Source organism: Ferruginibacter sp. (assembly GCF_049840995.1).
GTDB lineage: Bacteria > Bacteroidota > Bacteroidia > Chitinophagales > Chitinophagaceae > Ferruginibacter.
This window is the reverse complement of the sequence record NZ_JASGIP010000003.1, coordinates 1,845,489-1,960,831: the sequence shown is the minus strand read 5'-3', so window position 1 is coordinate 1,960,831 and position 115,343 is coordinate 1,845,489. Positions and strand designations below refer to the sequence as shown.

At 41.8% G+C, this 115,343-nt stretch carries 98 protein-coding genes (2 of these 98 cut by a window edge); 40 read left to right on the top strand and 58 right to left on the bottom strand.

All coding sequences use genetic code 11. The features are described from left to right. The 10 genes from QM738_RS10200 to QM738_RS10155 all read right to left on the bottom strand — a co-directional run. Positions 1 to 1,287, bottom strand: the 5' portion of a protein-coding gene (locus tag QM738_RS10200) for an ABC transporter permease (protein ID WP_462276714.1). Its footprint begins 270 nt before the window's first position; only the first 1,287 of its 1,557 coding nucleotides appear in the window; its start codon is at positions 1,285 to 1,287; its stop codon lies off the left edge, out of view. Then, complete coding sequence (locus QM738_RS10195; RefSeq protein WP_462276589.1) at positions 1,288 to 1,668, bottom strand: ABC transporter permease; 381 nt, start codon at positions 1,666 to 1,668, stop codon at positions 1,288 to 1,290. Positions 1,669 to 1,678: 10 nt separating this feature from the next. Continuing rightward, a complete protein-coding gene (locus QM738_RS10190) occupies positions 1,679 to 4,066 on the bottom strand; it encodes an ABC transporter permease (protein ID WP_462276588.1) in 2,388 nt (795 codons plus the stop codon). Positions 4,067 to 4,082: 16 nt separating this feature from the next. Next, positions 4,083 to 6,464, bottom strand: coding sequence for an ABC transporter permease (locus QM738_RS10185; RefSeq protein ID WP_462276587.1), 2,382 nt, complete (start codon positions 6,462 to 6,464; stop codon positions 4,083 to 4,085). Between the two features lie 9 nt (positions 6,465 to 6,473). Continuing rightward, positions 6,474 to 8,858 carry an ABC transporter permease gene (locus tag QM738_RS10180; RefSeq protein ID WP_462276586.1) on the bottom strand — a complete coding sequence of 795 codons (2,385 nt, stop codon included), beginning with the start codon at positions 8,856 to 8,858 and terminating at the stop codon, positions 6,474 to 6,476. Positions 8,859 to 8,870: 12 nt separating this feature from the next. Next, entirely contained in the window at positions 8,871 to 11,291 is a 2,421-nt protein-coding gene (locus QM738_RS10175) for an ABC transporter permease (protein WP_462276585.1), read from the bottom strand. Between the two features lie 8 nt (positions 11,292 to 11,299). Further along, on the bottom strand, positions 11,300 to 13,738 hold the full coding sequence (locus QM738_RS10170; RefSeq protein WP_462276584.1) for an ABC transporter permease: 2,439 nt from the start codon (positions 13,736 to 13,738) through the stop codon (positions 11,300 to 11,302). An 88-nt stretch (positions 13,739 to 13,826) separates the two neighbouring features. Then, positions 13,827 to 14,504, bottom strand: a complete 678-nt coding sequence (locus tag QM738_RS10165; protein WP_462276583.1) for an ABC transporter ATP-binding protein — start codon at positions 14,502 to 14,504, stop codon at positions 13,827 to 13,829. A gap of 44 nt (positions 14,505 to 14,548) precedes the next feature. Further along, positions 14,549 to 14,755, bottom strand: coding sequence for a hypothetical protein (locus QM738_RS10160; protein ID WP_462276582.1), 207 nt, complete (start codon positions 14,753 to 14,755; stop codon positions 14,549 to 14,551). 122 nt (positions 14,756 to 14,877) lie between these two features. Beyond that, entirely contained in the window at positions 14,878 to 16,134 is a 1,257-nt protein-coding gene (locus QM738_RS10155; protein ID WP_462276581.1) for an efflux RND transporter periplasmic adaptor subunit, read from the bottom strand. A gap of 286 nt (positions 16,135 to 16,420) precedes the next feature. Here QM738_RS10155 and QM738_RS10150 point away from each other — a divergent pair, with 286 nt between their 5' ends. The 8 genes from QM738_RS10150 (at position 16,421) to QM738_RS10115 (ending at position 26,439) form a co-directional block, all read left to right on the top strand. Then, complete coding sequence (locus QM738_RS10150; protein ID WP_462276580.1) at positions 16,421 to 17,779, top strand: sigma-54-dependent transcriptional regulator; 1,359 nt, start codon at positions 16,421 to 16,423, stop codon at positions 17,777 to 17,779. After that, positions 17,769 to 19,112 carry a sensor histidine kinase gene (locus QM738_RS10145; protein WP_462276579.1) on the top strand — a complete coding sequence of 448 codons (1,344 nt, stop codon included), beginning with the start codon at positions 17,769 to 17,771 and terminating at the stop codon, positions 19,110 to 19,112. The genes QM738_RS10150 and QM738_RS10145 overlap by 11 nt, the downstream gene beginning before the upstream one ends. A gap of 74 nt (positions 19,113 to 19,186) precedes the next feature. Further along, positions 19,187 to 19,813 (top strand): response regulator, encoded by a 627-nt coding sequence (locus tag QM738_RS10140; RefSeq protein WP_462276578.1) that lies wholly within the window; start codon positions 19,187 to 19,189, stop codon positions 19,811 to 19,813. A 224-nt stretch (positions 19,814 to 20,037) separates the two neighbouring features. Beyond that, the gene (locus QM738_RS10135) at positions 20,038 to 21,057 is read left to right on the top strand and encodes an OmpA family protein (protein ID WP_462276577.1); all 1,020 of its coding nucleotides are present in this window, start codon (positions 20,038 to 20,040) and stop codon (positions 21,055 to 21,057) included. 26 nt (positions 21,058 to 21,083) lie between these two features. Further along, a complete protein-coding gene (locus QM738_RS10130; RefSeq protein ID WP_462276576.1) occupies positions 21,084 to 21,719 on the top strand; it encodes a hypothetical protein in 636 nt (211 codons plus the stop codon). Position 21,720: 1 nt separating this feature from the next. Continuing rightward, the gene (locus QM738_RS10125; protein WP_462276575.1) at positions 21,721 to 22,719 is read left to right on the top strand and encodes an RICIN domain-containing protein; all 999 of its coding nucleotides are present in this window, start codon (positions 21,721 to 21,723) and stop codon (positions 22,717 to 22,719) included. Positions 22,720 to 22,726: 7 nt separating this feature from the next. Further along, on the top strand, positions 22,727 to 23,977 hold the full coding sequence (locus QM738_RS10120; RefSeq protein WP_462276574.1) for a hypothetical protein: 1,251 nt from the start codon (positions 22,727 to 22,729) through the stop codon (positions 23,975 to 23,977). Between the two features lie 35 nt (positions 23,978 to 24,012). Then, positions 24,013 to 26,439 carry a tetratricopeptide repeat protein gene (locus QM738_RS10115; protein WP_462276573.1) on the top strand — a complete coding sequence of 809 codons (2,427 nt, stop codon included), beginning with the start codon at positions 24,013 to 24,015 and terminating at the stop codon, positions 26,437 to 26,439. Positions 26,440 to 26,474: 35 nt separating this feature from the next. On the opposite strand, the gene QM738_RS10110 is transcribed toward QM738_RS10115, so the two are convergent. After that, the gene (locus QM738_RS10110; RefSeq protein ID WP_462276572.1) at positions 26,475 to 27,113 is read right to left on the bottom strand and encodes an MBL fold metallo-hydrolase; all 639 of its coding nucleotides are present in this window, start codon (positions 27,111 to 27,113) and stop codon (positions 26,475 to 26,477) included. Positions 27,114 to 27,278: 165 nt separating this feature from the next. Here QM738_RS10110 and QM738_RS10105 point away from each other — a divergent pair, with 165 nt between their 5' ends. After that, the gene (locus QM738_RS10105; protein ID WP_462276571.1) at positions 27,279 to 30,830 is read left to right on the top strand and encodes a hypothetical protein; all 3,552 of its coding nucleotides are present in this window, start codon (positions 27,279 to 27,281) and stop codon (positions 30,828 to 30,830) included. Positions 30,831 to 30,844: 14 nt separating this feature from the next. On the opposite strand, the gene QM738_RS10100 is transcribed toward QM738_RS10105, so the two are convergent. From QM738_RS10100 to QM738_RS10065, 8 genes are all read right to left on the bottom strand, one after another. Then, the gene (locus QM738_RS10100) at positions 30,845 to 31,498 is read right to left on the bottom strand and encodes a DUF1361 domain-containing protein (RefSeq protein WP_462276570.1); all 654 of its coding nucleotides are present in this window, start codon (positions 31,496 to 31,498) and stop codon (positions 30,845 to 30,847) included. A gap of 6 nt (positions 31,499 to 31,504) precedes the next feature. Further along, a complete protein-coding gene (locus QM738_RS10095) occupies positions 31,505 to 31,861 on the bottom strand; it encodes a diacylglycerol kinase family protein (protein ID WP_462276569.1) in 357 nt (118 codons plus the stop codon). Between the two features lie 22 nt (positions 31,862 to 31,883). After that, positions 31,884 to 33,338 (bottom strand): magnesium-protoporphyrin IX monomethyl ester anaerobic oxidative cyclase, encoded by a 1,455-nt coding sequence (gene bchE, locus QM738_RS10090; protein ID WP_462276568.1) that lies wholly within the window; start codon positions 33,336 to 33,338, stop codon positions 31,884 to 31,886. A gap of 11 nt (positions 33,339 to 33,349) precedes the next feature. After that, complete coding sequence (locus QM738_RS10085) at positions 33,350 to 33,778, bottom strand: hypothetical protein (protein ID WP_462276567.1); 429 nt, start codon at positions 33,776 to 33,778, stop codon at positions 33,350 to 33,352. 94 nt (positions 33,779 to 33,872) lie between these two features. Beyond that, positions 33,873 to 35,453 (bottom strand): DUF4153 domain-containing protein, encoded by a 1,581-nt coding sequence (locus QM738_RS10080; protein WP_462276566.1) that lies wholly within the window; start codon positions 35,451 to 35,453, stop codon positions 33,873 to 33,875. Positions 35,454 to 35,479: 26 nt separating this feature from the next. Beyond that, the gene (locus tag QM738_RS10075) at positions 35,480 to 35,890 is read right to left on the bottom strand and encodes a hypothetical protein (protein WP_462276565.1); all 411 of its coding nucleotides are present in this window, start codon (positions 35,888 to 35,890) and stop codon (positions 35,480 to 35,482) included. 45 nt (positions 35,891 to 35,935) lie between these two features. Further along, complete coding sequence (locus QM738_RS10070) at positions 35,936 to 36,232, bottom strand: winged helix-turn-helix domain-containing protein (protein ID WP_462276564.1); 297 nt, start codon at positions 36,230 to 36,232, stop codon at positions 35,936 to 35,938. Between the two features lie 14 nt (positions 36,233 to 36,246). Continuing rightward, positions 36,247 to 36,879 carry a hypothetical protein gene (locus QM738_RS10065; RefSeq protein WP_462276563.1) on the bottom strand — a complete coding sequence of 211 codons (633 nt, stop codon included), beginning with the start codon at positions 36,877 to 36,879 and terminating at the stop codon, positions 36,247 to 36,249. Positions 36,880 to 36,999: 120 nt separating this feature from the next. On the opposite strand from QM738_RS10065, the gene QM738_RS10060 reads away from it, so the two are divergent. Then, positions 37,000 to 39,048, top strand: a complete 2,049-nt coding sequence (locus QM738_RS10060) for a penicillin acylase family protein (RefSeq protein ID WP_462276562.1) — start codon at positions 37,000 to 37,002, stop codon at positions 39,046 to 39,048. 22 nt (positions 39,049 to 39,070) lie between these two features. On the opposite strand, the gene QM738_RS10055 is transcribed toward QM738_RS10060, so the two are convergent. Further along, entirely contained in the window at positions 39,071 to 40,861 is a 1,791-nt protein-coding gene (locus QM738_RS10055) for a hypothetical protein (protein ID WP_462276561.1), read from the bottom strand. Further along, positions 40,861 to 42,039 carry an aspartate aminotransferase family protein gene (locus tag QM738_RS10050; protein WP_462276560.1) on the bottom strand — a complete coding sequence of 393 codons (1,179 nt, stop codon included), beginning with the start codon at positions 42,037 to 42,039 and terminating at the stop codon, positions 40,861 to 40,863. Before QM738_RS10050 ends, QM738_RS10055 begins: the two co-directional genes overlap by 1 nt. 58 nt (positions 42,040 to 42,097) lie before the next feature. Between QM738_RS10050 and QM738_RS10045 the strand changes: the two genes are divergently transcribed. The 4 genes from QM738_RS10045 (at position 42,098) to QM738_RS10030 (ending at position 44,536) form a co-directional block, all read left to right on the top strand. Continuing rightward, on the top strand, positions 42,098 to 43,105 hold the full coding sequence (locus tag QM738_RS10045) for a PDDEXK nuclease domain-containing protein (protein WP_462276559.1): 1,008 nt from the start codon (positions 42,098 to 42,100) through the stop codon (positions 43,103 to 43,105). A 100-nt stretch (positions 43,106 to 43,205) separates the two neighbouring features. Beyond that, entirely contained in the window at positions 43,206 to 43,787 is a 582-nt protein-coding gene (locus tag QM738_RS10040) for a gamma carbonic anhydrase family protein (protein WP_462276558.1), read from the top strand. Positions 43,788 to 43,915: 128 nt separating this feature from the next. Continuing rightward, positions 43,916 to 44,110: a hypothetical protein gene (locus QM738_RS10035; RefSeq protein ID WP_462276557.1), complete on the top strand. Its 195-nt coding sequence runs from the start codon at positions 43,916 to 43,918 to the stop codon at positions 44,108 to 44,110. Between the two features lie 123 nt (positions 44,111 to 44,233). Beyond that, positions 44,234 to 44,536: a hypothetical protein gene (locus QM738_RS10030; protein ID WP_462276556.1), complete on the top strand. Its 303-nt coding sequence runs from the start codon at positions 44,234 to 44,236 to the stop codon at positions 44,534 to 44,536. 92 nt (positions 44,537 to 44,628) lie between these two features. On the opposite strand, the gene rsgA is transcribed toward QM738_RS10030, so the two are convergent. The 5 genes from rsgA to QM738_RS10005 form a co-directional block, all read right to left on the bottom strand. Continuing rightward, positions 44,629 to 45,552, bottom strand: coding sequence for a ribosome small subunit-dependent GTPase A (rsgA, locus tag QM738_RS10025; protein ID WP_462276555.1), 924 nt, complete (start codon positions 45,550 to 45,552; stop codon positions 44,629 to 44,631). 216 nt (positions 45,553 to 45,768) lie between these two features. Beyond that, complete coding sequence (locus QM738_RS10020; protein WP_462276554.1) at positions 45,769 to 46,770, bottom strand: vWA domain-containing protein; 1,002 nt, start codon at positions 46,768 to 46,770, stop codon at positions 45,769 to 45,771. Positions 46,771 to 46,772: 2 nt separating this feature from the next. Further along, positions 46,773 to 47,723 (bottom strand): hypothetical protein, encoded by a 951-nt coding sequence (locus QM738_RS10015; RefSeq protein ID WP_462276553.1) that lies wholly within the window; start codon positions 47,721 to 47,723, stop codon positions 46,773 to 46,775. Positions 47,724 to 47,754: 31 nt separating this feature from the next. After that, the gene (locus QM738_RS10010; protein ID WP_462276552.1) at positions 47,755 to 48,624 is read right to left on the bottom strand and encodes a DUF58 domain-containing protein; all 870 of its coding nucleotides are present in this window, start codon (positions 48,622 to 48,624) and stop codon (positions 47,755 to 47,757) included. 132 nt (positions 48,625 to 48,756) lie between these two features. Continuing rightward, positions 48,757 to 49,758 carry an AAA family ATPase gene (locus QM738_RS10005; RefSeq protein WP_462276551.1) on the bottom strand — a complete coding sequence of 334 codons (1,002 nt, stop codon included), beginning with the start codon at positions 49,756 to 49,758 and terminating at the stop codon, positions 48,757 to 48,759. Between the two features lie 183 nt (positions 49,759 to 49,941). On the opposite strand from QM738_RS10005, the gene QM738_RS10000 reads away from it, so the two are divergent. Both QM738_RS10000 and QM738_RS09995 read left to right on the top strand, forming a co-directional pair. After that, positions 49,942 to 50,274, top strand: coding sequence for a YbjQ family protein (locus tag QM738_RS10000; RefSeq protein ID WP_462276550.1), 333 nt, complete (start codon positions 49,942 to 49,944; stop codon positions 50,272 to 50,274). A gap of 38 nt (positions 50,275 to 50,312) precedes the next feature. After that, entirely contained in the window at positions 50,313 to 50,807 is a 495-nt protein-coding gene (locus QM738_RS09995) for an energy transducer TonB (protein WP_462276549.1), read from the top strand. A 40-nt stretch (positions 50,808 to 50,847) separates the two neighbouring features. Here the strand turns inward: QM738_RS09995 and QM738_RS09990 are convergent, their stop codons facing one another. Together QM738_RS09990 and QM738_RS09985 are read right to left on the bottom strand one after the other, a co-directional pair. Then, complete coding sequence (locus tag QM738_RS09990; protein WP_462276548.1) at positions 50,848 to 51,222, bottom strand: VOC family protein; 375 nt, start codon at positions 51,220 to 51,222, stop codon at positions 50,848 to 50,850. Positions 51,223 to 51,245: 23 nt separating this feature from the next. Further along, the gene (locus tag QM738_RS09985) at positions 51,246 to 52,928 is read right to left on the bottom strand and encodes an NAD+ synthase (RefSeq protein ID WP_462276547.1); all 1,683 of its coding nucleotides are present in this window, start codon (positions 52,926 to 52,928) and stop codon (positions 51,246 to 51,248) included. Positions 52,929 to 53,003: 75 nt separating this feature from the next. Between QM738_RS09985 and gldB the strand changes: the two genes are divergently transcribed. Continuing rightward, complete coding sequence (gldB, locus tag QM738_RS09980; RefSeq protein ID WP_462276546.1) at positions 53,004 to 54,044, top strand: gliding motility lipoprotein GldB; 1,041 nt, start codon at positions 53,004 to 53,006, stop codon at positions 54,042 to 54,044. Here gldB and QM738_RS09975 read toward each other — a convergent pair whose 3' ends face one another. From QM738_RS09975 to QM738_RS09955, 5 genes are all read right to left on the bottom strand, one after another. Next, entirely contained in the window at positions 54,045 to 55,148 is a 1,104-nt protein-coding gene (locus tag QM738_RS09975) for a fatty acid desaturase family protein (protein WP_462276545.1), read from the bottom strand. A 183-nt stretch (positions 55,149 to 55,331) separates the two neighbouring features. Continuing rightward, positions 55,332 to 55,718 (bottom strand): Co2+/Mg2+ efflux protein ApaG, encoded by a 387-nt coding sequence (gene apaG, locus QM738_RS09970; RefSeq protein ID WP_462276544.1) that lies wholly within the window; start codon positions 55,716 to 55,718, stop codon positions 55,332 to 55,334. 73 nt (positions 55,719 to 55,791) lie between these two features. Then, positions 55,792 to 56,145: a translation initiation factor gene (locus tag QM738_RS09965; RefSeq protein WP_462276543.1), complete on the bottom strand. Its 354-nt coding sequence runs from the start codon at positions 56,143 to 56,145 to the stop codon at positions 55,792 to 55,794. Positions 56,146 to 56,150: 5 nt separating this feature from the next. Then, entirely contained in the window at positions 56,151 to 57,002 is an 852-nt protein-coding gene (nadC, locus tag QM738_RS09960; protein ID WP_462276542.1) for a carboxylating nicotinate-nucleotide diphosphorylase, read from the bottom strand. A gap of 74 nt (positions 57,003 to 57,076) precedes the next feature. Further along, positions 57,077 to 57,457, bottom strand: coding sequence for a DUF4783 domain-containing protein (locus QM738_RS09955; RefSeq protein WP_462276541.1), 381 nt, complete (start codon positions 57,455 to 57,457; stop codon positions 57,077 to 57,079). A 135-nt stretch (positions 57,458 to 57,592) separates the two neighbouring features. On the opposite strand from QM738_RS09955, the gene gpmI reads away from it, so the two are divergent. From gpmI to uvrC, 11 genes are all read left to right on the top strand, one after another. Further along, positions 57,593 to 59,107: a 2,3-bisphosphoglycerate-independent phosphoglycerate mutase gene (gene gpmI, locus QM738_RS09950; protein WP_462276540.1), complete on the top strand. Its 1,515-nt coding sequence runs from the start codon at positions 57,593 to 57,595 to the stop codon at positions 59,105 to 59,107. A gap of 34 nt (positions 59,108 to 59,141) precedes the next feature. Continuing rightward, entirely contained in the window at positions 59,142 to 59,651 is a 510-nt protein-coding gene (locus QM738_RS09945) for a heme-binding domain-containing protein (RefSeq protein ID WP_462276539.1), read from the top strand. 21 nt (positions 59,652 to 59,672) lie between these two features. Then, positions 59,673 to 60,185, top strand: coding sequence for a hypothetical protein (locus QM738_RS09940; protein WP_462276538.1), 513 nt, complete (start codon positions 59,673 to 59,675; stop codon positions 60,183 to 60,185). Between the two features lie 94 nt (positions 60,186 to 60,279). After that, complete coding sequence (locus QM738_RS09935; RefSeq protein ID WP_462276537.1) at positions 60,280 to 62,781, top strand: TonB-dependent receptor; 2,502 nt, start codon at positions 60,280 to 60,282, stop codon at positions 62,779 to 62,781. A 59-nt stretch (positions 62,782 to 62,840) separates the two neighbouring features. After that, positions 62,841 to 63,737, top strand: a complete 897-nt coding sequence (locus QM738_RS09930) for a heme/hemin ABC transporter substrate-binding protein (RefSeq protein ID WP_462276536.1) — start codon at positions 62,841 to 62,843, stop codon at positions 63,735 to 63,737. Further along, entirely contained in the window at positions 63,721 to 64,773 is a 1,053-nt protein-coding gene (locus QM738_RS09925) for a FecCD family ABC transporter permease (protein WP_462276535.1), read from the top strand. Before QM738_RS09930 ends, QM738_RS09925 begins: the two co-directional genes overlap by 17 nt. Further along, the gene (locus QM738_RS09920; RefSeq protein WP_462276534.1) at positions 64,766 to 65,545 is read left to right on the top strand and encodes a heme ABC transporter ATP-binding protein; all 780 of its coding nucleotides are present in this window, start codon (positions 64,766 to 64,768) and stop codon (positions 65,543 to 65,545) included. Before QM738_RS09925 ends, QM738_RS09920 begins: the two co-directional genes overlap by 8 nt. Before the next feature lie 212 nt (positions 65,546 to 65,757). Further along, positions 65,758 to 66,336, top strand: coding sequence for an RNA polymerase sigma factor (locus tag QM738_RS09915; protein ID WP_462276533.1), 579 nt, complete (start codon positions 65,758 to 65,760; stop codon positions 66,334 to 66,336). A gap of 59 nt (positions 66,337 to 66,395) precedes the next feature. Continuing rightward, the gene (locus QM738_RS09910; protein ID WP_462276532.1) at positions 66,396 to 68,285 is read left to right on the top strand and encodes a hypothetical protein; all 1,890 of its coding nucleotides are present in this window, start codon (positions 66,396 to 66,398) and stop codon (positions 68,283 to 68,285) included. Positions 68,286 to 68,386: 101 nt separating this feature from the next. Beyond that, complete coding sequence (locus QM738_RS09905) at positions 68,387 to 68,965, top strand: hypothetical protein (protein ID WP_462276531.1); 579 nt, start codon at positions 68,387 to 68,389, stop codon at positions 68,963 to 68,965. 5 nt (positions 68,966 to 68,970) lie between these two features. Next, on the top strand, positions 68,971 to 70,785 hold the full coding sequence (uvrC, locus tag QM738_RS09900) for an excinuclease ABC subunit UvrC (RefSeq protein ID WP_462276530.1): 1,815 nt from the start codon (positions 68,971 to 68,973) through the stop codon (positions 70,783 to 70,785). Positions 70,786 to 71,002: 217 nt separating this feature from the next. Here the strand turns inward: uvrC and porN are convergent, their stop codons facing one another. From porN to QM738_RS09855, 9 genes are all read right to left on the bottom strand, one after another. After that, complete coding sequence (gene porN / locus QM738_RS09895) at positions 71,003 to 72,046, bottom strand: type IX secretion system ring subunit PorN/GldN (RefSeq protein WP_462276529.1); 1,044 nt, start codon at positions 72,044 to 72,046, stop codon at positions 71,003 to 71,005. A gap of 20 nt (positions 72,047 to 72,066) precedes the next feature. After that, positions 72,067 to 73,572, bottom strand: coding sequence for a type IX secretion system motor protein PorM/GldM (gene porM / locus QM738_RS09890; RefSeq protein WP_462276528.1), 1,506 nt, complete (start codon positions 73,570 to 73,572; stop codon positions 72,067 to 72,069). A 127-nt stretch (positions 73,573 to 73,699) separates the two neighbouring features. Next, positions 73,700 to 74,461 (bottom strand): type IX secretion system motor protein PorL/GldL, encoded by a 762-nt coding sequence (gene porL / locus QM738_RS09885; RefSeq protein ID WP_462276527.1) that lies wholly within the window; start codon positions 74,459 to 74,461, stop codon positions 73,700 to 73,702. A 134-nt stretch (positions 74,462 to 74,595) separates the two neighbouring features. Next, the gene (gene porK, locus QM738_RS09880; RefSeq protein ID WP_462276526.1) at positions 74,596 to 75,897 is read right to left on the bottom strand and encodes a T9SS ring complex lipoprotein PorK/GldK; all 1,302 of its coding nucleotides are present in this window, start codon (positions 75,895 to 75,897) and stop codon (positions 74,596 to 74,598) included. Positions 75,898 to 76,053: 156 nt separating this feature from the next. Next, complete coding sequence (locus tag QM738_RS09875) at positions 76,054 to 78,111, bottom strand: thioredoxin domain-containing protein (protein ID WP_462276525.1); 2,058 nt, start codon at positions 78,109 to 78,111, stop codon at positions 76,054 to 76,056. 97 nt (positions 78,112 to 78,208) lie between these two features. Beyond that, entirely contained in the window at positions 78,209 to 79,003 is a 795-nt protein-coding gene (locus QM738_RS09870) for a uroporphyrinogen-III synthase (protein WP_462276524.1), read from the bottom strand. 27 nt (positions 79,004 to 79,030) lie between these two features. Continuing rightward, positions 79,031 to 79,981 (bottom strand): DUF4271 domain-containing protein, encoded by a 951-nt coding sequence (locus QM738_RS09865; protein WP_462276523.1) that lies wholly within the window; start codon positions 79,979 to 79,981, stop codon positions 79,031 to 79,033. A gap of 41 nt (positions 79,982 to 80,022) precedes the next feature. Beyond that, on the bottom strand, positions 80,023 to 80,856 hold the full coding sequence (locus QM738_RS09860; protein ID WP_462276522.1) for a BamA/TamA family outer membrane protein: 834 nt from the start codon (positions 80,854 to 80,856) through the stop codon (positions 80,023 to 80,025). Further along, positions 80,831 to 81,808, bottom strand: coding sequence for a BamA/TamA family outer membrane protein (locus tag QM738_RS09855; protein WP_462276521.1), 978 nt, complete (start codon positions 81,806 to 81,808; stop codon positions 80,831 to 80,833). The genes QM738_RS09860 and QM738_RS09855 overlap by 26 nt, the downstream gene beginning before the upstream one ends. A gap of 125 nt (positions 81,809 to 81,933) precedes the next feature. Here QM738_RS09855 and hemW point away from each other — a divergent pair, with 125 nt between their 5' ends. Beyond that, positions 81,934 to 83,061, top strand: a complete 1,128-nt coding sequence (gene hemW / locus QM738_RS09850; protein WP_462276520.1) for a radical SAM family heme chaperone HemW — start codon at positions 81,934 to 81,936, stop codon at positions 83,059 to 83,061. Between the two features lie 248 nt (positions 83,062 to 83,309). Here the strand turns inward: hemW and QM738_RS09845 are convergent, their stop codons facing one another. The 4 genes from QM738_RS09845 to QM738_RS09830 form a co-directional block, all read right to left on the bottom strand. Beyond that, positions 83,310 to 84,347: an NAD(P)H-dependent glycerol-3-phosphate dehydrogenase gene (locus QM738_RS09845; RefSeq protein WP_462276519.1), complete on the bottom strand. Its 1,038-nt coding sequence runs from the start codon at positions 84,345 to 84,347 to the stop codon at positions 83,310 to 83,312. A 128-nt stretch (positions 84,348 to 84,475) separates the two neighbouring features. After that, positions 84,476 to 85,186: a ribonuclease III gene (gene rnc / locus QM738_RS09840; RefSeq protein WP_462276518.1), complete on the bottom strand. Its 711-nt coding sequence runs from the start codon at positions 85,184 to 85,186 to the stop codon at positions 84,476 to 84,478. Between the two features lie 169 nt (positions 85,187 to 85,355). Continuing rightward, positions 85,356 to 86,609: a beta-ketoacyl-ACP synthase II gene (gene fabF / locus QM738_RS09835; RefSeq protein WP_462276517.1), complete on the bottom strand. Its 1,254-nt coding sequence runs from the start codon at positions 86,607 to 86,609 to the stop codon at positions 85,356 to 85,358. Positions 86,610 to 86,638: 29 nt separating this feature from the next. Next, entirely contained in the window at positions 86,639 to 86,875 is a 237-nt protein-coding gene (locus tag QM738_RS09830; RefSeq protein ID WP_430987719.1) for an acyl carrier protein, read from the bottom strand. Between the two features lie 320 nt (positions 86,876 to 87,195). Between QM738_RS09830 and QM738_RS09825 the strand changes: the two genes are divergently transcribed. Then, the gene (locus tag QM738_RS09825) at positions 87,196 to 87,624 is read left to right on the top strand and encodes a GNAT family N-acetyltransferase (protein ID WP_462276516.1); all 429 of its coding nucleotides are present in this window, start codon (positions 87,196 to 87,198) and stop codon (positions 87,622 to 87,624) included. 158 nt (positions 87,625 to 87,782) lie between these two features. On the opposite strand, the gene QM738_RS09820 is transcribed toward QM738_RS09825, so the two are convergent. Both QM738_RS09820 and QM738_RS09815 read right to left on the bottom strand, forming a co-directional pair. Then, positions 87,783 to 88,262: a YcxB family protein gene (locus tag QM738_RS09820; RefSeq protein WP_462276515.1), complete on the bottom strand. Its 480-nt coding sequence runs from the start codon at positions 88,260 to 88,262 to the stop codon at positions 87,783 to 87,785. A 23-nt stretch (positions 88,263 to 88,285) separates the two neighbouring features. Further along, positions 88,286 to 88,813, bottom strand: a complete 528-nt coding sequence (locus QM738_RS09815; protein ID WP_462276514.1) for an OmpA family protein — start codon at positions 88,811 to 88,813, stop codon at positions 88,286 to 88,288. An 8-nt stretch (positions 88,814 to 88,821) separates the two neighbouring features. Here QM738_RS09815 and QM738_RS09810 point away from each other — a divergent pair, with 8 nt between their 5' ends. Next, positions 88,822 to 89,880 carry a hypothetical protein gene (locus QM738_RS09810; RefSeq protein ID WP_462276513.1) on the top strand — a complete coding sequence of 353 codons (1,059 nt, stop codon included), beginning with the start codon at positions 88,822 to 88,824 and terminating at the stop codon, positions 89,878 to 89,880. Beyond that, positions 89,846 to 92,236 carry a hypothetical protein gene (locus tag QM738_RS09805; protein WP_462276512.1) on the top strand — a complete coding sequence of 797 codons (2,391 nt, stop codon included), beginning with the start codon at positions 89,846 to 89,848 and terminating at the stop codon, positions 92,234 to 92,236. The genes QM738_RS09810 and QM738_RS09805 overlap by 35 nt, the downstream gene beginning before the upstream one ends. An 8-nt stretch (positions 92,237 to 92,244) precedes the next feature. Here QM738_RS09805 and QM738_RS09800 read toward each other — a convergent pair whose 3' ends face one another. The 4 genes from QM738_RS09800 to QM738_RS09785 are packed head-to-tail and all read right to left on the bottom strand — an operon-like array spanning position 92,245 to position 101,032. Next, the gene (locus tag QM738_RS09800; protein WP_462276511.1) at positions 92,245 to 93,753 is read right to left on the bottom strand and encodes a DUF5723 family protein; all 1,509 of its coding nucleotides are present in this window, start codon (positions 93,751 to 93,753) and stop codon (positions 92,245 to 92,247) included. A gap of 35 nt (positions 93,754 to 93,788) precedes the next feature. Next, the gene (locus QM738_RS09795; protein WP_462276510.1) at positions 93,789 to 95,747 is read right to left on the bottom strand and encodes a DUF3857 domain-containing protein; all 1,959 of its coding nucleotides are present in this window, start codon (positions 95,745 to 95,747) and stop codon (positions 93,789 to 93,791) included. Positions 95,748 to 95,784: 37 nt separating this feature from the next. Then, positions 95,785 to 97,713, bottom strand: coding sequence for a DUF3857 domain-containing protein (locus QM738_RS09790; protein WP_462276509.1), 1,929 nt, complete (start codon positions 97,711 to 97,713; stop codon positions 95,785 to 95,787). 1 nt (position 97,714) lies between these two features. Beyond that, entirely contained in the window at positions 97,715 to 101,032 is a 3,318-nt protein-coding gene (locus tag QM738_RS09785; RefSeq protein ID WP_462276508.1) for a tetratricopeptide repeat protein, read from the bottom strand. Between the two features lie 84 nt (positions 101,033 to 101,116). On the opposite strand from QM738_RS09785, the gene QM738_RS09780 reads away from it, so the two are divergent. After that, on the top strand, positions 101,117 to 101,266 hold the full coding sequence (locus QM738_RS09780; RefSeq protein WP_462276507.1) for a hypothetical protein: 150 nt from the start codon (positions 101,117 to 101,119) through the stop codon (positions 101,264 to 101,266). Here the strand turns inward: QM738_RS09780 and QM738_RS09775 are convergent. Together QM738_RS09775 and QM738_RS09770 are read right to left on the bottom strand one after the other, a co-directional pair. After that, on the bottom strand, positions 101,247 to 101,774 hold the full coding sequence (locus QM738_RS09775) for a hypothetical protein (RefSeq protein ID WP_462276506.1): 528 nt from the start codon (positions 101,772 to 101,774) through the stop codon (positions 101,247 to 101,249). The genes QM738_RS09780 and QM738_RS09775 overlap by 20 nt on opposite strands. Positions 101,775 to 101,911: 137 nt before the next feature. Next, positions 101,912 to 105,277 (bottom strand): vitamin B12-dependent ribonucleotide reductase, encoded by a 3,366-nt coding sequence (locus QM738_RS09770; RefSeq protein WP_462276505.1) that lies wholly within the window; start codon positions 105,275 to 105,277, stop codon positions 101,912 to 101,914. A 343-nt stretch (positions 105,278 to 105,620) separates the two neighbouring features. On the opposite strand from QM738_RS09770, the gene QM738_RS09765 reads away from it, so the two are divergent. From QM738_RS09765 to QM738_RS09735, 7 genes are all read left to right on the top strand, one after another. Continuing rightward, positions 105,621 to 106,514, top strand: coding sequence for an RDD family protein (locus tag QM738_RS09765; RefSeq protein WP_462276504.1), 894 nt, complete (start codon positions 105,621 to 105,623; stop codon positions 106,512 to 106,514). Further along, on the top strand, positions 106,511 to 106,963 hold the full coding sequence (gene dtd, locus QM738_RS09760) for a D-aminoacyl-tRNA deacylase (protein ID WP_462276503.1): 453 nt from the start codon (positions 106,511 to 106,513) through the stop codon (positions 106,961 to 106,963). Before QM738_RS09765 ends, dtd begins: the two co-directional genes overlap by 4 nt. Before the next feature lie 18 nt (positions 106,964 to 106,981). Next, complete coding sequence (locus tag QM738_RS09755; RefSeq protein WP_462276502.1) at positions 106,982 to 107,317, top strand: nucleotide pyrophosphohydrolase; 336 nt, start codon at positions 106,982 to 106,984, stop codon at positions 107,315 to 107,317. A gap of 4 nt (positions 107,318 to 107,321) precedes the next feature. Next, positions 107,322 to 108,299: a YihY/virulence factor BrkB family protein gene (locus QM738_RS09750; RefSeq protein ID WP_462276501.1), complete on the top strand. Its 978-nt coding sequence runs from the start codon at positions 107,322 to 107,324 to the stop codon at positions 108,297 to 108,299. An 88-nt stretch (positions 108,300 to 108,387) separates the two neighbouring features. Continuing rightward, the gene (locus QM738_RS09745; protein ID WP_462276500.1) at positions 108,388 to 109,320 is read left to right on the top strand and encodes a hypothetical protein; all 933 of its coding nucleotides are present in this window, start codon (positions 108,388 to 108,390) and stop codon (positions 109,318 to 109,320) included. 153 nt (positions 109,321 to 109,473) lie between these two features. Next, on the top strand, positions 109,474 to 110,757 hold the full coding sequence (locus tag QM738_RS09740) for a transglutaminase domain-containing protein (protein WP_462276499.1): 1,284 nt from the start codon (positions 109,474 to 109,476) through the stop codon (positions 110,755 to 110,757). A gap of 72 nt (positions 110,758 to 110,829) precedes the next feature. Next, entirely contained in the window at positions 110,830 to 112,302 is a 1,473-nt protein-coding gene (locus QM738_RS09735) for a glycine--tRNA ligase (RefSeq protein ID WP_462276498.1), read from the top strand. Between the two features lie 51 nt (positions 112,303 to 112,353). Here QM738_RS09735 and QM738_RS09730 read toward each other — a convergent pair whose 3' ends face one another. The 4 genes in view from QM738_RS09730 to QM738_RS09715 are tightly spaced (at most 36 nt apart) and all read right to left on the bottom strand, a layout consistent with a single transcriptional unit that may run on beyond the window. Then, positions 112,354 to 114,273 (bottom strand): DUF3857 domain-containing protein, encoded by a 1,920-nt coding sequence (locus QM738_RS09730; RefSeq protein ID WP_462276497.1) that lies wholly within the window; start codon positions 114,271 to 114,273, stop codon positions 112,354 to 112,356. 36 nt (positions 114,274 to 114,309) lie between these two features. Further along, positions 114,310 to 114,759, bottom strand: a complete 450-nt coding sequence (locus tag QM738_RS09725) for a DUF1569 domain-containing protein (protein WP_462276496.1) — start codon at positions 114,757 to 114,759, stop codon at positions 114,310 to 114,312. A 24-nt stretch (positions 114,760 to 114,783) separates the two neighbouring features. After that, positions 114,784 to 115,245 carry a hypothetical protein gene (locus QM738_RS09720; protein ID WP_462276495.1) on the bottom strand — a complete coding sequence of 154 codons (462 nt, stop codon included), beginning with the start codon at positions 115,243 to 115,245 and terminating at the stop codon, positions 114,784 to 114,786. Between the two features lie 5 nt (positions 115,246 to 115,250). After that, positions 115,251 to 115,343 carry the final stretch of a ferredoxin--NADP reductase gene (locus tag QM738_RS09715; RefSeq protein ID WP_462276494.1) on the bottom strand. It continues 645 nt past the right edge of the window, so 93 of the gene's 738 nt are visible here — the last part of the coding sequence; the start codon falls outside the window, past its right edge — the gene reads right to left on this strand; the stop codon is at positions 115,251 to 115,253.

The window sequence follows — 115,343 nt, the reverse complement described above, 5'->3', positions numbered from 1 at the left end:
ATTTCTGCCTGCTTTTAATTGAGCCTGGTAGGTATTTACATACTTATCATCAATATCCATAATGGAATAAGATCTCTTTTCATCCCCTTTTTTAGAATTTGGTTGCGTAAAGCCGTCTGTTCCATAATTATATCCATTACCGGGTACATTACCAGTTTGCGTGTACGCATTAACGTAACTTTGTTGCGCAATACTGTTCAAAAATGCGGTCTTGCGGTTTTTAAAACTGCTGTCCCTCCCTATTTCCGGTCCCCGTATCACCATTACCTGTTCTGTATTAATGCCCAGCTTTTCTGTTTGCATATATTGCAATTGCTGGTATATAAGCGCCGTGCAGAGTATCAAAGCAATGGAAATGGTGAATTGCCCCACCACCAATGATTTGCGCAGGGTTGCGCCTTTTATTGACCTGGTTAGTTTTGCTTTTATGGTATCGATCGGTTTAAAGCCGGATAGCGCAAATGCGGTATAAGCGCCTGATAAAACTGATCCTGATAACAGTAAGGCCAGTCCAACTACCCACACATAACTATCGCCCAATGTGCTCAATGAAAGTTGCTTATCGATGATACTGTTGAATAATGGCTGCATGAGCTGAATGATGAACAATGCCATTATAAAACCAATGATATTGACCAGAATAGACTCCGTTAAAAACTGGAATACCAATGTGCTTCTCGATGCACCTATTACTTTTCTTACACCAACTTCACCGGCCCGTTTCAAGGCATTGGCGGTAGATAAATTAATATAGTTGAACCAGGCGATAGAGAGTATCAGCAATGCAATTACACTGATGATATACACATATTTTAAATTGCCCGTGGTTTGATAATTATCCTGCAGGGATGCCGCCAGGTGAATATTGGTTAATGGTTGCAGCCGGAACCGGATGCCGTCTTTATCGGGCTTTACTTTATCCCTGAATGCGGTGAGTGTATTTTCAAAAGCTTTATGATCAACACCGTTATTTAAAAGAAAATAAGTTTGTATGAATTGCGACCCGATATTATCCAAAGCGGCCCAGCTGTTATCATTCAGGTTGGCAGGATTTTTAAGTGTCTCTAACGAAAACACCATATCATACTTTATATCCGAATTTTCAGGAATGCTGTAAATACCGCCGACAGTGAAATTTCTTTTTCCGAATTGATTGAACAGCACCAATGATCTTCCCAGTGGATCTTCTTTTCCGAAATATTTTATGGCGGCAGGTTGAGATACGAACACCACATCCGGTTGTTTAAAAGCGCTGGCCTGTCCACGCTTTACCGGGAAGCTGAAAATTCAAAAAAATTGCCTTCTGCGTATCCAATTTTTTCTTCGTGAAATGGTTCGATTCTTATTATCCGCTCTTCCCACTACACCCTGGCCAATGCCATCTTCAAAACGGCAATAGTCCTTTATCTCCGGGAATTTATCTTTTGCCATGGCAGCCCAGCCTGGTTCCACCAGTGGCCATGTTTGGTTTTTGGCATCTTCGTTCAGTAAACGGTAAATATTTTTTTTATCCTTGTGAAAAGCATTCACACTTTTTTCAAAACTAACATACTCCAGTATCAATATAAAAGCAGCGATGCCCATTGCAAGGCCCATTATATTAATAAAGCTGTACAGCTTATTATGCCGGATGCTTCTGAAAGCAATTTTTAGATAATTTACTAACATACCGTTTGGTTTATTCTGTACGTAAACTTTTTACCGGGTTCATCAATGCAGCTTTTACAGCCTGGTAGCTTACTGTTACTGCTGCAACAATAAAGCTGGCGCTGATGGCAGTTACAAAATACCACGCACTGATATTGATGCGGAATTTATAATCCTGTAACCAGGTATGCATGGCCCACCATGCCAATGGCGCAGCTACTAAAAATGCAATGATGATCAAACGTGAGAATTCTTTTCCAAACAACCACAGTATCTGCGCCACACTGCTGCCCAATACTTTTCTTATACCGATCTCTTTTGTTTTTTGTGCAGCCATAAACGATACCAGTCCGTATAAACCAAGGCAGCCAATAAAAATGGCGATGAAAGAAAATACCTGCACCAGTTTCAGCATCAGGTCCTCCGTTTCATAAAAGGCCGCAACATTTGCATCCAGGAATTTAGATTCATAGATACCATTGGGGCTCATTTCACTCCAGGTTTTTTCCAATGCAGCCTGAGTGGCTTTTGCATTCGCCATGTTAATTTTTACAGCAAAAGTTTGATAGAGATTTGAATAAGAAGAGATACAAACTGCGTTGATATCTTCATGGAAAGATTTATCATGAAAATCTTTTACCACACCCACTACCGGGGCCGGGTTGCCATCCACACGCAATGTTTTGCCGATGATCTCACCAGGAGAACGCAGCCCGAGTTTAGCAAGCATTGTTTCATTCACCAGGTATTCTCTTACCGTATCAGAAGGAAAAAAGTTTCTTCCGGCAACCAGCTTCAGGTCAAATGTTGAAAGATAGTTATCATCACCTGCTTTAAAATTTACCCTTGCCGCTTCCGTTTCGGTGCGGTTATCAAATTGCATACTGGTAGACCAGCCACTATTATCGAGCGGTGCTGTAAAACAAAGCGATACTTTTTCTACGCCTGGTATTGTTGCAAAGCGGTTGCGCAAGGGCTCTATTACTGAAGAATCTGCACCCGATGCAAAAGGAATCATCACAATACCATCCTTATTAAAACCAAGGTCAGATTGTTTGGCATATTTCATCTGTCCCATTACTACGATCATACCAATGATCAGTACCTGCGAGATAGCGAATTGTGTTACGATCAGGCTTCTTCTTGTATTCAATCCGCCAACTGATTGCTGTGATAATTTTCCTTTAATGGCCTGCACCGGTTTAAAGCCAGATAAAATAATGCCGGGATAAGAACCCGAAAAGAAAGTTACCAGCACCGCCAGCAATATCATGAATAAGGGCAATTGCCAGCTGCTTAGGATATTCAGGCTTATATGTATGCCGAACCATTCATTTACATAAGGCAATGCCAGCCACGACAGACCATAAGCAATAACAGTGGCAATGATGGTGATCAATCCTGTTTCTGTAATGAACTGCCAGAACAATTGCAATCTTAAACTGCCCAGTGTTTTTCTTACGCCTACTTCTTTGGAACGGTTCAGCGCCTGCGCTGTAGCAAGGTTCACAAAATTTACGCAGGCAGTGATAACAAGGAACAATGCAATGAATGACAGTACCCACAAATTTCTTTTTTCCATGGCGCCGCCATAGTGCGGGTTAAAATGTACATCTGCTAATGGTTGTAATTTATAGTGGTGTACATTCTTGCTGTTGGGGCGGTATTTTTTTACATACGCAGGTAACACATTTTCTACTGATGCAGGAGACACGCCTTTTTTCAATAACGTATAACAATGCATGGCGCTTTGTATACCTCCCCAGGAATCATCTTTTGCCAACCATTCATCATAAGATTTCAATGAAGCATAAGAAACAAATATCTCTGCTTTCTGATCGGTGTTGTCGGGAAGGTCTTTTAAAATACCGGTGATCTTACAATCCACTTTATTATCCAGCCGGAACACTTTATTGATAGGATCTTCATTGCCGAAATATTTTTTTGCAATGCGTTCTGTTACGATCGCGGTATTCGGTTCGTTCAGTGCAGTAGTGATATTTCCTTTTACGAGTGGAAAATTAAAAATGGAAAAATATTCCGGCTCCGTAAAAGCGGCGCCTTCTTTTTCTTTGAATTTCTTTACATCCTTATCATTAGTAATAGTGATCAGTTGCTGATCGAAAGTGGCGATCCTTGCAATTTTTTCTGTGAAGGTGTAATCATTGCGAATGGCATTGCCCAAAGGTGCAGGCACACCATCTGTATAGCTGATATTATCGCGGTGCTGCTCTGTTACAATGCGGTAGATGCGGTTGGCATTGTCATGGAAATTGTCAAAAGAAAGATGGTACTTTACAAGCGAAAAAATAAGTATACCGCAGGTAATGCTCAATGCAAGCCCCATTACGTTGATAAAAGCATAGCTCTTATTCTTTAAAAGATTCCTCCAGGCGATCTTGAAATAATTCTTTATCATGGCGGTAATAATTATTTTATTCTGTTCGTAATGATTTTACAGGATTTGCTATTGCGGCCTTTATAGCCTGGAAGCTTACCGTAAGCAATGCAATGATGATTGCAACAGCTCCTGCAATTAAAAATATAGTCCAGCTGATAGATACCCGGTACGTATAATTTTCCAACCATTTATTCATGGCATACCAGGCAAGCGGCGATGCGATCAGTAATGCAATGAACACCAGCTTTACAAAATCGAGTGATAATAATTGAGTGATATTAAATGCAGAAGCTCCGAGCACTTTTCGTACGCCAATTTCTTTGACCCTGCTTTCTGCCACGTAGGCAGATAAACCAAATAAACCCAGGCAGGATATAATGATCGCTAATGCAGAAAATAATCCTGCAAGGGTTTTGGTTTTTTGTTCATCATTAAACTTAATTGCATATTCCTCGTCCACAAAATGATACTCGAATGGATATGCCGCATTGTAGGTTTTAAATATTTTCTCTGCCTTAGCTAAATTATCAGTTGTACTGTTTGCAGCATTTAATTTTATATGCATCGTATTGAACCAGGCATTGGGCCCCTCTATCACCACCGGTGGAATTTCTTCGTAAGGTGAGCCCGTGATATAATCTTTTACCACACCCACTACAGTCATATTCAGATTTGCATAAGGCCGTTCTATAATTGCCCCGATGGGGTCTTTAAAGCCCATCAGTTTTACAGCAGTTTCATTCAGTATTACCGAAAGACTATCCCCCGGGTATTTATTGATGTCGATATCCCTGCCGGCAATTAATTTTAACCCGGCTGTTTTTACAAAGTCAGCATCCGAGCTGAATATAGTGATCGTGGTATTGGTATCTTTCGGCATTTCTCCTTTCCATCTTAAGCCCCAGGTATGGGTACCGCCTTGTGTAATACCTGTCATGGTTTTAGTTACAGAAGCAGCCACGCCTGCATTCATCAATTCCTGTTTTATCAGCGGGTAATTCTTTTCAATGTCGCCTGCAAAATTTACATGGATAAGATCGTTGCGTGAAAAACCGGTGTCCCTGCTTTGTGCAAATACTACCTGGTTGCGGATAACAATGGTAGAGATGATCAGTACCACAGCAAAAGTGAACTGCAGTACCACCAATACTCTCCTCGGTGTTAATACCGCCTGTGTACTTTTAAATTGTTTTTTAAATATGCTTACCGGTTTAAAAGAAGATAAGTAGAACGCCGGGTAACTACCTGCCAGCAAACTGGTAAACACCACGAAGCCCGATGCAGCCAGCCAGAAATACAAACTGTTATAAGGAACAACCAGCTCTGTATTGATGAGCGTATTAAAATAAGGCAATGTTAATTGTACGATCAATAATCCAATTACACCGGCTAACAATGCTGTTAAAAATGCTTCGGTGATGAACTGGCCGATCAATAAATTCTTCCCGGCACCTGCCACTTTTCTTATGCCTACTTCTTTGGCCCTTTTTTCACTTCTGGCTGTACTCAGGTTCATAAAATTGATACAGGCGATCAGCAGAATGAACGCTGCAATTATCGCAAAGATGCGTACGCTTTCAATACGGCCGGTTACCGGTTTACCATTCTCAAATTCGCTGTACAAATGCCATTGTTTTAAAGGAAACAGGAAATGCGTCCATATTTGTGTACGACCGGTATTGCGCCTGGTAAGGTCTTTTATTTTTTCATTGAATGCTGCTACATTGGTGTTTGGTTTCAGCAATACATACGTAGGTGTATTATTGCTCATCCAGCTGTCGTTGCTATATCCTTCACCTAACTTTTTTAAATAATCCCAGGGCAGCAAGCAATCAAATTCAAAACGGGTATTCGACGGCAGGTCTTTTAAAATCCCTGTAACAGTAAAATTGTCAACGCTGTCAATACGGATCGTTTTTCCCATTGCATCCGTAGTGCCAAATAATTTTTTTGCGAATTTTTCTGTGATCGTGATGGAATAGATATTTGTTAATTGCGCTGCGGTATTACCTTTTACAAGTGGAAAATCGAACATTTGTAAAAATGAGGGATCCACAATACTCGCAGCTACGTTGGTAAAACTTTTATTATCTGCTGTAAAAAGAAAATGCCCCAGATCCTTTACTCTTGTGGCTGCTGCCACTTCAGGATAATTTTGTTTCAGCGCCGGTGCAAGCGGTTGAGATACTACTGGAATTGCAAACGGGTGTCCATCGGTATTACTGGTAAGCCCGTATACTTCATAAAGGTCATCTTTCTTACTGTGAAACTTATCAAAACTTATCTCATGCTGCAACCATAGTAAAATCAGTATAGCCCCTGCCATACCTGCAGCTAACCCAGCAATGTTGATAAAAGAAAAGCTTTTCCCTCTTACCAGGCTTCGCCAGGCTGTTTTGAAATAGTTTTTGAGCATGTTTGTATTTTATTCTGTTCGTAATGATTTTACAGGATTCACCAATGCCGCTTTGATGGCCTGCACACTTACCGTTACAATCGCGATGATCACTGCCACTGCGCCGGCCATTGCAAATAACCACCAGTGCACAGTAGTCCTGTAAGCAAAACCCTGCAGCCACTTATCCATAGCCCAGTAACCAACCGGTACCGCAATGAGTGTACCCAGTAACACAGGTTTCATCAGGTCTTTAGACAACAGGAACACAATATTCTGTATCGATGAACCTAATACTTTCCTCACACCGATCTCTTTGGTTCTTTTAATAGCGGTATAAGATGCCAGGCCAAACAGGCCAAGACATGCAATTGCAATGGCGATCATGGAAAAAACAGTTAACAACGATTCCTGTTTTATCTCTGATTTATATAATTGTCCGAATTTCTCATCCAGGAAAGCATATTCAAATGGATAATCGGGTGCATCAGCCGTGTACAGTTTTTTAATACGCTCAACCGCCGGCGCTACCTGTCCCTGTTTTAATTTGATCAATGCCAGCCGCCTGTCTTCCCTACCGGGAGAAATTACCAGTTCGCCGATCGATTCTTTCAGTGATTTGTAGTGATAGTCTTCCACTACGCCCACAACGGTACGGGGTACACTATCCCACATGGCATTTTTAACCCAGGTACCTACGGCTTGCTCCGGCGTATAGCCTAGTTTTTTTGCAGCAGATCGGTTGATCAACACCGCATTATTGGTATCAGTAGGAAATGACGCAGAGAGATCTCTGCCTGCAATTATTTTTACGCCCAGTGTTTTTACATATTCAAAATCTGCAAATTCTGTATTGAATAACATTTTCTCACCCGGCTTGCCCTGCACTTCAAATCCATATCCATCATGAAAGCCGCCCGGCTCACCACTCATCAGCGATACACTCTGCACCGCAGGATCAGCCTGCAACTGGTTCTTGAATAAAATTTTATTCTCCCATATTTTATTATTGTCCAGCCGTACTATCATGGATTGTTGTTGATCGAAGCCAAGATCGGTACTGCGTACATAGTGCATCTGCGTGGTAACCACTGTTACACTGATAATAAGCAATACTGATATCGCAAACTGGAATACCACCAGCGTTTTGCGGAAGAAGGCGCCGCCCTTGCCGGCTTTTAATTTTCCTTTCAATGATTCAATGGGAGAAAAAGATGATAGCAGCAATGCAGGATAACTGCCGGCAATTAGCCCTACCACAATGATGATGCCCACCACAAAAAGATAGAACCATGACCTGTTCCAGTAAGAAGGTAATTTATAACCGAGGAAGGCGGTATAAGAAGGCATGAACAGCTGCAGCAATCCTAAAGCCAGTATGGTTGCTATTGTTGCAAACAAAAGCGATTCCAGTACAAATTGCCAGGTGAGTTGTTTGCGTACAGCGCCTAATACTTTTCTCAATCCTACTTCTTTAGACCGGTCGGTTGCACGGGCGGTAGCAAGGTTCATAAAATTGATGCAGGCGATCACCAGTATCAATATGGCGATGCTCATAAAAATATAGACCGTTTTTTTGCTGCCGTGCTTCACACTGTCAAAACCTGATTCGCCTTCAAAATAAATTCCTTTCAGCGGGTTGATGGTAAGATCCATTTTAAAACCGCTTTCTTTATAAAACTTTCCCATATACTTATCCATAAAGGCCGGGAATTGTTTTTTCAGTTGTTCAGGGTTTACTTTGGGATTGAGTTGTACATAGGCGAACATGCCGTTGTTCGGCCATTGGTTCATCCACGGTGTGGTACGCCAGTTGCTCAATGGCACTACCATATCAAATTCTAAATGAGAATTTACGGGTACATCTGCAGCGATGCCCGTTACTTTCAAACGCAGGTCTTTATTAAAATCCACTACTTTGCCAATAGGATCCTCGTTGCCAAAATATTTTTTTGCTGCCGAAGCAGTCATCACAATGCTGGTAGGTTCATTCAGTACTGTTGCCGGATCGCCCTTTAACAGGGGGAAGCTAAAAAAGGTAAAAAAATTACTGTCTACCAGGCATATCTTCTTTTCATTGAAAGAAACATTGTTGTAACTCACCAGGTCGTTATCAGGATTTACCCTTACCGTTTGCAGCACTGCATCAGGATAATCATTCTTTAATGCCGTGGCATAAGGTGCAGACACATAAGGTATTTCCCTTTGCTGGCCACTTACCTGTCCCACACGCATCACCCGGTAAATATCCTTCCCGTTCTTATGAAAATCGTCGTAACTGAACTCATTCATAATGAACAGGAAGATCATTAAACAGCAGGTAATGCCCACCGTTAGCCCCAGTATATTGATAAGGGAGAACATTTTCTGTTTCCGGAAATGCTTTACTGCTAATAAAAGATAATTCCTGATCATGGCTTGGTTTATTTATTCTGTACGTAAACTTTTAACGGGATTTGCAATGGCCGCTTTAATGGCATGGAAACTTACCGTGAGTATGGCAATGGCCGTGGCCACCAGGCCTGCCCCGATAAATATCCACCAGTCGATACTGATGCGGTAAGAAAAATCTTCCAGCCATTTATACATGGCCCACCATGCAATGGGTGTTGCTATGATCAGCGCAATGATCACCGGCTTGATAAATTCCCTGGTAATTAAAGTGGCAATACCACCGGTAGTTGCGCCCAGCACTTTGCGGATGCCGATCTCTTTTACTCTTTGACGGATGATGATAAATGCCATACCGAATAACCCCATACAGGAAAGCACAATGGCCACAAATGATGCGATGGAGAACATATCCGACAATCTTTTTTCATTGGTATACCAGCGGTCGATATTTTCTGTAACATAAGAGCCTTTGAATTCTTCACCCGGTTGCACTTCTGCAAAAGCCTTCTTCACAACATCCATCGTGGTGGTGGGATTTTGTGTATTCACCCTTACCAATACGTAACTTACCGGTGAAGTGCTCGTCATACTGATCGTAAGTGGTTCCGCTTTTTCATACATGGAGTATAAATGAAAATCCGGTATCACACCTACAATGGTCCATTTAGGTGAGCTGCTGTCCGCATAAAAACTAAGACCCACTACATCTTTTTCGCCCAGCTGTTTGGCCATGCTTTCCGTTACGATCACGGAGTTGGTGGTATCTGCCACATAGCTGGTGGAAAAATCGCGACCGGCCTTTACCGGTATGTCCAGTGTTTTTAAAATATCATAATCGGCTGACATAAAATCTGTACCGATCGATTTTCCATTATAATCAAAACCATAACTGGTCCTGCTGGTGCTGTTGTCCTGTCCCACACCAAAATTCACATCCGAACCACTCACACTTACCACGCCTGATTGCGAAGCCAGCATAGTACGCATTTTACCAACGATGGCTTTACCCTGTTCGTATTTTTTGATGGGAATGCTGATCATAGATGCGGTATTGTACCCCAGCGGCGCCTTGCGTAAATGCTGGAACTGCTGGTAAATAATAGCAGTGGTACAGATCAGCACGATAGCAATCACAAATTGTGCAACGATCAATGAATTATGGAAAATGCCGGGTTTCTTCAATGATATTTTTCCTTTCAGTATCTCCACCGTTTTTAATTTACCCATAATGAAAGATGGATAACCCGATGCAATGAATGATACCAATACCAGCATTAACAGTACACATAAAATAATAGAAGGCTGGTAAAGCACTGCAATATCAAATTTGGATTGCATCAGTTTATTAAAGCCGCTCATTAAAATAATAGTAGCTGCTACAGCAATGATCATCGAAACAAAAACTGTTACAAAACTTTCACCCCATACCTGCAGCCATACCTGGCGTTTGCCTGCGCCGAGGCATTTGCGTATGCCGATCTCTTTTGTACGGGTAAAGGATAGACCAATATTGAGATTCACAAAATTGAAACAGGCAATAAGGATAATTACAAACGCCACCAGCAATAAAATATACAGGAATGATTCACTTACCGAATTACCGGTTCCCAGTTGTGCACTGAAGTGCAGGTCTTTCAGCGGCAGTATTTTCATACCGGTATAATCACCATTTGCATCCTGGTGATATCCTTTCTTTTTTAAGAACTCAACATCGGTAGGATTGTATTTTTTAGTGAAGTTGCGTAGTTGTTTTTCCACCTGTGCCTGCGTGGTGTTGGCAGAAAGCTGCACGTATACACTATGATGCTGGCTGTTCCACTCATTCTTTAATTCTGTATAACTGGGATCTACTTCTGTACGTACCAATGAGGAAAAACGGATAGAAGAATTATCCGGTGCATCTTTTAATACGGCTGATACCGTAAGGCCGATCCATTTACCGGCTATCTTTACTTCAATATTTTTTCCGATGGGTTCTTCGCTGCCGAATAAATTACCGGCCATTTTTTCACTCAGTACAATACTGCCCACATCAGCCAGCGGATGTTCCTTTGCCCCTTTTACAACAGGAAAACTGAACATGCTGAAAAAATCATCATCTACCAAACTGGTTGTCTGATCCAGCGATTTTTCTTTATACCGCAATTCTCCACCACGGTTTCGGATACGGGTCGATCTTTCGATACCAATGTTTTCACTTTTTACTGTGGATGCTGCAGGATATCCCATCGACGAACTCAGGTTAATACCTTCGGGTGTATTGCCGAAAGTATACAGTTTATAAATCCTGTCCTTATTCGCATGAAACCTGTCAAACGAAAATTCGTTGTACACCATCATGATCAGCAAAATACTGCAGGTAAAAGCTACCGACATTCCGATAACATTAATGGCGGTATGCAGTTTGTTCTTCTGCATATTGCGCCACAATGTTTTTAAATAATTCTTAAACATATTTTCTATTATTCAGTTCTTAAAGATTTTACAGGGTTAGCCAGCGCCGCTTTTATTGCCTGGAAGCTTACGGTAAATAATGCGATCAATAGTGCAATAACAGCCGCAGCTATAAATACCCAGGCGTTGATGTTTATACGATAGGCAAAATCTTCCAGCCATTTATTCATGGCCCACCAGGCCACCGGGAAGGCCAGTATGGATGCAACACCCACCAGTAACAAAAACTCTTTCGACAACATAGCAACCACGTTGCCTACTGAAGCGCCCAGCACTTTACGTATACCAATTTCTTTATTGCGTTGTTCGGCCATATAAGTGGCCAGCCCAAACAAACCCAGGCAGGCTATAACAATTGCCAGCACTGCAAATACAATGGCCAGTGTACCGGCACGCTGTTCACTACGGTACATCTCGTCAAAAGAGTCGCTCATGAACCTATAACTGAAAGGCATAGACGGAGCCAGTTCTTTCCACTTGCTTTCGATCATAGTTATAAGCCCCTTTGTATCGGCTGTATTTATTTTGAAAGATGCCAGCCCCACACTGTTGCGCAGGCGCATACACAAGGGTCCCATTTTCTGCCGCATCGATTCAAAATGAAAATCCTTTACCACGCCAATGATCTGCAAAGCAGTTAACTTACCGTTGTTACCGGTTGGCATGTAAATATTTTTTCCTATCGGATCATCATAACCCAAAAGTTTAGCAGTGGTTTCAGTTATCAGCAATGCGCTGGAATCGCCCCCGAAGTCTTTCGAAAAATTTCTGCCCTTCGCAATTTCCATTCCCATTGTTTTCAGGTAATCATAATCCACCCTCCAGGTCTGCATGTCGATGCTGTTCTTGGTATCCATCACCGCTTCTTTGGAATAAGAATTATCGCTGCGGGAAGAATTGCTTACCGGCAGGTACAATCCAACAGTACCACTCACTACACCCGGCATGGCCAGTACATCATTCTTAAAAGCCTGTATATTATTGTTCAAAGCATAAGCGCCGTCTATCACCAGCACCCTGTCTTTATTGAAACCCAGTTTTTTTGTTTGTATAAAATGCAGCTGGTTATAAACTATAATGGTACCCGTGATCAACATGATAGAGGTGGCAAACTGGAACACCACCAGGCCATTGCGCAGGTTACTTTTTTTAAAGCCCGCTTTGCTGCCTTTTAAAACAACAATGGGTTTGAATTTTGAAAGATACAATGCAGGATAACTGCCCGCCAGCAAACCCACTACAATGGGCAATGCAATAATATAAGGAAGTGTATTACTGCCCAGCAGGTTATTGATATGCAGCGATTTTGCAGCCACATTATTGAACAAAGGCAATACAGCATAAGCGATCAGCACCGCGATACATAATGCGATCATCGCGGTAACAGTTGATTCCACCAGGAATTGTGCGATCAATGTTTTTCTTTCGGTGCCCAGTACTTTTCTTATGCCTACTTCTTTGGCACGCTTGGCACTACGTGCTGTGCTCAGGTTCATAAAATTAATGCAGGCAATAATGAGTATGAACAATGCCACAGCGCCGAAAATATACACGTACTGTATGCTTCCGGCCGGCGTTATTTCAAATGAATAATCGCTGTACAAGTGCAGCTTTGTTAAAGGCAGTAATGAATAGTTGATCTTGTTGCCCAATCTTTCCAGCTCCTCAATACTGCTTACTTTAATGAACTGCTGTGCATAAGGCAGCACATATTTGTTGATGTATGCAGGAAAATTCTTTTCAAAGGCTTTGTAATCGGTGCCGGGTTTCAGTAAAAGATACGTATGAAAATTATGGCTGGTCAACTGTCCCCATTGGTAATTCGCATTCTTCATGGAGAACATCAGGTCGAAATTGAAATGCAAGGTTTGCGGTATGTCTTTTATTATCGCTGTTACTTTATAAGGAGTGGTGTTAGCTGTAGCGTCGTTTTTTACTTCAATGATCTTGCCGATCACATTCACTGCATCAAAATATTTTTTGGCAGTGCTTTCGGTTATCACAACAGTATTCGGTTCGTTCAGTGCAGTTTTTGTATCGCCTTCAATGGCAGGCAATGTAAATACATTAAAAAAAGTAGAATCCACGTACGCTGCACGTGGTTCATTGATGAACTCATTACCTTTTTTTACCAGCTTTGCGCCTTCGTTATTGTATATACGGGTGTATTCTTCTACCTGCGGATAATCTTTTTTCAGCAAACTTCCCATCATGTCAGAAGTCTGCGTCATGTGCATATCGCCACCACCAAAACGCAGATCCGAATTGATCCGGTAGATCCTGTCTGCTTTTTCATTGTACCTGTCGTAACTCAGTTCATTGGTGATATATAAAGTAAGCAATAAACAAGTGGCCAGGCCGATTGCCAGGCCAAAAATGTTTATGGCACTGTACCCTTTATTGTTCCAGAGATTACGCAGGGCGATCTTCAAATAATTTTTAATCATGGCTATACTTTATATAATTAATGAAGCGTTCTGTGTAAAGTGTAAGTTCCGGGGTTGTCTGTCATGGCGTGATAACAACCCCGGGTGTTTACACCATAATATTTTCCACCACGGCCTGTCCATCCAGCATACGGATGATGCGGTGGCTGTACCTTGCATCATGTTCGCTGTGCGTAACCATCACCACGGTAGTACCCTGTTCATTCAGGTCAGTAAGCATCTGCATTACTTCATTACCATTAGATGAATCGAGGTTACCGGTAGGCTCATCGGCCAGGATCAATTTCGGATTATTCACAACCGCCCTTGCTACGGCTACACGTTGCTGTTGTCCGCCCGAAAGCTGTTGCGGGTAGTGATTGCGGCGGTGCATGATCTGCACTTTATCCAATACCTCTTCCACCCTTTTCTTCCTGTCGGCTGCTTTTACACCGGTGTATATCAATGGCAGTTCCACATTTTCAAAAACGGTCAGTTCATCTATCAGGTTAAAACTCTGGAACACAAAACCAATATTGCGCTTGCGCAGGTCGGCCCTTTTTCTTTCATTGAATTTTGCCACTTCTATACCGTTAAAAATAAAACTGCCGGCATCAGGATCATCCAGTAAACCTAAAATATTCAGCAAGGTGGATTTACCACAACCCGAAGGGCCCATGATCGCTACAAACTCGCCTTCTTTTACTTCGATGGAAAGTTTATTGAGCGCCACGGTTTCCACTTCTTCAGTGCGGTAGATCTTTTCGAGGTTAGAGATCTTTATCATAGTTATACTTTTGCTTTTAAGATTTATATAGTTGGCAAACTGTTTTAAATAAGGGTGAAAGGAAAAGGTCTTAAACCACTGTCCCCCTCCTGCTCAAATTCTGTTTCTGATGGCTGTGCCACCTGTTTCTTTTTTTGAAAAGAAGGCATGCTGCATTTGGTATCGCAGGCACTCGCAACATTACTTTTTAGTGTGGGCAAACACACCTGCAATGCTACCAGCAATGACAGTAAAAGAAGATGCTTTTTCATAACAATAGTTTTAAAATTTTCTGTTCGTTTTCAATATCATACCAATCATCCGCTTCGGTAATTCCCCCCTTCGGTAATTCTCCCGGAATTTATCCCGCCCCAGGCGGGAGGGGGCTAGGGGGTTACTCCTTCTTCAACACCAACTCCTGCATATTACCATAATTCTCATAGCTGGATGTCACCACTTTATCACCCGGTTGCAATCCCTGCAATACCTGGAAGTAATCCGGGCTTTGTAATCCCAATTGTATATCCACTTTATAAGCGGTCTTTCCATCTTCACTTACTTTAAATATCCAGTTACCGCCTGTTTGTTGAAAGAAACCACCTTTAGGTAATAACAACGCCTGCATCTCATCGCTTAATGCCAGTCTTATCTGCAAAGTCTGTCCGCGGCGGATGCCCTGCGGAATAGAATCATCAAATGCCATATCCACCTGGAAACTTCCATTGGTGATCTGTGCAAATATTTTCTTGATCGTGAGTTTATAATCTTTACCCGCAAGATTAGCAGTGCCTTTCAAACCAATAAAGATCCTGTTGCTGTAATGCTCATCCACATTCACCCTTACTTTAAAACCACCCATTACATCTATCTGTCCCAAACGTTCGCCTTTATTTTTTGATTGACCTATTTCTGCATCCAGCGATGTCAACTGTCCATCCACCGGTGCCCGTACAATCAGGTCGCCTACTTTTTTACGCATTACCTGCAAAGCATTTTGTGTGCGGCTGTAAGTTTGTCCGGCCTGGCCTGCTTCCTGCTTTACCGATGCAGAATCTTTTTTAAGGATCTCCTGCGCCAGCATTTTCTTTTGCAGTTGATAATTATAATTATTTTCCGATTGCCTGAATTCCTGCGAACCGATCACTTTTTCTTCGTACAGTTTTTTATTCAGTTTATAAGTACGCTCTGCTTCTTTCAACTGGTTATCTACATCGGTCATTTGATTCAGCTTACCAATGGTATTTTGTTGCGCCGCATTTTTACTGATTTGCATTTGCGTTAACAGGTTGAACACCGATGTTTCCTGGTTGATCAAACTCAGCTCCAGGTCGGTATTGCTCAATCTTAAAATGGGCTGGTCTTTTTTCATCATCGCACCATCTTCCACGTATCTTTCTTCCACCCGGCCGCCTTCCAGCGCATCCAGGTAAATAGTGGTAACCGGCATCACCACACCATTAACAGGTATATTTTCCTGGAAAGGCCCTTTTTTAATTTCACTGATGGTGATACGATCCGTGTTCACATTCAGTTTGGATTTACCAGAAGTGAAGTACCAGCTAAAGAACACCAGTGCCACCAGCGCCACTATCCCGGCTATCATCAGTACCCGTTTTTTGGTCCACGTCTTTTTTTCAATTACTCTGTCCATATTGATTTTCCAAAATTTAATTGCCTGTATCGTTTCCGCAGGCTGTTTTGCCGCTATACAATAAGCAATGCTGTGCCAAAAGGTTTTGATTTGGTTATCAGCCAATTATACAGGTATAGTTTTATGCCTTGTCCGCTTTTGTTACAACAAGTGTACGGTTTTGATACAGTTTGGTTTTGCCTGTTTTTTTTATAAAAAATTCATTACCAAATGCTTCCAAATATGGTATAATTGTGGAAGAAATGAGGTAACAGAAAAAATTACCTTGCAACAGATAACCGATAACATGATTTTAAAGAACGCCTCAATATTAATTGTTGATGATGATACAGATGTACTGACCGCTGTTAAATTATTGCTGAAAAGAGAAGTAAAGGAAGTGGTGACCGAAAAGAACCCGGAAATGATCCGCTCGCTGGTATCGCAAAAAAAATTCGATGTGATCCTGCTCGACATGAATTTCAACAGCAGCATCAACACCGGCAACGAAGGCATCTTCTGGCTAAAAAAGATACGGGAGCTGGATGAACAGGTGGGCGTGATCATGATCACGGCTTACGGTGATATAGATCTTGCAGTGCGTTCATTAAAAGAAGGCGCTTCTGATTTTATCATCAAACCCTGGCACAACGAAAAACTGGTATCCACCATTACCGAGATACTGGCCAAAAAAGGCAGTGGTAAATCCGGCACCGCAAAAGTAAACGGTGATGCTATCATCGGCAAAAAATTACTGGGCGAGTCGGAATTGATGCAGGATATATTTTACAAGATCGACAAGATTGCTCCCACCGATGCCAATGTATTGATACTGGGCGAAAATGGCACCGGTAAAGAACTGATAGCACAGGCCATTTACCAAAAATCATTGCGTGCTGATAAACCTTTTGTAAGGGTGGATGTAGGCGCACTCACCGAATCGCTTTTTGAAAGTGAATTATTTGGTCATAAAAAAGGTGCGTTTACGGACGCCCGTGATGACAGGATGGGAAGATTTGAAGCAGCGAATGATGGTACCTTGTTTCTGGATGAGATCGGCAATATTTCCCTGCAGCAGCAGGCCAAATTATTATCTGCTTTGCAGAACCGGCAGGTAACCCGCCTGGGCAGTAACCAGCCCATACCGGTAAACATCCGCCTGATATGCGCCACCAACCTGCCTTTGAGCGAACTGGCCAATGAGAACCGCTTTCGTAAAGATTTAGTGTATCGCATCAATACTGTAGAGATCACCATACCACCGTTAAGAAGAAGGATCGATGATATTCCATTACTGGCAGCACATTATGCAAAGATCTATGCAGATAAATATATTAAGCCTGTACCCGAGTTTGATGCAAAATGTATTGAAAAACTGCAACGCTATCATTACCCCGGTAATGTGCGGGAACTGCAGTACAGTATTGAAAGAGCGGTGATAATGGCAGAAGGGAGTTTATTACAGGCCGATGATATCATCTTCTCCCCGCTGGAATCGGCAGAAGCTACCAGCGAAGAAGACCGTGATCTTAAATTGAGCACGATCGAAAAGAACACTATTCTTCGTGTGATAGAAAAACATAACGGCAACATTTCAAAAGCGGCCAAGGAACTGGGCATTACCCGTACAGCACTGTACCGCAGATTAAGCAAATATGACCTATAAAAAATACGACTGGACCTTACTACTGAGGATATTTTTGTTGTTTGCAACATTAAGCGGTACTGCTTTTTTACTCAGCAGCGGGTTATACATTTATATGGTAGTGCCTGTACTGGTTATTATCATACAGGTGGTAGATCTTTTCCGTTTTACCAACAAAAGCAACGAAGAGCTGGACCAGTTTGTAGAGTCTATCCATTACCGTGACTTCTCCCGCCACTTCGACGAAAAGAATGCACCTGTCGCAGTGCAGCCATTACGCAAGGGTTTTAACGAGATCAACAGTACTTTCAAGATCATCAGTAAGGAAAGAGAAACACAATACCAATACCTGCAAAAGATACTGGAACTGGTGGACACCGGCATACTTTCTTACGAACACCAGTCGGGCGAAGTGATGTGGATGAATGAATCGTTAAAAAGATTGCTTAACATTCCTTATCTCAAAACTATTCACTCGCTGCAAAAGCGGGAACCGCAGGTATATGAAGAGATCGTATCACTGAAACCGGCGGAACCCAAGATCGCCACCATCGTTTCTGACAAGAATAACCTGAAGGTATTGTTATCAGCCACCGCATTTCAAACCGACGGCAGGTTGTATAAACTGGTGGCATTTCAAAACATCAACGAAGCGCTGGATGAAACAGAATCCAAGGCATGGCAAAAATTACTGAGCGTGATGACACACGAGATCATGAATTCCGTAGCGCCTATTTCATCACTTGCAGACACCTTAAAGAACCGCCTGCAGTTATCATTAAAAGACCTCAACAACAATTCCGGTTCGGTGGAAGATCTTGAATTGGGTATTGAGACCATCAAACGCCGCAGCGAAGGGTTATTAAAATTCACTGAAACGTACCGCAATCTGAATAAGATCACCACGCCCAATGTAAAAAAGATACTGGTAAGGGATATGTTCGAAAATCTTCATCACCTGATGGAACCCACGCTGGAACAGAAACACATCGAACTGGAAATTATTTTAAAAGATCCTGACCTGGTGCTGGAGGCAGATGCCAACCTGATTGAACAGGTGCTCATCAATTTAATTGTAAACGCCACCGATGCGGTAAAGGAATCTGCCAACCCCCGCATCCTGCTATCCGCTTACATTACACCCAACAATAAAGTAGTGATAAAAGTGGCTGACAATGGTATCGGCATAGCGCCCGATGTGATGGATAAAATATTTGTACCCTTCTTCAGCACCCGTAAATCGGGCAGTGGTATTGGTTTAAGCCTTTGCAAGCAGATCATGATGCTGCACAAGGGCACCATCAAAGTACAAAGCACCGAAGGTGAGGGCACGGCGTTCTTCCTTTTCTTTTAAAGCCTTTGCAAAACACGCATTTACCACAACAGTAGTATTTTTTACAACCCATAAAAAACTACATTTGCAATACCATGCCAATAAAAGTTGCCATAGCAGAAGATATAGATGATATCCGTAACGGGCTGCAATTGATCATTAACAGCACCGAAGGTTACAGCTGCGATTGTGTTTGCAAAAATGGCAATGAAGCAATAGAAAAAATTGCGCAGAACAAACCAGATGTGGTATTAATGGATATCAATATGCCGGGCATCAATGGTGTGGAAGCCGTAAGGATATTGAAACAGCAGTTACCTGCCACGCAGTTCCTGATGTGTACGGTGTATGAAGAAGATGAACATATTTTTGATTCATTAAAAGCCGGCGCCACCGGTTATATCCTCAAAAAAACACAGCCCGCAAAATTGCTGGAAGCCATTACAGAGATTTACAACGGCGGCAGCCCCATGAGCAGCACCATTGCACGCAAGGTAATGGTATCTTTTGCCGATAATAAAGTAAAACAACCCATCGACGATCTTACCGAAAGGGAAAAAGAGATTCTCAATCAACTCGCCCGTGGCATGCAGTACAAAGCCATTGCCGCACAACTCTCCTTAAGCGTTGAAACCGTGCGTACCCACATACGCAACATTTACGAAAAATTACAGGTGCACAATAAGCAGGAAGCAATACAGAAAGCGTACAGTAATGAATAATTAATAATGAACAATTAATAATTTTTAAGGGGAATAGCTGCAAGCTACAAGGGATAAGCAGGTTGTTTGTTATCTCGTGCTTCTCCCTTGAAGCTTTTCCACTTGTGGCTTCCCCCCTTGCAGCTTCTCCCCTTGCAGCTCCTCCCTTACTACTCTTTTACTACTCCTGCGGTATTACTATCCCCATAATGTACAACTAGGTTTGTGGTATAAAACCTATTACAATGAAATGGCTTCTTTCCACCCTTTTACTTGCTCCCGTATTTTTATTTGCACAGGAATTTAAAGCGTATAACAATTACGACTTTGTGCCCGGTAACAAAATATTATTTGAAGATGATTTCCGCAGCGACCAGGACGGTGAATTTCCTACACACTGGAAGCTGGAAGGCGGCCAGGGCGTGGTGAATAAAATGGATGATGATGAGGTACTTGCCATTACCAAATATTCCAGCATCTATTCGCCCAATATAAAAAACAAAACTTACCTGCCTGCCCAATACACTATTGAATTTGATACCTGGCTGGATGCCGGTTACGACAGCAATGAAGGCATATTCCTGGAGTTCAGGAAAGGAAAAGATAAACTGGGCGGCATTTATACCAACCACAGTTATTTTGAATGCTATTTCGGTACTGATAAATTACAAGGCGACCTGCCTGCTGCTATCGCCAATGAAGCTTATCACAACAAATGGCATCATATTGCCATTGCAGTAAAAGATGCACAGATAAAAGTGTACTGCGATCAGTACCGTGTGTTAGTGGTACCCGATTGCGGCTTTAAGGCAACCAATATTGGCATTGGTGGTAATGCCAGCGAAGGCATGGCATTATTATTTAAAAACTTCCGCCTGGCAGAAGGTGGCGGCATGAATATGCTGGGCAAAAAATTCACCGATACAAAAATTGTAACGCACGGTATCAATTTCGATTACAATAAAGCTTCCATCAAACCCGAAAGCATGGGCACATTGAACGGCATCGTGCAGATACTGAAAGATAATCCCGATCTGAAATTTGAAGTGGGGGGGCATACCGATAGTGATGGTGAGGATGCGTACAATTTAAAACTATCACAGCAACGGGCAGACGCAGTTAAAGCACAATTGATAAAAATGGGTATTGATGCTGCAAGGCTTACCAGCAAAGGTTATGGCGAGACCAAACCCATCGGCGATAATAAAACACCGGAAGGCAAGGCTAATAACCGTCGTGTTGAATTTGTGAAACTAACCAAATAGTTTTCGTAACCACTCAACAATTCAATATGAGTACAAAAATAGTTTGCGCCCTTTTGCAAATGATTGTGCTGTTCAGCATAACAACCACTGCACAGGCGCAGCAATTCCCTAATAACGAATTTAAAAAATGGGGCGAATACGGTTGCCCCGAAAGCTGGAGTTGCAATAACGATGCGGATTGCAGGGGCAAGGTGACCAAAGCGGATAAAATTAAAGGCGGCGCAAAATTGACCGTGATGCATTGCTTCGATCCTGCAAAAGAAGACCGCAGCAATAATGTGAATATGAGTTATGATGAACTATCTGCAAAAATTTCCAAGGGTAAAAAAGTAAAGATCAGTTTTGATTATTCTTACACACCCGTAGGGAATGATGAAGCGTATATAAAAATTGATGCTGATTTTGACGAAGAGGTGAACAACGCTTTCCCTATGTTTACTTACAACGACAGTGATAACGGTACATTGAAGCCCGGCACCAATGTACATGCAGAATGTTTTCTCAATTTCAATCCCTCCGGCGCAAAACAACTGGTGAGTCCGCAGGCCTGCAATGCCAATTCCATACGTACCGCCTTTGGCATTATGCCTGCAGCCAATACAACCGATGTACATAAGGGAAGTACCCTGGTCATTTACCGCATTAAAATCGAAATCATTTAAAATGAGAACAACGATACTCTGCCTTTATTGTATCTTCTTTGCATGCACCTTTTGCATTGCACAGGATAATAATTATGGTGTAAAAGGGTTTAATCCAAAAACTTTTACCGTTACTGATTCACTGCCTGTAACCTATAATGGTTTAACGGCGGGCTATACTATTAAAGATGAATCAGAGAAATCCGTGGGAAAGAAAGGAGACTTCAGCCGTTTTAAGATCTATTTCTACTTAACCAATACCGGCACCGAAGCAAAGATCATGTACCGCAATATGGATTTTGGCGGGCATGCCGGTCCTATCAACAATAATATAGCCTTATTCAAATGCCTGAATGCTACCGGCGCAAGGTTCACCAATAAAATGGCTACCATGGAACTGCAGCCTTGCAAAATAGAAGCCAATGTAGAAGATAAGGATTGCAGCAGCGGTAAGGTCATTACCAGCAAAAGAGTGGTGGACCTGGGCTACTGGATAAAGCCCGGTGAAACGGTTTCAAAAACCTACCCGATGATCGTTCCGCTGAATGAAAAACCAAAAGTTACGGTTACTTTTTATGCAGAAGTGGGCAATCAAACCGGCACTTTCATCTATCAAACCAATGCCACACCACAACAGGCCGAGCAGGTTTTTGTCCGCATAAAGAATGCTACCGGTAACGCATACCTGCATAATCAAAACGGGCCACTCAGCTGCACCGGGATCGACAATGACTGGTGGAGTGCGCAATGGGAGATATTACCTGTTGGGAGCACCGGCAATTTCCAAATACGTAACCGCTGGAAAGGGAACTATCTCAGCAGCAGCAATGCGCAATTGTTATCGGATGATGGCCAGTCGCCGGGCTCTGTATGGATCGTACAGGAAACAAGTACGGCCGATGTATACTATATTAAAAATGCTGTGGATAATGCCCGGTTGTATATCGACAATGGCGTATTGAAATTGTCTTCCAGTTTTATCAGTAATGATGCATCATCAAAATGGATCATTGAAAAATAAGATCATTATGAAATTACTACCTCTTTTTACAATCTTATGCTGCAGTGTTGCATTACATGCACAACGCCCCGCCACCAAAGCAGAAAAAGAAGAAGATGCAAGGGTGATAAAAATATTATCGGCTGCTATGCCACATGAGATGGAAGGGGCTGAAGATCCTGCTGAACGTAGTTTTGCGGGCAGTGATCTTTCAGGCGTTTCAGGTTATTACAATGATATGAATTTTGCAACCCGTGATGTATTTGAACACCAGTACACCATCAGCTATCAATTTACAAAAGCGCCTGAACCATTAAAAGAAAAAGTGGCAGCTGCCCAGGCCAGGAACGATCTCGACTATTTAATGGCTGTTACCAGCTGCGATGTACAGGTATACGTGAACAGCAGTATGCCCATGCCTTATTCGTTAACTGCCATGAAAAAGATCACCCGACCGTATTGCAGCAATATTTATAGGGATACCAAAGAAACAGACGGCACTTTTTTATTTTTTGGTAATAACTGGAACGTGAAACCAACCGTAACAGATGGTGAGGGTGATAATGGCAAAACTCAAAAACGTTATTCACTCAATACAAAACTGAATACACATCCCGGTACAGATATACAGGGTATACTGGTATATGTAAAAGGCCATGCAGATATTGCAGACCTGGTAATGAAGCAGATCAACTGGCAGTCCATCAGTGATCTTATCGGCACCGGTAAAATAAAGGATGATGAAAGCGAAAGCGATCTGAAAAAATACTTTGCAGAAAAACCGGTAACACCGGTACCCGGCAATAACAGTCTTTCTTTTATTTACGTGGATAAAGATGGAAAAGAAAAAACATTTTCGCTCTCTTCTTCAAAACATGATCTTACCAATTGTGCATTACTGCGCAACCGCAACGAGAATCCCAAAATAATGCAGGATGCGAATATCGATTTCAGGATACAGGATGATAAAGACGCCAACAGGTTATTCCATATGTCGTTGCCCATTATAAGAACCACGGGAAAAGTTACCGCCACTTATCAAAGCGATTATGATTACAAAATAATGTGGCGGGGCAATACAGATCCTGATCATTCCTTTACAGCCGTATCAATAGATATCAAGTTAACAAAGTGGGCAGCAGTAGGCGATTTTTTAGAAGGTACTTTCTCGGGTACTGCTACTATAAATGATCACAATGATCCTTCAACAGAAAAACCCGCTTTTGTTATTAAAAATGGAAAGTTCAGGATAAGAAGGATCGCTGACCAGATGCGGTAGTTCATTACAGCAAATACCCTTTATAAAAATAAACAATGAAAAAGCTATTCCTACTTCAATTGCTGCTGTGCCCGTTCTTTTTAAACGCACAGCAACCGGATGCCAAACAACTGGAAGCGATGATGAAAAAAGCGCAGCAGCAAATGGAAGCGGCTAAAAAAGCGCATCCCGAAATGCAGGAGGCGCTGGATGCCTACAAAAAACAAATGCCTGATGCACAGCGGAAGATAGATTCTATAAAAAAAACAAAGGACGGAGCTGCACTAAAGGATTACAAAATGCCCGAGCTGGACAATTTTACACAAACACCTGACCTTGAAGGCATATTACAGCAGCAAAAAAAAGGAATGGCGCAACTGGCCACTATGAAGCAGGGGTTGCAGAAAAGTTTATCGCAGGGCCTGCCGCAAAAAAATACCAATGCCAATGCAAATGCCTTTACTGTGATCGGGCAAAATGAAATTGTTCAGTTTGCCAATGATATGTTGCCCAAAGCCGCCGAAGGCATGCGCTTTATTGATCTGAATTTAAAACAACAGGTAGATAAAATTGCCAACGATACCACTACGAATGTGCATGGCACCGGCATGCTTTTAATGGGTATGGGTTTTCCTAAATACGTGGTGCAATACCTGGTATGCAAAGGTGTATTGCGCAATCCTGCCAATCCCTGGGCAATAAATGACCTGGGTATTATTTTCAGGAACGAAAAACAATATAAACAGGCCATACAATGTTTTAAATATGCAGCCAGTTTTAATGATTCTTTTTTGATCATCAGAACAAATCTTGCATGGGCAACAGCCTACTACGGCGATTTTACAACTGCCAATAAATATTTTGATGAAGTGCTGAAAATGGATGACAATTTTGGACCGGCATTGGAAGGCCAGGCCATGATAGCTTACCAGCAGGGTAACACGCAGGCTTTGTTTGCCGCACTGGCCAAACAGATAAAATATGTTGGCGGCGGAGGTTCGGGCCCATCGCCTGAAATGACCAATTTTTGCGGCGGTGTGATAATGGATGAACAGACCAAAGATATGGGCATGGGTAAAAAACAAAACCAGCAGGACCCAACAAAGAATAACACGTATGATAACAATAATGGTGAGGAAGAAGAAAACCAGGACCCTCCTCCCACTGCCAGCAGCGAACCACCGTTGATCCCTTCGCTGGATATCATCTTTGCACACAATGTAAACGAGGTGCCGCAAAAAGCAGCCAAAACAAAAACCTATTACGATCTGATCACTGAAAAAATAAATGCTTCATTAAGTAATGTAAAAAATCTCGGCTCTCACCTCAGCAGGCTGGCGCCGCCTCCTTATCTGGATGACCAGGGTAACCAGGTAATTCCTTATAGTTATGAAAAATATTACAACCTTTTTCACCAGGTACACCAGGAGTTTGAAAAAAGGGCCAGTTGGGTATATAAAAATTTCAATGATGAATTCAAAAGCCTGAGTGATGGCGATGCGGCACAGGCAAAATCTTTCTGGAATGGTTATTATGCTGAATTCAGTTCTGTAAAAGATGAACCATCATTGCAGGCTTTTTTATGCAAATGGGTACCAAAAGCCAAAGGCACCTGCAACGAATTCTTTACCGGCGGATCCGATCTTTGGGCGAAACATTTTAAAAAATTAGCAGAGCAGATCAACTGGTATATCAGCGCCAGCACACCTTTTATAAAAAGAGTGCACAAACCCGACTGGAATGATTATATGAACGCCATAAGAATGGATGATGTAAAGCATGCCGTATTGATGCTTCATTACGACTGGATCGCCCTGCAGAACTTTATAGGTGGTGCAATGCCCCTAAGTATTGCGCAAATGCCTGTTGAATGTAAGACAGAAGTAAGGGAAATAGAAGCTACCGGCCCCGATCCTAAAAATGTGCCTTTAAAAAAATTACATACCTATCCCGACTATTGCGATAAAAATGAACCGGCATCCGGTTTTGATGCAGGCTTTATGGGATATGAAAGCAATTGCGACCATGCTAAAATGTATTTTAAATTACCGCTCACCGGCACTCCCTTCAGCACAGGCGTTTTTGCTGAAAAGATCTTTAATAAAAAATTTAAAGAAGGTGATGTATACCGTTATGGTGTTACCCTGGGTGTAAGTAGCGATTTTGGTTTAAGAGGCAGTGTGTTGAATAATGCCGGCGCAGGAATGGTAAAAGGCATTACCAACGATATGCCCCTGCCCAGTTTTGGTGCCAGTGTTGATATTGGCGTACAGTTTGATGCCAATGGCAATATGAACGGGAAATACATTGCCGGTACCTTACAGGCTGCCACTGATGGTAACAATAACAACGCTGTAGTGAATCACATGACCAAGGACGCTAAATTAAGTGTTACCTCGGAAGTATTTGCCGGCAGGAACAGTGATGGATCATGGACCAGTTGGGGTGTACAGAACACCGGAACCACCACACCGAAGTTTTAAAACATATTTCATTTTAAACACTGTTCGTAAAAAATTTATACCAGGTAAGGATTTTCCCTTTTCTCTTCTCCAATAGTGGTGGTGGGGCCATGACCGCTGTACACCACGGTTTCGTCGGGCAGAACAAATAATTTTTCCCGGATGCTCTTTATCAGCTGTTCATGGTTGCCGCCCGGCAGGTCGGTACGGCCAATGCTGCGGTTGAACAGCACATCGCCGCCAATAATAAAATTTTGCGCCTTGCAGTAAAAGCAGATATGCCCCGGCGAATGTCCCGGCGCTTCTATCACACCCAACTCATCCGCTCCAATAAGCATCTTATCTCCTTGTTGCAGGTACTGCAACTCGCCGGTGTAGTTATCAAAAGGCAGGTTGTACATCAGGCCGCTGGTAGGGGCAAAATCCAGTACAGGCTTTTCTTTTTCGTGTGTCTGAACAACCAGGCCATAAGTTTCTGCGATATATTTATTGCCGAATACATGGTCCAGGTGGCAGTGTGTATTGAGCAGCATTTTGGGTTGCAGCCCCATCTGTTGTATAAATTGTGTAAGCTCGTCCTTTTCGGCATCAAAGTAGCAGCCGGGGTCAATAATAGCGCAGTTTTTAAACTCATCGTACAGTAAATACGTATTTTCCTGTATAGGGCTGAAAACAAAGGACCTTATTTTTAACATTCAGGTATAATTTTGATTGGAATAATTTATTACAAAACAACTAATTTTAAGGTATAAATCATACTTTTCATAAAATAAACCAGGTTTATCCAGGCCGCATGAAATAACCGGAATAAGCAATAACCATTTTTAGAAAAAATTTCAGATAAGATCAATCAAGAAGATATGAAAATACCGACGAATGCTTCACCCGTAACCGCTTCGATAAGAGCTGAGGAAAGGTATGCTGTAAAAGTAAGTCCCGCTTTGACCGCAACAATGCCCCATAGTATTACTCCAGCCGGTTATAAAAAAATATTCCTGCTCTTTTTTGCTCTTTGTGCTGTTGCGCTCGCCTCAAAAGCACAGGTAAATGCTGTGGAATTTGGTAAGAACAGGGTACAATACAAAAAGTTCAAATGGCAATACTATCAAACCAAGAATTTTAATGTTTACTTTAACCAGGGCGGGCTTGAACTGGCCAAATTTGTAGCCCAGAGCGCCGAAAAAGAATTGCCCCAGATAGAAACAGCCGCTGAATACAGTTTACAGAGACGTGCCAATATCATTGTGTACAACAGCTATGCAGATATGGCGCAAAGCAATATCGGCCTGGGCATTGACTGGCAGAATACCAGCGGCGGCACCAAGCTGGTGAACAATAAGATGGTGGTGTATTTTGATGCCGATCACTACAAACTCCGCCACCAGATACGCCAGGGCATTGCACAGGTATTGACCGATAACGTACTGTTTGGAGACGACCTGGGCGAATTTGCCGGCAACCAGGCCCTGCTGGACCTTCCCAAATGGCTCACCGATGGCTACGTGGCTTACCTGGCCGAAAACTGGAGCACCGATCTGGATGATGAACTGAAAAGCGAGATACTGAGCGGCGATTATAAAAATTTCAACCGTTTTGTATATGCCCGTCCCGAAATTGCCGGTCATGGTTTTTGGTACTACATCGAAGAAAAGTATAAAAAAGAAAACGTAACCTATCTCTTATACCTGGCTCGTGTTTATAAAAATTTGAACAAAGCCTGCCTGCAGGTTTGCAAAAAGAAATTCAAAGATGTGCTGGCCGATTTTATGGAGTACGAGGATGATAAGTACTACAAAGACATTTCTAAAAGAAAAGCATATCCTAAAGGAAGTTATGTGGAAGGATTTGACATCAACAAACGCCTGGATTATTTCCGCTTTAATGTAAATCCCAATAAAAAGAACAATTCTTATGTGGTAATGCAATACAAAAAAGGTATTGTAAGGGTTATCTACAACGATGAAGAAACCAATAAAACACTTTTAAAATACGGTACCCGTAGCTATAAGAACGAGATCAATCCCAATTATCCATTGATGGCCTGGGATCCCCGCGGTACAAGGATAGCCGTATTGTATACACTGGAAGGCAAGATCAATCTTTTTGTATACGACCTGGTTACTAAAATAAAACAAACCAAGCTGGACCTTACCAATGATTTTGACCTGGTGCAGGATTTTTCGTACCTGGGCAATGCCAACACATTACTGATCACGGCTGTTAAAAATGGGCATACAGATATCTTTACTTTAGACATGCAGAAGGAAAAAGTAAAACAGATCACTAATGATGTGTACGATGACCGTGATGCATCTGCAGCAGCTTTCCCGAATAAAACAGGTATTATATTCGTAAGCAACCGCCCCAATGCAAGTGCAAAAGGTGGCGATACTTCTTTACCCAGCGATAATCATTACAATGTTTTTCTCATCACCAATTTTGGAGATAAACCTGAGTTGAACCAGCTATCGCAGTTGTCGAATTTAAAATATGGCAATGCACGTTCACCCATGCAGTACAACCAGAATCACTTTACGTTTGTGAGTGATGAAAATGGTGTGGCCAACCGCTATGCCGGTTTCTTTACCACCAAGGCCGAAGGGTTGGACACACTGGTATTGATCGGTGGCGATATTTTACGCAATCCATCACCTAAGGAAGTGGACAGTACCTTAAGGGTGTATAAAAAAACAGATGTGGATTCTATTGCAGTAGTGGCTGTATCATCTGATTCGGCGTATACTTTCCCGCTTACCAACTACGAAAGTAAATTGTACGAAACAAGGATCGCCGGCGATCTTAACCAGGTAAGTGAAGTGACCCGCCAGAGCGATGAAAAAGTGTTGTATAAACTCAAGATCAATGAAGATGCATTGCGCCGTCGCAATATTACTGTGCCGCCTACGGAATACATGAAGAAGAAAATGACGGAGTATAAAGTTGTTGGAGCAGATAAGGGATTACCGGTACCTGCTTCTGCTGATACGGCTAAAAAGCAGGACGACTTTTTCCAGAGTGAATTTGCAAAAGATAAACCCGACAGTAGTTTACTGGGTAAGATATTTACCGTACCGGAAACAGAGAATGAATCGGTGTTGAAATCGATGAAACTCTATCCTTACAAGCCACCTAAATTTTATGTGGAAACAGGATCGGCAGGTTTCAGCAATTCGGTACTGGTAAACAGGTACCAGCCTTTTGGTGGTGCCAATCAATCAGGTCCTATCAGGATCGGTTCCTCAACACCATTGAATGGTTTAACAAGGATCGGTACATCCGAATTGATGGAAGACATCAAGATAACCGGCGCTTATAAAATATCCACCAACTTAAAGGACAATGAATGGTACGCCAATTTCCAGAACCTGCGTAAAAGGATTGATTGGGGCCTGTCTTATTACAGGAATGTAGAGCAGGTGAATTTTGGTTTTTCATCAGGTGCAACATACCCCGGCAGGATATTCACCAATTTGTACCAGGGCAATATTGCCTATCCGTTCGATGTTCATAAAAGCATCCGCTTCAGCAGTGGTATACGTTCTGATAAATTCGTGATCAGCGGAACAGATCCCGGCTCACTGGCCGCCGAAGACAGCAGGACAATGTACTCTGTTTCGCATTTAGAATATGTGTACGATAATACGTTGAACCCTACCATGAATATCTGGAATGGTTTAAGGTACAAGGCTTATTTAGACTGGAACTACCAGGTAAATAAAGTGGTGAATTCAGATGGGCCGCAAACATTCAATCTGGGTTTTGATGCAAGGTATTATTATCCCATCTTCCAGAATTTTATATGGGCAGGCCGTGCGGCAGGCGACTTTAGCTGGGGTAATCAAAAGATCATTTATTATTTAGGTGGTGTGGATGGCTGGCTGATGTTTGGTTCCAATCAAAAGATCGATCCTACAACCGGTTCTGTGATTAAAGAAAGATATTATAACAGCAGCACACCGGTTGCTACAGACCAGGACTACGCTTTCCAGAGCCTTACGGTGAATATGAGAGGCTTTTTGCAGAATGTGGCCAATGGTAACAACGCCGTGGTAATGAACAGTGAATTCCGTTTACCGGTTTTCAGCACCTTGATCAAACGCCCCATCAACAATGCCTTCCTGCGCAACTTCCAGGTGGTACAATTCATCGACCTGGGTACGGCATGGAATGGTGGTTATAATAAAATAGGACGTCCTTCCATCTCCTATAACACACCAATTGCTCCCGGGGTACCCGGTCCCGTTACTGTAACGGTAAAAGCAGGTGGTGTAGGACCATTTGCAGGTGGTTATGGTTTTGGAGCAAGAAGCACCCTGCTGGGTTATTTCTTAAAATTTGATGCCGGCTGGCCTATGAACGGTTTCTTCAGGGGCAAACCCATATTGTATTTTGCAATGGGGCTGGATTTTTAAAATAAAAGAATTTGTTATTGAATTGCCTGGTTTACATGACCGGGCAATTTTTTTATAGCCAGGTATAAAAGATAAAAAATACAGGTAAGCATCAACGTTATGCCCCATGCCTGTGCATATTTTACAGGAAAGATCAAAAGCCGGGCAATGGAATACAGCAGGTTCAGCGGATCGCTGATGATATCCCAACTATTCCATCGCTGAAACCTGCCGAGATACACTCCGAAAGACGACAGGAAAAAAATAGCAGGCATCATCAGTTGTACGGTCCTGGTTTCGAACTTTTGCTGTAGGTACACTTCAGTTCTCAATAACGAAACAAAAGCCATTAGCAGGCCTGCACTCAGGCAGGAAAATAATAACAGCGCATCAAACCATTTAGGAATGGATGTTTCCAGGTCGAGATGAATAAGATCGGTAACAAGATAAAAAGCATTGGGAAAAAAGGCCAGCCATATCGCAAACAGCAAACCCTGTTTCCATTTTGGAGCGTTGGTCATTTTATTGAACATGGCACTGATCACCAGCGGCACCCATGCCAGGAATAAATTCCATACCAAAAAAACAAAAGCATATTGGCCCGAATAAAGAAACCTTACGGTGATCATCAATGCAATAAAGGCAAAGAATGCCCATAATATTTTTTGAAAAGAAAGTTTTGTATACATGCTATGTTATTTTAAAAGCAAAATTATTTTGGGCAGAAAAATCAATACGCCTGTAATTGCACTGCCTACTGCTGCCAGTAATACTGCGCCGGCGCTGATATCTTTTACCATTTTAATTACCGGGTGTATTTCTTTGTGTACCATATCGCATAATTTTTCAATGGCCGTATTGATCATTTCCAGCACGGTCACAAAAGCGATGCAGCCGGTAACTGCTATCCACTCTGTTGCAGAAAGCCCCGTAATGCAACCCAGTACAATAGCAGTTACCCCACACAGTACATGTATACGAAAGTTGTGCTCCCCCGTAAAACATATCCTGAAACCATTCAGCGCAAAACCAAAAGACCGCATCCATTTCATATATTCTGTTTTAAAAAAAAAATTACTCCCAGAACTCGTGCATCTTCACTACTTTTTTAGTGAGTTTTGTTACAAAGAAAAACTGGTACAATTCGTAAAACCATACACGGCGACCGATACGGGTGTACCAGCGCATAGCGCTGCGCAACCTTGCTTCCTTATGAAACAATAAACGCAGTACCGCTTTCGGTCTTGTCTGCATAATGATCTCTATCAGCTTCACATATAATATCACCAGGGCAGGTTTTAAATATTTAGTGGCGATCACCTGGTGTTTATAATCCCATTTACGCTGATCAGTTAAAATAATTTCTTTGTCTTTTACGTCTTCGTAATAAGGCGTCCATTTATGTGGTGTTACATACAGCAGCTGCACCTGGTCGGGATCGTAAGACAAAAGCTGTTTCAGGCTGTTATAAAAATCCCTGGTTTTTTCTTCTCCAAAACCCACTACATAAGTTGCCATTGATAAAATACCGTGTTTGCGCAGCAACTGTATGGCTTCTTTATCTTTTGAAATAGTACCTGCTTTTTTAATTTTTTCCAGCACCACTTCATCATAATTTTCAATGCCCAGTAAAAATCTTTCAAAGCCCGCTTTTTTATAGAGGTGTAAAAAATCCGCATCCCTCACAATATTATCTGCACGGATAGAACCCACCAGTATCAGTTTTAAATTTTTAGCGATCAGCGCTTCTAAAAATTCCCGCCATGCTTTAGGATTGGAAGAAGGATTCTCATCTGCAAAATTGATCACTTCAATGCCGTATTGATGATGCAGCATTTCAATTTCATCAGCGAGTAATTGCGGATCGCGGTGCCGCCATTTTTTCCAGAATAAACTCTGCCCGCAATAAGTGCAGGGATAAGGGCAGCCGCGGGAGAATTGTATCACCACTGCTTTTCTTTTTCCCCAGTAAGTGTAATGATAATTGCCCATCAGCTCCCAGCCGATCCTGTATTGATCCAGGTTCTTGATATTTTCCGGTGCAGCTGTTTTTAAAGCGATGCCATTGGCACGGAATGCCAAACCTTTGATCAGTTCCGGCGAAGTATGTTGTACCAGTGCAGTAATTAAATGCAGTGTGATCTCCTCTCCTTCTCCACAAACAATATAATCTATCTGTGGGTTCTTATCCAGTATCTCCTTCCAGTGATAAGTAGGAAATACGCCGCCAATGATAACGGTAACAGCCGGCATTTTTTCTTTTACCAGTTGGGTAATGCTGTTAATGATGGGCTGCGCCGAAGTGGAACCTGAGTGACCCAGCAATACCGCATCAGGCGCATATTGCAGCACTTCATCAACGATAGTACTGAATTTTAAGGGCCCGAATTCTGCATCCAGTAATTTCACTTCATGCCCTGCATCTATCAACGGACCGCCGATCGATAACAAGCCCAGTGGTGGCAGGTGTTCATTCGGCATCCTGCTGCCGATAGATAAATGCGGCGGGTTGATGATGAGAATTTTCATTTGGTTGTTGATTAAATGGTTTGTTCTTTATCGGTAAATGGAGCATTTAATTTGGTACGGTTAATGATCACTGAACTTACAGTAGATACCACGATGGACACACACAAGGGAATATTGTTACGGTCTACAAAAGATAAAAAGCCATTATACCCCCAAGCGCCCGCTATCGAAACAAAAAATGTTACAACCAATACAACCTGGAAAATATTTTGCCATCTGCCCGTTGATAAAATAAATATGGAGAACAGCATTGCCGCTATTTGTATAGGAACGGAAAGCACCAGCGAAAAAACAAATGCCAGGAAAAAGAATAAAACAAATCCCCCAGGCGCCAATTGCATTTCCAGTATTAATATGAGGCTGCATATTATGGCATTGATCAATGCTGCAATGAGCCATATACGGCTGTAAACATTGGTTATTCTTGAAGAAGTATCCATAACTAAACGGTTTACTGTACTGTTGAATAATGTTGTTACTGTGTACTGGTGTTGAACTTAAAATAGCCGGCCCATTCCTGCTGGGTCTTCATTTTTATTTATTTAAAGATGAGGTAACAACTGTCGCAGGCAAATGATCTTTTACATAAGCATCTGCTCTATTCCACGACAACCAGGAATAATCTTTCTGCTGTTGCAAAAATTCCTCTTTTCTTTTCTCGAACAATTGTTTTGTACTGATAGTGGCAGGCGATTGGTAATCGCCTTTAACTATCACAGTTTCCACTTTTTCATCCAGTATCTCAGGATGCTTTTCAATAAGCGGCAATGTTTTATCTGAGAGCGTAAGCAGGAATGGTACATCCAGCGGCACTGTATTTTTGTGCGCAATATTATAATCTGCTATAGCTTCATCCCAGTGAATACAGGAAGCAGCCACCAATAATACAATAGCAAACCATCCGTTTACCCTCAAAAGATAATAGCTCGTTTTGCGCTGGCTGATCTTGATGAACACGGTGATCAATCCCATCAGCACCATTGATAAAAATACCAGTACACCAATGCGCTTGTAGGCAAGGCCCATGTGCTGTATATAATAAGTATCTCTCAGCAATACCGATATCACCAGCACAGCATTCTGCAGTATCCATCCGTAAGCGCCATAGCGCAGCCATTTATTATTTTTATAAAAATTTAAATTGCCGCGGAAGAAAAATAATAGCACCGCCATTGCCAGCACAATAGAAAAGATCAGCATACCGGCGCCTTCATGCACATATTCCTTCAGGTTAAGATCGGGTGAGTAAGTAAAACCGAACCATACATAAATGATATCGATAACATTGATAAAGAGCAGCAATATATTCAGCATCACAAGACTGATGATGCCCACGGTATTTTCATTACGCAATGCCATCACCCCATTGGCGAAACGTCCCATAAAAACCGATAAAATATCGAACAGCGCACTTTCCTTCCAGCGCAACAGGTTATTTTTCTTCCGGGAGAGATCATTATGCTGAGCAGTATCTTTTTCTGCAAAATAGTTGCTGTGCATTTTCAGCAGCAGTCCGCCGGTAACAAACAGGCCCAGCAATAAAAATCCAAAACGGTCCCAGTTGAACCAGGTAAAAATGCGGTTAAAAAAATTACCGATCGCAATGCCCATATCATTCACCACGTTTTGAAAAACTGCATTGGAAAATGAGTACAGCAAAAAGAAGACTCCAGCGATCAGTAAAGGAATGATCAAAAAGCGCACTGCTTTTCGGATACCGGAAGAGCGCAGTCCTGCAAATTTTACCTGTTTTACATTCTCTAAAAAAGAAAAAAGGAACAGGAGATAATTGCCTGCTGCAGATGCTGCGGCATACCAAACCGAGCGATGAAGGTATTGCGTGAACACTACCACGAGTAACAGTGTAACACTAAATGCAATTTTACTCAGCATAGTGTTGTGTACAAGTACAGTAAGCAAGGCCACTGCATGTGCCAGCAACAACCACTTCATTGCAGGTTTGGTAAAAGCAGCAGGGTACAAATAAAAAACGGACCATAAAACAAAGGCATCAAAGAATAAGGCATTCAACGCAAGTTTTTCGTGCCAGAAAATGATATTGAACAATACTGCACCGGCAGTAACTAAAAGAATTTTAAGTGAAGCTGCTTTCATATTTTTATGTTTTATAAGAATAAGTTTTATGTTGTTTTAAGCTGTTGCCGGAAAACCATCACACCGGTAACCGACGAAATAATAATACTCACAGCACCGGCCCAGGATGCCGTTTTAAGATCGTGTCCAAATGTGTTGAAGAAAAAAATAGCACCCACCGATCCAAAAAAGAGGGTAAGCTTAAGCACCAGTTGAAAAAGATCATGCCCTTCCCTGCCATGCGCCTGCGCCAGCATAGTAATGAACCATACCAGGCCTACAAAAGGCACACTGCATATAAATGAAAAAATGATGGCTAAAAAGATCGCTCCTTCACTGTCGGCAAACCATGCACCACCATTGATCATAATGCAGGCGCCGGTTATAAAACCATTCAGCAGGGAGCTGATAAACCATACTCCCATAAAGATCACAAACGTTCTGGCTGCTTTTCCCATAATTTTAAAAGCACTTTGAAATTCAAAGTAAAAGTATAAAAAAATTTATTTTACTGATCCGATCATTTTTTCCAATGCTGTTAAATGTAACTTAAAAGCTTTTTCACCTGCCTTGGTAACAGAGTAAGTGGTGTTGGTTTTACGGCCGATAAAACCTTTCTGAATTTTTACATAACCGCTTTCTTCCAATGTTTTTAGATGACTGGCCAGGTTACCATCGGTTATGTCGAGCAGTTCTTTCAATTCATTAAAATTTACTTCCGCATTCACCATCAGGGCGCTCATGATGCCCAGGCGTATACGACTGTCAAAGATTTTATTTAAGTTTTCGATAAGATTCATGCAGGTAAATTAATTCATTTCCTTTCGTACTTGTTCCACATTACAATACCATAAATGATATGTAATACACCAAAACCCATTGCCCAAAAATGCAAACCATATCCAACAAACCACAAGTTAACGATACCCAGTAATAAAATACCATAACCGAGGTACCTTATCTCGCCCAATGTATATTTACTGCCATTGATCAATGCAAGTCCATAAAATATCAGGCAGCCCGGTGCAATCAGGTCGTATTGCCCCAGCTGCAGCATGCGGAATAAAAAAATAGCACCTGCCATCAAGGGTAAGGCGGTATTCCATAATAAACGTACCGTAGTGGTACCCCACATAGGAGTTCCTGTTTTTTTACTGCGCAAAAAAGTAAATAAGAAAGCCAGCGTAAATGCAGCTACAAAAGTTAAAGTAGCTATCCAGAACAATTCGTTCATCAGTTGCCTGCCACCCGAATCGATGAGGTGACTCAGCTGGCAATCGCCTTTTACCCAGCAATTGATCTTTTGGCTGGCAAACCAGGCGCCGGCCAATGCACAAATGCCGGCAGCAATACCGCTTAAGCCACTCAGGCTGATGAAACGGCTGCTCCGTTCCATCATTTTTTTAATGTGTTGCAGGTCTTCTAATGACTGTTGTGGGCTGTTCATACAAAAGCACTTTGAGATACAAAGTAAATGATTGATCCTGATAAATGCAAATTATTTGCGGGAAATATTATGCAGCGGGAATAAAGCTTACATTTAATACCCAAACCCATCATCAGCTACATGAAAAAATTCCTTTTCTGTTGTATATATTCCTTTATTTCTGTCGGCATAACCGCCCAGGTAACCATTAATCCTTCTGCGATAGATATTGTAAGAGATAGTTTTGGAGTGCCCCATATTTTTGCAAAAACAGATGCCGAAGTGGCTTATGGCCTTGCATGGGCAGAAGCGGAAGATGATTTTGAAAGCATGCAGCAGGTGGTATTGCCGGCCAAAGGTTTAATGGGCCGGGTATTGGGTAAGGCCGGCGCCGCGGGTGATTATGCTTTTGCTCTATTCCGCTGCAGGGAAGTGACCGAAGAAAAATGGAACACACTATCGCCTGCGTTTTTAAAACTGGTGGATGGTTATGTACAGGCCATTAATAAATATGCTGCCACCCATCCCCGCGAAGTGCTGCATAAAAAATTATTTCCCATAACTGCTAAAGAATATATTGCCTCCTCTGTATTGGCATTGGCCGTATTTAACGGCGCCGATGCTGCATTGCAAAGAATTTTCAATAATGCTGAATGGGAAGCGCCGGAGTTGAATAAAAAAGGCAGTAACTCGGCAGCAGTAAGCGCTGAAAAAACCACTACCGGTGAAGCATTTTTGTTGATCAACGCACACCAACCCAATACAGGACCGCAGGCTTTTTACGAAGCGCATATCTGCAGTGAAGAAGGATTGAATGTATTGGGTGGACTGCTGGCAGGGGGCCCCTGCATACTGCATGGTGTAAACGAACATTTAGGATGGGCGCACACTGTTAATTATTGCGACCGCATGGATGAATACCAACTGGAGATGAACCCCGACAATAACCTGCAATATAAATTTGATGGCGAATGGGTGAACCTGGAAGTAAAAACAATAAAGCTTAAAATAAAAAGCATCCCCATCAATATTAAAAGAAAAGTATACTGGAGCAAATACGGCGCTACCATGAAAAACAAGCAGGGATTTTTTTCGGTACGGCTGGGCGCCAATATGAGGATCGGTGCATTGGAACAGTGGTACCTAATGAACAAGGCCAGCAACTTTACAGATTTTTATGCAGCATTAAGTAAACAGGAATTAAGCATGTTCAACATTATGTATGCCGATAAGCAGGATACTATTTTTTACCTGAATAACGCATTGGTACCGGTAAGAAAGGCTGGCTACAATTGGCGCAGAACTGTTCCGGGCAATACTTCAAACACATTGTGGACCAGTTTCAGAGGTATAAAAGAATTACCACAGTATATTAATCCTAAAAGTGGTTTTTTATTCAATACCAATCACTCTCCTTTTTTAGCCACCGGCACTGCTGATAATTTAAAAGCGTCGGCTTTTGCAAAGGAAGATGGCTGGGAGCAATATCATTTAAACAGGAGTGTGCGTTTTTTAGAACTGTTTCCTCAAACAGAAAAACTCAGTTATGAAAAATTCAAGCAGATAAAATTTGATATGCAGCTGCCTGCTACAATGCAATACCCTTATAAAATTGACAGCATGTTCACATTGAGTGAAACCCAGTACCCGGAATATGCTTCGTTGATCACCACATTTAAAAAATGGGATAAAAGCGGCGCTGCTGATAGCAAAGGTGCCGCCATATTTTTATTGACCTACGAATACCTTAAAAAAGAGTTGCGTGGCCAGGATGCGAGAGCGATCACAAAAGTGGAAGCTATTGCAACATTTAAATATGTGCACGATTATATGCAAACTAATTTTGGCCGCACTGATATTGCATTGGGCGATCTGCAGAAACTGGTACGGGGCGATAAGGATTGGCCGCTGGGAGGTTTCCCCGATCTTTTGTCGCCGCAATGGACAACGCCCTATAAGAATGGTGAATTAAGATCCATCGGTGGTGATGGGCTGATCATGTTTGTACGCTTTGCGAAAGATGGTTTGCCAAAAATTGAGACCATTAACATGTACGGCGCCAGTGCAAAACCCGGCAGCAAGCATTTCGACGACCAGGTGCCTTTATACCTGAAACACCAAACAAAAACGATGACGCTGGATAAAGCGGTAGTGTATAAGAATGCGGAGAGCGTATATCATCCGCAATAAAACAAGTTCATAATAGCAGCGGTTAATCGCTTTGCATATTATATTTTTTTAAGAACAGGTTTATATTGACAGGATTACCATAAATGTACATCGAAGTCTGGTCACCCGAGTTTATTGAAACGAATTTCTTTTGCGTATTGCAGTCTTCCAGTATTTTTTCAAGAAGGCTCTTTACCAAAGCCATATTATACCAATCAGCAGAGTCCACAAATTTTGAAATATAAGCCCGCTTATTGGTAACAACAGTGATGGTATACTTACTTTCCGTATCTTCTTCCTTTACATCCATATACACCAAAACATCTTTGAATTCTCCGTTTGCTATAGCAGCAAATTTTCCGAGTAGTACATTATAATCTACAGGGATCATGTCCGTTTCTGTATCAAAAGACAATAGCACCTGTTGCTTTTCCAATATAGAAATGGCAACAGCGTCGGGATGATTGTCGCTTTCCCTGGCTATTTCCTTCAACATATTTTCTGAAGGCCTGTTTACAATCAGCCCCCAGTCAAGCAATTCCTGTACCACTGTTTCGGGGGAGATCAAACTAAATTTATAAAGAGCCGCAACCCTGTTTACCAGGTTTTCATCTTTAATTACCAAATGGGGATCTTTAAGATATTTTTCAGCGCCATTTTTCTTGTATAGTTTAATTATCCTTTCAATTCCCATATCGTCATTGGCCTTATCTTTTGCTTTTTGTATCAGCACTTCTCTCAACAGCTTATCACTGATAAATTTTGCGTCCAACGATTCCACTATACCCAGGCCGGTATAAAAATCCTCTTCAGATGAAAGATACTTATACACCTTATCAAGATGCTTTTCACCTTCCAGCCTGATAAGTGCCAGTACAGGTCTTTCTATCCTGATCTTCCTTTGTATGATATCCTTTGCTATCGGTATTACCCGTTCATCGCCACATTCAAAAAGACAAGAGAGAACAGATTCAGCCGCACCTGAAGAAAAGCCTGATTCTTTTAATTCTTCGTACTCTTCATCGGCAATCAGTTTATTCTGATAAATGAATAAAGCAAGATCACCCACTCTTTTTCTTATAACATTATCACTTGATGATTTATATTCCTCCAGGCCTATAATAACCTTTTCCAGTTCTCCAGGAGCCATTGTTCGCCTTCTTATCTTCGTATCTATATAATCGAAAGCGATCTTGCTTTTTCCATTTTGCGCCAACCAGAATAATATACGGCCTTCGTCTGTTGACTTACCGGATAATAATCTTTTTTCAAATTGTTCTTCGGCTCCCTTCAGTTTCGTTATCCCTGCACATTGCACTGCTGCTTCTTCATCTGTTGCATTAGTAATTCCGTTTAATAATTGTGTTACCAAAGCAGGTTCGCTGATCTCGTACGAATCCGGATCCTCGAAGTCTTTCGCAAGTTCAGCATAGATTGTATGTCTTGCTTCAGCATCATTACTTTGCAGTATTTTTAATATTGCCGGCACTACAGTTTTATCTCCATTTTTATATCTTTTGGAAATAGTAAAATTTTTTACTTCCCTTACAGCTTCTATTTTCTTTTTTTCAACAATTTTCTGTTGTATAAGAGCTCGCAGATCTGCAACCTTTTTGGCCTCTGTTATTATTTCAATTGGTGGAATATTCTGGCCATACTTTGCATTTTTTTGTGCCGCTAATTCTTTTTCTAAAAGCTCGTCTTCAGGTATCGTATTTTTTTTCTGGCTAACGCTTGTACAGGCAGACAATATAAAAACACATACAAGGATAGCTGGCTGATGAATCATCGTCTTAATAAGGGTTGTGGTTAAATAAATATGTTGAAACTTCATCAGGATAGTATTGCTGTTATTTTGTTACAAGCTGTAGTTATCTCTTCTTCGCTGATCACCAACGGCGGCACGATCCTCAAACAATTCGATGCAAACAAAAACCAGTCGGTAAAAACTCCCTGTGTTATCAAAGCATCAATTATTTTTTTATTGGTCTCGAAATCTTCAAACTCCACCGATATCATCAACCCACAACTGCGTACTGCTTTTATTTTTGGATGTTGCAGTAAAGACATGAATAATTGTTCTTTTGCTTTTACTGCGTCTATTAATTTCTCTTCAAGCAGTACTTCAAAAGCTGCGAGCCCTGCAGCGCAGCAAACCGGGTGGCCACCAAAAGTATTGATATGCCCCAGCACAGGATCATGCGATAAAGCGTCCATCATCTTTTTATCTGCTACAAAAGCACCCAGCGGCATACCGCCGCCCAATGCTTTACCCAGCAATAAAATATCCGGGATCACATCAAATTGTTCAAATGCCCACAGGCTGCCATTACGGCCAAAGCCGCATTGTATCTCGTCCAGCACCAGCAGTGTACCGGTTGCGGTACATTTTTCCCGCAATGCTTTTAACCAGTTGTTCAGAGGTGTAATAACACCTGCTTCTGCCTGTACTGTTTCAGCGATCACACAGGCTGTTCTTTCAGTGATATTTTCCAGGTCTTCAAAAGAATTATACCGCAGCTGCATAATATCCGGCAGCAACGGGCGAAAGGCATTGCGCCAGTATTCATCTCCCATAATACTTAATGCGCCCTGCGTGCTGCCATGGTAACTGTTTTTAAAAGAGATGATCTGCGTGCGGCCGGTGAAACGCTTGGATAATTTCATAGCACCCTCGGTAGCTTCGCTGCCACTGGCAGTAAAAAAAACTGAGTTGAGTGAAGCTGGTAGCTGTTGTGTGAGCAATTTTGCATATTGCACCTGCGGACTCTGCACCAGTTCGCCATACACCATGATATGCAGGTAATCATCCAGCTGTTTTTTAATGGCTGCAATAACTTTAGGATGCCGGTGCCCAACATTGCAAACACTGATGCCACCGATCAGGTCAATATATTCCTTCCCATCTGCATCAAATAATTTTGCTCCTTCGGCCCTTATCATTTCCAATGCCAGTGGTGCTTCGGAAGTTTGGCCTACATGATTTAAAAAAAGCTGGCGATTATTCATCATTACTTATTGAAATATTTCACGAAATTAGTGGTTTGTTAAATCAAACCGGCAATACCAAATGAAGATCACCCAACGAAAATACAATCAGCTGATAAAAAATATTGGTATCACAATTAGCAATGCCAGGCAGCAGGCAGTACATGCTGTAAATATTTCTTTATTAAAAAGCAATTGGGAAATTGGCAGGCACATAGTAGAATTCGAGCAGGAAGGTAATGAAAGGGCCGAATACGGAAGTGAGCTACTGGAGCGGATTTCAAAGGATCTGCAGCAAAATTATGGCAAGGGATTTGGCAGGCGCAATGTACTGGATATGCGTCGGTTTTATCTTACCTATCAAAAATGGCAGGCAGTGCCTGCCAAATTAGGATGGACACATATCGTTACATTACTGGGTGTATCAAATGAATTAGCAAGAAAATTTTATGAAATTGAATGTGCAAGATCTAACTGGGGATACAGAGAATTACAACGGCAGGTTAATGCTTCTCTTTTTGAAAGGCTTGCATTAAGTAAAGATAAAAAGGGCATTTTACAACTCGCCAAAAAAGGACATATTATCACCGACGCCACCGAAGCAATTAAAGATCCGTATATTCTTGATTTTTTAAAAATACCGCAAAGTAATAAAGTAACGGAAAAGCACCTGGAACAAAAGATAATTGACAATCTCCAGATGTTCTTACTCGAACTGGGTAAGGGATTTACTTTTGTTGCAAGGCAATATAAGCTATCATTACGTAATAAACATTTTTATATAGACCTGGTGTTTTATCACCGTATACTACGATGTTTTATTTTAATTGACCTCAAAATAAAAGAAGTAGAACACAATGATATTGGGCAGATGAACATGTACCTGAACTATTTTAAAAAGGAAGAAAATGTAGCAGGCGATGCTGAACCAATTGGAATAATACTTTCTACCGATAACGACGAAGTAATGGTAGAATTCGCAATGGGCGGTTTATCGAACAAAATATTTATTTCAAAATACCAATTATACCTGCCGGATAAAAAACTATTGCAACGAAAAGTAAAATCGCTGTTGCATAGTATTAAGTAATTTGTTATTCTGCATGGAAAAAATCAGTATAAATTACTGCGCAGATTATTTCCAGCACATCGGGTAAACAAAATAAAAGTCAGCTAAAAATAAATCTACAATGAGCAACAAAAAAAATACAGGATCGCCCAATAATTTCTCTTCCGGAACTGGTGGTGACCCATTAATTCTTCCCGTAAAAGGAGTATGGCCCGAAATGGGCAATAATTGTTTTGTAGCGCCCAATGCCACCATTGTGGGGGATGTAAAAATGGGCAATGATTGCAGCGTTTGGTTCAATGCCGTGCTGCGGGGCGACGTGAATTTTATCCATATGGGCAACAAGGTAAACGTGCAGGATGGCGCTGTAATTCACTGTACTTACCAAAAAACAGGCACCAGTATCGGAAATAATGTTAGCATCGGACACAATGCAATTGTACATGGATGCGTTATTGATGATAATGTGCTGGTGGGCATGGGCGCCATCGTAATGGATAATGCCCATATCGGCAGCAACAGTATCATTGCCGCCGGCGCTGTGGTTCTGGAAAATACGATTGTGGAGCCGGGCACCATTTACGCAGGCATCCCTGCAAAAAAAGTAAAAGATATCAGCCAGGAAAAGATCAGCGGCGAAATTGACCGGATCGCTAATAATTACCTGATGTACAGCAGTTGGTTCAAAGAACCGGAGAAATAGCTGCAAGGGGAAGAGCCGCAAGGGAGAAGCAAAATATAACAAACCGTATGCTCATCCCTTGAAGCTGATGGCTTGAAGCTTTTCACTCCGGGCTTTTAAAACTGCGGAGAAAAATTTATCTTTAAAAAATGAAAAAGTTAATCATAGCTGTTTTTTTATCCTCTTTCCTGCTGAGCGGATGCTTTATCGCCAACCTGTTTCATAAAAAACAAAAATATGGTTGCCCCAGCGATGGCAGGAATGTAGGTGCAGAAAAAATACTCGCCGGTGAAAAAGTAAAGAAAGCAAAGTACAGGGGCGGCAAAAAAGCTGTGGGAGAGTAAGAAGCAGCAAGAGAAGAGTGGCAAGGGGAATAGCCGCAAGGGAGAAGGAAAATGTACTAAACCATATGCTTATCCCTTGAAGCTTGCAGCTTGAAACTAAAATAAAACCTAAATCCTATATTTATGTGCTACCAATTGAAAACTATCAACGGCGCTACCGAAGCAGTTATAGATGACAACTGCGGTATTTCAAAATTCTATGCAATTGCAACTGCACTGGCAGATGAATTACAGGTGAAATTTTTAAACCAGGTAGATGATGCCGAAACCCTCGACTGGGACTTTCAGTACAAAGACAATTACCTCACCCTGCACTACAGCATCTTTAATGGTGTAAGCATTTTACCGCAGCATTTAAAAAGCGTAAAGAAAGATCATAATGCAGTGATGGAAGTAGCCAATTACCTTCAACGCATGGCTTACTAGCAATTGACGATTGTAGACTGGCGATTGTAGATTTGTTAAACAATATTTGATTTGCTCCCTGCATTTTAAATCTAAAATCGCAAATCCGAAATCTAAAATTGTTCTTCGATGCTATCGAGAATATTACAGTAACTAACATACCTGTCCGTGGCGATGCTATTATCGGCCACGGCTTTTTTTATAGCACAGTTGGGTTCATTAATATGTAAGCAGTTGTTGAACTGGCAATCGTTGATGAGGTTTTTCATTTCTGGAAAATAATGCGACAGTTCCTGTTTGCTGATATCCACCAGCCCCAGTTCCCTGATACCGGGCGTATCAATGATCTTTCCTCCAAATGGTATATCAAACATTTCAGCAAAAGTGGTGGTATGCATCCCCTTGCCGCTCCAGCCACTCACGTCCTGCGTTTTTAATTTCATGTCAGGAAAAAGCCTGTTTAAAAAAGAGGATTTACCCACACCACTATGACCACTCAGCAGCGTAACCTTATCTTTTAATAATTCTTTTACTTCATCTACCCCTTCGCCTGTTTCCACACTTATCTTTTTTACGGTATAGCCAATGCCTTCATAAATGTCTTTCAGCATTGCAAATTTTTCTTCTTCCTTCTTTTTAAAAATATCTGCTTTATTAAAAACAATAATAGCAGGTATATGAAAAGCTTCGCAGGAGACCAGGAAGCGGTCGATAAACCCCTGTGATGTTTTGGGATCTTTCAACGTGGCAAATAAAAGCGACTGATCTAAATTGGAAGCAATGATATGGTGCTGGTGTTTATTGGAAGGCGATATACGGGTAATATAATTCCTGCGGTCGTTGATCTTTGTAATGGTCACACCCGCTTCCAGTTCGTTTTCCATCACAATTTCCACGGTATCTCCCACTGCAATAGGATTGGTGCTGGTAAGTCCGTCTATCTTGAATTTACCCAATATACGTGCATTGAATTGTTTACCTGTGTCGTTTTTAACCACGTACCAGCTGCCGGTGGATTTGTATACTGTTGCGTTCATTGGAGGCAAATTTCACGAATTAAAACGAATTACACGAATTTCACATGATCTGACGCCCCGTCTGATAATGTTTGGTCTGACGCCCCCGTCTGATCATGTTGCCCTCATGGTCCGACGCCCTCGTCTGACCATGTTGCGCAATTAATAAAATTTCTTGAAAAAAGTAAAACGCCGCTCCCTCATGGTCCGACGCCCCCGTCTGACCATGTTCCATAATCAAGGAAATTTTTTGAAAACAGTAAAACGCAGCAGCACTTCCACCAACAGCAACGCCAGCGCCGCCATCACAAAAGGAAAGAATTTTTCAGTAGATCTTGTAAGCGTAGATATTTCAACCTTCGATTTTTCCAGTTTATCGATCTCGTTGTAGATCCTTACCAGCCCATCATTATCCCGCGCCCTGAAATAACGGCCACCCGTTTCTCCAGCAATCTCCTGCAGCAATTTTTCGTCAATGGTAACCTTCTGGTTCTGCATCTGCACGCCTAAAGGTGTATTCACCGGTTGAGGTGCATAACCATCCGTACCCACACCAATAGTATACACCTTCACACCAAAAGATTTGGCAATTTCTTTCGCCGTTTTGGGATCGATGAGCCCGCCATTATTTTCTCCATCAGTAAGCAGTATCACCACCTTGCTCTTGGATTTGCTGGTGCGTAAGCGGTCAACACTGGTGCCAAGCCCACTGCCAATAGCAGTACCATCCACCAGCAAACCATTATGAATATTATCAATCGCAGAAAGCAATACCGCATGATCCGTAGTGATAGGACATTGCGTAAAACTTTCACCAGCAAATATCACCACACCGATCCTGTCCGCAGCTCTCCGGTTCACAAAATCAGAAGCCACTGCCTTGGCGGCTTCCAGCCGGTTAGGTTGAAAATCCTGCGCCGTCATACTACCGCTTACATCAATACACAAAACAATATCCACACCTTCTCCATCAGTTTGTTGCAGTTCATATTTTGTCTGCGGCCTTGCCAGTGCAATAATAATGCAGCTCAATGCCAGCAGTCGTAATATAAAAGGCAAATGCCGCAGGCTGTTCTTCCAGGATGAAAGTCCTTTTGCACTGGTATCCGAAATAATAAAACTTCCCTGCTGCTGGTTATTTTTTAAGATATACCATACAATAAGCACGGGCAGCAGGGCGAACAATGCAAAAAACCAGGGCTGGCTGAATTTAATATCGTTGAAATAATTAAAAAGCAAAATTATTGTGGGTTAACCGTTTTACTGTTATTGATATGATCGATGGTTTGTTTAATGGCCAGCAGGCATTGCTCGCTCTCGTACACAGGCGGCAAAAATTTAGCAAACTTTACTGCATCACCGCAGCGTAAAGCCGTAGCAGTGGCCGCAATATCATCCTTCGATAAATTATTTTCGCTTAACTGTACCAGTACATCACCGGTGGTTTTGTTCATTGCACTTGCCTGCTGCCTCCGGCTGATATACCATTTAAATATCTCCGAAAGCCGTATATGGTATTGCTTCACCTCTTCCTCACGGGAAAGGTTAAACGCTTTTAGTTTCTCCAGCTGCTGCATAGCTTCATCATAAGGCGATAATTTGGAATTGTATACAGGATCGGGAGCAAACTTATCTTTCTTAAGCATCCTGCGCAGCACTAAAAGAAGAATAATGATCAGTAAAACACCGATGGTAATATACAGCCACAAATAACTCTTTACTTCCACCTCCATGATCGGTTTGATATCCCTTAAATTGTTGCTCGTATCAGCCGGTGCATAAACCACGCTGACCGCAATAGAATCTGTAAAAAGATTAACCGTGGTATCGTCCTTAACCGGGTCAAAATTCACCATGAATGCAGGCGTGTTCCACCTGCCCGAGTCAAAACTGGTAAGTGTAATGGTTTGCTCCATCACCGTATTATTATTGTCTGCCGTAGTATCTATTTTGGATTTGTCAACCAGTTCAAAATGCGCTGCAGAATCTGCCGGTAAAAACCAATGCACTTTGTAAACGCCGGTTGGAAAAGTAGCGGTTACTTTGTATTGAATGGGTTCACCTATCAGGATGCTTCTTTTATCAACCGTTGTTTTTAATTGTTGTGAAAAACAGTGTTGCACGACAAAAGAAAAACAAATCACTGCTATTGTAATGATCAACCTGTTGTTTATTTTTCTTTTACCCATCATCAAATATCCTTAACCCGTTAGAATTAGGTCATTAATTTCTTTTTATAAAAAACTGCTGCAAGATCTTTACATAATCATCATCCGTACGTACATGCAGTAATTCAGCGCCCGCCTTTCTAAAATAAGTTTTGCTCATTTCACTCTGCTGCATAAAATGCTGCTGGTAATTGTAGCGCACCAGCGGGTTGCTGCTGTCGATCCATTTGCTTTTGCCGCTCTCTGCATCCTGCACCTGTATCAATCCTGCATCGGGCAACTGCATATCCATTTTATCATACACCCTTATGCCTATTACATCATGTTTACTGCCGATCACTTTCAGATCGTTATCATAACCCTGGTCTAAAAAATCACTCAATATGAACGCAATGCTTTTTTGCTTTACCGAAGTGGTGAAATATTTCACCGCCTGGTCAATATCCGTAGCCTTTGTTTGCGGGCGAACTGTAAGTAACTCACGCACTATATACAAAGCATGCTGCCTCCCTTTTTTGGGCGCAATGTATTTTTCAATTTTATTGCTGAAAAAGATCACACCCACTTTATCATTATTGCTCACAGCGCTGAAAGTAAGTACCGCCGCCATTTCCACTATCAGGTCTTTCTTTTGCCGCGTAACGGTGCCAAACAAATTACTTGCACTGGTATCAATCAGCAGCATTACGGTCAATTCCCGTTCTTCTTCAAATACTTTTGTAAAAGGATGATTGAACCTTGCACTTACATTCCAGTCAATGAACCGCACATCATCACCCGCATAATATTCCCGCACTTCCCTGAAGCTCATCCCCTTTCCTTTAAAAGCAGAATGATACTCCCCCGTAAATAAATGCGTGGTGATCTTCTTGCTCTTGATCTCAAGCTCCCGAACTTTTTTTTGTATCTCTTCAGTGGTCAACATATTTCCAACCTCAAAGTGTTTTATATGATACTCATTTATACTTTTAAAATAATAAAAGAGTCTGTAAATACTATGCTCTTCCAAAGCCCCCGGAATTTATCCCGCCCCAGGCGGGAGGGGGTTGGGGGTATACTATGGCACATTCACCATCTTCAATATTTCATTGATGATCTGTTCCACATCCACATTCTCTGCTTCTGCCTCATACGTTAAACCGATCCTGTGACGCAATACATCTTTACAGATACTTCTTACATCTTCAGGAATTACATACCCTCTCTTATTTAAGAAGGCATAAGCTTTTGCTGCCAGCGCCAGGTTAATACTCGCACGTGGACTTCCGCCAAAGCCTATCAATGGTTTTAATTTCTGTAAATTATATTTCTCCGGAAAGCGGGTGGCAAAAACAATATCCAGAATATAATTCTCCACCTTTTCGTCTACGTATACCTGTCGTACCAGTTCCTTCGCCGTTAATATCTCGCTGGTGGATGCCACCGGGTTAATGGCCCGCGAACTCAATCCCAATGTATTTTGCCGCACGATCATCTGCTCCTCTGTTTTGGTAGGATAACCCACGATTACTTTCAGCATAAATCGGTCCACCTGTGCTTCAGGCAGTGGGTAAGTGCCTTCCTGCTCAATGGGATTTTGTGTAGCCAGTACCAAAAAAGGTTCGGGCAGTTTATAAGTGGTATCGCCAATAGTAACCTGGCGTTCCTGCATGGCTTCCAGCAGGGCGCTCTGCACTTTTGCCGGGGCACGGTTGATCTCATCTGCCAGAATAAAATTAGAGAAGATAGGCCCTTTGCGCACCACGAATTCATTCTTTGCCTGGTTGTAGATCATCGTACCCACCACATCTGCAGGCAACAGGTCGGGCGTGAACTGTATACGGCTGAAATTGGCCTGCACCGTTTGTGCCAGCGATTTGATCGAAAGCGTTTTTGCAAGGCCCGGCACCCCTTCCAGCAGCACATGCCCGTTGCTCAGCAGGCCTATCAGCAGGCGTTCTATCATGCCCTGCTGCCCCACAATTATTTTACCTAGTTCGTCATTGATCCTGGTAACAAATCCCGCTGCATGGTTGATCTTTTCGTTCAGCAAACGGATATCTTCGGCTGTTTGTAACATATATTATTTTTTGCCTCCCGACCCGGCTGCAATGTAGTAACTGGTAAAGGAGTAGATGATGTTTTATTATTACTTATTTATTGAAAAGGCAATATACATACTCTGCCTAAACAAAAATTTTGCCATCTTGATGAGCGGGGCAAAAATCTGTTAAAATCCGGTTATCTTTAAAAAAACTTTTTTATGGTAGATCAGCAACTCATTACTGCATCCAACCAGCTGGAAGGATACCGTATCACAAAGCACCTGGGCATTGTGCGGGGCATTACTGTACGCAGCCGCAGCCTGCTGGGCAATATTGCCGGTGGCTTTCAAACCCTCTTTGGCGGAAAGATATCCATCTACGTGGAGTTGTGCGAAAAGACCCGGGAAGAAGCATTTCAATTGATGTTGCAACACGCAGCCGAACGCGGCGCCAATGCCATTGTAAATATGCGTTACGACGCCAACGAAGTAATGAACGGTGTTACCGAAGTGCTGGCCTATGGCACTGCTGTGGTGGTGGAAAAAGCATAATTATTTATGGATTAAAATACAGCAGGCATCTTGTAAGTATGAGATATACTGCTGCCATGATCCTTACACTTCTTTGCCTTTACGGGCAATCACAAAAAAAAGCAACAAGCAATAGTGAAGAGAATATCTTCCACTGTATATTTCCTGTTCTTGCTGAATTTCCCGGAGGCGATGCTGCGTTACGAAAGTTTATAATGAATGAATTTAATCAGCCTGCCGAAGTGCCTGATAGTTCCTTTGAAAAAAAAGGGATCGTACAATTTACCATCAGTAAAAACGGGAAAGTTAGTAGCTGTGAGATAATTGATACGCTGGGTTATTGTTGTGACGAAGAAATAATAAGGCTATTACAACTCACCCGGTGGAAACCTGCTGTATACGAAGGCAAACGCATAGATGATCACAGAAGATTACCTTACACCATCATTTTTGAAAAGTCGACAGCTGATAACCCGGACAGCTCCACATTACCGGCACCTTATGCCACAATAAAAAATGCTTCAGGCGAAATAGAAATGATAAAGCAAAACTGACCGGCCTTTCTTACATTCATTGATGTTCACAATTCAGTTATCATGTTAATTTCCATGGAGGATCGATCCTGTTCCCTCCCGCAAAATATAAGATCAGTTGATTATTATCCGGGTCTTTTAAGCGGCATTCCCGCCACAGCCAGGTCTTATCATTGGGCATTTCTTCAAACACAAATCCTTTTCTTACAAGTTCCTCCACCTGCTCGTCTAATTTTTCTATCTCGAAATAGATCCATATTCCATCACCCGAAGGCAATTGATCCACTTGGTGCAAAGAGAACGTGGCGCCGTTTTTACAGACAAATCTTGCATAATGAGGCAATGCCTTTACAATAAGCTCCAGCCCCAGTTGCTGGTAAAATAATATCGAACGCTCCACATCAATAACCGGAACCGTGATTTGATTTAAATTCATCACAACATTATTTATTCCAACAATTAAGCAAGGTATTTGCCCACGATTGGCACCCTCCGCCCTACTCCAAACGCTTTGGGAGAAATGCGGATAATAGGACAAAACTGGTTGCGTTTATATTCATTGATATTGACCATTCGCAATACACGATCTACCAATGCTGCATCAAAGCCCTGCGCCTTTATCTCCTTCGGTCCCTGCCTTCTTTCAATATACTGGAACAATAATTTATCCAGTATGCTGTAATCAGGTAATGAATCCGCATCTTTTTGTCCCGGTCTCAACTCTGCACTCGGCGCCTTGGTAATAATATTTTCAGGAATGATCTCGCCGTTGCGGTTAATATACCTCGCCAGCGCATACACCTGCAGCTTGTAACAATCGCCCAGCACACCTAATCCACCGGCCATATCGCCATACAGTGTACCGTAGCCGGTAGCCAGTTCGCTTTTATTGGAAGTGTTGAGTAAAATATAACCGAACTTATTGGCAATGGCCATCAGCAGGTTGCCGCGGCTGCGGCTTTGTATATTCTCTTCTGCAATACTAAAGGGAAGGTCTTTAAAAATGGGTTGCAGTTCTTGTATAAAACAATCGTAAATATTTTTTATCGGAACTATATCGTAAGGGTTGCCCAGGTTTTTACTCAATATAACGGCATCGTTTACACTATGATCAGTAGAAAACTCCGATGGCATTAAAACCGCCCTCACATGCTCCGCACCCAATGCTTCACAGGCCAGTGCCAGTGTAACAGCGCTGTCGATACCGCCACTGCTGCCCAATATGGCCTTGGTAAAACCCATCTTGGTAAAATAATCCTTGATGCCCATCACAATGGCATCATGCACCTGTTCAATATTCAGGTTTTCTTCCAATGCTAATGGATTCAATTCTTTATCCGGTACACGGCTGGCCGGCTCTATCACCGGTGCATCAATAGTACCATCATCATTTAAAATAAAAGACTGCAGGGAGGATTGGAACGACGGCAGTTTACCACAAAGGTTCGCATCTTTATCAAATACATAAGATGTGCCATCAAACACTACTTCCGTCTGGCTCCCTACTGCATTACAATAGAACAACGGCAATTTATATTTGGTAACATTGGCTTTAATGGTGGCCTTGCGGTCTTCATCATGCGTATAATCAAAGGGAGATGCAGACAGGTTCAGCATAAGGTCCGGCTGCTGTTTCATCAGCTCATCCATCGGGCAAATACGGTACATGGGGTTATCGCCCAGGTTCCAGATATCTTCGCAAATAGTGATCGCAAGTTTTTTGCCTTTAAACTCCACCACCTTCCAGTCGTACGCCGGTTCAAAATAACGGTATTCATCAAACACATCGTAATTAGGCAAACAGGTTTTATGCGCCACAGCCTTCACTTCTTTTTCGTACAGGAAGTAAGCGGCATTAAAAAGATCTTTCCCTTCTCTTACAGGATTTCTGTCCGGAGCCCCCACCAGCACCGCAATGGTATCCGCATGCTGCCTGATCTCGTCGATGGCCTGGTAACATTTATTGATAAAGTCGTCGAACTCTAAAAAATCCTTGGGCGCATAACCACACACACTCAGTTCGCTGAAAAGAATGATATCGCCACCCTGCTTCTTCGCTTCCTCAATAGCGCAGATGATCTTTTGCGTATTGCTTTCAAAATTGCCGATGTGATAGTTCTGCTGTGCTAAAAAGATCTTCATACCCGCTACAAATGAATTATTTATGATTCCGTTAAAAAATGATTCTTTTACTTTGCAAAGTTAAATTATTCAGCAATGCGGTTATTATTTGGTTTGCTTATTATCAGCACAGTATTGTATTCCTGCAATGGAGGAGATAAAATTCCCGATGTATCAGGCGAAAAAGTAACAGTGACCACCCAACACTTTGAAAAAGATTTCTTTGCAATAGATACCAACAATATCGATGCAGGGTTGACGCAGCTGCGCAATAAATATCCTTCCTTCTTCCCCGACTTTTTGGAAAAATTATTGGGTGTTGATGCCAAGATGATAGAGACCGGCGAAGCAAATAATATCATCAGATCCTTCTATCACTCTTACCTGCCGGTATACGACAGTACAAAAATGCTGTTTGCCGATTTTTCAGCAACAGAAAAAGAGATCACGCAGGGATTGCGTTTTGTAAAACATTATTTTCCCAACTATAAATTACCTGGAGAGATCATCACTTTTATTGCGCCCATGGATGCTTCCTTTAAAACATCTTTTGGTTTGCAGGGCGATATACTCAGCAACAATTACATTGGTGCAGGGTTGCAACTGCACATGGGCAGCGGCTTTTCTTTTTACCAGTCCGAGCAGGGACAACAACTATACCCCACTTATATTTCCAGCCGTTTTGAACCCGGCACCATTGCCATCAATTCTATAAAAAATATTGTGGACGACCTGTTTCCCGAAAAGCTGGAAGATAGATCGCTGGCCGAACAGATGGTGGAAAAAGGGAAACGTTTGTATGTATTAAGTAAACTGATGCCCTACGCAGAAGAATATAGACTGATCGGCTATACTGCAAAGCAGGTAAAAGATTGTTATGAGCACGAAGCAAATATCTGGGACCTTTTTGTGCAGAATAATTTATTGCAGACGGTAGATGAGAATATCATCAAGAATTATATCGGGGAATCTCCCAAAACACAGGAGCTCGGCGATGCATCACCGGGTAATATCGGTGCATTTGCCGGATGGCAGATCGTAAAAAAGTTCATGAGCAAAAATAATGAAACAACCTTGCAGCAATTAATGGCAATGGAAGATGATGCTTTGTTTCAACAGGCAAAATACAAACCCTGATCAGGCAGCCTGCACCTGTTGCTGTACCGCCACAGGTTTTTTTCCTAAATACTTCATCACCCTGAAATGGGATGCAATGGCCTGCATCATGGAAGGGTATTGATTGTAAGGCAAATTATACTCCGCACATTTTTCCTGCACGATCTTGCTGATAGCGGGATAATGCACATGGCTTATTCTTGGAAAAAGATGGTGTTCTATCTGGTAATTCAATCCACCCACAAACCAGGAGATCACTTTGTTGCCCATCGCAAAATTTGCAGTGGTCTTTATCTGGTGTTCTGCCCAGGCAGTTTCAATATGCTTGGTCTCATCCAGGGCAATGGTTTCAAACTCCGTATTCTCCACCACATGCGCCAACTGGAACACAATGGAAAGCGTTAATCCCATAAAAGCATGCATCACAAAAAAGCCTGCCAGCCATGGTAAAAAGCCCCAAACCATTATCGGGATCACCATGTAAAAAGCAACATATAAAATTTTGGTGGCCCAGAATATGATATGATTCTTGGTGGTCATCTTCCACGCATCGGTGGTATAGATCTTATGCGTAAAGTATTTTGTAAAATCCATGATGAACAACCAGAAGATGGTAGAAAGTGCATAGATAGGTACCAGGTACAGGTGCTGTACTTTATGCGCCGGCACCCAGCGTTGCGATTCGCACTGGCGGATGATGGGGCTTTTAGCAATATCATCATCAATACCATCTACATTGGTGTACGTATGATGAATGATATTGTGTTTCTGTTTCCAGAAAAAAGAACTGGCGCCCATAAAGTTCATGCTAAGGCCTAAAAAATCATTCAGCAATGGCTTTGTACTGTAACTGCCATGGTTGGCATCGTGCATTACGCTAAAACCTATACAGGCTAAGGTATAGCCTAATAATCCGCATAAAGCCAGTGCAGCCAGTGCCGGCAGCGATGCAAACATCAGCAGGCAATAAGCAACCACAGCCGCACTTATCAAAATAATGGTTTTGCTGAAAAGCCTCCAGTCGCCCGTTTTTTTAACATGTTTTTTTTCAAAATATTCATCAACTGCTGATTTCAGGCTTTGATAAAACTCGTTATTACGGTTGCTGAAAGTGATCTTTGGCATAGCAAATGGTTAATTTGACAAGATGGTTTTTACCTGGGTTTATTATAATGCTTTGTATAACAGTTACTAATATAGATCTTGCCGCCCTTATTCGTTTCGGTCGGCAATTAAAGATACAGCTAAAATGAATATAAATGCCGGGCTGTTTAATGAGGTACAAACAGCAATTACAGGCTAAGCCGCTCAGTTAAGTTTAAAGGGGGTGTTCATCTGGAAAGAAGGGATATCAACCGTAAAGGTTTTTTTATTGTTGATATTCTCCATCAGGTAAGTACCATACATCTTGCCGATCTCGGTGCGCAGGTTGCAACCGCTGATGTATTGATAAGATTCGTTGGGGTTTATTTGAGGCTGTACACCTACCACGCCTTCGCCTTCCACTTCCCGCAGGCTGCCATTACTGTCGCAGATATACCAGTGACGGCTTAAAAGCTTTACAGGAAAGGAATTATTATTTTCAATGGTGATCTTATAGGCAAACATAAATTCATTGTTCACCGGGTTACTGTAATCCGGCTGGTAGTACGTTTCCACGCTGATCCTGATGCCTTCGGAAATTTTAGATACCATGAGTGAATTTACTGTAAATATACACATTAATCGGCTCCTGCCTGCAGGCAGGGCCATCGTTAACTAACCTTAACTAACCGCTTTTTTTACTGTTGCCGTACCCGTTCTTCTGCAGCCATTGCAGCACTTTATCGCGGTTATCGCCCTGCACCAGTATTTCGCCATCCTTTACCGAGCCGCCTGTACCACAAAAAGCTTTTAATTTCCGGCCCAGCTCTTCCCTGTCGGCGTCATTACCAATAAAACCTTCTATCAAAGTAACCATTTTACCGGCCCTTTGTTTTTTATCCAGCATTATCCGCAGCTTCTGCTGTGCAGGCGCCAGCGTTTCAGCCTGTTCGTTGTTTTCTTCATCCAGTTTTACATCCGGGTTGGTGGAATACACCAGCCCGCCAAAGGAATTCAAACTGCTTTTCTTTTTACTCATGGTCGTTAAATGATCTTTGCTTTTAAACTCAGGTCAAGGCTTTTGGCCTGGTGTATCACGGCGCCGCTGCTGATATAATCCACACCCGTGGCCGCATAGGCTTCCAGGTTATCTAAATTAATACCGCCGCTGGCTTCTGTTTCATATGCACCATTGATCAGCTGCAATGCTTCAACGATCTGTGCAGGTGTAAAATTGTCCAGCATTATCCTGTTTACCTTACCGGTGGCCATTACTTTTTTTACATCTTCCATATTCCTTGTCTCCACTTCTATTTTCAGTCCCGGCTTTTTTTGCTGCACATACGCATAAGCGCTTTCAATGGCTTTTTCAATACCACCGCAATAATCAATATGATTGTCCTTCAACATGATCATATCGTACAACCCAAACCGGTGGTTAACGCCGCCGCCGATCTTTACCGCTTCTTTTTCCAACAGGCGAAAATTGGGCGTGGTTTTTCTTGTATCCAGCAGGCGGGTTTTGTATCCTTTCAGTTTATCGGTGTATTGCCTGGTTAAAGTGGCAATGCCGCTCATGCGCTGCATACTGTTCAGCACCAGCCTTTCGCATTGCAATATGGTATGCACTTTTGCTTCCACATCAAAAGCAGTTTCGCCATACTGCATGGTATCGCCGTCTTTTTTATACGCAGTAAAAACAATGCCCGGCTCCATATAGCGGAATATCTTTTCGGCCACTGCAACACCGGCCAGCACGCCTTCCTGTTTTATCTTTAATACCGCCTTGCCTTTTGCAGCAGCGTCAATGCAGCTTAATGTAGAGTGATCGCCATCGCCGATATCTTCGGCCAAAGCATTTTTTATCAAAAAGTTCAGTTGATCATCGTAGTTCATACACGCAAAGCTAAGGAGTAAGCAAAAGAAAACCCCGGAAAAATCCGGGGCCTTTCATTATATCGAGTCAGACATTACCTGTTTTCAAAACGTATCTCCTGCAATAATTGTTTATCGCTTTTTTGTTTCATAAAAACGGTGGTGCGGTAAGAAGCATTTTTAGTAACCAGTGTACCAATGCAATATTGTGATCCGGAATTCTCTCCTTTATGTATCACATCAAAGCTTTTTACGCCATTGGTGCTGAAGAAATCCCTTAATACAATTTCGGCCTGGTTCTTACTGTAATTATTGCTTTTATCCGGCATGGTTATTTCAACCGTATTGTCAAAATACCGGGCTACCTGCGAGGCATCCCCGTTTTTCAGGGCGCTTACCACTTCATCAATACTGATAAAATAAGTAAAGGATGAAAGGAGTAAAACGGAACCTAAAAGTGTAAAAAATCGTTTCATATGTAAGGTGGTTTTAGCGCTAACAATTTTGCTAAAAGTATGCCAACCTGTGTTAAAATCATAAATATTGGGGCAAATTTTCCACTTAATTAATACACAGGGCAGTTATTAACCGAAATAATCTAGTTTTACGCAATGAAAAATAAGAAAACAGCACTGATAATCATGGATGGATGGGGCCTGGGACAGGTTAAAAGCAGCGATGCTATCCAACATGCAAAAACTCCCTTTATTAGTTCATTATATTCAAAATATCCTAATACAACACTGGTTACCTGTGGCGAGGATGTAGGCCTGCCGGAAGGGCAGATGGGCAACAGCGAAGTAGGTCACCTAAACCTGGGCGCCGGTCGTATTGTATACCAGGAATTACAGCGCATCAATGTAGCAATAAGATCGGGCGAATTTGCCTCCAACCCCACCCTGCTGGCAGCTATTGATACTGCGTTACAGCAGCATAAACCTTTGCACCTGATGGGCCTGGTAAGTGATGGCGGTGTGCATTCGCATATCAATCATTTAAAAGCATTGACCTCGCTGTGCAAACAAAAAGGATTGACCAATGTGTTGATACACGCTTTTACCGATGGCAGGGATACCGACCCCAAAAGTGGCCTTGGATTTTTAAAAGACCTGCAGGCACACCTGGATAACAGCACGGGTAAGATCGCCACCATTACGGGCAGGTATTATGCTATGGACAGGGATAAAAGATGGGAAAGGGTAAAACTGGCTTACGATGCACTGGTACATGGCACCGGTACCAAAGCAGCCGATGTATTAGCTGCGGTAAAAAAATCGTACGAAGAAAATGTTACGGATGAATTCATTAAACCCATCATCAATGAACAGCTACCACAAACCACTATTCAGAATGGAGATGTGGTGATCTGCTTCAACTTCCGCACCGATCGTTGCAGGGAGATCACGCAGGCGCTTACACAAACTGATTTCCCGGATTTTAATATGCAAAAACTCAGCCCGGATTATACTACTATGACGCAGTATGATCACACGTATAAAAATGTACACGTGGTTTTTGAAAATGATGACCTTAAAAATACGTTGGGCGAAATATTAGAGCAGAACAATAAATCACAGGTACGCATAGCCGAAACGGAGAAATACCCGCATGTAAGTTTCTTCTTCAGCGGTGGCAGGGAAAAAGAATTTGCAGGGGAAAAACGCATCATGATCCCCTCACCAAAAGTAGCCACTTACGACCTGCAGCCCGAAATGAGCGCTTACGAAGTAACAGATGCCATTGTAAAAGAGATCAAAGAAAACCCGGTGGATTTTATCTGCCTCAATTTTGCCAATGCCGATATGGTGGGCCATACCGGTGTATGGGAAGCCGTTATAAAAGCAGTGGAAACCGTGGATACATGTGTTGAAAAAGTAGTGGCTGCTGCACTGGAACAAGATTATGCTGTTTTTATCCTTGCCGACCATGGCAATGCCGATTACGAAATAAATGAAGATGGTACTCCCAATACTGCACACACTTTAAACCCTGTTCCGTTTTTTATTGTGGACAAGGAATGGAAAGGCAGCATTAAAAATGGTAAGCTGGGCGATATTGCGCCCACTATCTTAACCATGATGGAATTGCCGATACCGAAGGAAATGAGCGGGAATGTATTGATCTGAGCAAACAATGTTTTAAAAGTTAATACGATCGACCATGAAAAAATTTTTCAAACGGCTCTTCCTGCTGTTACTGCTGGTATTTATTGTGATCCAGTTTTTCAGGCCCGCTAAAAATCAATCCGAAGGCATTGGTGCCAATGATATTACAACCAAATACAATGTACCGGCCGATGTATTGGCAGCGCTTAAAACCAGTTGTTACGACTGCCATAGCAATAATACCCGCTATCCCTGGTACAATAATATTCAGCCCGTGGCCTGGTGGTTGAGCAATCATATAACAGAAGGTAAAAGGGCATTGAATTTTTCTGAGTTTACCAGCTATCCCATTGGCCGCCAGTACCGTAAGCTGGAGGGTATCAATGGCGAGATCAAGGAAGGCGAAATGCCATTGGGTTCTTATACGCTCATTCATAAAGATGCGGTACTGACGGATCAGCAAAAATCAAGTATTGCCAACTGGGTCACTACACTAAGGGACAGCATCAAGGCACAATACCCCGAAGACAGTTTAAAACGCCCCCAGAGGCCGCCAACGAAATAAAATTGATTAACTTTGTAAGGAATGTTCGTCGCAAGAAATAAAATATCTGCTTTGGGAATGTTGGTGGTGGTGTCTGCCCCCCTGCTTTTCTTTGCCTTTTTTTTGGTACGCCAGAAAATGATAGAGCACGATATGGAAGAAGAACTGGAAAATTCTTCCTTGCAAACGGTAGTAGTGAACCATTGTGATGTGGTATGGCTTAAAAAAAATAAAGAGGTAAGCATCAATGGAAAATTATTTGATGTAAGAACATTTACAGTTACCGGCAACAAGATCACTTTTACAGGTTTATTTGATAATGAAGAAGATGCATTGCGTGAGCAATTGAGGGATTTTATACATCAGAAAAATAATTCCGGCCCCCTGGCACAGTTATTTACCAGTTTTATGTTTCCGCCCCTGTACAACCAGGCTGCAACTTCACTTTGTTATAATACCTGGGAGTTAGTTCCGGGCAAAATATTTCCTTACCAGGAGCATATCATTTTTAATAAATATTCCTCTCTTGTAGGCCCGCCTCCCAAGTATGCTTAACATTTATTTCATTCAACGGTCATGCCGTTTGTAAATCCCATTTGCTTTAACAGCAATGGGTATCCCTCATTTATTTTTACCAAACTGATTTAATATGAAACGTATAATTCTATCTATTTTATTACTTGTATTTTCAATAGCCACATTTGCTCAATCCACCTTAAAGGGTAAAGTGGTGGATGCCGCTACCGGCAACCCTGTAACCGGCGCCAGCATCAGCTTTGCCGGCAAAACCGTTACCAGCTCCGATAATGGCAGCTTTTCTGTAGACTGCAGCAAATCATCTATCATCACAGTATCGCATATTGGTTTTGAAACCCGCAAAGTAGCGGTCAGCAATTGCAAAGATGAGCTCACCATCAGCCTGGTACCTACAGCCAACACATTGGGCGAAGTGGAAGTAACAGCAACATCTTCTCAAAACAAATCCATTTTATATCAACCCTCTTCTATCGCTAAAATATCCACTACCGAATTAAAAAGGGCTGATGGTTTATTTTTAGATGATGCCATCAACACCAATATACCCGGCGTATCTATGAACAGGCGTGCGGTTTCTTCCGGCCAGCAGATCAATATCCGCGGCTACGGAAACGGTTCCCGCGGTACCCGTGGTGTAAGCAGCAACTTTGATGGACAGGGCTATAAAGTTTACCTGAATGGTATTCCTGTAACGGATGCAGAAGGTATCACCACACTGGATGATATTGATTATGGCTCTATCGGTAATGCAGAGATCGTAAAAGGCCCTGCGGGTACGCTTTACGGTTTGGCTATTGCTGGTGCAGTAAACTTAAATACGGTAAAACCACAGGCTGGTAAAACCAGCATCGGCCAGGATGTGCTGGTAGGCAATTATGGCCTGCGTCGCTATACCACGCAATTCCAGATGGGAAGCGAAAAATCATCTTTGCTGATGAACTATGGTCACCAGACAAGCGATGGTTATACTATTCACAATAAATCGCATAAAGACTTTATCAATATTGCCGGCAGTTTTCAGCCAAGTGCAAAACAAAGTATCAATGTGTATGGTGGCTATACCAACAGCTACGATGAAAGAAGCGGTGAGCTGACCATTGATCAATACGAATCAAAGAACTTTGTAGGTAACCTGGATTATATCAAAAGAAATGGTCACAGCCAGGTGTACACAGCAAGAGTAGGCTTTGGACACAATTACAATTTCAACAACTGGTTATCCAATTACACTACTGTATATGGTGCAGGGTTCAACAGCAATGCAAGTTCTGCAGGTGGCTGGACAGATAAAGCTGCCACCAACCTGGGTTTGCGTTCAACCTTTACCACTAAATTCAATTTAAAAAACAATGTTGCATTGAATGGTCTTACCGGTGTGGAAACACAGCGCCAGAATGCCACTACTATTGGTTATGGTATGGGTAAAGATCCACGTGATACTGCCACTAACTGGTACTGGGGCAATCCTTACTACTGGGTGATCAATGCAATGACCTCGAATATTTACACCACCACATCCACCACATCATTGTTCACTGAATGGACATTGAGCCTGCCACAGGATCTTTCCATCACAGCAGGTGTTGGCTTAAGCAATATGAAACTGGTGCTGGATGACAGGTTCTATGTTGCAGGTAAACCAACGCATTTCGATACTTCTTACAAAGGCATGTTTTCTCCGCATTTAGCGATCAATAAAGTATTCAACAAACAGTTCTCTGCTTATGTATCTTACAGCAAAGGCTACAAAGCGCCGGTTACATCTTATATGTACATTCCTTATTCAGCAACCAACTCTGCTACAGGTATCATCAACAATCACCTGAAACCTGAAACAGGCAACCAGTTTGAGATCGGTACAAAAGGTGCATTGCTGAAAAACAAACTGATCTACCAGCTGGCATTCTTCGATGCAATATTCTCTAACAAAATGACCACGATCGCAGTCCCCAATCCAAGCAACAGCGCTACTTTATATACTTACGTAGTAAATGGCGGCAAGCAGGATGATAAAGGAATTGAAGCAGCTGTAAAATACACAGCGTATGAATCTGAAAAAGGATTCTTCAGCAATGTATCTCCGTTTGTAAACTTCACTTATTCTGATTATACCTATAAGAATTTTGTGTTCCAGTCAACTGTTAAGAGTGTGGTAACTCCTACTAAAGACTCTGCAGTAAACAAAGATTACAGTGGTCACAATGTTCCGGGTGTTCCTAAATATGTATTTAACATTGGTGTGGACGTTAATACAAAAGTAGGTTTGTATGCCAATGCAACTTGGTCTTACAAAGACAAACAGGAGATCAGTTCATTGGGAACCAACACAGGCGAAACCGTTGGTACAAAAACCACTTACACATCCAACTATACCACTTATACCACTACTGCAGCTATGTACCATATCGGCAGCTACAGCCTGCTGAATGCTAAACTGGGCTACAGGCACAGCTTTGGTAAAGTAGACCTGGATATGTATGTTGCAGGCAATAACATTGCCAATGTAAAATATCCCATCATGGTATTTGTGAACCAGTTCCCCGACAGCTTTATTGCAGGCCCGAACACTGCAACTGTTTTTGGAGGAGTAAGCCTCAAATACAACCTCAAATAAGTTCATACATTTTACAAGAGACAGCCCCGGTGCTGTCTCTTGTCTTTTAAAAACACAACATGAAAAAAATACTTTTACTGGCTTTGCCATTAGCGATCCTGGCATCTTCCTGCGGCCGCTTTGGCAACAAAGAAATTGACGGCAAAAAAGATATGCGCATTGTTTGTTTATCCAAACAGCTTACCGAATATGTTTTTGCATTGGGCAAAGGGCACAACATTGTGGCCGTTGATCTCAGCAGCACTTATCCTGATAGTGCGAAACTGTTGAAAACAGTAGGTTATCACCGGGCGCTGGCTCCTGAACCGATCATTGCCATGAATCCCGATCTTGTAATACACAGTAACGATATCGGCCCTGAAAATGTATTACCGCAAATAACCAAGGCCGGTTTAAATATCAAGGCTTTCGGTGGCGCCAACACGATAGACAGCGCCAAATTATTATTGAAAGAACTGGGTAAATTTTTCGGAACAGAAAACAAAGCAGATTCATTGGTGAAAGTGCTGGATGCCGGCATCGCAAAAGCGGCAGATACTTTAAAAGCAATGGGCATCAAGGATTCATTAAGGGTAATGATCATCCATTTCGGCTTGCGTAACAACAACTATTTTGTAATGAGCGGCAGGAATGGTGTAGGCGATAAAATGATCCGCCTGGCCGGTTGCACGCCTGCCACTTATGATGGTAAAGGCTCCCGTGAAATGAGCGCAGAAGCTGTTGCATTATCCAATCCCGATGTGATCATTGCCACCGATTATGGTTATGATAAAATGGGCAGCATGGATAAATTCATTGCAACTGTTCCGGGGGTGGCGCTCACCAATGCCGGCAAAAACAGGCGTGTGGTAAGATTTGAAGAACATGACCTGATCTATTTTGGACCACGCAGCGGCGACAACATTATTAAATTGATCAACCTGCTTCATAACCCTGCCAGTGCTCCGACAAAGTAAATTTCTTTTTCCTATACTGATTATCCTGTTGATAACAGTAGTATTATGTTCTATAGCATTTGGCGCTGTTCAGATAATCCCATCTGATATGGCGTCTGCTTTAAAGCATTTTTTTCAGCATAAAGACCCGGCAACAATTTACGAAGGTGTATTTATTCAGCTGCGTTTACCACGGGTACTATTATGCGCTGTTACAGGCGCTGTGCTGGCGGTAAGCGGTGTATTGATGCAGGGTTTATTCCGCAATCCCATCGTAGAGCCCGGACTGATAGGAACCAGTTCGGGCGCTGCATTGGGCGCAGCGATCGTTTTTGTAATGGCCGGTAATTTTAATGTGGCCATGAAGAATTTCGTTGGCCCCTTTCTTACACCACTGGCTGCATTTGCCGGCTCACTGGCAGCCACTTACCTGGTATATTCATTGGCAAAAAATGCCAAGCGGGTTTCCATCATGTCGTTACTGCTTACAGGTATTGCTGTAAATGCGGTGTGCCTGAGCGGTACAGGATTTATGAGTTATATCGCCAGGGATCCACAGGCAAGAAGTATCACCTTCTGGAACCTTGGTACATTTTCAGGTGCCTCCTGGCTGCAGTTATTTATAGTAGGCACCGTAGCGCTCACCTGTTTTATTTTATCCTTGCGCTATTCAAAACAACTGAATGCGTTATTGTTGGGAGAAGAAGAAGCTACTTATTTAGGTGTGGATACCAACAAGCTGAAAAGAAAAATAATGTTGCTGAATACAGCGATGGTTTCAGTAGCCACGGCATTTGTAGGCGTCATCAGTTTTATGGGCCTGATAGTACCGCATGTATTACGTTTGCTCATTGGCAGTGATAACAAAAAACTGTTGCCAGCCTCTATGTTGCTGGGCGCCGCCTTACTAACGTTGGCGGATATGTGCTCCCGCTTATTGCTTGCCCCTGCCGAAGTGCCTATCGGTATCATTACATCATTGGTGGGTGCGCCGATATTTATTGTACTGCTTAAAAAATTTAATTTACTGCAACAGAAAGGAGGGTACAATGCTTAAAGCACACAACATCCGGTATGCCATAGGTAAAAAAGAAATACTCAATGATATATCCGCCGAGTTCAAGGCTGGAGCATTCAATATGATCCTCGGTCCGAACGGATCGGGCAAATCCACTTTTTTAAAAGTTTTTAGTGGGGAGATCAGCAACTACAACGGAACTGTTTTATACAACAGCAAGCAACTCATCACGCAGAAAAAAGAAGAGCTTGCTAAATACAGGGCGGTAATGAGCCAGCAGCCGGAGTTAAGTTTCCCTTTGCTGGTGGATGAAGTGGTGATGATGGGCCGTTACCCGCATTTTAATTTCAGCCCCAATAAAAAAGATTTCAGGATATGCGACGAAGTGATAGAACGGTTGAACCTTTTCTCTTTTAAACAAAGAAATTATTTGACCCTGAGCGGCGGAGAAAAACAAAGGGTACAGTTTGCAAGGGTGCTTGCACAAATATGGGAAAGGCCGCAGGAAGGAACCCGTTATCTTTTTTTAGATGAACCGCTTACCAGTCTCGACATCAATTACCAGCAGGAATTTTTGCAGGTGGCCCGTGAATTTGCCAAAAATGATACGGTGCTCATAGCTGTAATGCACGACCTGAACCTAGCCACCCAGTACGGTGATCAGTTGTTTTTTTTAAAACAAGGCAGCCTGGTGGCCCATGGCAGCCCAAAGCAAGTGCTCACCGAAGAGCTGGTGCAGTCGGTGTTTTCGGTAAAGGCCCATATTATCCAAAACCCCGTAACCAACACCCCGTTGGTTGTTTTCGGCTGATAATCTGTGTGTTAGAAATTCCCTGCCGCTAAAATTATTTCGTCTTATCCCTACATTCATTTTTCAATTTCTTTCCTTCCGGTAAAAGAGTTGCACATCCTGCTTTTATTTTCAGCCTCCGGTACGTTAAAATTTCGCTGTTTTAACACACAATGCAGCAATTAATTACAATATTTTGTCCTAAATTTATAGGGTAAACCAAAGCACTTAGTATGACAGAAGAGCTAATGTTAGCTGGATGTCTCAAAAATAATGCTGCAGCGCAGGAAGCGTTGTATAATCGTTTTAGCCCAAGAATGCTGGGCGTATGCTATCGTTTTGCCAAAAACCGTGAAGATGCGGAGGATATGTTGCAGGAAGGTTTTATAAAAGTGTTTACCCAAATGCACCAGTACCGTAATGAAGGTGCGCTGGAAGGTTGGATCAGGAGGATCATCGTTCACACCTGTATCAATAACCTTAAAAAGAATAAAAAGTTCTCTGACAGTTTAGATATCATTCATGCACACAGCGTGCATATCAATGAAGAACTGATACCATCGATCATGCAGGCCAAGCAGGTGGTGGAATGTATCAGGATGCTGCCATTGGGATATCGTACCGTATTGAACCTTTATGCAGTGGAAGGATTTCCGCATAAAGAAATTGCTACCATGCTGGATATTGAAGAAAGTACAAGCCGGAGTCAATATACAAGGGCAAAAGCTATGCTGGAAGAAATACTGGTACGGAAGAAAATCATTCAAAAACCAAAAGAACGAATAAGATTTATAGCAGGTGGACAAGGGTAAAATACATTTTGTAATCCCCAATATGTACATTACCAATAACTAATAGCTTTTTGTGAAAGATGGAACGAAATTTTTATACGGACAATTTTGAGCAACTGTTAAAGGAGAAGTCGGACGAGTTCAGGATGTATCCTTCTAAACGGGTTTGGCACAGCATCTACAACGATTTGCACCCAGGGCGTAAATGGCCTTCTGTTGCTGTAAGTATGATGATGGTCATTATTTTATTACTGGGTGGATACTGGAATAATAATGCTACTGATAAAACGATCGCTGCTAAACAAAATATTGCGCCTGCTGGTAACAGCACCGCTTCTTCCAATATAATTCCTGCATTTAATTTAAATACCGCTGTTGCATTTAACAGCAAGCAATCATCAGCTGTTGCTACACATATACCCGGCAATCATAACGACGTTAATGGCAGGAGTGCGACTTCGGTTATGCTTAACCGCCCGGCCACCAATAAAATAACCGTTACCATACCGGGATCTATCACCGATCCTGCTGTTGATGGTACAGAAAGCAACAACGCTGTTGCAGGTAGTGATCTGCCGGCAACCGCACCTGCAAATGCTATTGCCCCTGGCGACCCGGTTACTGCTTTTATTATTCCTTCATCAGTTTTTTCACTGCAGGCACAGGATAACAAAAATTCATCCAGCCAAACTACAGCAGCTGTTACCGGCCAGGATAAGAATGATATTACTTACTTACCGTCCACTGTTAGTCCTGCTGCAGATCAGAAATTCAATACTACTTCCTTTAGCGGTATCAATAACTTAGATCCGGCTGTAACTGCAAAGGCAGCTATTCAAAATAAGAATAGTAATACCGGTTCTGTAAATACCAACACAACACCGGATAAAGCTGTAGCAAAAAACACCAATGTGCCGAACAGGCCGGTTAATAAAACTGCAACTACTTCCGCGATCAATAAAACAGGTGGAGTTGCTGATGTTGCCGCCGGCTTTGCCGATGCACAAAAAACAACCGGCAGCAATGCAGACGCTGATAAAGATCAACAGGCAACTGATATTGCTGGTACAGATAAAAATTCAACTACAGCAACTACGCAGCAAAAAGAAAATACAACAGATGCATCTTTAACCTCCAATGGTAAAAAGATAATGACCGCTGATGATAAAGCATGGATAGAAAATTACGCATTTCAAAACAGGTCTAAACGTAAAAAATGGCAGGATCGTACTGCATTCAATATTTACATCACACCCAATGTTGGTTACCGTCATATCAGCAACGATCCTAAATACAACCTGTCTGCCGCCACGCCCAGCAACTCTTTTGTATTTGCAGGTGGAGGTGATGCCAGCAGCGCAATGGATCATAAACCAGGCCTGGGTTTTGAAATGGGTGTAGGCCTGAATTATTCACTGGCCAAGAACCTGGTGGTGAAAGGCGGTTTGCAGGTGAATTTTACCAGCTATGGTATCAATGCAGAAGTTACCAATCACCCGGTGCAATCATCTTTAATGTTGATCGATCCTAATACCGGTTTCCCTAACCTGCATGCAACAAGCTCTTCACTGGCCAATGGTTCCAACGGTATATCAGGTAACGACAAGATAACTGTTTACAGCACTACTTACCAATTATCCGTGCCGCTTGGTTTTGCTTTAAAAATATCGGGCAATAATAAACTGGAATGGTATGCCGGTGCCACCGTTCAGCCATCATTCATTATGGGTGGTAAAGATTACCTGATCTCTGCCGACAGGAAGAATTATATAGAAGATCACTCCCTGTTAAGCAAATGGAATATGAATGCAGGCTTTGAAACTTATCTCAATTATAAACTGGATGCATTTACATTGCAGTTTGGTCCGCAGTTCCGTTACCAGTTAATGTCTACTTACTACAGGAGGTACACTGTTAATGAGAACCTTTACAATGTGGGTATCAAGTTCGGTATCTTAAAGAATTTTTAATTTTTACAACTTCTTATAAAATGCAGCAACTATAACAGTTTGCTGCATTTCTATTTATACCCGCTTTTTGTTTTACCATTGATTAGGTTTATTTTTGAACTATGAGATCATACTTATTTGCTGCGGCCATTCTTTTTTTAAGCGCCTGTAATAATGCGGCCGAAAAACCTGCTGCACCACCAGTAACAGCCGCCCAGGAAAAACCGGATTTCTTTCCTGTAACATCTTATATCAAAGGGCAGATAAAAGGGATCTACGATAAAAAACTCAACCCTATCAAGTATATCACTGTTAATGATAAAACAGATTCCGTTTTCCTTAAGTTTGAAGGACTGGAACAGGAGATGACAGAATTCTTACACCCGGAGATCGACTCTGCGAGTCTTGCCAGTCTTTTTACAGAAACAAAATTCCTGGATCAAACCATCAATGCTTTTACATTTACGTACGATCCCAAAATAAAATTACCGGATACAATGCAATTGAACCACTGGGATGTGTATATAGAGCCCGAAACCGGCACTGTACGACGCATTTATCTTACCAAGAGAGTTGCCCCGGATAAAACGCTTCAGTTGACCTGGCAAAACAATGAGTGGTGTAAAATTGTTACTATTGTCAGTGACAAGGAAGGTTCCTCTAAGGTTGAAAAAGAAGAAAAAATTTCCTGGGATTACTAATCAACATGACACAGAAAGAATTTGCCGAAATTGCAGTTACCATACCAACCCAGCCAGGCATCTATAAGTACTACGATGCTTCGGACGAATTACTGTATGTAGGCAAAGCAAAGCACCTGCGTAAAAGGATCAGCTCCTATTTTTCCAAAACATTTACCAGCTATAAAACGCACGAGCTGGTGCAACGCATCCATCACATCGAGTTTACAATAGTGAACAGTGAGCAGGACGCTTTTTTGCTGGAGAATACATTGATAAAAGAGTTTCAACCAAAGTTCAACATCAATTTAAAAGACGATAAGAGTTATCCTTTCATCGTAATAAAAAAAGAACCTTTTCCCCGAGTATTTTTTACCCGTAAAAGAGTGGAGGATGGTTCCAGGTATTTTGGCCCTTACACATCGGTGGTTAAAGTAAAGGAGTTGCTGGATTTTATCAAGCAGAATATTTTATTGCGCACTTGTAAGCTGAACCTTACAGAAAACAATATCAAAAAAGGTAAGTTCAAAGTTTGCCTGGAATATCATTTAGGTAATTGTAAAGGCCCTTGCGAAGGTTTGCAAACCCCCGAAGATTACAACGAAGAACTGAACCAGTTGGCCAATTTATTAAAGGGTAATCTTTCTTCCGTAATTCAGCATTTTAAAACAGAAATGAAACAGCATGCTGAAAAGATGGAATTTGAAAAAGCCATGATCTTTCAAAAAAAGATAGAGCACCTGCAGAGTTACCAGTCCAGGTCAACAGTAGTAAATACCAAAATAGGTAATGTAGATGTTTTTTCTATCTTGGAAGATGGCAATATTGCTTACATCAATTACCTGGCCGTTAGTAATGGCGCCGTAGTGCAAACCAAAACCATCACCCTGCAAAAAAACCTGGAAGAAACAGCAGCAGAAGTACTGGCCTTTGGTATAGCACAACTCCGTACCGTTTTTGAAAGCGATGCAAAAGAGATCATTGTACCTTTTGCAATTGAATATCCCGAAGGCGATACAGTGATCACAATACCTAAGGGCGGTGATAAAAAAAAGCTGCTGGAATTATCGGAGAAGAATGTGAACTTTTTTACTGAGGACCTGAAGCGGAAGAAAATGCTGAACCTGGAGCAAAAGACCAGTGATGAAAAATTAAAGGTATTGCAACTGATGCAGCACGACCTGCATTTACCCGCCTTACCGGTGCATATCGAGTGTTTTGATAATTCCAATTTCCAGGGCAGCTATCCCGTATCAGCAATGGTATGTTTCTTAAACGGCGAGCCGGCCCGGGCTGAATACCGGAGGTTCAAAGTAAAAACGGTAACAGGTATCAACGACTTTGCATCGATGAAAGAAGTGGTTTACAGGCGTTATAAGCGCTTGCTGGATGAAGCCAAGCCTTTACCGCAGTTAGTGATCATTGATGGTGGTAAAGGCCAGTTAAGCGCTGCTATGGAAAGCGTGGCGGAGCTGAACCTGCCTGCATCAGTTACCGTGGTAGGACTTGCAAAAAATGAAGAAGAGATATTCTTTCCCGGCGATACGGAATCTATAAAATTACCCTGGGACAGTGAAAGCCTGAAACTGATCAGGCGTATAAGGGATGAAGTGCACAACCATGGTATCACTTATCACCGCAACCTGCGCAGCAAGGGCACATTTAAAAATGAACTGGCACAGATAAAAGGCATTGGTGATGCTACTGCCGACCAGCTTTTAAAAGAATTCAAGTCAGTAAAAAATGTACAATCAAAAACAGCGGAAGAACTTGAAAAGATAGTAGGTAAAGCTAAAGCGAGGATCGTGGTGGATTATTTTAAAGAGCAGCAACCTTCTTAAAAAAAACAGGGGGCTGGATGGAAATCCTGCCCCGTTTTAAAATCCAATATCCTATGAAAAACCGAGACAAATATACACACAGGGACCGCTACAAAAAATACCCTTAAAGTGGTATTTTTTAAACGGCAAGTTCTATTTAGCATACGGCAGCAACTTATTACAAACAAAAAACCCCGGGATATCCGGGGCTTTTATCAAAATACATTTTCCTGTTATATTAGTAACTCCACAGGTCCTGTTCGTAGTTGAATATTTTTTCTTTGATATTCTCACCTTCCAGTAACTGAAGGATGGGTTTATCTTCCAGGCCTTTATAGCTTTTAATGGCCAGGTCATAAGGATTATCAATGGTACTCTTAATGATACGTCCATAGAACATCCTGCTTTCAAATAATTCTTCCCAGCTCATACGGGCGCCAAAGTTTTTACCATTGTACACTTCGTATTTGGCAAATACCGGCCTCATATCAGGATAATATACCCAGAACATAGGTGTTTCGCCTAAATCAAGACCTTGAGTGGTAACAATCCTTTTAAGCGGAGCGATACCTAAGATACGCCAGAATAAACGGGAGCTTTCTTTATCAAAGATCACTTCTTCTTTAACCTGGAATTTATAGAATGAATCCAAGTTTACATCATTGCGTTTGTATACAACAGATACTGGGTTACCCAAAGAATCGTATGTTGTAACAGGTATAGAGTCACCAGCAATTTTTGTTGCCACCTGAGATATGGTCATAGGTGTTGTAAACCTGTCATCCACCGCATCAAAAACTGTTACGGCGCTATCCTGGATAGCTTTGAACAGGATGGAAACGAAACGCTGGTTACCATTATTTTCGTCAGCAGAGTAACGGAAAGGAAGGTTGATCTTTTCCCTTGCATCTATCTCACGCCATATTTTATGCCTGAACAAAGCGTCATCGCTTCTTAAATTTTCGTAAGGCAGCGGGGTCTTATCCCTCAATGCATCGTCATCCACTGCAGCATCCCTGCGCAAAGAAGGCAGTACCACTTTAATTGGTAAGCTGTCAATTTTGGGAGCAGCAGCCACCGGTGGAGGGGCAGGTATACTGTCAACAACAGCTGCAGTAGGTTTTACTTTTGCATTGGTTTTGCCTTTTGCAGTTTTGCTGGAAGAGCGCTTTTGAGCTGCTCTTGGCTTTGGTTTAGCCTTTCCCTTTTGGGCTTCTGCAACGTGTACAAAAAGGCCCATGCAAACTACCAACAAAAAATACTTAACAAATTGCTTTTTCATAGCTTTTATAATTAGTGCGATTAAAATAGTGTAATGCCTTTACCTTCAATTGTTCTCTGTCCATCAGGGCCGCTCACTTTTACGTTATCAAAAGTAATGGTTGAACCTGGGCCGCATCTCTGCATCAGGGCTTTTATCGGAGCAAGGCTGTTGCTTGTAATTGCTCCCTGTTGCAGTGTTGGGAAGTTTGCTCCGGTAAAGTATACAGTTGCACTTACAACGGAATAATTTAAAGCGAAGTCAAAATTTTCCAGTTCTGCACGGCAAAAATCCTGTGATTTAAATACAACTGAAGCCATCCTTATTTTACCATCACCTACTTTGAATACAGGATCAGGTATTCTTTTAATACGGAAATCGAATTTGCTCGATTTACCGTCAGCAACTACATTGATACTTGCTGTACCAGGTGCGGATACCCTTACTGTTCTGTTAGAACCTGTACCGGAAATAGTACAACCAGTACCAGTTACGGTTGTTTTATCCCAACCAGATCCTGAAGAAATAGTTACAGGATTATCAACACCAATGTAGAACACGTTCATTTTATCCAGCATCACAGCTGCACCACCTGGTACACCAACCACATATTCAACTTTCTCATTAATTGGAACAGGCTTTCCATCTTCTCCTGTAAATGTTCCAGTAATCTGTATGGTGTGAGGGCCTGAACCACTAACAGTTGTTTTATATTCAGTTTGTCCGTTTACCAAAGACTGTGGAGAACCATTGATAGTTAATGTTCCCTTAGATGCAGAGCTATATGCACCAACACCAGCCTTTACAACTAATTCTTGACCGGGCATTAAATAATTTGAATTTTGTCCAACCAATACACCAACCTGGTCCATGTGTACTTTAACCTCGCCTACTTTATTATGGCAAAAAGTTACTACCTGGTTCTCTGCATTTTTAACATTATTCTGAAACTTACTCAGCATAGTTAAAGCGGCAATGGTAGGTGTCATGTGAAAGTAAGAAGAAGTAAAATCTTTCTGATGACCTTCCTGGCTTAATGGTGGCGTTACATCAATAGGTAATGTTTTTTCAAATTGAGCTCTGATTGTTGGATCGATATTCAGCATTGCTTCTTTATAAGCAACCAATTTAGCTTCAAATTCTTTTCCTTTACCATTGGTTTCAAAAATGCGTGTAGATGCATCAAGCCCATCAAGTTTAAAATCTTCTACACCATCAACAATTCTTAAACCAGAACCTTCTTTTAATTCCTTTTTCAATGCTTCGATATAAGTGATCATTTCATCAGACAATTTTTTTGCGGACTCCGCCTTTGGCGCCCAGACATTTGCCTGAGCTGCTGAAGCTGCCTCGCTTTTCTTTTCTTCCAATGATTTGTATAAAGTTGCGTTCGATGCAGAGATATTACTATTTGAAGTCTGCAAACTGCTGTCCACAGTTCTAAACGCATTGATTACTTCGGCTGACACGTTAAGTGCCAAGATCGCGGTCAATACCAGGTACATGATATTGATCATCTTCTGCCGGGGCTCTTTAGGTAAAGCCATAATATTTTAGATTTACGGGTTGTTTAAATTTTTATGTTTTCTTTTACTTTGGGGGTTTTGATGTTTAGTGGTTAGTGCGAGAATAACGTCAACTATTAACCGTAAACAACAAACCGTAAATTATTTCTTATCTGCCCTGCATTGCATTCAGCATGTTACCATACACTGAATTCAGTTTGCCCAGGTTGTTGGCCAATGCACCAATTTGTTCTTTAGCTTTTGATGCATCATCCACACTGGCCATCATGGTAGCACTTGCTTCGTTCAGTTTACCATAGAAGTTGTTCAGTGATTTCAAATGGTTGTTAGCTTCTTTCAGTTCCAGCTCATAAATAGTATTTAAAGAGCTCAGGTTTTTGGTAAGACCCTGTACCTGCTCGTGGAAACCTTTAGCAGATTCAGAAGCGTTATTAAATGAAGCCATAGTAGCTGCACTTGAAGTAAAAGCGGCGCTCATGCTTCCGATAGCTGCAGTAGCTTCTTTTGTTTTAGCTCCAAAATCGCTGGTGCTTTTCACAACATCACTAACGTCGGCAATGTTAGCTACAGTACCACCTAATTTGTTAAAACTATCACCTAATTTTTTCAGGTTAGCTGGAGTGATGTCTGCTTCCTGCATCATTTTATCCATAGATAACAGCGGGTTGGTACCGGCAACTGCAACTTCTGGAATATCGTCATCTTCTTCGTGGTGTTTTGGTTTGATCCACTCAATAGCAGCGTACACTAAAAATATCGCTGTTTCCGTCCACATACCCGTTGTAAGCATTACATCCGCGTAAGATTTGTGGGTTAATTTTGCCCATGCAGCAAAAATGATAACTGCCGCACCCGCACTCACCAATACATCGATCACTGTTAAGAAGGTTCTTTTTTTGTACTTAGCCATGACGTTTTAAATTTTAAAAGTTTTAACTGGGGGTTATTGTTTTAGTTTGAATGATACAAAAGTTTGTGACTTGCCCGTAATATTATTAGTATCACGGGCAGCCTCAATAAGTTTTTAGTTCTGGAAGTGTTTTATTATTTTTTGCCTTTCTTAGGTGCAGGCGGCAAGTCAATCACACAGCGGAAACCGATATAAGATTTTGCTGTATCCTGGTATTCGTAGCTGCGGGTTCCGCATCTTAATAATGCACCTACATCTTTCCAGCTACCACCGCGTAATACTTTACGTTTATCACGTGGTTTATCTGTTTCTTTAGCATTGTACCTGATATCAGGGTTCAGATCGTGCTGGAAGTTATAAGCACCTTCGTAGTATAAAGATGAGGTCCATTCTGCAACATTACCTGCCATGTTATACAAACCAAAATCATTCGGCCAGTATGCATCAGCCCTTACAGTATACAAACCACCATCTTCAGGATAGTTACCGCGGCCTGGTTTAAAGTTAGCCAGCAAACAACCTTTTTTGTTCCTTAAATAATATCCGCCCCATGGATAAGCTGCCTGGCTTCTGCCGCCACGTGCTGCATATTCCCACTGAGCTTCGGTTGGTAAACGGAAATCTGATTCTGTATTCCTTCTTTTGCTTTCCAGGAATGCATTCAGGTAGTGGGTCCTCCATTCGCAGAATGCAGTAGCCTGTTTCCAGTTAACACCTACAACAGGATAATTTCCAAATGCAGGGTGACTGTAGTATTGTTTAGACATTGGCTCGTTGTAAGAGTAAGAGAAATCCCTTATCCAGCAAAGAGTGTCAGGATAGATCTTGATCGCTTTTTTGATAATGAATTTTGAACGGGGAACAGTTGCATCCCTGTTCTGGGCTGCAGCTTTGTAATCAAAAGTTTCAGATTGGTATTCCAGCTTATTGGCATCAATTTCTTTTTTGCCAAAAATGCGGTTATCAGGAGTAACGATCATGGCATCAATTTTTTCCAGTGTTGCCTTGTCACCCCATTTGATCGTTTTTATTCTTTTCCAGTCAAGGTAGGTATTTCCATCAGGAGCCTGCTTTTCGTAACCCATCAGGTGACCACCGATCGAATCCCTTACCCAGTTGGTGAACTGACGGTATTCGTTGTTGGTGATCTCAGTGGCATCCATCCAGAAGCCGCTGATAGAAACAGCTTTGTTACGGGCAGTAAATGCATAACTCACATCCTCGTCACTTGGGCCCATGTGGAAAGTTCCAGGGTTGATGTAAACCATTCCCGGAGGTTTTGGTAAACTCCACCTTGGAGCAGGCGCAACGCCGTATAACTGGCCATCATTGGGAAGAGACCCGCCCGATTTGTTTTTTCCACCGAGCATTTTACAGCTAGTAGCAGTAGTGGCGATAGCAGCGATAGCTATCATGCAGAACAACTTGTTCTTCATTGTTTTTAACTTTGAGGGTGATAAGCAAATGTAACGATTATTTTGAATTAACGTCATTTTGTGAATTTTTCCCGGATTAAATTTTTTAACAAAAAAATGATGTCCAAAGATGATAAACGACGGAAAAATCCATTTATTGTGACTAATCTTCAAATTTTATTCTTCTTTAATCTGTTTCATCAGCTCTTCTATTGTATTAACTGGCACTTTGCAATTATATTGCCTGCACAGGTAAATAAATGTTTCGGCCCCGGCTTTTTTTCCTGATAACATGGGAAATTTTGTATTCTCCGTGCCGGTGGCTTGTACCACTTTGCCGGGTATATAACGCTGCAGCAACCCGTTAAGTACCGCTTTAAAATCTTTGCCGGCCACTACAATCTCATTTATCCCAAACGTGCTTTTCAGGAACAAGGATGCCCAAATACCAAAAGAAGTTGGGTACCGCAGGGTGGCTGTTGCCAGCGAAGTGCTTATTTTTTCGGCCCGGGAATGCCATTCGGGCAAATTGTACACGATAGAAAGATAAAAAAGGTTCTCTGCCATGATGCTGTTGCCCGATGCAGTGGCACCGTCATACACTTCTTTTTTCCTGAAAATAATATCAGCCTGGTTGCGGTGTGTAAAGAAGAAAAAGCCGGTCTCATCATCCGTAAAATGTTGCAATACCTGTTCGGTAATGGCCTTCGCCGTATCCAGGTAAAAACTGTTCGCAGTGATCTCCTGTAAGTGAATACAGGCCTGGATCAAATAAGCGTGATCATCTAAAAATGCCGGGTATTTTGCAATGCCATCTTTGTAGGTATGATAGTACTCTAAACCCGCCTCTTTATTACTGAATTTTTCGAGTAAAAACTGCATGGTCTCAACCGCCCTGTTGCGGTATTTTTCTTCCTGCAATGCTGCCGATGCTTTACACAGCGCCGTTACCATCAGCGCATTCCAGCCCAGCAATATTTTATCGTCTGTTGCAGGTCTTACCCGCTTGCTGCGTTCGTTCAATAATTTTTGCAGGCAATCATTCATAGTGCTGTTGAAAACATCTGCCTGGAGTTTGTTTGCAGTGGTAAATGCTTCTTCATTTTGCAATATGCGCAGGATGTTCTTCCCTTCCCAGTTACCGTTTTCCGTTACATCAAAAAATGCGTTGAAAAGGGGTGCATCTTCCTGCAATATCCTGCCCGTTTCTTCCTTGCTCCATACGTAAAACTTCCCCTCCTCTCCTTCGCTGTCGGCATCCAGCGCTGCGTAAAAACCACCTGCTTCGTGTAGCAGTTCCCGTTCGGTGAATGCAATGGTTTTCCGTATCACCGCTTCATATTTTTTATGGCCGGTTATGGCATAGGCATCGCTGATGATGTTCAGTAAAAGGGCATTGTCGTACAGCATTTTTTCGAAGTGCGGGGCCAGCCATTCGTTGTCGGTGCTGTACCGCGAAAAACCGCCCCCTGCATGATCGTAAATACCGCCTTCCATCATCTTATCTATCGACAGCAGTGCCTGTTGTAATGCAGGGGCATCGTTGGTGTAATAATGATATTGCAGCAGGTATTGTATGATAAATGTTTGCGGGAATTTGGGGGCTTTTCCAAATCCTCCCCATTCAGTATCGGCCTGTTTTAAAATGTTCTCCGTAATAGTGCGGCAGTTATCTTTTGTGAACACAGTGTCGCTTACCGGCGCCAGTGTTTGCCCAAAATTATTGGCCTGCTCCAGGTGTGCCAGCAGGTTATCGGCCTGGGCCTCTATTTCATGCTTTTTTTCTTTCCATGATAAGGCGATCGCTTCCAGTACTTCGGGCCACGAAGAGCGGTTAAATGCCCTTACGGGAGGAAAATAAGTGCCGCCATAGAAGGGCCTTGCATCGGGTGTTAAAAACACATTCAGGGGCCAGCCACCACTGCCGCTGATGGCCTGCACGGCATCCATGTAAATATGGTCCAGGTCGGGCCTTTCTTCGCGGTCTATTTTGATGTTGATGAAGTGCTCATTCATTTGCCTGGCCACTGTTTCATTCTCAAAACTCTCCCTTTCCATTACGTGGCACCAATGGCATGCCGCATAGCCGATGCTTACCAGTATGATCTTGTTCTCGGCTTTCGCTTTCTCCAGTGCTTCTTCTCCCCATGCATACCAGTTTACAGGATTGTGTGCATGCTGCAGCAGGTAGGGGCTGCTTTCGTTTATGAGCCTGTTGGTGAACCGGTGTGCCATGGATGATTTTTTTAGATGCCAAATATCCGTATAAATCGCTAATGACGTCAATGCAAAAGAGACCCGGTGGGTCTCTTTACTTTTTATAAAAATTCAGTTATTTCTTTTTGTAGGTGGAGAGGTATAATTCCAGGGCGCTTACCATACTGGGCGCTTTGGGTTGCGGCGCTTTTATATCCAGCGTTAAACCCGCTTCTTCAGCTGCTTTAAGAGTGTTGGCGCCAAATGCCCCGATCCTGGTTCCGTTCTGTTTAAAATGCGGGAAATTCTCCATCAGGCTTTTTACACCACCGGGGGTGAAAAAGCAGATGACATCATAATTTCTTTCCACTACTTCCTTTACATCGTTGCTGATGATGCGGTACAATACCGGTGTGGCATACTCGCAGTTATTTCCCTTGAGCCAGTTGGTTATTTCGCTATCGAAAGATTCGGAGCAGGGATAAAGGAATTTCTCGTTATCCTTATGTTTATTGATCACATCAAAAAGGCTTTTATTGCTGCCATCGGCACCGTAAAACACTTTTCTTTTGCGGTATAGAATGAATTTTTGCAGGTACAGGGCAACAGCTTCAGTAATGCAGAAATACTTGGTATCCTGGGAGATACTCACCTTCATCTCGTTGCAGATGCGGAAGAAGTGATCGATCGCATGCCTGCTGGTGAATATCACCGCGGAGTAGTTGACAATGTCGATCTTTTGTTTGCGGAAATCTTTGGCTGCAATACCATCCACCACTATAAACGGGTGAAAATCAAGGGTTATGCTGTGCTTTTTTGCCAGGTCAAAATACGGAGACTTTTCGCCCTCGGGCTTTGGCTGGGTTATAAGTATCTTCTTTACTATTTTATTAGCTGAAGTTTCAGCCTTAGTGGCGCCGTTTTTAACCATACTATTCGGGAAAATGGTTTTGCAAAATTACAGATTTTTACTCAATAAAATCAACAAGGTCTTGTAAATGAGCAAAAGGGGGATTATTTCCACCCCGGCTATGTACAAAAAGAAGTGAAACCTGCTGATTTTCAATTGGTTTTGTATCAGGCCATAGGACCGGAAAAACCGCATCAGCAGCAAAAAACACACCATCAGCAGCGAAATAAGGGCACAGGTGGCCGCAATGGGTTTATCGGAGAAGGCGATGAAGATGGTAAAAGGTAACAGCATGATGCCCATGATCTTGCTGATGAGGAAGATGACAAAGATATAGGTGTCGGTGGCTTCGGCGTAGCCGGTAACCCAACCGGTGAATTTGAGGGTGCTGAACTTACCCAGGTAAATAAGGGCAAGCAGGGCAATGCAGGCGCCCAGCAATATCCATTTGTTCTGCATGGTTATCAGCTGGTATTGCAGCAGGATGAAGTAAATGTAAAAACCACCGCTGATAATAAAGAACAGGTTGAAGAACAGGGAGGGCAGTTTTGCCTGCAGCAACTGATCGGCCAGCTGGCTTTGCCGCAGCGATGTGTTGAAGAACACCCGGAACAGGTTGGTAAAATATTTTGCAAAGAACACCCTGATCAATGCCATGAAAAGCACCAGTGCCGCCACCAGGTAAAAATATACATCGGTGGAACTTGCTCCCCGTGGCTTTACGATCATGTTTACCGGCGTGCTGTTCTTTTTAAAGAAGATATTGTTGCCCAACAGTTCTTTAAGTGCCTGCTGGTAATGATCGATGGTATCGGTGGGGTGTGCAACCTGCAGGCTATCCTTAATAATAGTTTGCGTGGTATCTTTTAATGCGGCCGTGGTATCATGCAATACATGGGCAGTATCTTTTACAGGCGGAATGGTATCGTTGTTTTGTGCAGCAAGCCATACAACCATACCCATCATTAATGCCAGTAATAAGACTACTCTTTTTATCAAACCGTTTTTTTGCAAATGTAAATGCTGTACAGCAGATTTCTTTAAAAGTAATTCACATAACCAAAATGAATTTTGGAGGCTTCCCTGATATTGAATTTAACATCATCTCTTTTACCAATGGCGTAACTGATATTGAGCAAGCCCAGTTTTGTTTCCAGCGCCATACCAATACCGGTTGAGATAAAACTGTTGTTGAGGTTTACATTCTGATATTTATTTTTTACCATACCATAATCAACAAAGCTGAAAAAATAAGAATTCAAACTTGCCCGTATGCGGTACTCAGCCGTGGCCACTGCATATTGTGTGGCATAAATGCTTTCTTCATCAAAACCACGCAGCAGTTTGTAACCACCTATCTGGAATAATTCATTCCGGAATATGCTCTGGCTATTATACACAGCTGCATTTATGGCTGTTTTAAAAGTGGATTGCTTGCCGGTGGGAAAATAATGTGCGGCCATCAATTTTACCCTTAGCTGGTACGATCTTTCTTTGAGTGAATCGTACAGGCTGGCATAATTAAAGGTGGGGTCTTTTATCGAGAGGATATCATTATTGCGTTTGATGTTTTTGATACCCACCGATGTGGTCAGTTTTATTTCGTTACCGGTTCTTGGGTTCAGGCGGTAATCAGTTTTTATCCATTCGTAATCGATACCAAAGTTGGCAGCGCTTACATCAATATTCTGCGGCAGTGTTTTGGTAAGTTTTACCTGGTTGGTGTCTACACCATTGGCCAGTAAAAAACTGTTTTGTAATTGCACAAAAAATTTACCCGATTGATTGGCCGATAAAAGATATTGTATACCGAACTGTCCGTTGACCTGTAAAAAAGTAGAATCTTTTTTAAACAAATCGAATGCGAAGGTCAAAACCAAAATCGGAATTAAAAATATAGGGTTGCTGGTAACCGAGGTTCAGCCGTGGCGATTTTTTTTGCAGTTGCTGCCAGTTGAAGATGATCGATTCTCCCCCGCTCAATGCGTTCTTAAGGTTTAAATTCACATCGGCAGTCAGCTGAAATTTATTATCCAGCCCGCTTGAAGGCTGCAGCCCTATTAAAAAGTTGAACTGGCTGCTTTTTTTAGGCAGCAGGTACAGGTTGAGCACAGCACCGGTGCCCGTCATCGTTACATCGCTTGGTTGCGCCTCCTGCAGGTAGGGTAACTCCAGCATTTTTTTGCCTACCTGTTCCAGTTTTTCTTTATTGTACGGGCTTTGTTTGGGTATGCTTAGATAGTGGTTCAAAAAATTCCTGGATATTTTAACCTTACCAAATACCCTTATGCTGTCGATATGATACAGCGGTCCCTTATTCACTTTCAGCAATGCGTTGACCTTATCTTCCTGCAGGCGGATACTGTCCAGGAAGACCTGTGCAAAGGGATAACCATTTTTTTCGTAGTAATTTAAAATGCGCAGCTGTACAGTTTGCAGTTGCTGCATATTGAGCAGTTTGTCGGAAAAATTCTTTTCGTAATAACCGCTTTCATCCATTGCTTTTTTTTCAATATCGTTGGGCAATAGTTTTATCCAGTAATATTGGCGGCCTAAAAAAAGTTTTATGTTGGCAGCCGTGGTATCGGTCCATACACTATCCACCGATGCTGTTGGATAACCTTTAGAACTTAAGATAGTTGTAAGGTTATTGATATACAGCTGGCATTGTATACAATCCACAAAAGCAGTTTGTAATTGCAGTGCCTGCAGGTTAAAGCTGCTATCTTTGTCTACCAATTGAATTTTTAATGGAAAGCTCAGCTTACCGGAGGATGCGATAGTGGTGGTGCCGGGTACAGGAGGCTGGGCAAAGGTGGCGGGCAAAAAAACAGTATTGCAAACAACTATTGCCAGCAACAAAAAAATATGGAGTGTAACCCTACATTTGTTCATTAATAATTCAAATCTAAAATATTATCCCGATAGTTGCGGGATGTAAATTAAAATCTTTGGCAGGCATTTATATACATATCCCATTTTGCAAACAGGCTTGTAATTATTGCAATTTTCATTTCTCCACTTCCCTACAGCAAAAGAGTGCACTGGTAAACGCTTTGCTGCATGAGATACAACTTACTGCGGGCGGTACGGAAGTTAAAGAGACCATTTCAACACTTTATTTTGGCGGTGGTACACCCAGCCTGCTTACTGCGGATGAGTTACAGATGATAATGGATGTGTTGCAACAGCACTTTGTTTTTACACCCGGCATGGAAGTTACACTGGAAGCCAATCCTGATGATATTACTGATGATAAGCTGCAGCAATGGAAAACACTGGGCATTAACCGGCTGAGTGTAGGCATACAAAGTTTTTTAGAAGCAGAATTGCAATGGATGAACCGGGCGCATACTGCAGCAGAATCGCTGGTATGTATTGACAGGATTAAGGTTGCGGGCTTCACTAATTTTTCTGTCGACCTGATCTATGGTTCTCCTTTACTGAATGATGCAGACTGGAAAAAAAATGTGCAGACGGTTATTGATAAAGATATTCCGCATATCAGCTGTTATGCATTAACAGTGGAACCGAAGACGGCACTCGATAAAATGATCGCACAGAAAAAGAAAGCCCCGGTAGATGCGGAAAGACAGGCGCAACAATTTTTATTGCTGATGCAGTGGATGCAGGAGGCCGGTTATGAACATTACGAGATCAGCAATTTTGCGAAGCCGGGTTTAAGAAGCAAACACAACAGCAGCTATTGGAGCGGCGAAAAATATTTTGGCTTCGGGCCATCGGCACATTCTTTTAATGGCAGGAGCAGGAAGTGGAATGTTGCGAATAATGCTTTATATATTCAATCCCTGCAAAAAGACACGATCCCTTTTGAAGAAGAAGTTTTGACCCCTGTACAACAATTGAACGAATATATTATGACGGCATTGAGGACGATGGAGGGGATCAGTACAAAGTATATCAGTACAAAGTTTGGAGAAGAGAAAGCTGCAAGGGTAATAGCTGCAAGCTACAAGTATGAAAGTACGGGTAAGTTGAAAATGGTGAATGGCCGTATTGTTTTAACTGCTGAAGGAAAATTATTTGCCGATGGTATTGCGGCGGATCTATTTTTTTGATCGCCATGGCTGGAGTTTTTACAAGGCATATTACTGGGCAGCATTTCGTTCGGTGAAGACACCGACCGAGGTGCACCGACAGGGGAATGAATAAAAGATTTTGGGAATTAAGAATGCGACTGCTTCCTGATATATTTCACCAACTCTCCTATTGATAAACAAGCTATCATTAAAAGAATTGTTGTTGCGCCGATATTTGAAAATGAGAAAGGCATCGTTGTATTTTCTTCCTTAAAGTTACAGCATATTTACACCAATGTTGTTTCTATTTCGTTAAAACCCTGTGCTGCGGGCAGGTTTTCCCACAATATTTTATAAATGGTTTCTGCTATAGGCATATCGGCATTTACCTTTTTGTTAATCAGGTACATACATTTGCTGGCATTGTATCCTTCGGCCACCATGCTCATTTCCAGCTGGGCGGCTTTTACGGAATAGCCTTTACCGATCATATTACCAAAGGAGCGGTTGCGGCTGTGCAGCGAGTAACAGGTTACCAGCAGGTCGCCAAGATAAACGGATGCTGCATAATTGGCGGGGCGGTGTTCTTCTTTTACCGGCCAGTGTTCTGCATGGCCCACTTCAATGTTTTTGATACCCGATTTAATGAGGAAGCTTGCCATTTCATCGGCGCTGTTGGCTATCAATACGCTTAAAAAATTATCGCCGTAATCCAGCCCGTGTGCAATACCCGATCCTACTGCATAAATATTTTTCAAGATGGCTGCATACTGCACGCCGTAAATATCATTGTTATCAATGGTGTTCAGGTATTCCGTTTTAAAACTCGCTGCCAGCTGCCTCGTCATACGGTCATCAATACCCGAAAAGGTAAGGTAAGATAATTTTTCTGCCGCCACTTCTTCTGCATGGCAGGGACCGAGGACTGCAAAATAATCTTTCAGTTCCACTCCAAATTCCTGCTGCAGGTAATCGTTCAGCAATAAATTCTGCTCGGGTAAAATGCCTTTAATGGCAGAGATGATCTTTTTGCCTTCGAATATTTTTTTGGGCAATGCCTGTAATATATCTGCTGCATAAGCGCTTGGCACTGCTATGATAATGCAATCGGAATGTTGTACCAGGTCGGCAGCATTGGTGGTGAGTGTAAGTTTACTGATATCAAATTGTGCCGAAGGTAAATAATGCAGGTTGTGATGCCTGGCCTGTATATGTTTGATGGCTGCTTCGCTGCGGTGCCACCAGTAAATACTGTTGCCATTGTCGGTCAAGATCTTTGCAAGCGCCGTTCCCCAGCTGCCACTTCCTAATATTCCAAAGTTCATCGTTACGAGTTGTTTTTGTTGCGGGTTACGGAATACAAGTTACGAGTTTCGGGTTATTTGATTGTTTGCAGAGGTTAGACTATCGTGTAAAGAAATATCAATTAACCCGTAACTTTTTAACCGGCAACTCAAAGCCCTAATTTTTCCACTGCCAGTTGTGCTGCTATCTGGCTGGCATCTTTTTTATTGTAGCCTTTTGCTTCGGCGATCAGTTCACCGTCTACAGTAGCGCCGATGGTGAAGAGGCGGCGGCCATTCTCAAATTTTTCCTCCAGTGTTTCAAATTCCAGTGCTTTGCCGTTCTTGTTGGCCCAGCCGTACAGGCGGTTCTTGATATTGATCTCGATGATCTCCAGGTCGTCGATGAACAAATGGGGCATGATGATATATTTCTCCACCCATTTTTGTGTACCGGGATAACCTTTGTCGAGGTATACCGCACCGATCAATGCTTCGAGGGTGTTGCCAAATATCTGTGATATTTTAAGGGAGTTGTCGTATTTATTATAAAAGGTGATCTTTTTAAGGCCCATTTTCAATGCAATATCATTCAGCATCTGGCGGTTCACCATTTTGCTGCGCATTTCGGTTAAAAAGCCTTCTCCTTTGTAGGGATATTTTCTGAATAGGTAATGTGCTATGATGGAACTTAATACTGCATCGCCCAAAAATTCCAATCGCTCATTGTTCTCATCTGCGCCTTCTCTCACACTACGGTGGCTGAGTGCCGTTTTATACAACGCAATATCTCCCGGTGTAAAGCCAAGAATATTATTGAGTTGTTTTTTAAACTCCCGGTTCTTGTTTTGACTTTTGAAAAAATCTTTAATGAATTGCAAAGTTGCTAGAAATATATTTAATTGAAATTATTCTTATGCTTTAACTCAGTTATAAAGTTAAGATTTTTGTTACAGATACACAGCGGCCAGCCTTACGTTTAGTTTTGTATAGGATGGATTTTTTTGTAGTACTAACCACTACATAATTACTGGTACTATTTACCTGTACTTACGCTTTATACTTTTTTACTATCACTGAGGCATTGTGCCCTCCAAAGCCAAAAGTATTGCTGAGTGCAGCATTTACAGTTCGCTGCTGGGCTTTATTAAAAGTGAAGTTGAGCTTAGGGTCGAGTTCCGGATCGTCGGTAAAATGGTTAATGGTTGGAGGAACAGTATCTTTTGTTACTGCCATGATACAGGCCAGTGCTTCCAGGGCGCCTGCTGCACCCAGGCAGTGGCCGGTCATGCTTTTGCTGGAACTGATATTGAGTTTATAAGCGTGCTCATTGAACACACTCAATATGGCTTTTGTTTCGGCAATATCTCCCAGCGGAGTGGATGTGCCGTGTACATTGATGTAATCAATATCTTCCGGCTGCATACCGGCATCTTTCAATGCGGCCAGCATTACATTTTTTGCACCCAGCCCTTCGGGGTGGGGCGCTGTAATATGGTGTGCGTCGGCTGTGGCGCCGCCGCCTGCTATTTCGCAATAAATTTTGGCGCCTCTTGCCAAAGCATGATCCAGGCTTTCCAGCACCAGTACGCCGGCGCCTTCGCCCATTACAAATCCATCTCTGTCCTTATCAAAGGGGCGGCTGGCTGTAGCGGGACTGTCATTTCTTTCGCTGAGGGCTTTCATGGCGTTAAAACCACCTACACCTGCGGCGCTTACCACGGCCTCACTTCCGCCGGTTACAATAATATCGGCCTTACCCAGGCGGATATTATCAAAGGCATCGATGATGGCATTGGTGGAAGAGGCACATGCTGATACCACGGCAAAATTGGGACCGCGGAATCCATGGCGCATGGATATCTGCCCTGCGGCAATATCCAGTATCATTTTGGGAATAAAGAAAGGATTGAATCGTGGTGTACCATCACCCAAGGCATAATTGGTCACTTCTTCCTGGAAGGTGATGAGGCCACCGATACCGCTGGCGAAGATCACTCCCACCCTGTCGGCATCCACATTTTCTTTGGTGATACCGGCATCTTTTACTGCTTCATCGCTGGCAATCAATGCAAACTGGCAGTAGCGGTCTATTTTACGTGCTTCTTTACGGTCTAAATACGCTGTGGGGTCAAAGTCCTTAACTTCACAGGCAAACCTTGTTTTAAACTTGCTGCAATCGAATTGCTTAATAAAATCACAGCCACTTACGCCATCAGCCAAACCCTGCCAATATTCTTCAACAGTTTTACCCAACGGTGTAAGGGCACCTAATCCGGTTACTACTACACGTTTAAAAGCCATAAAGTTTACCTGTGATAGTTAAATGAAAATTACTTAGCATGCTCTTCTAAGTAAGCAACAGCCTGTCCAACAGTAGTGATGGTTTCGGCCTGCTCATCCGGAATAGAAATGTTGAATTCTTTTTCAAATTCCATAATAAGTTCAACGGTGTCCAAGCTATCGGCACCTAAATCATTGGTGAAAGAAGCTTCTGTGGTTACTTCTGCTTCATCAACTCCCAACTTGTCAACAATTATTTTGTTCACCCTTGTTGCAATGTCTGACATAATTTTAAAATTTAGTTTGTCTAGGCTGCAAAAATATACATTTTGCAATAATTACAAAGAAATATAAATAAGGGCAAAATTGGGGGTTTTTATGTTGTCTGCCAAGTGTTTCGGGGGTATATAATTTTATTGAAAACTAACGGGAATATCATTTTTTATTTGTATAAGGCGGCCGGTTTTATACTTTATGCGGCTGAATAAAAAATCATTTACCGTTACTGCTGTAACTGCCGCCTGCCCTATACCGCGATTATAAAAAAAATTGTATATTGTAATTACTTCCGCTACACTGACAGCAGTATACTAAAACACAAACTGATATGGCTTTAAAACAAATAGATCATGGCTCTCCGGAATACAGGCAAATGATAGCTTTGCGGATGGAAATATTGCGCAAACCCCTGGGACTTACTTTTACGGATGATGAACTGGCAAAAGAAAAAGATGATATCCTGATCGGCGCTTTTGACGAGGATAAGATACTGGCCTGTTGCCTGCTTACCAAGGTGGATAGCAGTACTATAAAATTGCGTCAGATGGCCGTACACAATAATTTACAAGGCAAGGGCATTGGCGCCAGTATGATGAGCTTTGCCGAAACTGTAGCCAGGGATAAAGGCTATAAAAAATTAATGATGCATGCCCGCAATACCGCGATCGGCTTTTACGAAAAATTTGACTTTAAAGTAAAGGGCACAGAATTCATTGAAGTGAATGTACCGCACCATGTGATGGAGAAGAGGTTGTGAGAGGAGTTGCGGGTTAGGGGTTGCGGGTTACGAGTTAAAAAAGTTACGGGTTAGGATGTTAATTTGTTGTGCCTGTAACCTTATTATAATATATTATATACCCAATTCTTCGCAAACGATCCACTAACCCGCAACTCGTTACCCGTAACCCGTAAATTCTAACTTGAGGCGATCTTCTCCCTGAACAACTTCCTCGCTTCGTGTACATCATCATCGGTGAAGGCATCTTTGGGCACTATAAAAAAGGAGCGGCTATTGAAGTAGAGGTGAAAAAAATAAGGGCTTTCTATCCAGGTGCTGAAATCGCTCCAGGGCCAGCTGCGGCTCCCTCTTTCATTTTCTATACGGAATTCATCGTTGGTTAATGTTGCTTTCAGCCGGTCGCGGAAGGTGGCGGCCTTTTTGTATACCATATTGGGCAACAGGTACCAGAAGGTGATCATCAGCACAAACCACAATACTGAACTTACCAAAAAAGGCAGCGGCAATATTTTTTTAAAGAAGAACAGGCCTGCAGTGATGATGGCAAAAACATTTACCAGTATGATCATTATTTTTATTTCCCTGCGGCTGATGAAGTGATAGCGGAGCGCCTGTATAACCTTTTGTTTGTTGTAGGTAAAGAATTGTGATGTCATGCCGCAAAGATACTGGATAGCGTTTATTGATTGCAAATATCACCGGCAACTTTGCCTCCTCCATCGGCAGGCATACCACCGATCAAATGGCCCCGCAATGCGGCGTTGAAAAAACTGGTCCTGCGGTTGGCCGCTTTTCCTTCGGGTGTACTGTTATCCTGTACCGGTTTGGTGCCGCCAAATCCCACCGCGATCAACCGTTTGCAATCCACACCCATTTTTACCAGTGCGGCACATACCGCCAATGCTCTTTTTTCTGACAGGTCCTGCGCTGCATTTGCATCACCACTGTTATCTGTATGGCATTCTATACGCAACAAGCTGATGTAGGATTTATCATCGAGGTATTTTTTTATGATCTCCAGCGCTGCCGTACTTTCCGGTTTTAATTTGGCGCTGCCCGCTTCGAACAATACCTGTTTTTCGATCTTTACCTCGTTGCCTTCCAGTTTATAATCCTGTGCAGTTGCAGTACCGCAGAATAATAAAGACAGGCCGCATACAAAACAGCTGATGACGGCGATTTTAATTTGTTTTATTTTTGGTTTCATCTTTCAACATGTTTGTAAACAAATATAAGTACAAAGCCGGCATTGCTGTAATATTATTACCTGCACTTGTTGCGGCTTTTTTTTCGTGCAAACAAAATAAAGCACCCCGTACCGTAGATCGCAGTTTTTATTACTGGAAATCTGTTTTTAAACTCAATGATCTTGAACAAAAGCAACTGGATGCATTACAGGTAAAGACGCTGTACATAAAATTTTTTGATGTGGGCTGGGACCCGGCCACACATGCCGCAATTCCTATTGCAAAACTGCAAAGCACGGGTTATAAATTGGCCGCCGGTATAGAGGTGATCCCTACTGTTTTTATTACCAATGAATGTATACAGCAAATTGACAGTGCACAGGTGGAAGGAGTTGCAGCTAAAATTGTTTTGCTTACAGAGCAACTCGTTGCCGCCAACCAGTTTGCCACAATTGAAGAGTTGCAGATTGATTGCGACTGGACCGCCGGCACCAGGGATAAATATTTTTTACTGTTATCGCATATTAAAAAATTAAAGCCTGCTTTAAAATTATCCGCCACCATCCGTTTGCACCAGGTAAAGTTTATTGCCAAAACGGGTGTACCGCCTGTTGACCAGGGCCTGCTGATGTGCTATAATATGGGCAACCTGAAAAATATTGCCACTAAAAATTCGATCATTGAAACGGCAGAGCTGAAAAAATATATTGGCAATCTTGCCGCTTATCCTTTACCGCTGGATGTGGCGCTTCCTTTGTTCAGTTGGAAGGTGCTGTTCCGTAATAATATTTATACCGGGTTGATACAGGACCTGCCCGATACTGTTTTGAATAATGCTTTTACCATTAGAAAAGATAACCGTTTTGAAATACTGAAAGATACTTTGCTGCAGGGTTATGATCTTAAAAAAGGAGACCTGATAAGAAATGAAGCAAGCGATTACAAGGAGATCATTGCCGCGGCGGCGGCCATAAACGATCAACTTAAAAATACCCGGCTTAAGGTATCACTCTACCATCTTGATTCTGTAATTTTAAATAAATATTCCCTTCATGAACTGGAAGCAATTTACAATAGCCTTCGTTAGCATTGCCATGATCTCTTTTCCGCAGAATATTATTGGCTGCGGCCCCGATGCTGACCCTTATGATTATTATACTTCCTTTTTTCACCAGAACCTGCCCGATGCGAAAGGTTATAAACCGTTCTATTATACCGGTTATAATTTTTTGTACGACGAGAATGAGCCCTTGTTACCTGCCGATGCATTGGCAAAAGAATGGAGTAACTACTGCGGCAATAATGTAAGCGATGCAGATGCAAAAAAATTCGTGAACAAATTTGCCTGGAAAGACCTGAACAATCTTTATTTCAATATTGAAAAAAACCAGCCTTTAAAAATACCCGACAGTGTTGCGCACAACAGCATGACGGATTATTTTATCAAGCAAAAAGACCTGGAGGGCCTGGGTTATATCATGTATGCCAAACAGGTGGAACCTTATGTGTATGGTGGCGAAACCAGTTGGGATGTTCCGCAGCGGGATAGTTTAAAAATGGCCAAATTGATCAAGAACGGGCAGCAATTATACACGGTTGCCAAGAAAGATATTTTCAAACTGAAGTTTGCGTACCAGGTATTGCGACTGGCACATTACAGCGGCCGTTATTTTGATGTAATTAAATGGTATGATGAATATGCACCCAGCATTACCGGTAATAGTGTATTACAACCCATGTGTGTTGCATTAAAGGCCGGCGCATTATTCCGTACCGGTGAAAGTAAAGAAGCAGCCTATTTATTCAGTAAGGCTTTTAATGCATCGGTTGTAAAACGGATCTCCAATTACCTGGGTTTTAAATGGAGCGTGAATTCGCAAACAGAACGCAGTGAATATTTGCAGCGCTGTTCGGGCAATGCAGAAAAAGCTGCGATGCTGGGGCTTTTTGCCATTGGCAGCTCGGGCAATGAGATAGCCGCAATGAAAGAAGTTTATAAACTGGATGCCGGTGCTGATATACTGGAAGTGCTGGCTGTAAGGGAGATCAATAAACTGGAAGAAAAATATTTCTCCCCTTTATTACAACATGAAAAAGGTGGCAAGGCCTTGTATCTTTCCTGGAATGATGATGCTTCGGACAGTTCTTTAAATGAAAACAGCAAAGCGGTAAAAGAACTCAGTGGCTTTTTACATGATGTAGCTGCAAAGAATACTGTTAAGAACCCCGGCCTGTTTGAGACCGGTGCCGCCTATACAGCCTACATGCTGAAAGATTACAGCACTGCAAAAAAATATTTGGCTGCTGCAGAAAAGATGAAGCTTTCTGAAAAAGTAAAAGATCAATGGGCGCTCACTAACTTATTAGTGACCATTAATGAAAAAGAAAAGATAGATGCTGCTTTTGAAGAACAATTATTGCCATCGATATTATGGTTGTATGACAAGGCGAAAAAAGAAAAAGCAGAAGAAACCGGCTACTATAGTATTCAGCAATGGAAAACTTTTTACCGTAACCTGATGAGCGAGATAATGGCACAGCGCTATCACCAGCAAGGCGACCTGCACAAAGAAGCATTGGCTATTGGCGCTGCCGATGCAATCATAAATAATTATACCGGTTATGCTGCAGGCGTTAATTTTTTAAGAAATAAACTGGTAAGTAAAGATGTTGAAAAGCTGTATGCATTAATAGACAATAAACAAGCCAATAAACTCGAACGCTTTATTATTGATCACAGTTCGGTAACGAGAACAACTGTGATCGATTTTGCCGGCACGGCGTACTTAAGGGATTATAATTATGCCAATGCCATCAGCTGGTTTAAAAGATCCACTGATAAAAAGAACAGCAGCATTAATACCAATCCTTTTATTGATCTTTTATATGACCAGGAAGAAGCATTGCCTAATGAAGTAAAATACAGTACCACTAAACTGGCTTTTGCGGAAGAAATGTTAAGGCTGGAAAAGTCTTTAACAACCGATAAAGCTAACCTTGCAAAGAATCTCTACAAAATGGCCAATGGTTTTTATAATATGACCTATTATGGTCACGCCTGGTTGCTGGTACAATACGACCGCAGCGGCAGCGATGGTTATTATATGCCCAAAGATGCCACCGCTTTTGAAAGAGAATACTATGGCTGCTTTAAAGCTCAGGAATATTTTGAAAAAGCTATGAATGCCAGCACGGATAAAAATTTTAAAGCCCGGTGTTTGTTCATGATGGCCAAATGCAGCCAGAAGCAGTTATCCCGTCCGCAATACGACGACTACCAGGATAATTACCAGAAAATGGAAGTTGCTGAGAAAAAATATTTTGAAGATTTTATGAACAGCAAGTATTTCCCTCAACTGGTGAAAGAATATGGCAATACTGCTTTTTACAAACAGGCCTGGAACAGCTGCAGTTACCTGAGAGATTTTGTTCAGAAAAAATAACCGGGATATTATTTACCGGGGCAATCCAGCATGCGTCTTTGCCGTTTGGTCAACTTCGGTTGTTCCTGACCGTAAGTCTTCTCTTTATATGCCCTGTAACCAAATATGGGTACCCGGAGAATAAAATAAAAGTCCACGCCTTTCGTTTTGGCCATTCTTGCATTGATGAGTGATGCAAATCCCACTACCAATGGACCCAGGCGCAATGCGGCCCCCATATTAAAGCCCGAGATGGAATTATAGCTTATTGGCATGTACAATCCCCCTAAAGGTATCTCGGCCCTGGGTGTTACATACAAAGAGGTGGGTGTGTAATTGCCATTATAATAATTGAACTTAGAAAATACCAGCGGTACATTCAGTTGTGCAGCCACACCCAGCCATTTATTAAAATAACGGTCGTAGGCCAAATGCAACGTAGTAGGCAGTTGCATAGTAACTGCAGAAGGCTCTGTACGTGCATTAAAAAGATTTTTATAATAGTTGGCCTTTTGGTACGGTTCCGATGAATCGGATGGTGTATTGAATTGTTCTGTAAAATAGTTATTGCCGGAAAATCTTGTATTGATGGTCTTCATTTCCTGCTTCGGGTATTTGATGAACCCGATATCGGTAATGGATGCACCTACACGCCAGATATAATTGGCTGTTTTTTCGCTGTAGGAATTCTCATACACCTGCATATCTTCCCGGTACTCATAATTCACCCCGATATCCAAACCGATGCCCGGGTTTTTAAATGAGACAATATCTTTACCGGCTATCGAATCAATTGTTTTGGTATAATCCAGCGCAAAAGTTCCTCTGGCGTTAAGGATGGCTTCTTTCATTTTTCCATCAGCCGGGTCGATGAGTGAGTCATAGGTGTAGCCGAGGTTATTGGTGTGAAAAGAAAGTGCCGCTATACCGCCTAGGTATTTTACAGAAGCGCCTACTTTCCATACGCCGAAATCGCTGTTGGCAATCTGCCGACTGTAGGTCAACGCTATTTCCTTCCATCCATGCACACCGGCAAACATGTCGCTGATGGATAATTGGTGATTGATCAGGAAAGAGCTGATAGTGTCCTGCAGCAATGAGTTGAGCATGGGTGTTCCAACGCCATATACATTGGTATATAACCTTGCACGGGTAGTAATGGCAAAGGCGTGTTTATCCGATAATCTTATTAATAGAGAGGGGCCAAATACATCTGTATTAAAATTCATTTTCCCTCTTTTGGTAATCGGGTCGGGATAGAAAAAGCCTGACCGGTCATTATTGCGCTGGCTGAACTTAAATGCCACTACGTTATTACCGCCTCCTACAGAAATGCCTACCAGGTTAACGTCGGCCCGTACACGATGATTTAAAATATCAGCAGGATTGTTCAACATGCTGTATACACCGGCATAGGCCGAAGTTTGGTAGCCCATATAGGATTGTGCTCCTGCTGCATAGCATACCAATTGCATAGCTGCAAAAAGGCCGATGCTTTTCAGGTACGCACGGATAAATGAAAGAAAATTCTTTCGCATAGCTGGTCGTTAATATCGGGTATTTACAGGGTCGTTTATTTTTTCTCCAGTACCAGTACTACTTTATTAAAGTCGGCGCTGGCGTTGATTATCTTTTTAAACTCGTCGAACATGCTGATAGGATAATCCGTTACAGAATAAAATTCATGCACTTTTATCTTCAGGTCGTTGCCTTCAATTTTATAAGTGGATACAAAGCCCATGGTTTCTTTTCCCATTTCCTTATCAGTGATATTCATGGCAAGGTCATTCAGGTTCTTAACCTGGTAACCAGCAGGAATAGTGAAGGTGATATCCCTGTCCAGTACATGCGGGTATTGCATGCTGATGGGTAACTGCCTTGCTTTTTCCTGGTACATCTGCTCTTGTGGTCCTATCACTTCGCCCAATTTCACCAATATTCTTTTGCCTGCAATTTCTAAAAGGTCGGCGCTTACAATATCTGCTTCAATGGTCAAAGGTTTTTTATAAAAGCCATCGGTAAAGGCTGTGTTCTGTACTTTAATGTTTTTTATATTATCGCTTTTGGCAACCGATTTAATGATGTCCTTGCTCAGGTCTTCCAGTTTATCTTTTGCAATAAAGTTATAAGCGGGCCTGTAAATGGTAGCGCCATATCCCAGCAATATCTGCTTGCTATGCAGTTCCAGCGAATCCATATCGCTGTTGAATTTTAAACTCACTTCCATATTATGAGCGCTTTCTTCAATAGGCTGAATTGGGATGTCATTGAAAGATGCCAATGCCGTTTTAAAATTACCGATGGTAGTTCCCTGCAGGAATAAACCTTTGGTATTTGCCCAGAAGGGATTAAAGTAAGGATACCTGTACGAGCTATTCACCGGTTCTAAAAAATGGCCTGTTGACGGGAAATAAAAAAGCATCTCATCAATCAACCGGTAATTTTCCAGCTCTTCATCCAAAGGAATATCATCTCTCTTGCTCGGGAAAACAATCTGCCAGTTAATACCCAGTTTGTCCATACAGATAATGAAAAGTTTATTCAAACCATCATTACTGGACACTTTCGTTTTTACAATCTTTTCAATTTTATCCGCATCTTCACCAATACCTTCTTTGTCGCTGTTGATATTTGTTTTTATATAATCTTCCAGCGTGATTATCTTCTGTTCTTCGCTGGCAGTGGCGGGAATATTCACTTGTTTTAAAAATCCTTCTACTGCTTTTGCTTCCTTGTCGGTATAACTTGTATAACCATTGTACACATTCTTTGCCAGTTCGTTCCAGGTAAACACCCTTACGTTCTTATCCTTGCTCAGGTTATAGGAAAATTTATACTGCACGTTCTTCGCATGTGCATCTTTATTGCCATATTTTTCATCATCAATGGCCAGTATATCTTTACAGGTGGCGGTAGTTACTCTTTTGGCACCAATAACAGTATCCCTGCTTACTGAAAACCCGTTGTACCCTTTTACAGTAAATGAAAGATAATCGGGTGTAACCAATATAAAATCTGCTTCTTCATAAGGCGTGGTGCTGGACTGAAAAATTTCGAGTCCGAAAAATGAAGAAGGTCTTTTTACCTGGTAATAATATTCGATCTCACTTCCTTTTTCCACACCTTCCAATGCAAATTTTTTGTAGGCCCTTCCTTCTTCTTCCACATCCAGTATCTTTTCAGCAGGCAGGTTCACTATTTTACCGCTGGGTAATATTGTTCTTGCTTTTACTTCTATCAGTTCGCTGCCGTTGTACACAGGCAGGTATATTTTATTGAACATTTCCACACCTTTGTCATCCATCACTTTTACCAGCTTTTTGGTAGTGGTAATGATCATCAGTCCTTTTTTATCTTCCTGCACATATTCCTGCATGCGCATATCCGACAATATCACGGCGCTTTCTGCATTGTACACAGCCTTCACTTTATGGGGTACCGGGTTGGGGTCCCATTTTATTGAAGGGCTCTGTGCTTTTGTGTGCAATGCCAGTACCAGCATCAACCCTGTTACCGAAAAAACTGTTTTCATATGTATCTTTTAATTTAAAATTATGTTTTGTTAACTGTTATAATTTTTTCTCCAGCACCACCTGTTCTTTATATTGTGCGGCTACTGCTTTGGTTGTTTTGTTCCACTCGTCAAACTTATCAGGCTGTACCATCAGGTTCTTATTCTGCAGTTCCTGGTAGGCAATTATCTTTCCGTCTTTTAATTCATACTGTATCTTTAAAGATATCAGGTCGTTGTCCACACTAAAGTTCTGTGGTTTGTAAGTTACCGTATATCCTTCAGGTATATTCAGTATGTGGTATTGCTTCAATATGTATTTATATTCCTGCTCGATAGGTACTTTTCGTTTAGCGGTATCTATTACCGTTGTGCCGAATAACTTTTCAAGGTTCAGGTTGATATAGTATTCATTGCCCACTTTTTTTCCGATACCCGGTATCTCGAAGTCAGCGGTGATATTCACCATATTCTCATCAGGGTTCACTTCTGTGATCTTGTAATTACCCAATATGAATTTATTACTTGCTTTACCCATCCTTGATTTTACATAATCCTTGGTCTCCTTTTCATCGCGGTATAATAATGCATTGTAAGTATCCTCTCCAAAATAACCATTGTAATTCACATTCTCCGTGCCTTTAATGCCATTATCGGTAAAGCTGATCACGGTACTATCTACAATGGTACTTTGCTGCGCCGCTGTAACGGGTATGGTAAGCACTTTGTATTCTTTTTCGGAGATGGCCACCAGCGCTTCCTTATTCTGAATAGCCGAAGGTGGTATACCGTATTTGGCATGCGGATCTGTACCATCCAGGAATACCCATTCGTTGTTGATGTTCGCAGCAGATATCATGTGGTTATCAACTATGGGTAAAGGCAGTTCGGTATAATTGTAAGGAATGTCCCTTGTACCGATCCAGGTGTAATAAGCTTTGATGTTGGCCATGCGCAGCATTTGTGTAATGATGCTGCTCATATCCTTACAATCGCCGTAACGTTTGCTGCATACTTCGGCTGCCTGGCGGGGTTTAAATCCTTCCAGCCCGTTCTCAAATGCCACATATTTAATATGCTGCTGCACCCATTTGTAAATACTTTTGGCTTTGTCTGTTTCTGTTTTTTTTCCGGTTACCAGGGAGTCCACGATCTTTTTTAAAGCGGGATCAGGTGTAAGATTCAGTTCCTTTGTAAAATCCACATTCCATTTATACAGGTCATCCAGGTTATTTAAAAATGGATGTGTGCCAGCATTGTCCTCGAAGCTGGCCACGTAAATAATGATATGCGGTACATAATAACTGTCATCCGGCGCATTACTGAAGTCATCTTCTCCTTTGTATTTTGATATCGTCCATTTATAAATAGTTTCCTTTTTCTTTTTGTCTTCGGTAAACTGGAACAACCCTTTACTATCATTCTTTACTACATACTTGATGGTAATATCATTAGGAACTATTACTGTATAGGAAGCCGACATTACCGGCACTGAACCCGGCAGGTAAAATGGCACCAGTAAATGTGCATCTTTATGGTACTGGCTGTATTCCATGTGCTGTATGGCGTTCTGCACCATTCCCGGAAAATCGAACGTGGTTTCTTTTACATCGTCGTAAAAAACATTGTTGCGCCTGCTGCTGGTGGTCTTTTGTTCGCCGATCTTGATCTTTTTATATTTGTCTCCATCAGGCACTTTCGTGTAGGCGTCCAGGTCATGCAGTTCATTATACCCGCTATGATATATTTTGGACCTGCTGTATGCAGCAGCATTCTTTTCGCTCAGCACCATCAGGTCTTTCTGGTAATTACTTTCCGCCACCACGGTGCCGTCTTTCACCATCAGCTTTAATTCCTGGCTGTAATTAGAAAATACGGCTTCCTGACCCGGAAAGGCCGCATTTACTTCGGCGGGTGTTTGCGCCAGGCCGCAATTGCAGTACAATAAAGCAATTGCTGCAATAAGTTTGATCTTTTTCTGTTTCATGTTACTGTACACTTAATAAGATGTCGTAATAAAAGGTACGGGTTTGTTTCAGCTTGCCCTGTTCGTCATAGTATTTGCAGGTACCATGCAGGTCGCTGTTATAATAATTTTCTTCTCTTTCCAGTTTGCCGTTTGGATAATACCATTTAGAGATACCGTGCTGGTTACCCAGTACATAATGTTCTTCTTTCCAAAGAGTGCCACTGGGATAATAAATTTTCTTTACACCGTCGTCATATCCAAACTGCCTTGTGCCATCCACAAATGGTTTGCCGTTGGAATAATAGAATTTTCTTACCCCTTCCACATCATTGTTCAGGTAATTGATCTCAGCACTCGGGTTACCGTTTTTATAAAAGCCATTTATTTTACCGGTGCTCCCTTTTAGCATAACCGGCGGCACTTTGTTACCTGCTTTGTCTTCGTAGGTATAACTTTTCAGGTCACCTTTTTTGTAATTCAGCACCACCGCAACCTGGCCGTTCTCTCCATAGAATGTGTACTCACCTTCCAGTTGATTGTTTTTGTAATTACCCACTTTATCCAGGCTGCCATCACGGTTGTATATTTTATCCACGCCTTCCAGTTTGCCATCTTTGTACATTTCTTCCTCACTCAGCTTGCCATTATCAAAGTAATACTTCCACGATCCTTGCTTTTCGCCATTCACATAGCGTCCTTCTGATTGTACCAATCCGCCATAAAAATAACTTTTGAAAACACTGTCCCTTTCGTCATTCTTATAAAAAGACTGCGAATGGAGTGTGCCATCAAAAAAGAATGTTTTATAACTGCCATTCAGCATATAATTATTGTAATTGCCTTCCACCATGTTCTTACCATTGTGGTGTTTAAAGATCAGCTGTCCCCTTCCTTTTTCAAACTTACTGGTGTATAATTCTTTACCGGTTGAATCGTATTGTACGATCTCTTCCAGCCAGCCATTGTGATAACGGTAATCGCAATCTTTAACATTACCGGGATAATAATATTCCGAGTAACCATCCAGTTCATTATTCAGGTAATATTCTTTGCTTTTGATATTGCCCATCTGGTTGTAAAAAATAATATCCTGTTGCTTATCGTTCTCTACGATCCAGCCTTCGTAATTCAGTTTACCGTTATAGAAATACCCTTTGGTATAACCATCTTCATCGCCGCTTTTAAAAGTATTCTCCACATTCTTCTGCCCGTTTGAAAAATACGATACATGCTCCCCTTCTTTTATACCGTCTTTAAAATTGGTTCTTTCACTTACCTTTCCGGATGCATAGAACTCTGTGAATTCTCCATCTTTATTACCATCCCTGTTAAAATAGCCTTGTGATGATTTTATGCCTTCCGGTGTAAAGAAAGTGATATCTGCAGCGCCTTTTCGTGTAGACGTTGTAGATATGTTATTGCCTTTGGCGTCGTAAAAATTAATTTCTCTCAGCTTACCTTTTTCGTAAGTGGCATCGCTGTACAGCTTTCCTTCATCGGTATAGTCTTCCAGTTTACCATCGATCTTCTTTTTGGTGTAATTCCCTTTTCTTTCCAGTTTGCCATTCTCGTAATACTCAGTGAACTCACCGGTAATTTCGCCGCCGCTGTACGTGGTTTTTTCTTTTACTGCACCACTGTTGTACCAGGTGGTCCACAATCCTTCTTTTTTATCGTCGGTAAATTCTCCCTGTGTTTCGGGTTTACCATCTTTGTAATAACTTTTGTAAACACCCTGTGCTTTTCCTTTGGCATACGATACTTCATCCTGCTTATTACCATTGGAATAATAATAGGTGAGCATGCCTTCCTGTTCATCGTCAGCATAATTGCCAACGTATTGCAGGTAACCGGTGCTGCTGTATCCTTTTTCCACGCCGTTCTTTTTATCCTCTTTATAAGTGCTGGTCTTGCGCAACAGCCCGTTATAAAAATATCCCGTTGAAACACCATTCATTTTACCATCGGTATAATTATAGGTGTACCATTTATTGCCATTGGTAAACCAGCCTTCCAGTTGGCCATTGAGTTTACCATTTTTGTAAAACGCTTTTTCTTTTATTTTACCGGTATTGTAATAATAAGTCCACTCTCCTTCTTTTTCAAAAGAACTGTTGAAGTTGCCTTTTGCTTTCACCAACCCGTTCAGCGGAAAATAGAATTCCCAGGGCCCTGTCATATCCACCGTTTTATCATGTACATTATAATTGCCTTTACCCAGGTATACCCCATTCTCATAATAATATCTTACCGCAGCATTTTTTCTGTCGGGTTCATTCAATACACGGGTATATTTTATTTCATTTAAATAAGCAATGGCTTTTTCTGCAAAAGCTTCCACTTTCTTTTTGTTCTTTTTTACCCAGCTGTCCACTTCTTTGATACCTAAACCGGAAAAGACAGAGAATACCATGGGTTCAAAATCATCTTCTTTAAACAACCTGCTGTAAAGTGGTACATAGAACTGCATGGCAAAGCCTTTGTCGTTGGCCCTGTATTCCAGTTTTTCATCCACCACCTGTACCTGGCGTACAATTTTATCTTCCAGGTCGGCTTTTAATTTGTATTGCTGATCCAATGCTATTTTAGATAATAATATCTGCTGCAGCATATCAAAATTATCTTCTTTGCCAGCCTTCTTTCCTTTTACGATCTCAAGTACATCATCCGATACTTTTGCAATAGCACTCAGGTTGTTCACACACTTGCTCATATACTTACCGGTAGGTGCTACCAGCAGGTAGGTTTTATAGGCCAGCATGGCCGGTACCAGGTTACCCTGGTTAAGATATATATTACCTAAAAAGTAATGCGCCGAACTGTAGTATGGATTGATCAATAAACATTGCTGGAAATTCAGTTTGGCATCATCCAGTTTTTCCATGCGCAGTTGTGTTACACCCTTATTAAAATACAGTATGTAAGATTGCGGATCTTTTTTCAAAGCCTCATCATACAAATTGATCGCTTCTTCCTGCTTGCCCATATCGTCCAGTGCATTGGCCGCCTGCATACTGAATTTAGGAAATTCTTCGGGAAATAACCGAAGGCCCTGCATAGCATACTGGTGTGCTGCCTGCAACTGGCTGTCGGCCTCGCAGCTCATACTCAGTTCGTATAATGCGCTGGAATAGTTGGTATCACTGCGGCTGATCTGTTTATACAAAGCAATGGCTTCTTTATATTTTTTCTGATCGTGCAGTTCATTGCCTTTTTGCAGCAGATCGCCACTATTTACAAGCGGGTTATTTTGCTGGGCGGTGGAACACTTAAAAATAAACAGGAAACATAGCACGGCAATAACAGCTTTGCCGCTGGTTTCAAAAGGGTGGCGCATAATGTTTAGATTAAGGTAAATAGCTTTGTTTTAGTAAAAATATTGCATTTTGTTTTAAAGCAATACTAAAAAGAACGGTTTTTTATGGCTGAAAAAGCCACAAAAGGGGCGTTTTGGCTTTTGAAGACCACCCTTAAAAGCGGGCATTTAAAAGGTCTATCTCAGGCTAGCGGGCAGCTTTTATTGCATAAGGCCATAAAAATCATGGCTTATCTCATGCAAGCTTCCCTTTAAAATGTTCCAGTATCTTTTCAGCAGCCTCCAGCTCTTCCTTCGGCACGGGTATACTCACCGTGTAACTGAACGGCTTCTTCCCGGCCTTTGTTTCGGTGCCTTTAAATTCCAGCAGCTCTTTTTTGGGGGAGTCAAATTTTACCATGGTTAATTGCCTGCAGTCATCATTCAATATCCATGTTTTATAGGTGCTGGTTATTTTATTATCTGTAAATAAGATCTCTTCTTCTTTTATTCCTTTTATTTTCTGATAAAGATCAAAAATGCTCCCCACGATAATTTTTAATATCCAGTAAATGATAATGATCAAAATGCACATCCCAAGCAGTGTGAAGGAACTGCTGACCTTGCTGGTGAATGGAATATTTGTTTTAAGCGTTGGACCTATCACTACAACGGTAAGCACGATAGAGCAGATGGCAGTAATACCTGCGATCCAGTTATCCAGTTGCTGCTGCGCCAGTTCGCCTTTTTTATATACCCATCCTATGATCAGTCTTGTACTCATAAACAGTTGGGTAAATCTATACCGGATCTGTAAAGCATGCTATACCCTGCTGATGGTATTTCGATGAGTGGAGGCAATAAAAAACCACCAGCTTTTACACTGATGGCTTTTATGTGCTTGTGATCCTTTTTTAAATTTTAACTGCACCCCATGCTGTTACCGCAGTTCAGGCATTTGTAACAGGTGCCGCTGCGTACAGTGATGTGTCCGCAGGTATTGCAGGCCGGTGCATCGCTCTGCATACTTTTAGCCGCTGCATTTACAGCATCCAGTGCATTGTGTACTCTTGGCGCTGCTGCAGTGCGGTGAGCCGCTTTTACAGGTTGCGGGGCAGTACCACCCAACACCCTTACTTCGCTCAGCTCTGGTTTGCGTTCGCCGATAGTGGGTGTGCTTTCATCCCATTCTTCATTGCCATTATTCTGTACTTCGGGTTTATCCAGTACATGAACCAGGTCGTTCCTGCCCAGGTATTCATAAGCCAGTGAGCGGAACATGAAGTCGATGATAGAAGTAGTGGTCTTGATATTCGGATGCTCCACCATTCCACTTGGTTCAAAACGGGTGAACACAAATTTTTCTACAAATTCTTCCAGTGGTACGCCATATTGTAAACCTATTGAAACTGCAATGGCAAAACAGTTGAGCATACTGCGCATGGTGGCGCCTTCTTTCGCCATATCAATAAATATCTCTCCTAAAGTACCATCGCTGTATTCGCCGGTGCGGAGGAACAATGCCTGGCCGTTGATCTTTGCTTTTTGTGTAAAGCCCCTGCGCTTGGCCGGTAATGCCCTGCGTTCCACGATCATGGCCAGCTGGCGTTTTAAAGTGGTATCGGCACTGTTCTGTACCCTTTTGTTCATTTCATCCAGCAGGTCGTCAATGGTCAGTTTACCCATATCCACCATAGTAGAAATATCCTGCGCCAGTGCAGCTGCATTTTCTTCGCTGATATTTTCGTCGAGCTTTTTCTTTTTGTCGGATTTATTGCTCAGCGGTTGAGACAACTTAGAACCATCACGGTAAAGCGCACACGCTTTTAAACCTAACTCCCAGCTCATACGGTATGCATCAGCAATTTCTTCCTGCGTGGCTTCGTTAGGCAGGTTGATGGTTTTAGAAATAGCGCCACTTAAGAAGGGTTGTGCTGCTCCCATCATGCGGATGTGCCCGTGTGCATGAATATAACGCTGACCTATCTGGCCGCATTTATTGGCGCAATCAAAAACGGGTAAGTGTTCTTCTTTCAAATAAGGGGCGCCTTCCACGGTCATGGTACCGCATACATAAATATTGGCTGCTTCAATTTCTGCTTCACTAAAGCCCAATGCTTCCAGCAGGTTCCAGCCAAAATCGTTGTATTGCTCCGGCTTAAATCCAAGGCGTTGCAAACAATCTTCACCCAGTGTATATACATTGAATACAAAGCCTATTTCAAAAGCAGCACCCAATGCTTTATTTACTTTTTCCACTTCAGCAGCAGTAAAGCCTTTTTCCATCAATGATTTGATATTGATGAAAGGCGCATTGTTCAGTGATGCATGTCCTTTAGCATAATTTACGATCGCTTCAATTTCTGCTTCGCTGTATTTTAAATTGCGTAATGCTGCAGGCACACTCTGGTTGATGATCTTGAAATAACCACCACCACTTAATTTTTTAAATTTCACTAAAGCAAAATCAGGTTCCACACCGGTGGTATCGCAATCCATTACCAGGCCAATGGTACCGGTTGGTGCTATCACAGTTGTTTGTGCATTGCGGTAACCGTATTTTTCACCCAGCTGTACTGCATCATCCCATGCTTTGGTAGCAGCTTTCAATAAATAATCCGGGCAGTATTTTGCCTGTATGCCCTGTGGTTTTATTTCAATACCTTCAAAAGCATCCTGTGCATCATACGCAGCAGCACGGTGATTGCGCATTACACGCAGCATGTGCTTTTTATTTTCTTCGTATTTGTCAAAGGCACCCAAAAAGCCCGCCATCTCTGCCGATGTTTTATAAGCAACACCGGTCATGATAGCAGTGATAGCACCTGCAATACCTCTTGCTTCTTCACTGTCGTAAGCAATTCCGCTTACCATTAACATGCTACCCAGGTTAGCATAGCCTAATCCCAATGTTCTGTAATCATAACTTAATTGTGCTACTTCTTTGCTGGGAAACTGCGCCATTAATACAGATATTTCCAGTACCACGGTCCATAAGCGGCAGGTATATTCAAAACCCGGTACATTGAAAGTGCTGCTGGCTTCATCAAAGAACTGGCGCAGGTTAACACTGGCCAGGTTACAGGCAGTGTTATCCAGGAACATATATTCACTGCAGGGGTTGGAAGCCCTTATCGGTCCACCTTCAGGGCAGGTATGCCATTCATTGATCGTAGTATCATATTGTGTACCGGGATCTGCACAGCGCCATGCTGCATAGTTGATCTGGTTCCACAATTCTCTTGCCTTTACTTTTTTCATCACACGGCCATCACTTCTTGCTTTCAGTTCCCAGTCACCATCTTCGTCCAGCACATTAAAGAAAGCATTGGGGATACGAACAGAGTTGTTACTGTTCTGCCCGCTCACTGTACGATAAGCCTCACCTTCATAATCATTAGAATAACCCGCAGCGATCAATGCCGCTACTTTATCTTCTTCTTTTGTTTTCCAGTTTACAAATTCTACAATTTCTGGATGATCCAGGTCGAGGCACACCATCTTGGCAGCCCTTCTAGTGGTACCACCGCTTTTAATAGCACCGGCTGCACGGTCACCGATCTTTAAAAAACTCATCAAACCACTCGAGGTTCCGCCGCCGCTTAATTTTTCTCCTTCGCCGCGGATGCTGGAAAAATTGGTACCCACGCCGCTGCCATATTTAAATATCCTGGCTTCACGCACCCACAGGTCCATGATACCGCCATCATTCACCAGGTCGTCACTCACACTTAAAATAAAGCAGGCATGTGGTTGCGGACGTTCGTAAGCATTGGCCGATTTTTTTAACTGGCCGTCAATTGCATCTACATAATAATGTCCCTGTGGTTTACCGGTAATACCATACACTTCGTGCAAACCGGTATTGAACCATTGTGGGCTGTTGGGCACGCAGGCCTGGTTCAAAATAGAGTACACTAATTCATCATAAAAAATAGCTGCATCCTTGGGGGTTGCAAAATAATTATATCTTTCGCCCCACACACGCCAGCAATGTGCCATGCGGTGGGCAACCTGTTTAACGGTGGTCTCTCTTCCTGTAGTACCATCTTGTAGTGGTACACCAGCTTTCCTGAAATATTTTTGTGCAAGGATATCGGTTGCTATCTGGCTCCACTGTTTCGGTACTTCCACATTGTCCATTTGAAATACAACTTCTCCTGTAGGATTTTTGATCACAGATGTACGGTAATCATATTCAAACATATCGTAAGGACTTACACCTTCCTTTGTAAACTGGCGACTGAATTGCAGCGCCTTAGCGGATGTTGGTTTTTTAGTTGGCATATAAGTGCTTGATTGGTGGGTTAAGTAAATGTTAAGCAAACGAAAATATTTGTTACCAACGAACAAACAAACTTTTTAATATTAACACTTGTGGACAATTGAGGTGGATAATTTTACAGATGCAACACTGTATTGACTTTGCTCACTTTTCCCCATTTTTTTCAAAAAAATGTTCGTTTAAAATCTTGTTTTTTTCCGCAAAATTTCATTGTGGAGTTTCGGGCTGTTCTAAGCCCTTTGTCATCAATTTACTACAAACGGGATGCCGGTAATTGCAGCCTGTTTGTTTTTTAAAAATTTTTAATAATTGGAATTAAGCTATTTCTTTGATAAAATATTTTACATGGACACCAAAAAAATATATACTGTAATTGCACTTGTTTTTATAGTAAGCAATGGTTATAATTTATTCTGGTTCTTAAAGAATTTTTTTGATTTCCACGACGGGCTGCCACTGAATTTTTATATACGGTACCTGCCTGTTTTCCTGGGCATTACCGGTGTCATCATTTTCCTCACATCAGGATTTAAGCGAAGCAATCTTTTAAGAATGATCATGTGCATGGAAGTGATCTCATTTCCTTTTATGCTGGCCTGGTACATAGAACTTTTCACCCGCTCTTACGGACCTTATGATGTACCCTTCAGGCCCAACTGGACCTTTTATGTAGGCTGCATCATGAATATTTCCTTATTGATCAGCAGCGTGGTTGGCCTGCGTTTATTATCGCATAATAAAGTGGCGAAACTCAATTACATTGAATACGGCGCTCATCGTTCCGTAGAGTTCTTTTTTGCACCGGCAGGCACCCGTTTCATCAACTGGCTGGTGGATGTAATTATCCTGGCTTTTGTTTTGAATATCAATAAAGATATATTCAAATACCTTTTCAAAGTGCCAGAAGAAATGATATGGCAGGTTGTTTCCATCATTGAAATATGCTACCTGCTTTTTTATTTTATTTTACTGGAAGGCGTATTTAATACCAGTGCTGGCAAATGTGTAACCGGTACCACTATTGTAAATGAAAAGGGCAACCGGCCTGATTTCGGGCAGGTGCTTGCACGCAGCTTCAGCCGTTTAATACCTTTTGAAGCATTTAGTTTTTTTGCCAACAATGGGAGAGGCTGGCACGATACCATCAGCAAAACTTATGTTACTGCCAGTATTAATAAAGAAGAACAGGATGCAGGTGAAATTACTTTTGATGCAGAATTAAATCAAACTACCGTATGAGAACAGTGATACAAAGAGTAGCGAACGCTTCAGTAACCATCGATGGTGATACCACAGCAGCAATACAGCAGGGTTTGCTGGTACTGATCGGTATTGAAGATGCAGATACCGCGGAAGATATTGAATGGTTAAGTAACAAGATCGTGAACCTCCGCGTATTTGATGATGAAAATAAAGTACCGAATATTTCAGTAAAAGATAGTGGAGGAGATATTTTATTGGTCAGCCAGTTTACATTGCATGCCGCTACTAAAAAAGGCAACCGCCCTTCATACATTAAAGCTAGCAAACCGGATATTGCTATTCCACTGTATGAAGCAATGATAATACAGTTGGAAAAAGATCTTGGGAAAAAAATATTTACGGGAGTATTCGGTGCAGATATGAAAGTGGCCTTATTAAACGACGGCCCAGTGACTATTTGGATAGACACTAAAAACAAAGAATAATTTTTACAAAAATTTATTATGAGTGACATTACTTTAAAGCAGGCACAGGAACAAGTAGACACCTGGATCAAAACTATTGGCGTAAAATATTTTAACGAACTCACCAATCTTGGCATATTAATGGAAGAAGTAGGTGAACTGTCGCGGCTGATGGTTCGGACTTATGGTGAACAATCATTCAAAGAAAGCGATAAAGGAAAAGAATTAGGCGATGAAATGGCAGACGTTTTGTGGGTATTGATATGCCTGGCCAATCAAACAGGTGTGGACCTGACCAGCGCCCTGCAAAAAAATTTTGAAAAGAAAAATATACGGGATGCCAACAGGCACCGGGATAATGATAAACTAAAATAAAGCAATGAAACTTTCGGTAAAAGATATATGGACCATCATCAAAAGATCTTTTACTGATTTTTTTGCCAACAAGGTATTGAAGCTGAGTGCAGCGCTCGCTTATTACACCATCTTCTCCTTACCGGCCATGCTCATCATTATTATTTCTGTGAGCAATATTTTTTATGGCCGTGCTGCTGTTGAAGGAACCTTGTATCACCAGATCGCTGATTTTGTAGGCACTGATGCAGCATTGCAGATACAGCAAACCATCCGCAGCGCTTCCTTATCCACCAGCAGCAGTTTTGCAACCATAGTTGGTATCGTTACGCTGGTATTCGGCGCCACCAGTGTATTTGGAGAGATACAGGATTCCATCAATCTTATCTGGAAATTAAAAGCCAAACCACGTAAAGGAAAAGGCTTTTTAAAAATGCTTATCAACAGGCTGCTTTCTTTTTCCATTGTGGTAAGCCTGGGTTTTTTATTACTGGTATCACTGGTGGTGAACGGATTGATGGATGCACTCATTACACGCCTCACAAATTTGTTTCCGCAGCTCACCGTTGTATTGGTATATGCACTCAACCTGGTATTAACCTTCGGCATTACTTCGCTGTTATTTGCTTTGATATTTAAAGTGCTGCCCGATGCAAGGATACAATGGAAGCACGTAAGAGCAGGCGCATTTACCACGGCCGCACTTTTTATGATCGGCAAATTTTTGATCAGCTATTATTTGGGCCATAGTAAACTTTCCAACAGTTATGGTGCAGCAGGTTCCCTGATCGTATTATTGCTTTGGGTATATTATTCAGCAGCCATACTGTATTTTGGTGCGGTTTTTACCCATGTATATGCGGTGTATACCGGTTCTGCCATACTTCCCAATAATTATGCGGTATGGGTACAGCAGGTAGAAGTGGAATCGGTGAAGCCGGTGCATGAGCAACCTGCTGAAAAAAAAGTTATCAAGACTTCGGAAACGCCGCCACAGGCATAAAATATCTCCTGTATAAATTATTCGGTTTGTATATTTACAGCAACAGGCTATAGCTACCAATGCTATCTATACCCAATAAAATATCAAGATGAATTATGCCGAACTGCCTTTGCATGAAAGAATTCAGCATGCGGCAAACTATGCTTTAATATTGAAAGATGATCCATTAAAAACCCCTGAGCAGGTAATAGAAGAACTTTCGGCAACCTTCTTTTTGTCTCAAACCGAAGCAACAACAGCTTACCAGCTAAGCAAAAAAGATTTTCCGGGGGAATACAAAGCGGCTAAAAAAGCCAAGACATGGCATTACATTGTGCTTATACTTACAAGCCTGTTAGCTGGTGGCTACTATTTATTCTTTTCCCGTCAACCTGGCTTCGGTTTTATGATCGCTTTTGCCATTTTTTTCTTTTTATCTGTATTAGCGATCATAAATATCGCATTCAAAAATCTTTCGGAAAATACTCTTATCAGGTACCCGGTTTTAAAACATTATAAAAAGAATTTTTTCTTCCAGCTTTTCCCGGGTACTTTATTTTTTTTCGCTGCGTGTTTTTGTCAGTTTCAATTTCAAGGTATTATTAAGCAGCAGGACCTCGCTGTAAAAAAATTGGTGCTTGCTGAAAAGATCACACATCTTGAATCAGGAGGTAAGTCTTCTTATTGGTATTACAATTTTCAATTTCGCGGTTATACAAAAGCCTTTCACTTTGATAGTTACGATTATAAATATGCAGATACTTTACCTGCTTTTAAAAACTATGAAATTGGTGACAGCATTACAATAGAAATATTAAAAAATGATATAGAAGACCTGAACACAAAAAGTTTTTTTTCTAAATATAATCGTATTGTAAGTACCTGGGTAAATGGTAAAAGCATCATTAATTACGATAAAAGATACCAGCGCATTATAAATGAAAGAAAAAAACGGCTTACTATTTCATTTTGGGCCTTTCTTATCAATATTACTATCATCGGTCTTATTCTCAGATTTCCAAATACGAAGAGGGAAGGTTAAGCAAGGCGCATTTCAGGATATTCGCTCCTTATTGTTTTATCCACGTGGTAGCCACTAAATAGTCAGCATAATAGGAAAAATTTGTAACTTAATATTTCCCGCACGTTTAAGTTTTACCGTATTTTACAGTCATAAAACAGCAAAAAAACCGAAATGAAAAATAGCCTGATTTACTGCTCTTGTTTATTGCTATTGTTGTTTTCCTTCCACTATTCAGGTCAATGCCAGGTAAAGAAAAAAATACCTTCCCTCAGCCACACTAAAAAAAAGCCTGCTACAGGTGAAAAAAGATTCTTTTTTAAAACCGAGGAAGAAGCACGTAAATGGATATATGATGATTCAATAAAACGCAGGACAGTTTATATCAGTGATTCCATAAAACAAGCTTTTCAGGATAGCGTCAATTATATTAAAGATTCTATTGCTGGCGAGATTGAACTTAAAAAAAGAAAAGAAGCATTTTATGAAGTGCACGAACAATTTCTGTTTCCAAAAGATTCATTAAATTATGTAGATGTACTCACTGCTTCTCTCATTAAAGCCAATAGTACAGTAGATGTTGACAGTGCTTGTATAATAATTGCAAAACATTTTTCAACATCATTGCAAAAAGCAAGAGCTGTATTTTATTGGGTAGCTTCAACGGTGCAATACGATTGGTTGGGGTTTAGAAATAATTTCATCTTGCCTATCTTTAACGAAGACGAAAATGCTGCCGTTACTTTCAAAAACAAAAGAGGTGTTTGCCAGAATTACAGTAATCTTTATAAATACATGTGCAAAAAGATCGGGGTAGAATGCAAGACAATACTGGGATGGGGTAAAAATTTTCCGATATGTATAACCGGCGATATTGATAAAGACCCAAATCATGCGTGGAATGCTGTTAAAACAAATAAAGGATGGATGCTCCTGGATGCAACCTGGGCATGCAGGGATACCACAGGAAAAGTAGATAGCTATTGGTTCAATACAGCACCGGAAGAATTTATATACAATCATTTTCCCGAGGACTCATCCAATCAGTTTTTAAAATCGAGGGTTAGCAAAACCGAATTTTCAAATTTCCCGATAGTATCTGATGATTTTTTTAAATCGAAGTTTGATTTTGATGTTCCGCAAAATGGAAGTTTACTTGCTACCGGTAAAAAATTTTCTATCTCTAAACCATTATCACAAACGAATTATTCCATTACCTACAGCCTTATACCTTACAAGGGAACCCGCATGAGTAACTATAGTGGAGATGATGAAACTCCAGATGTTGAAACAACCGCAGTGATAGATAAAAAAAACAAGTCTGTTGATTATGAAATGGATTTCCCTTCAAAGGGCGTGTGGTGGCTCTGCATAACGATTGATAAAAAAATAAAGAATCAATATATAGACAACGTTTCATTTTACAGGGCATTGATGCTTAAAGTAACTTATCGCTAAGTGTGGTTTTGCCTTTTGTGCAAACCCTGCAGATTTCAAAATCAGCCATTTATTTCATAATTTTGCACCCTTATGGCAAACGAACAGAACAATTTCCAGGAATTGATAGCACACTGCAAGGAATATGGTTATATATTTCAGAGCAGTGAAATTTATGATGGTCTTGCAGCGGTGTACGACTACGGGCAGAATGGCGCCCAGCTGAAAAAGAATATCCGTGATTACTGGTGGAAAAGTATGACGCAACTGCACGACAATATCGTGGGCATTGACGCAGCGATCTTTATGCATCCTACTACTTGGAAAGCGAGCGGCCACGTGGATAATTTCAGCGACCCAATGATCGATAATAAGGACAGCAAGAAAAGATACCGTGTGGATCACCTGATAGAAGGCTTTGCCGAAGAGCTGAAAGCTGCCGGTAAAGAGCAGGAAGCAGAAAAAGTATTGGCCGATATGGATGCATTGCTGGCGAAGGATGATTATGCAGGATTAAAAACTTTAATTGACGACAATAAAATAAAATGCGGCATCAGCAAAACCAGCAACTGGACCGATGTGCGCCAGTTCAACCTGATGTTCTCTACAGAATTTGGTGCCGTGGCATCTGATAATCCTGATGAGAATAAAGTGTACCTGCGCCCCGAAACAGCACAGGGTATTTTCGTTAATTTTTTGAATGTGCAAAAGACCGGCCGTATGAAGATACCATTTGGTATTGCACAAACCGGTAAGGCATTCCGTAATGAAATTGTTGCAAGACAATTCATTTTCCGTATGCGGGAATTTGAACAAATGGAAATGCAGTTCTTCATCCGTCCTGGTACACAAATGGAATGGTACAATTACTGGAAAGACGAAAGAAAAAAATGGCACGAGAGCATTGGTATACCGGCTGAAAAACTACGTTACCATAACCACGTAAAACTGGCGCACTACGCAGATGCAGCATTGGATATTGAATTTGAATTCCCATTTGGCTGGAAAGAACTGGAAGGTATTCACAGCCGTACAGATTTTGATCTTACACAACACCAGACTTTCAGCAAAAAGAAAATGCAGTACTTCGATAATGATATCGATCCTGCAACCGGTAAGGCATACGGCAATTATGTACCGTACGTGCTGGAAACATCCGTAGGTCTCGACCGGCTGTTCTTAACCATTATCAGCCTGGCTTATGCAGAAGAAAAATGGACGAAAGAAGATGGTACAGAAGACAGCCGCGTGGTATTGCGCATCCCTGCAAAGATCGCTCCCACCAAACTGGCTATTCTTCCATTGGTTAAAAAAGATGGGCTGCCCGAAATAGCAAGGGAATTGATGGATGATTGCAAAAGCAGCTTCATGTGTTTTTACGAAGAAAAAGATGCTATTGGTAAACGTTACCGCCGCATGGATGCCATCGGCACACCATTCTGCGTAACCATCGATCACCAGACAAAAGAAGACAACACCGTTACCATCCGTTACAGGGATACCATGGTGCAGGAAAGAATTGCAATGGCCGATGTAAAAAAACTGGTGCTGGAAAAAATTAACTGAGCGTTTTAATTATAATAGAAAAAGGAGCATTACCATGCTCCTTTTTTATTTTTATTTCTTCTTCAACACCACCGGTTCTTTCAAATAATCAAACAGTTTTTTAAACACCTCTTTCAGTATATCATATTCATCAACGGCATAAAGGCTCTTTTTAAAATCAAACTCCAGCATACAGGTCAGTGTATTGTTTGCTTTATCAAAAGTTACCGAACGGCTGAACACAATATCCTTGTCCAGCGTGGTCATTTTGATGCTTTTGGGCATAGCATCCAGGTTGTAATTGGCAGGCAATGCAACAGATACATAGGTATGTATATTGCGTATATAACCAAAATTCACATTACTGAAACGGTTGTCATTGATAAAAGGGTTTTTATCAAAGCCCGTAAAAAGGTTCAACGGCACATATAGGTAATCGCCGGCGGCAGAAAGATTAGTACGGAAGTCAAAACGCTGTTCTGCATTCAGTGAATCATTATCCTGGTTCATAAACTGGAAGTCGCTGACGCTGATACCATTTTTCTGGTACATGCGTTTGATATATTGCTCTTTGCCCTCTTCTTTATAGCTGCTTATTTTTTTTATCCTGGAGTAACCGCTGCTGCTTACAAAAGCTTCGCCAGATAATACTCCTTCGCTACTAACCGTATCCTGTACATTTATAAAATCACTGTACTGCAACGAATCATTGGTGATATTTACAATACCACCTCTTTTACGGTTTACGATCAGCGCATTGGTGTTCAGTATATCATTGGGTATGATATGCGCCGGTGTAAAAAGATCGGTGGCATCCAGGTAATATTTCCGTTCTTTTATTATCACGCAGGCAAATACCGAATTGAACTGATCGATAAAGGGTGTTTTAACATCCACTTTGCCATGAAAACGTTCACTTACCAGCACAGGATAAGTTTCCAGATCCACTTCTTTTAAAAGGTTCACGAGTATCAGGTTGATCTCGCCGCTTGTGCCCTTCTTTTTCTCCCAGGCATCTTTTACCCCATCGCCGGCAAATTTGCTGTACACATCATTCCAGCTCATATTGTTTCTTACATAATTGTACACGGCCTTCATCTTATCTTCTTCTACCGGCATTTTTTTTACTTCGTCGGTAAAAGCGCTGGTGCCGGCAATATTCTTTCCCAACTGGTTGCCGAATTCTTTGGCACTCAGCAATTCCCTGATCACTTCATCCCACGAGGTCATATAATTGGTTCGGCCCATTCCGTTGTTATAACCGCTCAGCTGAAAAACCACTTTTTGTACATAATCTTCCCGGGCATCCATATAAGGTTCATCCGTAAGCGAAGGAATATTATTCATCTCAAACATCACCCTGCCATTATCCTTGTCTAATTTTACATTTGCCGGCAGGTCATCCCGCTTATGCAGTTTGTAAGTAAATTCAGCCCTCGGCAAAACAGTGAGGATATATTTACTTTTTACCACGGGCAGGTCTTTTTGAAAATCCCAGTCATCGAGACCGCCATAATTTTTCATAATGCTGCGATAGCTGTATTCAATAATACTACCCACTCTTATATTGGGAAAAGTAAAAGTTACCACTCCAATACGTTCATTGATATCTTTTGTGTAAAATGCTTTTTTAGGTAGTTTTTCTTTTACCAGTTGCCCGATATCATCCGTATTGATCACCATTGCTTCTAGCACATTAATAAATTCAAAATCGTCCTTACGCCAGAAGCGCAATGATATATTGGCTTCATCAAAGCCTTTTTCTTTGAGTATTTTTATACGCACATGATGATTGGTGATCAGGTGGTATTGATCATCATGATCCGATACCGCTTCATTCAAAAGTATCACGGCATTCGCATCTTTGTCAAAACTGCATTCTTTTAAATTCAGTTCATCGCCGCTTACAATACCAAATTCAGAAAGATCCTGTGCAAAGGAAATAAAAGGGATCAATAGTATGATCACTGAAAGTAGCAGGTACTGTTTCATAGTACAAATCATGAGGGTTTTATGATGGGTGTTTGCTTATACGCCAAACTGCTGCAGGTGATGGTCCAGGTGCTTCCACGTGCCCTTGCTCCATTGCTCCTTGGTCATGCGCCCGAAAATAGGATGCGGTTGATCCGTCATACTGTTTTCATTAAAGCGTTGCACCATATCCACCAGTTTTTGTTGTTCGCTTGTAAAATCTTTTTGCTGCCCTGTCATCACAAAAGATCTGTCTGTACCCAGGTTGCGTTTAAAAGGCTTTTCATTATACAGCAGGTGTTTGAACATGGGGCCTACCAGTTTAAAGAAAAAACTGCCTTTTAATTGATGGTCGCCGGTGGCAACACCTAAAGGCATCTGGCAATGCGCCAGCATTTGCGCCACATTCATTTTACCCCACAGCGCCGGGCTCTGCGGCGTTAACCGGTTGATCCGTTGAATGATCTCCTGCTTCGCAGCGTTGTCAAACAGGTCTTTTACTTCCATAAACTTTTCATTGGGTTTTATAGATCAGTGCATACAACCTACATATACTTCGCATTGTTTGCTGTAAGCATCTTTAAATATTCGTTTCGCTTTTTTTAATGCAGTTGCTGTTTCTTCCGTTGAGCCGCTCGCTACCACTACTATATAATATCCTTTGGTAAATCCATCAAAAGCATCACTCCATTCAATACTGATGTAATCGCCGCTGTCATATCTTCCCCTGGAAATATAACAGGGGTAACCACCTTCATTTTCACAATCCTTTTCAGAATAAGTAAGGCCATTCTTTTTATTGGGTTTCAGGTCACGAAGGTCCAGTTTCTGTTGTAGTTGCTGCGCAGCCTTTTCTGCAGTTGCTTTTGCAGCATTATAATTCTTTGTTGACTGTATAATAACAAAACTTGTTTTCACGTAAGGGCGTTCGTCCTGCCCATTGCACATGCCGGCAATAAAAAATAAATGGATAACAAGAAGATATTTTTTCATATTACTCAGCCATAAATTTCCTGGTGAATTGCTTTTCGGTCATAGCCCATCGCAGTGATGGTTTCCTTTGCTTCATCGATCATATTCTTCCAGCCGCA

Excerpts from the sequence above, each read along its gene's own strand:
- QM738_RS10195 (WP_462276589.1), bottom strand. The coding sequence starts at position 1,668 with ATGTTAGTAAATTATCTAAAAATTGCTTTCAGAAGCATCCGGCATAAT.
- QM738_RS10190 (WP_462276588.1), bottom strand. The coding sequence starts at position 4,066 with ATGATAAAGAATTATTTCAAGATCGCCTGGAGGAATCTTTTAAAGAAT.
- QM738_RS10185 (WP_462276587.1), bottom strand. The coding sequence starts at position 6,464 with ATGCTCAAAAACTATTTCAAAACAGCCTGGCGAAGCCTGGTAAGAGGG.
- QM738_RS10180 (WP_462276586.1), bottom strand. The coding sequence starts at position 8,858 with ATGATCAGGAATTATCTTTTATTAGCAGTAAAGCATTTCCGGAAACAG.
- QM738_RS10175 (WP_462276585.1), bottom strand. The coding sequence starts at position 11,291 with ATGTTTAAGAATTATTTAAAAACATTGTGGCGCAATATGCAGAAGAAC.
- QM738_RS10170 (WP_462276584.1), bottom strand. The coding sequence starts at position 13,738 with ATGATTAAAAATTATTTGAAGATCGCCCTGCGTAATCTCTGGAACAAT.
- QM738_RS10165 (WP_462276583.1), bottom strand. The coding sequence starts at position 14,504 with ATGATAAAGATCTCTAACCTCGAAAAGATCTACCGCACTGAAGAAGTG.
- QM738_RS10160 (WP_462276582.1), bottom strand. The coding sequence starts at position 14,755 with ATGAAAAAGCATCTTCTTTTACTGTCATTGCTGGTAGCATTGCAGGTG.
- QM738_RS10155 (WP_462276581.1), bottom strand. The coding sequence starts at position 16,134 with ATGGACAGAGTAATTGAAAAAAAGACGTGGACCAAAAAACGGGTACTG.
- QM738_RS10150 (WP_462276580.1), top strand. The coding sequence starts at position 16,421 with ATGATTTTAAAGAACGCCTCAATATTAATTGTTGATGATGATACAGAT.
- QM738_RS10145 (WP_462276579.1), top strand. The coding sequence starts at position 17,769 with ATGACCTATAAAAAATACGACTGGACCTTACTACTGAGGATATTTTTG.
- QM738_RS10140 (WP_462276578.1), top strand. The coding sequence starts at position 19,187 with ATGCCAATAAAAGTTGCCATAGCAGAAGATATAGATGATATCCGTAAC.
- QM738_RS10135 (WP_462276577.1), top strand. The coding sequence starts at position 20,038 with ATGAAATGGCTTCTTTCCACCCTTTTACTTGCTCCCGTATTTTTATTT.
- QM738_RS10130 (WP_462276576.1), top strand. The coding sequence starts at position 21,084 with ATGAGTACAAAAATAGTTTGCGCCCTTTTGCAAATGATTGTGCTGTTC.
- QM738_RS10125 (WP_462276575.1), top strand. The coding sequence starts at position 21,721 with ATGAGAACAACGATACTCTGCCTTTATTGTATCTTCTTTGCATGCACC.
- QM738_RS10120 (WP_462276574.1), top strand. The coding sequence starts at position 22,727 with ATGAAATTACTACCTCTTTTTACAATCTTATGCTGCAGTGTTGCATTA.
- QM738_RS10115 (WP_462276573.1), top strand. The coding sequence starts at position 24,013 with ATGAAAAAGCTATTCCTACTTCAATTGCTGCTGTGCCCGTTCTTTTTA.
- QM738_RS10110 (WP_462276572.1), bottom strand. The coding sequence starts at position 27,113 with ATGTTAAAAATAAGGTCCTTTGTTTTCAGCCCTATACAGGAAAATACG.
- QM738_RS10105 (WP_462276571.1), top strand. The coding sequence starts at position 27,279 with ATGAAAATACCGACGAATGCTTCACCCGTAACCGCTTCGATAAGAGCT.
- QM738_RS10100 (WP_462276570.1), bottom strand. The coding sequence starts at position 31,498 with ATGTATACAAAACTTTCTTTTCAAAAAATATTATGGGCATTCTTTGCC.
- QM738_RS10095 (WP_462276569.1), bottom strand. The coding sequence starts at position 31,861 with ATGAAATGGATGCGGTCTTTTGGTTTTGCGCTGAATGGTTTCAGGATA.
- bchE (WP_462276568.1), bottom strand. The coding sequence starts at position 33,338 with ATGAAAATTCTCATCATCAACCCGCCGCATTTATCTATCGGCAGCAGG.
- QM738_RS10085 (WP_462276567.1), bottom strand. The coding sequence starts at position 33,778 with ATGGATACTTCTTCAAGAATAACCAATGTTTACAGCCGTATATGGCTC.
- QM738_RS10080 (WP_462276566.1), bottom strand. The coding sequence starts at position 35,453 with ATGAAAGCAGCTTCACTTAAAATTCTTTTAGTTACTGCCGGTGCAGTA.
- QM738_RS10075 (WP_462276565.1), bottom strand. The coding sequence starts at position 35,890 with ATGGGAAAAGCAGCCAGAACGTTTGTGATCTTTATGGGAGTATGGTTT.
- QM738_RS10070 (WP_462276564.1), bottom strand. The coding sequence starts at position 36,232 with ATGAATCTTATCGAAAACTTAAATAAAATCTTTGACAGTCGTATACGC.
- QM738_RS10065 (WP_462276563.1), bottom strand. The coding sequence starts at position 36,879 with ATGAACAGCCCACAACAGTCATTAGAAGACCTGCAACACATTAAAAAA.
- QM738_RS10060 (WP_462276562.1), top strand. The coding sequence starts at position 37,000 with ATGAAAAAATTCCTTTTCTGTTGTATATATTCCTTTATTTCTGTCGGC.
- QM738_RS10055 (WP_462276561.1), bottom strand. The coding sequence starts at position 40,861 with ATGAAGTTTCAACATATTTATTTAACCACAACCCTTATTAAGACGATG.
- QM738_RS10050 (WP_462276560.1), bottom strand. The coding sequence starts at position 42,039 with ATGATGAATAATCGCCAGCTTTTTTTAAATCATGTAGGCCAAACTTCC.
- QM738_RS10045 (WP_462276559.1), top strand. The coding sequence starts at position 42,098 with ATGAAGATCACCCAACGAAAATACAATCAGCTGATAAAAAATATTGGT.
- QM738_RS10040 (WP_462276558.1), top strand. The coding sequence starts at position 43,206 with ATGAGCAACAAAAAAAATACAGGATCGCCCAATAATTTCTCTTCCGGA.
- QM738_RS10035 (WP_462276557.1), top strand. The coding sequence starts at position 43,916 with ATGAAAAAGTTAATCATAGCTGTTTTTTTATCCTCTTTCCTGCTGAGC.
- QM738_RS10030 (WP_462276556.1), top strand. The coding sequence starts at position 44,234 with ATGTGCTACCAATTGAAAACTATCAACGGCGCTACCGAAGCAGTTATA.
- rsgA (WP_462276555.1), bottom strand. The coding sequence starts at position 45,552 with ATGAACGCAACAGTATACAAATCCACCGGCAGCTGGTACGTGGTTAAA.
- QM738_RS10015 (WP_462276553.1), bottom strand. The coding sequence starts at position 47,723 with ATGATGGGTAAAAGAAAAATAAACAACAGGTTGATCATTACAATAGCA.
- QM738_RS10010 (WP_462276552.1), bottom strand. The coding sequence starts at position 48,624 with ATGTTGACCACTGAAGAGATACAAAAAAAAGTTCGGGAGCTTGAGATC.
- QM738_RS10005 (WP_462276551.1), bottom strand. The coding sequence starts at position 49,758 with ATGTTACAAACAGCCGAAGATATCCGTTTGCTGAACGAAAAGATCAAC.
- QM738_RS10000 (WP_462276550.1), top strand. The coding sequence starts at position 49,942 with ATGGTAGATCAGCAACTCATTACTGCATCCAACCAGCTGGAAGGATAC.
- QM738_RS09995 (WP_462276549.1), top strand. The coding sequence starts at position 50,313 with ATGAGATATACTGCTGCCATGATCCTTACACTTCTTTGCCTTTACGGG.
- QM738_RS09990 (WP_462276548.1), bottom strand. The coding sequence starts at position 51,222 with ATGAATTTAAATCAAATCACGGTTCCGGTTATTGATGTGGAGCGTTCG.
- QM738_RS09985 (WP_462276547.1), bottom strand. The coding sequence starts at position 52,928 with ATGAAGATCTTTTTAGCACAGCAGAACTATCACATCGGCAATTTTGAA.
- gldB (WP_462276546.1), top strand. The coding sequence starts at position 53,004 with ATGCGGTTATTATTTGGTTTGCTTATTATCAGCACAGTATTGTATTCC.
- QM738_RS09975 (WP_462276545.1), bottom strand. The coding sequence starts at position 55,148 with ATGCCAAAGATCACTTTCAGCAACCGTAATAACGAGTTTTATCAAAGC.
- apaG (WP_462276544.1), bottom strand. The coding sequence starts at position 55,718 with ATGGTATCTAAAATTTCCGAAGGCATCAGGATCAGCGTGGAAACGTAC.
- QM738_RS09965 (WP_462276543.1), bottom strand. The coding sequence starts at position 56,145 with ATGAGTAAAAAGAAAAGCAGTTTGAATTCCTTTGGCGGGCTGGTGTAT.
- nadC (WP_462276542.1), bottom strand. The coding sequence starts at position 57,002 with ATGAACTACGATGATCAACTGAACTTTTTGATAAAAAATGCTTTGGCC.
- QM738_RS09955 (WP_462276541.1), bottom strand. The coding sequence starts at position 57,457 with ATGAAACGATTTTTTACACTTTTAGGTTCCGTTTTACTCCTTTCATCC.
- gpmI (WP_462276540.1), top strand. The coding sequence starts at position 57,593 with ATGAAAAATAAGAAAACAGCACTGATAATCATGGATGGATGGGGCCTG.
- QM738_RS09945 (WP_462276539.1), top strand. The coding sequence starts at position 59,142 with ATGAAAAAATTTTTCAAACGGCTCTTCCTGCTGTTACTGCTGGTATTT.
- QM738_RS09940 (WP_462276538.1), top strand. The coding sequence starts at position 59,673 with ATGTTCGTCGCAAGAAATAAAATATCTGCTTTGGGAATGTTGGTGGTG.
- QM738_RS09935 (WP_462276537.1), top strand. The coding sequence starts at position 60,280 with ATGAAACGTATAATTCTATCTATTTTATTACTTGTATTTTCAATAGCC.
- QM738_RS09930 (WP_462276536.1), top strand. The coding sequence starts at position 62,841 with ATGAAAAAAATACTTTTACTGGCTTTGCCATTAGCGATCCTGGCATCT.
- QM738_RS09920 (WP_462276534.1), top strand. The coding sequence starts at position 64,766 with ATGCTTAAAGCACACAACATCCGGTATGCCATAGGTAAAAAAGAAATA.
- QM738_RS09915 (WP_462276533.1), top strand. The coding sequence starts at position 65,758 with ATGACAGAAGAGCTAATGTTAGCTGGATGTCTCAAAAATAATGCTGCA.
- QM738_RS09910 (WP_462276532.1), top strand. The coding sequence starts at position 66,396 with ATGGAACGAAATTTTTATACGGACAATTTTGAGCAACTGTTAAAGGAG.
- QM738_RS09905 (WP_462276531.1), top strand. The coding sequence starts at position 68,387 with ATGAGATCATACTTATTTGCTGCGGCCATTCTTTTTTTAAGCGCCTGT.
- uvrC (WP_462276530.1), top strand. The coding sequence starts at position 68,971 with ATGACACAGAAAGAATTTGCCGAAATTGCAGTTACCATACCAACCCAG.
- porN (WP_462276529.1), bottom strand. The coding sequence starts at position 72,046 with ATGAAAAAGCAATTTGTTAAGTATTTTTTGTTGGTAGTTTGCATGGGC.
- porM (WP_462276528.1), bottom strand. The coding sequence starts at position 73,572 with ATGGCTTTACCTAAAGAGCCCCGGCAGAAGATGATCAATATCATGTAC.
- porL (WP_462276527.1), bottom strand. The coding sequence starts at position 74,461 with ATGGCTAAGTACAAAAAAAGAACCTTCTTAACAGTGATCGATGTATTG.
- porK (WP_462276526.1), bottom strand. The coding sequence starts at position 75,897 with ATGAAGAACAAGTTGTTCTGCATGATAGCTATCGCTGCTATCGCCACT.
- QM738_RS09875 (WP_462276525.1), bottom strand. The coding sequence starts at position 78,111 with ATGGCACACCGGTTCACCAACAGGCTCATAAACGAAAGCAGCCCCTAC.
- QM738_RS09870 (WP_462276524.1), bottom strand. The coding sequence starts at position 79,003 with ATGGTTAAAAACGGCGCCACTAAGGCTGAAACTTCAGCTAATAAAATA.
- QM738_RS09845 (WP_462276519.1), bottom strand. The coding sequence starts at position 84,347 with ATGAACTTTGGAATATTAGGAAGTGGCAGCTGGGGAACGGCGCTTGCA.
- fabF (WP_462276517.1), bottom strand. The coding sequence starts at position 86,609 with ATGGCTTTTAAACGTGTAGTAGTAACCGGATTAGGTGCCCTTACACCG.
- QM738_RS09830 (WP_430987719.1), bottom strand. The coding sequence starts at position 86,875 with ATGTCAGACATTGCAACAAGGGTGAACAAAATAATTGTTGACAAGTTG.
- QM738_RS09825 (WP_462276516.1), top strand. The coding sequence starts at position 87,196 with ATGGCTTTAAAACAAATAGATCATGGCTCTCCGGAATACAGGCAAATG.
- QM738_RS09820 (WP_462276515.1), bottom strand. The coding sequence starts at position 88,262 with ATGACATCACAATTCTTTACCTACAACAAACAAAAGGTTATACAGGCG.
- QM738_RS09815 (WP_462276514.1), bottom strand. The coding sequence starts at position 88,813 with ATGAAACCAAAAATAAAACAAATTAAAATCGCCGTCATCAGCTGTTTT.
- QM738_RS09810 (WP_462276513.1), top strand. The coding sequence starts at position 88,822 with ATGTTTGTAAACAAATATAAGTACAAAGCCGGCATTGCTGTAATATTA.
- QM738_RS09805 (WP_462276512.1), top strand. The coding sequence starts at position 89,846 with ATGAACTGGAAGCAATTTACAATAGCCTTCGTTAGCATTGCCATGATC.
- QM738_RS09800 (WP_462276511.1), bottom strand. The coding sequence starts at position 93,753 with ATGCGAAAGAATTTTCTTTCATTTATCCGTGCGTACCTGAAAAGCATC.
- QM738_RS09795 (WP_462276510.1), bottom strand. The coding sequence starts at position 95,747 with ATGAAAACAGTTTTTTCGGTAACAGGGTTGATGCTGGTACTGGCATTG.
- QM738_RS09790 (WP_462276509.1), bottom strand. The coding sequence starts at position 97,713 with ATGAAACAGAAAAAGATCAAACTTATTGCAGCAATTGCTTTATTGTAC.
- QM738_RS09785 (WP_462276508.1), bottom strand. The coding sequence starts at position 101,032 with ATGCGCCACCCTTTTGAAACCAGCGGCAAAGCTGTTATTGCCGTGCTA.
- QM738_RS09780 (WP_462276507.1), top strand. The coding sequence starts at position 101,117 with ATGGCTGAAAAAGCCACAAAAGGGGCGTTTTGGCTTTTGAAGACCACC.
- QM738_RS09775 (WP_462276506.1), bottom strand. The coding sequence starts at position 101,774 with ATGAGTACAAGACTGATCATAGGATGGGTATATAAAAAAGGCGAACTG.
- QM738_RS09770 (WP_462276505.1), bottom strand. The coding sequence starts at position 105,277 with ATGCCAACTAAAAAACCAACATCCGCTAAGGCGCTGCAATTCAGTCGC.
- QM738_RS09765 (WP_462276504.1), top strand. The coding sequence starts at position 105,621 with ATGGACACCAAAAAAATATATACTGTAATTGCACTTGTTTTTATAGTA.
- dtd (WP_462276503.1), top strand. The coding sequence starts at position 106,511 with ATGAGAACAGTGATACAAAGAGTAGCGAACGCTTCAGTAACCATCGAT.
- QM738_RS09755 (WP_462276502.1), top strand. The coding sequence starts at position 106,982 with ATGAGTGACATTACTTTAAAGCAGGCACAGGAACAAGTAGACACCTGG.
- QM738_RS09750 (WP_462276501.1), top strand. The coding sequence starts at position 107,322 with ATGAAACTTTCGGTAAAAGATATATGGACCATCATCAAAAGATCTTTT.
- QM738_RS09745 (WP_462276500.1), top strand. The coding sequence starts at position 108,388 with ATGAATTATGCCGAACTGCCTTTGCATGAAAGAATTCAGCATGCGGCA.
- QM738_RS09740 (WP_462276499.1), top strand. The coding sequence starts at position 109,474 with ATGAAAAATAGCCTGATTTACTGCTCTTGTTTATTGCTATTGTTGTTT.
- QM738_RS09735 (WP_462276498.1), top strand. The coding sequence starts at position 110,830 with ATGGCAAACGAACAGAACAATTTCCAGGAATTGATAGCACACTGCAAG.
- QM738_RS09730 (WP_462276497.1), bottom strand. The coding sequence starts at position 114,273 with ATGAAACAGTACCTGCTACTTTCAGTGATCATACTATTGATCCCTTTT.
- QM738_RS09725 (WP_462276496.1), bottom strand. The coding sequence starts at position 114,759 with ATGGAAGTAAAAGACCTGTTTGACAACGCTGCGAAGCAGGAGATCATT.
- QM738_RS09720 (WP_462276495.1), bottom strand. The coding sequence starts at position 115,245 with ATGAAAAAATATCTTCTTGTTATCCATTTATTTTTTATTGCCGGCATG.